The sequence below is a fragment of the Clostridium isatidis genome (genome assembly GCF_002285495.1).
Lineage (GTDB): Bacteria > Bacillota > Clostridia > Clostridiales > Clostridiaceae > Clostridium > Clostridium isatidis.
The window spans coordinates 719,043-834,385 of record NZ_CP016786.1; the positions used below are offsets into that span (position 1 = coordinate 719,043).

Here is a 115,343-nt window from a genome sequence, read left to right on the forward strand (position 1 = left end):
AGAGTAAGAGATTATGCTCAGGTATATTCAGATTCTTTAATTACTACTAAGGAAGCTAATGAGGCATTAAACCTTTTAGAAGTCGATAATATGGGCTTTGATAGAGTGGATAATAAAATATTAGAAGCAATAATAGATAATTTTAATGGAGGTCCAGTTGGAATAGAAACATTATCATATTTTATTGGGGAAGAATTAGGAACTGTAGAAGATGTATATGAACCTTATTTACTTCAAACAGGCTTTATAGTTAGAACTGCCAGAGGAAGAGTAGCAACTGACAAGGCATATAAACATTTAGGAAGAATAAAAAATAGTAATCAAGAAAAAATTGGGGAACAACAAAAATTATTTTAATCAGTAGGAGAAGTTTATGAAAGTAAGTGAGTTTAATTTTTATTTACCAGAAGAGCTAATAGCTCAGCATCCATTAAAAGAAAGAGATGCATCTAGACTAATGGTTTTAGATAAAAAAAATGGGAAAATAGAACATAAAAAATTTCATGATATTATAGATTATTTAAACCCTGGAGATACTCTTGTTTTAAATAATACAAGAGTATTACCAGCTAGACTTATTGGAGAAAAAGAATCAACAGGAGGAAAGATAGAATTCCTATTATTGAAGAGAATTGAAGGAGATAAGTGGGAATGTTTAGCTAAACCAGGTAAAAGAGCTAAAATAGGTACTATTTTTACTTTTGGAAATGGTAGATTAAAATGTGAAGTTGTAGATATAGCTGAAGAAGGAAATAGAATTATAGAATTTAGTTATGATGGAATTTTTGAAGAAGTTTTAGATGAACTTGGAGAAATGCCATTGCCTCCATATATAACAGAAAGACTTGAAGACAAAGAAAGATATCAAACTGTCTATTCAAAAGAGGAAGGTTCAGCGGCAGCCCCTACAGCTGGTTTACATTTTACAGAAAAATTATTAAATGATATAAAAAACAAGGGAATTAACATAGCTTATTTAACTTTACATGTAGGTCTTGGAACCTTTAGACCAGTAAAGGTTGAAGATACTGATGATCATATTATGCATTCTGAATTTTATCAATTAGATGAGGAAAATGCAAAGATAATCAACGAAACTAAAAAGAGAGGAAATAAAATAATTTCAGTTGGAACCACTTCCACAAGAACTTTGGAAACAATAGGAGATGAAAATGGCTTTGTAAGGGCACAAAATGGATGGACTGATATATTCATCTATCCTGGATATAAGTTTAAAGTAGTTGATCAGCTTATAACAAATTTTCATTTGCCAGAATCAACCCTTATAATGCTTGTTTCAGCTTTAGCTGGTAAAGAAAATATTTTGAGAGCCTATAATGAGGCTGTTAAAGAAAGATATAGATTCTTCTCCTTTGGAGATGCAATGTTTATTAAGGAATAAAGTTTGGAGGAAGGAATATTGAGTAAAAAAAGATATACTTTATTAAAAAAAGACGGCAAAGCAAGAAGAGGAAGATTTGAAACTCCTCATGGAACAATAGAAACGCCAGTATTTATGAATGTTGGAACTTTAGCTGTTATTAAAGGTGCGGTTTCTACTATGGATTTAAAGGAAATTGGCTGTCAAGTTGAGTTATCAAATACATATCATTTACATTTAAGACCATCTGACAAGGTAGTTTATAAATTAGGTGGATTACATAAATTTATGAATTGGGATAGGCCAATATTAACAGATTCAGGCGGATTTCAAGTGTTTTCCCTTTCTAATATTAGAAAAATAAAGGAAGAAGGGGTATATTTTAATTCACATATTGATGGTAGAAAAGTATTTATGGGACCAGAAGAATCTATGCAAATACAAAGTAACTTAGCTTCTACGATTGCAATGGCCTTTGACGAATGTATACCTAATCCCTCGACTAGGGAGTATGTTGAAAAATCTGTTGCTAGAACTACAAGATGGCTTGAAAGATGTAAAGCAGAATTAGATAGATTGAATTCCTTGGATGAAACAATTAATAAAGAACAAATGTTATTTGGTATAAACCAGGGAGGATGTTATGAGGATATAAGAATAGAACATGCTAAAATAATAGCTAAGATGGATTTAGATGGTTATGCTATTGGGGGGTTAGCTGTTGGTGAAACTCATGAGGAGATGTACAGAATTATTGATGCTGTAGTACCTCATTTACCTGAAGATAAACCAATTTACTTAATGGGGGTTGGAACACCAGAAAATATATTGGAAGCAGTAGATAGAGGCGTTGATTTCTTCGATTGTGTTTTACCTGCAAGAAATGGAAGACATGGTCATGTTTTTACCAAAAATGGTAAAATCAATCTTATGAATGCAAAGTTTGAATTAGATACAAGACCAATTGATGAGGGGTGTCAATGTCCGACTTGTAGAAGTTATACAAGAGCTTATATTAGACATTTATTTAAAGCAAAGGAAATGTTAGCGATGAGATTATGTGTTCTTCACAATCTTTATTTCTATAATAAACTTATGGAAGATATAAGAACTGCCATTGAAAATGGTAACTTTAGTGAGTTTAAAGAGCAAAGGCTTAGAGAATGGAAGAGCGGAGATTGTAAGTAACAAGTTAATTGCAAGAAGTAAAAAGTAAAAGATAAAAAGTGATAATGAAAATTTTTATAGAGAATAAATTGGGAAGGAAAAACTATATGGAAATAATAGGAGTATTTTTACCCTTTGTTGGATTGTTTGCAGTAATGTATTTTATGATGATTTTGCCGGAAAAGAAGAGAAAGAAACAATATAATGAAATGATAGCTTCATTGCAAAAAAATGATGAAATTATCACAAAGGGTGGAATAATAGGTAGAATAATAAAAGTTGATGAAAATAATTTCGTAATTGAGACTAGCGCTGAAAAAACTAGACTCAAAATAACAAAAAATGGTGTAGCATCAAAGGTAAATAAAGGAAATAATTAGAATAATAGCCTTCAATATTTAATATATTTAATATTGGAGGTGAGTTTTATGGAATGGGAAAATTATTTTAAAAGTATTTTTAAGGGATTAATTTTTGCTTTAATGGCAACATTTCTAGTTACAGCTATCTTATCTTTTATTATGAATAGCATTACTTTGCCTGATGGATTGTTTAACATCATTTATGTTGTTATTTCCTCTTTGGCACTGTTGATAGGTACTGTAGCAGCTGTAAAAAATTATGGTAGTAAAGGATGGATTATTGGGCTTTCAGTAGGGTGCATCTTTTACATATCATTATATTTTATAGGTATATTATTTGGAGCAGAAGCAAGTTTAACTGTATATGATTTTATTAAATTTGCTTTATGTCTTTTAATTGGTGCTTTTTCAGGAATGCTCGGAGTAAACTTATAGTAAAAAGTATATAGCACTTTTTTATGTACAATTTAGAATGGACAATGTATGATAAAAAAATCTATTGTTATGCAAAATTTATAGTATATCTGCTGCCTAGTAGCTAGGATAAAAAATCTTCTAAGGATTTTTTATCCTTTATTCTACATTCTCATTGTCCGTTATCATTATACTTCTTCACATATTAAATTTTTCGTCAAAAATAAATAAAATAATCTTTTAATAATTAACTTTAAAATGTATAATAATGGTATTCAATCTAGTTAAGTAATTGCTGTAAATTTACATAAGTAATATAATTTATATTAAACAAGCAGAGGAGGAATAACATGAAGGGAAAAAGTAATCAGAAAAGTTCGATTTTACTTACAATAATTATTATAGGCGTATTATTACTATCTTATTTAGTTTTTCGTGGAGCAATAATAGGTGCATATGAGATAAAATCTTTTAATAAAGTAATAACAAAGGGGCTTGATTTAGAAGGAGGCTCTTCAACGCTATTAAAAATTGAAAGTGATACAGAAGAGATTTCACAGGAAAGATTACAAGAAAACATAAAAGTGATAGAAAAAAGATTAGAAAAAATGAATATTGACAACAGTAATGTTATTATTGAGGAAGAAAAGGGTATTAGGGTTAATATAAGAAATAATGTTAATACAGATGCAATAATAGAAAGATTGAGCCATAATGGAAAACTTGAAATTAAAGATGAAGAAGAAAACATTATTTTAACTGAAAGTAATGTTATAAAAGCAGGTTATAGTACAAGTGAATATTTAATAGAAATAACTTTAACGCTTACAGAGGAAGGTAAATCAACTTTTGCAGAATTTTCAAAAAATAATATAGATAAATCAATAAAAATATATTTAGATGGTGATTTAATTTCAACTGAAACTATTGATGAAGCTATAAGTGATGGAAAAATAGAGATCACAGGTGTATATAATTTATCAGAGGCAGAAAAATTTGTAGACCTTATAAATTCAGGAACTATTTCCGGTAAAATAACTGCTGAAGATACAGAAATACTGGGACCTTCTTTAGGAGAAAATGCATATTCAAATATTGTTAAAGCTATGTTTATAACAGTTATGCTGATATTTTTAGTTATAATAGCTTATTATAAAGCCCCAGGGGTATTTGGAAGTATATCTATATTATTAAGTATTACACTAATTTTAATTGCATATACAGAAATTGATTTAGCATTTACAGTATATAGTTTAGCTGCATTAGTATTTGTTATTGTTCTTTCAGTTTTATCAAATATCTTAATATTAGAAAAAGTTAGTAGACAATTACCTTTATCTAAAAATTTAAAAAGTGCAGTTGCAGATGGTATTGAAAAAGCAAAGTCTACTGTGTTTAGGATAAATATAATAATTTTTATTATTGCAGTTATATTATATTATTCAATTCCTTTATCATTTAAAAGTCCAGCAGTGATTATTTTAATGGGTTCTATTGCAAACATTATATCTTCTTTGGTTATAACACCGTTATTATTGAAATTAGCTGTAAATAGTATATTAAAAAGTAATAAGCAATTTAGGATAAAGAAAAATACTAAGACTTCATAGAATTTTTTAATAAAGAAATAAATAGATAAGTAATGCCTCCAAATATTATGGAGGTTTATTACTTTTTATCTATAAAACATTGTAATATTGTATATTTTCAATTATAATATATGTGTTTTCTAGTTTTTTTGGAGGAGTTTATAATGCGTAAGTTTTGGGAGAGTATTTATAGTCCAAATTATATTAATGGATATAATCCCTTTATACTTAAAAATATGAATAAAGCTCTTGAGCAAATGGTAGAAGCTATAAATAACAGAAAGAAAATAATTGTGTATGGAATTCCTAATGTTGATGGATTATGCGCTCTATCCTCATTAATTCTAGTTTTAAAGTATCTAAATGCAGATGTAGAATATGTAATCCATGATGAGAATTTTGCTAATGGAATAACTTTAGAAGATATTAACAATGAAGTTAATTTTCTAGGGGGAGAAGTATTAATTGCACTAGGAATTGATTTAAGATCACAGAAAGAAGAAGAGCTTTGTACAGATTTAGGTATAAATTTGATAGTTTTGGAAAATAAAGAAGTTAATACAGAGAAGAAGTACATATATATAAATCCGCATCAGAAGAGCTGCCAATATAGATATAAAAGTCTTTCTATTAGTGGATTAACTTTTAAATTAATGCAGGCAATAGCAATTTATTATAATATTAAATGCATTAATAAATATTTAGATTTAATTGTTATTGGTGAACATTGGGCTCAAGTACCTGCAAGAGGAGAAAGTGGTATCTTTATTAAAGAAGGCAAAAAGTTTTTATTTAACACAAATAATCATGGCTTAAGAGCCATAATGGATTATCATAATATAAAAAATATGAATTTAGATTTTATGCTACATATAATTGATGTAATTACTCCAACTATAAATGCAGTAAAAATTAGTGATAATGCAAGAATAATAATCGAATTACTTACTACAAACGAAAAGGATAGGGCAGATCAAATAACTAAATATTTAAATAAATCAAAGAAAACTATATGATTATTTTAATTACAATAGTAAAATTATATTGTATTAAACTCATGTATAAAATAATTATATAGTTTATAATTTTTAGTAATGGAGGATTATCATGGACCTAAAAGAAAAAATAAGAGTAATTGAAAATTTCCCGAAAGAAGGAATTAGCTTTAAGGACATAACAACTGTAATTGGTGATGGAGAAGCACTAAAATATTCTATTGATAAAATTGTGGAATATTTAAAAGACAAAAATATAGATTTAATAGTAGGACCAGAAGCAAGAGGGTTCATTTATGGAGTACCAGTTGCCTATGCATTAGGAGTTGGCTTTGTTCCTGTTAGAAAGCCAGGTAAATTGCCAGGGGAAACAGTATCAATAACATATGATTTAGAGTATGGTACTGACACATTAGAGATACACAAAGATGCTATTAAAAAGGGACAAAGAGTTGCGATAGTAGATGATTTATTGGCAACAGGAGGAACAATTGGGGCTGTTGCAAAACTTGTTGAATTAGCTGGTGGAGAAGTTGTATCTATAGATTTTGCTATTGAACTTACAGGATTAAAAGGAAGAGAAAAGTTATCTAAATATGATATTATGTCATTGGTAGATTATGAGTTTTAATATTATTGAAATATTCAAAGATATATTATATAATAGAAGAAAATGGCTGGTTATTTAACCAGCCAATTATTTTAGACTAAATCAATAAAGGAGAATATCCCATGTACGAAGGGCTGTTAAAAAAGATATACGAAAATTCGCATAATGTTGATAAAGAGATAATTAAAAAGGCTTTTGAAATTGCAAATGATGCTCATAAAAATCAAAAAAGAGAATCTGGTGAGCCTTATATTACTCATCCAATAGATGTTGCTATAATTTTAGCTGAAATGGGTATGGATACAAGTACTATTGCGGCAGGGCTCCTTCATGACGTTATTGAGGATACAGAGTATACTTATGATGATTTAAAAGATTTATTTAATGAGGAAGTTGCTAATTTAGTTCAAGGAGTAACTAAATTGGGAAAAATCGAGTACAAATCTAAAGAAGAGCAGCAAGCAGATAATGTTAGAAAAATGCTTCTTGCGATGGCAAAGGATATAAGAGTTATAATAATTAAGCTAGCAGATAGATTACATAATTTAAGAACTTTAAAATTTATGCCAAAGGAAAAACAAAAACAAAAGGCCAAAGAAACTTTAGATATTTATGCTCCTCTTGCTCATAGACTTGGTATATCAAAAATTAAATGGGAATTAGAAGATCTATCTTTTAGATATCTTCATGAAGAGGTATATTATGATTTAGTAAAGCAGATAGCACAAAAAAGGGCAGAAAGAGAAGTTTATATTGCTAGCATTATAAAGGATTTACATAATAAGCTTGAAGAAGCAGAAATTGATTCGGATATCGAAGGTAGGCCAAAACATTTTTATAGTATTTACAAAAAGATGGTGAATAAAAATAAAAGTATTGAAGAAATATTTGATTTAACAGCTATTAGAATATTAGTAAATACAGTTAAAGATTGTTATGGTGTCCTTGGAATTGTACATACAATTTATAAACCTATTCCAGGAAGATTTAAAGATTATATAGCAATGCCAAAACCTAATATGTATCAATCTTTGCATACAACAGTTATAGGTCCTCAAGGAAAGCCTTTTGAAATACAAATAAGAACTTTCGAAATGCATAAAACAGCTGAATATGGTATAGCAGCTCATTGGAAATATAAAGAAGGGGATAGCGGAAAGGAAGATAGGGAGCAAAGCTTTGAAAGTAAACTTGCCTGGCTTAGAGATATGCTTGAATGGCAAAAGGAGACCGCTGATGCAGAAGAATTTATAGAAGGATTTAAAATAGATTTATTTGCAGATGAAGTTTTTGTATTTACACCAAAAGGAGTTGTAATAAATTTACCTAGTGGAGCAACACCTATTGATTTTGCTTATAGAATCCACACTGACGTTGGAAATAGATGTGTTGGTGCTAAGGTAAATGGGAAAATTGTTCCTCTTGATTATAAATTAAAAACGGGTGAAATAGTTGAGATTTTAACTTCTAAAAATGCAAAAGGGCCTAATATGGATTGGCTTAATTTAGTAAAAAGTAATCAAGCAAAAAGTAAAATAAGACAATGGTTTAAAAAGATCAAAAAAGATGAAAATATAATAAAAGGTAAGGAATTATTTGAAAAGGAATTAAAGAAACAAGGAGTTAACTATTCAGACATTGCAAAAGGTGAAACTTACGAAAGGCTGACTAAAAGATATAATATTAATAGTATGGAAGATTTATATGCTTCCATTGGAGTTGGACAATTATCTGCCTCTTCTTTCATTTCAAAATTAAAAGAAGAAAATATTAATGAAAAGCAAAATGCAGAGAGTATTAATAAATCAATTGAAGAACAGTTGGCTAAATCTGATAAATCATTAAATAAGAATAAGGGTGCTAAGGATTATGGTATTACAGTTAAAGGTGAAAGCAATTTAATGGTAAGGTTTGCTAAATGTTGTAATCCGGTCCCTGGTGATGATATAAAGGGGTATATAACTAAAGGAAGAGGAGTTTCTGTCCACAGAACAGATTGTAGTAATTTAAAATCATTAATAGAGCATGATAAGAACAAGGTAATTCAAGTTTCTTGGGGAAAAGCTAAGGGAGCTGATTATATTGCGGAAATTCAGGTTGAATCAGATGACAGAGAAGGTATTTTAGCAGATATTATTAATATAATTTCTGAAAGTAAATTACCAATAAGTTCAATAAATGCTCAAACAGCTAAAGGCAATATAGCTAAAGTAAATATTAAAATTAGAATTTATTCTGTAGAGCAACTAAAAGAAATTATGAAAAAAATAAGAAGAGTAAAAGGCGTAATAGACGTCTATAGAATGAATAGTTAGGTGAGCTTATGAGAGCAGTTGTACAAAAAGTAACATATTCAAGGGTAATAGTAAATAATAAAGTGATAGGTTCAATAAATACAGGACTAAATGTATTGATAGGAATATCAAAAGAAGATACAATAGATGATTTAATATATATGAAAGATAAAATATTAAATCTTAGAATTTTTGAAGATGAAAAGGGTAAAATGAATCTATCCTTATTAGATGTAAAAGGTGAAATATTAGTTATTTCTCAATTTACTTTATACGGTGATTGTAGAAAAGGTAGAAGACCAAATTTTATGGAGGCAGAAGGTGGGGAAAAAGCAAAAGCTTTATATGATGCTTTTGTAGAAATGCTTAAAGAATCTTCACTAAAAGTAGAAACAGGAGAATTTGGAGCTTATATGAAAGTAGATATTCAAAATGATGGACCTGTTACATTGATGATTGATAGTAAGCGTATTTTCTAAGGAGGTTAAACATGAAGGTTGAAACTTTAACAGTAGGTAGAATGGAGGAAAATTGTTATCTAATAATAGATGAAAATACAAATAAGGCTGCACTTATAGATCCAGGTGCTGGAGCAGATTATATAGCAGAAAAAATAGAAGATTATGGTGTAGACTTAGAAGCAATATTATTAACGCATTGCCATTTCGATCATAATGGAGCTGTTGATGCTCTAAAGGCTAAATTTGATGCAGAAGTATATTTAAATGAGGCTGAAGCTGAATATATGAATATGGATACTTCAGGACTTTTTACTAAATTAGAATGTAAGTATAAATATGTAACTGAAGGTGAAAATGTTACTGTAGGAACATTAAACTTTAAACCTATTTTTACTCCAGGGCATACTGTAGGAGGAACCTGCTATTTAGTAGAAGATAAATTATTTAGCGGTGATACTTTATTTAAAGGTTCAATAGGAAGAACAGATTTTCCAGGTGGAAGCTTTCATGATCTTATAAATAATATTAAAAATAAGTTAATGATTTTAGATAACAATGTTGATGTATATCCAGGCCATGGAGATAAATCAACAATATTGGAGGAAAGGAACAATAATCCTTTTCTAGCTTAAAAGGAGAGCAAATGAAAGTAACTATTAAATTAAATGATTTGAAATATAGATATGATGTTTATCAAATGTTTAATATATATTATCCTTTGAATGAAATAAAATTTGAAGAAGAGGGAGAGTATATTGTAAATATTTTTGAAGGGAAAGCAGATTTTAAATATGAGAATTATTATAAAGAAATTATTATAAGCGAAAATATTAAAGATGACGTTAAGAAACTAGTTTTCTCTTCATTAAAAGATATAACTGGAGATTACTATCCCTGGGGAACTTTAGTAGGAATAAGGCCTTCTAAAATTGCATTAAAGAATTTAGAAGAGGGATATAGTGAAGAAAAAATTATTGATATTTTTCAAGAAAAATATTTAGCTTCAGAAGAAAAAGCAAAACTATGTATAGAAATTGCTAAAAAAGAAAAGATTTTTGTAAATAGAGATAAAAGAAATATAGCTATATATGTAGGCATGGCTTTTTGTCCTACAAGATGCTTATATTGTTCCTTTACGGCTAACCCAATAGGAAGTAATAAGAAAAACATAAATCCATATTTAAATGCTTTAAGTTATGAAATCTCTGAAATGGAAAAGTATATTAACGAAAGAAATTTAAATATTGAAAGTGTATATTTTGGGGGAGGCACACCAACATCAGTAAATAACAAAGATTTTGAATTTATAATGGAAAAAATATATAATAACTTTATATTAAATAGAAATGTTAAGGAATTTACTGTAGAATGTGGTAGGCCTGATAGCATAACTGTTGAAAAACTGGAAATAATGAAGAAATATAATACAACAAGAATAAGCATTAATCCTCAAACAATGAATGACAAAACCTTAAAAATGATAGGAAGAGGTCATACATCAAAGGAAGTTATTGAAGTATTTAAAATTGCAAGAAGGCTTGGATTTGATGATATTAATATGGATATAATTATTGGATTACCTGGAGAAGGAATAAGTGAAGTTAATCATACAGTAAAAGAAGTACTTAAGTTAAAACCAGACAGTTTAACAGTCCATGGTTTGTCTTTAAAAAGAGCATCAATTTTACATGAGAATTTTATATTAAAGAAAGGGATTCAAATAAAAAAGCAGAATGAACTTTCAGAAATGTATGAAGCAAGCAGAAATCTAGCAAAAGATTTAGGCTTAGAACCGTATTATATGTACAGACAAAAAAATATGGTAGGAAATATGGAGAATATCGGATACTGTAAAAGGGGTAAAGAAAATTTATATAATATTGAAATGATCGAAGATAAACAAACAATAATTGCATTAGGAGCAGATGCTGTTTCAAAAGTGGTATTCTTAGATACTAATAGAATTGAGAGATGCGCCAATGTTAAGGATGTTAAAGAGTATGTAAATAGAATAAGAGAATTGGTTGAGGAAAAAAAGAAGTTGTTAGATACACTTTATTTAAAATAGGAGGAGATATTAATGGAAATCCAAGCACCAAAAGGGACCAAGGATATACTTCCACAAGATGCTTATAAGTGGCAATATGTAGAGGGAATATTAAGAGAAGTTTCAAAAGCTTTTGGGGTAAGAGAAATTAGAACCCCAATATTTGAGCATACTGAGTTATTTTTAAGAGGAGTTGGGGAAACAACTGATATTGTCCAAAAGGAAATGTATACTTTTAAAGATAAAGGCGATAGAAGTATTACTTTAAAACCAGAAGGAACAGCACCTTCTGTAAGGGCTTTTATTGAAAATAGACTTTTTAACGAAGCACAGCCAACAAAGCTTTATTATATTATTCCATGCTTTAGATATGAAAATGTGCAAAAGGGAAGGCTTAGACAATTCCATCAATATGGAATTGAAATGTTTGGTTCAAAAGAACCATCCATGGATGCTGAAGTAATTTCCTTAGCAATGGAAGCTTTAAAGAGATTGGGGCTTAAAAGTTTAAGTTTAAATATTAATAATTTAGGATGCCCAAAATGTAGACCAAAGTATAATGAAGCATTAAAAAGTTATTTACAAGAAAATTATGATGATTTATGTGATGTTTGCAAAACAAGATTTGAAAAAAATCCAATGAGAATTCTTGACTGTAAGGAGAAAAGTTGTAATAAAATAACTAAAAATGCTCCAATAATTTTAGATTATATTTGTGATGAGTGTAACGATCATTTTACAGAAGTAAAAAAATATTTAGATGCGCTAAATATTAAATATAAAATAGATCCGGGTATTGTTAGAGGATTAGACTATTATACTAAAACTATTTTTGAAATTTTAAACGAAGACTTTACAGTTTGCGGCGGTGGAAGATACGATAAACTTATTGAAGAAATAGGCGGTCCTGAAATGCCGGCTGTAGGCTTTGGAATGGGGTTAGAAAGGCTTATAATGACTTTAGAGCAAGAAGGTATAGAAATACCTAACGAAGGATATATAGACCTTTATATAGGTTCTAGAGGAGATAAGGCTAAAATGGAAGCCTTTATTTTAGCCAAAAAGCTTAGAGAACTTGGAATAAAAACAGAAATAAATCATATGGGCAGAAGTGTTAAGGCAGAAATGAAGTATGCAAATAAAATAGGTGCCTTGTACACTACAATATTAGGTGATGATGAACTTGAAAATAATACTCTAAAACTTAAGAGAATGAGTGATGGAGAACAATTTGAAGCAAGTTTAAATAATATAGAAAGTATTAAAAACGTTCTAAAGTAGTTAAGGAGGAAGACAATATGGGTGAGGCTTTAAATGGCTTAAAAAGATCCATGATGTGTGGAGAAGTTAGAGAAACAAATGTATCTCAAAAAATTACATTAATGGGATGGGTTCAAAGAAATAGAAAATTAGGTGGATTGCAATTTATTGATTTAAGAGATAGAACTGGAATTATGCAAATAGTTTTTGGTGAAGAAATAAATGCTGAGGCTTTTGAAAAAGCTAAAGGTGTAAGACCAGAATATTGCATTGCAGTAACTGGAGAAGTTGTATTAAGAGAAGCACCAAATGAAAATTTGCCTACTGGACTTGTTGAATTGAAATGTGAAAGTTTAAAGGTACTTTCAGAATCAGAAACGCCTCCAATATATATTAAAGAAGGCTTGGATGCAGATGAAAGAATAAGACTTAAATATAGATATTTAGATCTTAGAAGACCGGATATGCAAAGAATATTTATGATAAGAAATAAAGCAACAAAGGCAGTACGTGATTATTTAGATAATAATGGATTTTTAGATATTGAAACTCCAATGTTGACTAAGAGTACTCCAGAAGGAGCAAGGGACTATCTTGTACCTTCAAGAAATTATCCAGGAATGTTTTATGCACTTCCTCAATCTCCTCAAATATTTAAGCAATTATTAATGGTTTCAGGATTTGATAAATACTATCAAATAGTAAAATGTTTTAGAGATGAGGATTTAAGAGCCAATAGACAGCCTGAATTTACACAAGTGGATTTAGAAATGAGTTTTGTTGATCAAGATGATGTAATGGCTTTAAATGAAGGATTAATAGCTCATGTATTTAAAGAAGTTGCTGGAGTTGATGTTAAGCTTCCAATTAAGAGAATGAAGTATAAAGAAGCTATGGAAAAATATGGATCAGACAAACCGGATTTAAGATTTGGAATGGAAATAATGAATATTACAGAAGATGTAAAAGATTTAGATTTTGTTGTATTTAAATCTGCAATAGAAAATGGCGGTTCTGTTAGAGCATTGTGCTTGAAAGGCGGAGCAAATCTTGGAAGAAAACAAATTGATAAATTAGCTGAATTTGTTAAAACTTATAAAGCAAAGGGATTAGCTTGGCTTCAAATTAAAGAAGATGGTGTTAAATCTTCAATAGCTAAATTCTTAACTGAAGAAGTTACAAATTCAATAGTTAAAACTACAAAGGCAGAAGCTGGAGATGCAATACTTATTGTAGCTGATAAAGATTCTGTAGTATTACAAAGTTTAGGAGCTTTAAGATTACATTTAGCTAAAGAATTTGATTTAATTAAAGATAAAAATGAATTTAACTTTACTTGGATTACAGAATTCCCACTTCTTGAATATGATGAAGAAGAAGGAAGATATTCAGCTGCTCATCATCCATTTACATCACCAATGGATGAAGATATAGATTTATTAGAGACTAATCCAGGAGCTGTTAGAGCTAAAGCTTATGATTTAGTATTAAATGGTGAGGAATTAGGTGGAGGATCAATAAGAATTCATGATTCGGCCCTTCAAAAGAGAATGTTTAAAGCTTTAGGATTTACGGAAGAATCTGCTCAAGAGAGATTTGGTTTCTTAATAGATGCTTTTAAATTTGGACCACCACCACACGGAGGTTTAGCCTTTGGATTAGATAGAATGATAATGTTCTTGGCGGGAACAGAAAATATTAAAGATGTAATTGCCTTCCCTAAGAATCAAAATGCTTTTGACTATTTAAGTGAGGCGCCAAATATAGTTGATAAAAAGCAATTAGATGAACTTGGAATAGAAATAGCAAAAAAAGAAAATTAATTGAAAAGTCCAACAATTAAAATGTTGGGCTTTTTTTATTATAAATTATTTTAGTTAATTTATTTAGAAGATATTGACAAAGAAAAATGTATAAGTTATTATGTGTATATAGTGAATATATACACATAATAACTTATATATACTTAGGGGTGATGATTTGAATATAATTATTAATAACTCTTCACAAGTACCTTTATATGAGCAAATTGTAAATCAAATAAAAACGCAAATATTAAATTTAAGCTTAAAGCCAGGAGAAATGTTGCCATCAATAAGGACTTTGGCTAAAGAATTAAAGGTAAGTATTATAACAACAAAAAGAGCCTATGAAGAACTTGAAAAAGAGGGGTTTTTAAAAACAGTTGTGGGAAAGGGAACTTATGTAACTGAAGCAAATAGTGAAAGGTTAAGAGAAGTAGTTATGTCAGAAATTGAAAATAAATTAGAAGAGGCAATAATTGCTGCTAAAGCTATTGGAATAACCTTAGAAGAAGGAATAGAAATATTTAAAAGTTTATACGAGGAGGTATAAATATGGAGGCTATTAAAATTAAAAATTTAAAAAAGCAATATAAAAATTTTATTTTAAATATTGATGAAATGAAAGTACCTAAGGGATATATAACAGGTTTTATAGGACCAAATGGCTCAGGAAAAACTACAACCATTAAATCAATAATGAATATGATAAGTCCCGATGATGGAGAAATTTTAGTATTTGGGAAAAATATCGACGAAGATCTATCTATAAAAGAAAGAGTGGGATTTATTGGAGACATATCTGGATTTTTAGAAGAAAGTAAACTTAAAAATATTAAAAAGAATATTTCAAGGTTTTATAGTAATTGGGATGATAATTTGTATAATAAATTAATTAATAGTTTTAGTTTAAATGAAACTTCTATTTATGGGAAATTATCAAAGGGTCAAAAAAAGCAATTTGATTTAGCAATAGCCTTGTCTATAAGACCTAAGCTTTTAATAATGGATGAACCAACAGCAAATTTAGATCCAGTAGTAAGAAATGAGTTTTTAGAAATACTACAGGAACAAATGGAGAAGAATGACTTAACGATTTTTTATTCAACTCATGTAACAAGTGATTTAGATAAATGTGCTGATTATATAATTTTTATATATAAAGGAAAAATAATTCTTCGTGGAGAAAAAGATAATATATTAGAAAATCATTCAATAATTAAAGGAAAGAAAGAATTATTAGATGAGGAAACAGGCAAATATGTTTTATCACCAAAAGTTAATAGTTTTGGTTTCACAGCACTAACATCAAATAAAAGCGAAGCCTATGAAGTTTTTGGAGAAGAGGTAATATATGAAAAACCTACACTAGAAGATATTATGCTTTATTATACTAGGAGGAATTAAAATGAATAAAATAATAAATTTATTAAGATTACAATTTGAAACTATATTTTCATTGAAAAAGATGATTTTAATAATTTTTTTGCTAGCATCAATTTATTCCTTTATAAATCCAAGTTTAATAACGACTACAGGCTTGTTATATTTGATGGCAAGCTGCTATACTACTGCCGCTTATGAAGAAAAAAGTAAAAATGGTTATCTATTCCGTTCTCTACCAATAAAAGCAAGGGATTATATATTTTCGCGTTACTTATATGTTGCAATAAATACATTAATATCGATAACATTAACAATAGGAGTATATAAGATATTAATTTATTTTGAAAAAATAAATAATAATGATATGGTGTCCTTAGGAGTATTAGGAATGACAATGGTTTTTATAGGAGTTTTTATGATGTGTATTGTAACTCCTGTAGAATTATTATTAGGATTTGAAAAGGGGAGGTTTGTAATTATTTTTCTATCTTTATCGCCTATGATCTTTGGAAATCTTCTAATAGAACAAATGCCTTTAATTGATTTAAATTCTATTATAATAAAAATACTAATTTTACTTTGCTTAATAACACTAATATTAATTTCTTATTTTATAACTTCAAATTTATATGATAAGAAAGAAATGTAATTTATAAAAATAGTAAGTCTGATTAATAGGCAGGTTATTAATCAGACTTTTATGTATTAACTATGAAAAATGTTTAAATAAGCTTTTTAATTAATAAAATTTGTGCAAAAATTATTAATGGTAATCCAATTGAAAATTTATAATGTTTAGTTTTATGCCTAAAAGTATACATACCTATATATTCTCCAATACTGCCTCCTATTGCAGCTAGAAAAAGAAGGGTCGTCTCTTTAATTCTCCATTTACCAGAGATTGATCTACGCTTATCTATAAACATAGCATTATAGCTTATAAGATTAATTAAAATAATATATATTAAAAAAATATCCTTCACATTAGTTCTCCTTGATAAAAGTTATATAGATAATTATAACCTACTTACAAAGAAAATTATAATAGAAAGATAAAATAAATCTAGGAAAAAAATTAAGTGATTTCAAGGGTAAACTTAAAATCACTTTAATATTATTCTTTATTATATTATTCTCCAAGGTAAGCACTTCTGACAGAGTCATTATTTGCTATTTCCTTAGCAGTGCCACTTAATACTATTTTTCCAGTTTCTAAAACATAAGCTGTATCAGCTATAGATAAAGCCATATTTGCGTTTTGCTCAACTAGAAGAATAGTAGTGCCAGATTTATTTATTTCTTTAATAATATCAAAGATTTCCTTAACTACAAGGGGAGCAAGTCCCATAGATGGCTCATCTAGAATTAGCATATCAGGTCTATTCATAAGAGCACGACCAATAGCAAGCATTTGCTGTTCACCGCCTGATAGAGTTCCAGCCTGCTGTTTTAATCTTTCTTTTAGTCTAGGAAATTTTTCATAAACTTTTATTAAGTCTTCTTGAATTTCCTTTTTGTCTTTTCTTAAATATGCTCCTAATAAAAGATTTTCATAAACTGTTAAATTAGCAAATATTTTTCTTCCTTCTGGAACATGGGATAACCCAAGACTAACGATTTTATTAGCAGGAATTTTCTTTAAATCTTTTCCATTATAAGTAATAGTACCATTTTTTATTGGGTGAAGACCTGAAATTGCTCTTAATGTAGAAGTCTTTCCAGCTCCATTTGCACCAATTAAAGTTACTATCTCACCTTTTTTAACTTCTATAGATAAATCTTTTAAAGCATGTATTCCGTCATAATATAAGTCAATATTTTTTAATTGTAGCAATTTTATGCCCCCTCCCCAAGATAGGCTTCAATAACCTTTGGATTGTTTTTTATTTCTTCTGGTGTACCTTCAGCAATTTTTTTACCGTAGTCTAAAACTACAATTTTTTCGCAAATTCCCATTACAAGCTTCATATCATGTTCTATTAGTAATACAGAAATATTAAATTTATCTTTAATCCAATTTATCATTTCCATAAGATCTTTAGTTTCCTGCGGATTCATTCCAGCAGCAGGTTCATCTAATAAAAGAAGGGAAGGTTTAGTAGCTAAAGCTCTAACAATTTCAAGTCTTCTTTGTTCACCGTAAGATAAGTTTTTGGCAAGTTCATCTTTTTTACTATCTAATGAAAAAGCCTTCAATAGTTCAAGAGACTCTTCTTGTATCTTATTTTCTTCATCTCTAAATTTTTTAGTTCTAAATATAGAATCAAAAAGATTGTATTTTACTCTATAATTATAGCTTATTTTTACATTATCAATTACTGAAAGTTCAGAAAATAATCTTATATTTTGAAAAGTCCTTGCAATTTTCTTTTCAGTAATTGCATAAGGTTTTAATCCGTTGATATCTTCACCAAAATAAGAGATTTTTCCCGTTGTAGGAGTGTAAACTCCTGTTAACATATTAAAAACAGTAGTCTTTCCAGCACCGTTAGGACCTATAAGTCCAACAACTTCTTTACTGTTAATACTTAAATTAAGATTTGAAACTGCTTTTAATCCTCCAAATTCTATTGATAAATTTTGAACTGCTAGCATACTTTATCCTCCTTCCTATTAGCTAAATTTTTAAAAATTTTCAGAGATAATTCTTTATTTCCAAGTAATCCTTGTGGTCTAAATATCATCAATATGATTAAAGCTAGTGGATATATTATCATTCTTAATTCATTTATACTTCTTAAAGCTTCAGGTAAGAATGTTAATATTGAAGCTGAAATTATGGAACCAGATAAAGATCCCATACCACCGAACACTACAAAAACTAAAATATTAATTGATTGTAAATAATCAAAAGATACCGGTTGTAAGAAGCCGATATAGTGAGAGTATAATGCTCCTGCAACGCCGGCAAAAAATGCTGCTATTACAAATGAATATATTTTATATTTAAAAGTATTAACCCCCATTGCTTGAGCAGCTATTTCATTTTCGCGGATAGAAATTATAGCACGTCCATGAGAAGATTCAATTATATTATAAATTATTACTATTGTTAAAACAGTAAATATAAAAGCTAAAGGGAATTTTGTTTTTATTGGTATTCCTGATAATCCGCTGGCACCACCCAAATAATCCATATTCATTATAATAACTTTAATTATTTCACCAAAAGCTAAAGTAGTAATAGCAAAATAATCTCCTGTTAGTTTTAATGTAGGTATTCCGATTAATAGAGCAAATAGGGAAGCTATAATGCCTCCTATTATTATTCCTAAAATAAGCGGCATATTAGTCTTTAATGTTAATATTGCTGAAATATAAGCTCCAACTGCCATAAAACCAGCATGTCCTAGACAGAGTTGCCCGGTAAACCCAACAATTAGGTTTAAAGAAACAGCAAGAATAACATTAATTAATATTAAATTAATAATTCCGCTGTAATAATAGTTTATTACTCCTGTTTGAATTAGAGTATTTAATAAAGCAAAAACAGCTATTATAGCCATTAAAGCTTTAAACGAACTCTTTTTTAATATGTCTTTCATATATGTCACCTACACTTTCTCATTAGTCTTCTTACCTAATAGACCAGAAGGCTTTATTAAAAGTATTATTATTAATACTGAAAAAACTATTGCATCTGAGAAACTTGTTGAAATATATGCTTTAGTTAAAGTTTCTATTAATCCAATAAGCACACCACCTACTAATGCTCCAGGAATGCTTCCTATTCCGCCTAAAACTGCAGCAACAAAGGCTCTAAGACCAGGCATTGTTCCCATATATGGGTTTATACTAGGATAAGCTATTGCAACTAATACGCCCGCAATCCCAGCTAGGGCAGAACCTATAGCAAATGTAGTAGAAATAGTGTTATTTACGTTTATTCCCATTAATGATGCAGCTTCTATATCATAAGAAGCTGCTCTCATTGCTAATCCAACTTTAGTCTTATATACAATAAATTGAAGGAGTAAAACAAGCAATGCTGAAACTCCAAGCATTAGTAATGTTTTAGAATTTATTTGTACGTTTCCTAGATTTATAAAGCTATTAGGAATAAGCTCTTTATATGGTTTAGGGTTAGGTCCTACTAAAAACCTCATACCATTTTGCAATAATAATGACATTCCAATTGCAGTGATTAGTAGAGTTATTCTTGGAGAATTACGAAGGGGCTTATAAGCCACTTTTTCTATAATCATCCCAAGAATAGCTGAACCAATCATAGAAATTATTAAAGTTGGTATTAACGATAAATTAAAGGTAGTGGATGCAAAATATCCAATAAATGCTCCAATCATGTAAATTTCACCGTGAGCAAAATTTATAAGGTTAATAATTCCATAAACCATTGTATAGCCAAGTGCTAGGAGAGCATAAACACTACCTAAAGCCAGTCCATTTATAAGTTGTTGTAAAAATTCCATTGCTACTCCTCCTGTTTATTGTTTTAAATAAGAGTTATTAAGGGTTAACTTTGTCAACTAAAACTTTTTTATCTCCATCAACTTTGATTATTGTTGCACTCTTAACTGCTGATCTATTTTCATCAAAAGTAATTTTTCCTGTTACATTGTCAAGATCAGTAGACTTCATAGCTTCAATTATTTTTTCAGGACTATAATCACCGCTTGCTGCAATAGCATCAAGTAAGATTTTAGTACTGTCATAAGCTAAAGCTGCAAATGCATCTGGTGCTGCATTATATTTTTCTTTATAAGCTTTAACGAAAGATTGAACTTGTTCAGCTTCGTCTTCTGAATAGTAGTGATTTAAATATAAAGCACCGTTTACAGCATCTCCACCAATTGTAGCAAGTTCTTCAGATTCCCAACCATCTCCACCTAGGAATTGAGCAGATATACCATTGTCTCTAGCTTGTTTTGCAATAAGACTTACAACATTATAGTAATCTGGAAGTACTAGTACATCTGGATTATTTGATTTTATACTAGTAAGTTGAGCGTTAAAGTCAGTATCTCCGTCATTGTAGCTTGAGTAATCAGTTATTGTACCACCTAAAGCTTCAAATTTAGCTTTGAAGGCATCAGCTATTCCTTTTGAATAATCTGAACCTGAGTTATATAAAACTGCAGCCTTTGTTTTTCCTAAGCTTTCTTTAGCGTATTTAGCTAACATTTCTCCTTGGAAAGAATCTATAAAGCAGCCTCTAAATACATATTCTCCACCTTTTACAGTAATTGTAGGTTCTGTACCTGATGGTGTTATCATTGGAACCTTTTGACTAGTTGCATTAGGAGCAACAGCTAAAGCAGCACCTGAAGTAGTAGGTCCAACTAAACCAAGAACTTTATCGTTATTTACTAACTTATTGAATGCTTGCGTTGAAGAGTTTGGATCAGCTTGATCGTCTTCAAATATTAACTCTACTTTCTTTCCGTTGATTCCGCCAGCATTATTAATTTCATCTACATATAATTGAGCACCATTTTTAACTGATTGTCCATAAGTTGCTGCATCACCAGTTAATGGTCCTAATCCTCCTATTTTGATTACATCATCATTTCCTTTTCCGGATGAAGAACATCCTGTAAGTAATGCTAATCCAAGTGTTAGCGACAGTACACCACATAATAATTTTTTGTTCATAAATATCCCCCTTACATTAAAATATTAATAATTTAAATATTGATTGGATTTGTTAATAAAATAATATTATTAGTTCAAATAATTTAAAAATATATTAACATATTGAGTGAAAAAATACAATATAAATATTTCTGTATATTGATTAATTATCAATTTTGCAATGTAATCGTTTTAGAAACGTGTTTTTTTAAAAAGAAAATGATAAAATTATTAAAGTGTATTTTAATTGATAATATGAATAGGAAGGAAAAGGTAAATGAAAAAGAAAGAATACGGATTATTAACTTCGATTGCAATGATTATTGGAATTGTTATTGGATCAGGGATATTTTTTAAAAGTGATAATATTTTGATTGCTACAAAAGGAAGTATATCATTGGGAGTATTGGTTTTCTTTATTGCTGCTTTAGGAATTATCTTTGGTGGTTTAACTATTGGAGAACTTGCATCAAGAGATTCTAGAGCTGGAGGAATAATAACTTATGCCGAGAATTCATATAATGAGTCAGTTGCTTGTTCTTTTGGATGGTTTCATACTTTTGTATATTATCCTTCATTAATTGCAGTTATATCTTGGGTTTCGGGTATATACATTTGTATTTTGTTTGGAATAAAGGGAAGTTTATTATTACAATGTTTAATAGGGATTGCCGTTGCTACAATTTTATATGTAGTAAATATTTTATCTAAAATTCTTGGAGGTTTCTTTCAAAATGCAGCAACTATAATAAAGATAATTCCTTTATTATTAATTGCAGTTTCAGGAATAATATTTGGTAATACTCAAGAAATTACTATAAATAATCTGACAGCTGGGGGATCTATTTCTTGGCTTGCTGCAATAGCACCAATAGCTTTTTCATTAGATGGATGGATAATATCTACTTCAATAGCTCATGAAATAAAAGATTCCAAAAAGAATTTACCAAGAGCCTTAATTATAGCTCCGATTTTTATAGTTTTAATTTATGTATTATATTTTGTTGGTATAAGTATCTATGTTGGACCTGAACAAATAATGGCTTTGGGAGATGCACATGTTGATGTGGCTGCTAATGGAATTTTCGGGCCTTTAGGTGGAAAAATTATCATTACTTTTGTTGTAATTTCTATAATTGGCACATTAAATGGATTGATTTTGGGTTATATAAGGATGCCTTATTCTTTGGCAATAAGAAATATGATACCTAATTCTAAATCTATTAGTATTATAAATGAAAAACTTTCAGTATCAATTAAATCAGCTTTATTATCATATATAGTTTCTTTTATTTGGTTATTAGTTCATTATATAACACAGAAATATAATCTAATGCCTAATGGAGATGTATCTGAAATATCTATTGTTGTAAATTATTTATTATACATATTGTTATATTTTAAAGTTTTTAAAATGGGGATTTCTGGTGAGATTAAAGGAATATGGAGAGGCAGGATAAATCCTATTTTAGCTACTTTAGGTTCAATTATTACATTAGTAGGAAGCTTTAGTAACCCATTATTAATTTTATATTTTTTAATAAGTTTTACTGTTTTAATAACAGCTTTTATTTATCATAAGAATATAGTTAATGATATTTAGTTGTGTTATTAATGAATTAATGGAGAAGAGCATGAATAAAGTATTAAAATTTATAATTGAAATATTCTTATCTTTTATTTCGGTACTATTAACAGTTGGTTTATGTGTTATTAGTGCATTAAATATAAAAACTATTTACATTTATGCCATAGATAAATATGACCTTTTGAATAAAGTAAACATAACAAAAGATATGCTTTTAGAAGATTACAAAGGATTAATTTATTATTTGCAAAATCCATTTGTAGAAAAACTTAAATTTAATAATTTTATAATGAGTAAAGAAGGGGAATTTCATTTTTATGAAGTTAAAAAAATATTTTTAGGCATATATTTAATAGTTATTTTATCTATAATAATATTTTTTATATATTCATTAATAAAAAAATATAATAAAGAAAAAAATGATATGTTAAAGCTATTTAATAAGGGTGCTAATATATTAATTACGATTTTTACAATATTATTAATTGCAATTTATACAGATTTTTCAAAGGCTTTTGTTATATTTCATAAAATATTTTTCAATAATGATTATTGGATTTTTGATGAAAAGACTGATCCAATAATAAAAGTATTGCCCGAAGAAGTATTTAAGTTATATGCAATAATAATTGTTGTTTTATTAATAATTTTCATAATAGTATATAAAGTTTTGTACTACAAAAGCAAAAAAAGGTCTATAACTAAATAAAACTTAATAAAAAGCAGTAATAAAGAAATAAAATGCAAAGTAATTAGAAGCGTTATTTTAGAAGAGTATTATGTACAAGGTTAGTTGAAAATATGTTAAAGGTGATACAAATTTTTGTATCACCTTTTTAATAATTTAACCAAGCTATATGGTAATTATAATAAATATATATAGTATCAATTAATATTAAAGTGCAAGTTTTAATATCTGACTTGCTTCATTAGCTCTTATTTCAATAAAGTTGCCAGCATGCTCTCTGTGTGCTACTAGTTTATTAGCCATTTCCTCTATATGTGAATCATCAATATTTACATGACTTAAGCGTGTAGGAAGCCCTATTTCTGTAAAGAAATTTTCTAAGGCTGTTATTCCTGCTAATGCAGTTTCTTCAAGATTATTTATATTAATATCAATGTTAAAAACTCTATTAGCAAATTGAGCAAATCTATTTATATTTCTTTTATAAACAAATTTCATCCATGCAGGAAATACTATTGATAAACCTGCACCATGAGCAATATCATATATACCGCTTAATTCGTGTTCAATATCATGAGATGCCCAATCTTCAATTCTTCCCATACCTAAGGAACCATTATGAGCAACCATTCCAGCTAACATAATTTCTGCCCTAGCATTGTAGTCCTTAGGATTATTATTTAATCTTAATGCATTTTCTATTATTGCTTTCATCGTTCCTTCACAAAGTCTATCTGTTAAATCAACATTTGCTTCATTTGTAAAATATCGCTCCATTATATGAGCAAACATATCAGCAATACCACAAGAAGTTTGATATTTTGGTAAAGTAAAGGTAAGTTCTGGATTCATTATTGAAAATATAGGTCTTAACTTTGGATGGCCAGTGCTTCTTTTATATAAACCTTCTTCGTTAGTAATAACAGTTCCTGAACTTGTTTCGCTTCCTGCAGCTGGTATTGTTAGAATAGTAGCAACTTTTAAACAGTTATGTTTTATTGGTGTACCTAAGAATAAATCCCAAACATCTCCATTATAATTGACACCAGCAGCAATAGCTTTTGAAGAATCAATAACACTTCCACCACCAACAGCTAATATAAAATCAATATTATTCTTTCTGCATATTTCAATACCTTTACGTACAAGAGAGACTCTTGGATTTGGTTTTACGCCAGGAAGTTCCACAAAGTCAATTCCAGCCTCTCTTAATGATCTAACAACTTTATCATAAAGTCCTGTTTTTTTTATACTTCCCCCACCATAGTGAAACAATACTTTATTTGTATATTCTTTTAATAAAGAACCGACTTGTAATTCAGTATCTTTTCCAAATATTATTTTAGTTCCATTTTGATAAGTAAAATTTTTCATTTTAAACCTCCAATTTTTCAAAAAGTTTTTATTATTTGATTATCTTTTTTATTAAGTTAATTTTATTTTTGTAAGGTGCAAATCTTAGAGGTAGTTCAAAGAGGGTAATTCTTTTAACTATGGCTTTTTCGATATTTCATCTATAGAAGTAAATTCAATAATAGGAAGAATTGGGCCAAAAATTTCCTCTTCTAAAATTGGACTATTTTCTTTAATGTTGATTAATATAGTTGGTTCTATATATAAATCCTTTTCATCAATTTTTCCACCCCAATATATAGCTCCATACTCTAAATAGGATTTAACTCTATCTAAAGAAGTTATATTAATTATTCTAGGTAAATCAGGACTATTTTTAGGAACATTTCCATACTGCCTGATTACTTTATTCTTTAAAGCTTCTAAAACCTTATCTTTTATTGATTTTTCAACTAGAATATAATCTGGGGCTATACATGTTTGACCTGCATTTAAAAATTTTCCTCAGACAATTCTTCTGCAAGCTAAATCTATTTTAGCATCTTTATCTATTATGCATGGACTTTTTCCACCAAGTTCTAAGGTTATTGGAATTAAATTATCAGCTGCTTTTTTTATAATTATTTTTCCAACTCTAGGACTACCAGTAAAGAATATATAGTCAAACTTTATTTTTAGAAGTTCTTCTATAGTTTCTTTGCCACCTAAGGGATTTATTACTCTAATATATTTGCTGTCAAAAGTATTATTAATTAATTTTTCTAATAATAACGAAACATTAACAGTATGCTCAGAGGGCTTTATCATTATGCAATTACCTGCAGATCTGTTATAGTATTCATTTTATTCTTCTAAAATTATATAAAAATATTATACCTTATTTTTAAGAAATGATAATCAATAAATAGAGTAGTATTTTGTAAATAAATTAGATATAATAAAGTATATACCCCGTATTGGTATAATAATATAGGGAGGTTAATAATGGAATTAGAAAATGATAAATTAAAAAAAGATATTATTCTTAGATTAAAAAGAATTGAAGGACAAGTAAAAGGAATTCAAGGAATGATGGAGAAAAATGTTTGTTGTCCAGATGTACTTGTTCAAATATCTGCTATAAGATCAGCAATAAACAAAGTTGGTGGTTTAACCATTGAGTATTATGCTAATAATTGTTTAGGAATAGAGAAAGATTCAAAAGAACAAGAAACATTAAAAGAATTAATTAAAACAATAAACACCTTTGTAAAATAAAAAAATAAAGAAAATATAAAAAAACTATTTACAACTTAAAAATTAGATGATAATATAATGAACAAGAAATTTAATGAGAATTTAATAAGCTATTATTAAAATGCAATGAAGAGAAGAAGTAAAATTAATGATCCTTTACAGAGAGTTCTATTATAGCTGAGAGTAGAATAAGGTAGTTAGTTTGAATAACATCTCGGAGCTGTACTCCCAAAGATAACAACCAGTAGGCAGTACCGGGTTCACCCGTTATAGTGATAGAGTATAAGATTATTAAAATCCGTACTCGAAGAGACTATTATTGTGAAATGATAGTAAATTAAGGTGGCACCATGGAATATACTTCCATCCTTATATATTTTTATATAAGGATGGAAGTTTTTTTATAAAAAAATTTAGTAAATTATAAAGGAGGAATTCAAATGAAAATCGAAGGAATAATAATACCAAAGGACTACAAAAGTGACACAACATTAATTGAAACAGAAAAGAACATTAAAAAAATCAAGGACTTCTTTGAAAGGAAGTTATCTGAAACTCTTAACCTTGTTAGAGTATCAGCACCTTTGTTTGTAGAAGGAGAAAGTGGAATAAATGATAACCTAAATGGGGTAGAAAGACCAGTTAAATTTGATTTGCTTGCAACTGGAAAGGAAGTTGAAGTTGTTCATTCCTTAGCAAAATGGAAAAGATATAGTCTTTATAGATATGGTTTTAAAGTAAACGAAGGTTTATACACAGATATGAATGCAATAAGAAGAGATGAGGAATTAGACAATTTACATTCAATATATGTTGATCAATGGGATTGGGAAAAAATAATAAGAAAAGAAGATAGAACCATAGATACTCTTAAAGAGATTGTTAGATCAATATATAAAGTACTTTTAGCAACAGAAAAATTTGTAAATACTGAATTAATTAAAGCTGAAAGTAAACTTCCTGAAGATATATTTTTCATAACTACTCAAGAATTAGAGGATTTATATCCGGATTTAACACCAAAAGAAAGAGAAGATGCAATTTGTAAAGAGCATAAAGCAGTATTTGTAATGCAAATAGGAGATAAGTTAAAATCAGGAGAAAAACATGATGGAAGAAGTCCTGATTATGATGATTGGAAACTAAATGGAGATATATTATTATGGTATCCACTATTAGATAGAGCTTTTGAATTATCTTCTATGGGAATAAGAGTTGATGAGGAAGCTTTAGATTATCAACTTAGAGTATCAAATAGTGAAGATAGAAGACAATTAAAGTTCCATAGAATGCTTTTAAATGGAGAACTTCCTTATACAATAGGTGGTGGTATTGGTCAATCAAGAATATGTATGTACTTCTTAAACAAAGCTCATATAGGTGAAGTTCAAGCTAGTGTTTGGGACGAAAAGAATTTAAGTATATGTAAAGAACATGGTATTGAGCTGCTATAAATAATTTAAATATTAAAAAAATAATTAATAAGGGGCTGTCGCACTAAATAATTAGTGTGAAGCTCCTTTTTGATGAAAAAAATAAATCCCAGACTTTAAAAGTCTAGGATTTATGGTAAAATATTTTTCATGCCTATAAAAAAAATCTTACGAAAAAATTATACTTTAAATCAAAAGGTTTATCAACTAAAACTTCCTTTTGATATTGATTGCATAATTCCAAGTAATGATTCTGTGCGATTACTAAGCCAGTTTGTAGAGGAGATGGATTTGACTGAGCTATATTCTACTTATTTTAGAATAAGAGAAAATCAAGTATCGCCCATGAAAATGCTGAAAATTATGCTATACGCTTATATGAATGGAATTTATTCTTCACGTGATATTGAGCTAGCTTGCCGTAGAGATATAAATTTTATGTTTTTACTAGAAGGGGCTTCCGCTCCGGATCACTCAACATTTGCAAGGTTTAGAAGTTTACATTTCGCCCCATGTTCTGAAAAGATTTTAGCTGAAATGACTAATTTTCTTTATAAAATAGGAGAAGTATCAGGTAACAACATATTTATTGATGGTACTAAAATAGAAGCTTGTGCAAATAAATATACTTTTGTTTGGAAAAAAGCTGTTACAAAAAACATGGCAAAGTTATTAATTAAATTAGCCGACCTTGTAAAAGAATCTGAAGAACTTTATGGAATTAAATTAATTTATAAAGATAAAGTAGAAATTAAACATGTGAAGAAGCTAAGAAAAAAGCTTTATGAGTTGAAGAGATCAGAAGGTATAGAATTCGTCCACGGATGTGGTAAAAGAAAAACTACACTACAAAAGTCTATAGAAAAACTTGAAGAGTATCTTTCAAAATTTAAAGAATATAATCAGAAAGTGTACACTTGCGGTGATAGAAATAGCTATTCAAAAACAGATACTGATGCTACATTTATGAGAATGAAGGAAGATGCTATGAAAAATGGACAACTTAAACCTGCTTATAATGTACAACATGGAGTAGATTCAGAATACATTACTTGGCTTACGGTAGGGCCTCAGCCCACAGACACAACGACTCTAATACCATTTTTAAAAACTATGGAGGAACATTTAAATTTTAAATACTTAAAAATTGTTGCTGATGCTGGATATGAAAGTGAAGAAAATTATTCTTTTATTGAAGATAATAATCAAATAGCATTTATTAAACCTGCTAACTACGAATTATCAAAAACGAGAAAATATAAAAATGATATTGGTAAAATAGAAAATATGGATTATAATCCTGAAAATGATATTTTCATATGTCAGAATGGTAAAAAGTTAAAAATGGAAGGCGTAAAATTAAGAAAATCAAAAACAGGATATGAAAGTGAAAAAACAATTTATACATGTGAAGATTGTAGTGATTGTAAATATAAAAGCAAATGCATTAAAGGAAATAATTGCAAAACACCTTTAGAAGAAAGAACTAAAAAATTTGAAACCTCAAAAAAATTTAATCGTCAAAGAAAAGAAGACTTAGAGAGAATAATTAGTGATGAAGGTTGCTTGCTAAGAATGAATAGGAGTATTCAAGCAGAAGGTTCCTTTGCGCAAGTTAAACAAGATATGAATTTTAGAAGGTTCATGTGTCGTGGACAAAGAAATGTTTTAGCCGAAAGTACATTGCTTGCAATGGCTCATAATATAAATAAAATTCATAGAAAAATCCAAGCAGGCCGAACTGGACAACATTTATTTGAAATAAAGAAAACTGCATAATTAATTTTAAAAAAGTCTTTTTTCTTAGGCTTATTAAAGTGCGCCTTTTTTAAGAAATAATTTTATTTTGTCAGCAAAGATTCGAATCTTCTCTTTTTATTGAAAAATAGGAGCTGTCGCTAGCGTTTTTTTCACCCGCTAATGCGACAGCCCCTTCATAAAAACTTAGAAACTTTATATTTATAGTGGATACAAATGTTTTCAAGGTGATTATTAGTTAATAAAAATTATTGACAAAAATAAATAATTATTTAATAATATAAATATATTAAATACACATTAAACTTATTGTTTAATAAGTTTTAAGGAGGAAAATAAATGAAGGCATTCGTTGATCAAAATACATGTATATCTTGTGGACTATGTGAAGGTATATGTCCAGAAGTATTCTCATTAGAAACTGGTGTATCTCAAGCTATAGAAGGAATAATTCCAGCAGAATATGAAGATGCAACAAGAGAAGCTTGTGATGGGTGTCCAGTAACAGCTATTTCAATAGAAGAATAATTTTGTTGAAAAATCTGTTATATGATAGGTAAAAAAGATGATGAAAAGTTAACTTTTCATCATCTTTTTTATATTTATCTATGAAAATTTATACAAATGTTTTGTAAAAATAAATATAAAATATAAAATATTATTTGATTATTATTGAATTTATATATATAATTTTACTAAAAAGTGAAAAGGGTGATAATGATGAACTTTGAAGAAGTTTCCAAAAGAGATAAAGAAATATTTGAATTAATTGAAATGGAATTAAAAAGACAACAAACAGGAATAGAACTTATTGCTTCTGAAAATTTTGCTTCTAAAGCAGTAATGGAAGCTATGGGTTCATATTTAACTAACAAGTATGCTGAAGGATATCCAAGTAAAAGATATTATGGCGGATGTCATATAGTTGATCAAGTCGAAGAATTAGCTAGAGAAAGAGCTAAAGAACTTTTTGGAGCAGAACATGCCAATGTTCAACCTCATTCAGGATCTCAAGCAAATATGGCTGTTTATATGTCGTTTCTTGAACCAGGAGATACAGTTTTAGGTATGGATTTAAGTCATGGTGGTCATTTAACTCATGGATCAGGAGTTAACTTTTCAGGAAAATTATTTAATTTTGTTTCCTACGGAGTTAATAAGGAAACAGAAACTATAGACTATAATGAAGTTAGGGAAATGGCATTAAAGCATAAGCCAAAGCTAATTGTAGCTGGAGCTAGTGCATATTCAAGAATTATAGATTTTAAGGCTTTTAGGGAAATTGCAGATGAAATAAATGCATATTTTATGGTAGATATGGCTCATATTGCTGGTCTTGTAGCAGCAGGTGAACATCCTTCACCAGTACCATATGCAGATTTTGTAACCTCTACAACTCATAAAACTTTGAGAGGACCAAGGGGAGGATTAATTCTTTGCAAGGAAAAATATGCCAAGCAAATTGATAAATCAATTTTTCCAGGAATTCAAGGAGGACCATTATTACATATAATAGCTGCTAAAGCTGTATGTTTTAATGAAGCATTAGAGCCTGGTTTTAAAGAATATATAAAACAAGTTGTTTTAAATTCAAAAACTTTAGCAAAAGAATTACAAAATCATGGGTTTAAAATAGTATCTAATGGAACCGACAATCATTTAATATTAGTTGATTTAACTAATAAAAATATTACAGGAAAAGATGCCGAAATATTATTAGATTCTATTGGAATTACAGTAAATAAAAATACTGTTCCAAATGAGACAAGGAAACCTTCTATAACTTCTGGAATAAGAATAGGAACTCCTGCAGTTACTACAAGAGGATTTGATACTGAAGATATGAAAGAAATAGCTTCAATAATAAATGATGCTTTATCTAATGAAGAAGTCGATATTCATAATTTAAGAGAAAGAGTTAATAAGTTGTGTAATAAACATCCTTTATATTTTTAATTAAATATTATTTAAAAAGTTTGAATATTAAGGCTAAATAAAATGATATGCTTAATAAGCTAAGAGTAGTTTTGAATACTCACTATATGCTTATTTTACATATCATTTTTATTTTAGCTAACTTATATATGAACTTTAATATAATCCCTCTGCATAATGTGAAATTTTAAAAAGTAATATATTATTATGAAGGTTTAGGAGGGGTTTAATGTCTATTAAAGAGATTAAAAATAATTTGCCGGAGGAGTTTATTGAAATATTAGAAGAGATTTATTCAAATGGGCAGTTGGACAAGATTTATTCAAGTTTTACTAATGGCAGATATACAAGTTTTAGAGTTAATAGATTAAAAGGAAATGTAAGTGAAGTTGTAAATGAACTAAATAATAAGAAAATAAAGGCTGTAAATTGTTCTTTTATTAAAAATGCTTTTATAGCTAAAGGAGTTAAGGAAAGAACCTTAAGAAAATTAGAGATTTACAAGCAGGGTAAAATATATGTTCAAAATATATCTTCAATGCTTCCTCCTTTATTTTTAGAATTAAAAGAAAATACAACTATACTTGATATGTGTGCAGCTCCAGGAGGTAAAAGTTTGTTTATAGCTGATTTAATAAATAATAAGGCTACGATTCTAGCAAATGATATAAATGAAGTACGAAGGAAAAGATTAGAATATAATATAGAAAAACAGGGAGCCTCATCAGTTATAGTTTTAGGCACTGATGGAAGAACTATTGGTAAAAGATTAAAAAATTATTTTGATAGAATATTATTAGACGTACCTTGTAGTGGAGAAGGAATAATTACTTTAAAAAAGAATAAAAAGTATCTTTCTTGGAATATGAAAAAAATATTATCTTTTGCAAAAATGCAAAAAAAGTTATTAGATAGCGCCTATAATGCACTAAAACCGGGTGGAATTATTGTATATTCTACTTGTACACTAAATCCATTTGAAAATGAAAATATTATAGAGTATGCATTAGATAAATATAAGGATTTAAAATTAGATAAAATAGATTTAGAATTAAAAAATACCAGAAGAGGTTTAACTAGATATAAAGAAAAAATTTATAATAAGGAAGTCGAAAAAGCTATAAGAATAATACCAAATGAATATATGGAAGGATTTTTTGTAGCAAAATTAGTAAAAAGAAATCAGTAATAAGAAATAGGTTAGGGCTATAAAAACCCTAACCTAAAATATTTTATAAGTGTACATGTATTAAATGAAAGGTAATATTATCATTACTCCAGCCTAAGTCATAAGGAACCAAAAGTCTATCTGTATTATGGCAGGTTACTAAAGGATACCCTTTTGAATCTAAACCAGTAACTGTTGAAACATGAGTGATTCTACCTTTTTTTTCATAGGCAACAATATCTCCTGGACGTAGATTAAAGGCTGCTTTGTAGATTTTTGAATAAGGTCCTTTTGCTATATAAGAAGCTTTACCACTGCTTATAAGATAGTTTTTAAAGCCTTGTGCATTAAGCCATGCTTTAGTTCCTTCATTGTTTGCGTAGTTCCATACTGAATTCTTTTTAAATCCTGCTCCTTCATGCAAAATTTGTGATGCAAAGTTTGCACAATCTCCTCCGTCAGGATTATGATTTTTATATTTGCTGTTGTATTTAAATAAAAATTCCTCATCATAAGAAATACCACAATATTTATGAGCATATTCAATAACTTTTTGAACCCTTTCATTAGGAGTATAATTAGGTTTAGTTTGAGCTAAGATGTATTGACTTATTTCATCAGATTTAATTTTCTTTTTATTTAAAGAATCAGCAAAAGGGTCTGTATACCATTCTTTGGTAATAATATATCTATCGCCAACTTTCTTTAAATTTATATAATGATCAGTTCCAATTCTAAAAGAATTATTTACATCAGGATTATCGATATAAGAATAATTATATTTAGTTGCTACGTTACAGGTTACTCCGAAGAGATTTGGTTCTCTTTCTCTAACCTTTCTTATTTTAATTATTGAAGATATATTATTAAATTTTACTGCTTGCTTTTCAGACCAATTTATTAAGTAGTCTGTTTTTTTAACTTCATATTCATAAGCCCATAAACTCACTTTAATATTAAGATCATAAAATTCCTTTAAATTATCATAATCAGCAGATAAAATTGTTACATTTCTTTTAGAAAATAAATCTTCCAATAAAATCTTAAATTCTTCCTTAAGTTCAGCTTTATCAGCATCTTCATAAGCATAGGATTTGGTTGTTGGTATCAGAGAGAAAATTAAAATAAACAATAAAGTGAATGAAATAAATTTATTTTTAAAATTCACTAGTTGTCCCCCTTTCACAAGATTTAATATTAGTTTGTACATTTAATAATATTTTTATCTAAATCTTAAAAATAATTTCAAGGATATTTATAACAAGATTTTTATGTTAGTCATATATTGAAATATTAAAAGATTGTATGATGAGGAGTTTATGAAAAATTTATCTAAAGTATATAAAGAAGCAGCAGAAATAAAATTTGATTATAAAGATAATTTAGTTTTTATTTCAGATGTTCATAGAGGAGATGGAACGATTTTTGATTCTTTTATACAAAATAAAAATATTTATAAAACTGCCTTAGCTTATTATTATAAAAGAAATTTTACTTATGTTGAAAATGGAGATGGAGATGAGCTGTGGAAAAATAAGGATTTTTCTGAAATAGCTTATTCTTATAATGATATATTTAAAATTCTAAATAAATTTAAAGAAGAAAATAGAATTTATATAATTTATGGAAATCATGATATAATAAAAAGCGAAGAAAATTTTTATATAAGTCAATACAAGATTTTAAAGAAATGGGGCCGCCATTATGGAAAGGAGTTCTTAAGTTTTATTAAGGATTTAACCTTCTATGAGGGAATAAAGTTTAAGTTCACTCCAATAAATGAAGTTATTTTTGTCTTTCATGGACACCAACTTGATACAATGAATTCGAGATATTGGAAATTATCAAGATTTTTAGTAAGATATCCTTGGAAATTTCTAAATGGAATTGCAGGTTTTAAGGATCCTACTAGTCCTGCCAAAAACAATAAAAAGGGGAGTAAGATAGATAAAAAATTAGAAAAATTGGCAGAAGAGAATAATATAATGATAATTTGTGGACATACTCACAATAGCAGAATGCCTAAAACTACAGAAACAGCTTATTTTAACGATGGCTGTTGTGTTCTACCTTATGCAATGACGGCTATAGAAATTGAAGAAGGAAAAATATCTTTAGTAAAATGGATTATTGAAACAGATGAAGCAGGAATTCTTAGAGTGGTAAGAAGGAAAATATATGGACCTAAGAATTTAGAAACTTATTTTATGAAAATAAAAAATAAAGGAGAAAAATAATGAATTCAATAGATTTACATTGTGATACAGCCATTAGATTATTATATGAAAATTTAGAGTTAAGAGATAGTATATGTAAAGTAGATATAAATAAATTAAAAAAAGCAGGGGCTTTAGCTCAGGTTTTTGCTCACTTTGTAGAGTTAAATTTAGTAGAAAATCCCTATGAAGAATTTAAGAAAATCAATAAAAAATTAATGGAGGAAATTGAGAAAAATTCTGATGAAATTGAAGTTGTTACTAATTTAGATGAAATGTACAAAGCAAAAGCAAATAGTAAAATAGGAGCTTTTTTGTCTATAGAAGAAGGAGAAGTTTTAGAAGGAAAAATTGAAAGACTAAAAGAGGTTTATGATTTAGGAATAAGATTTATTACCTTAACCTGGAATTTTGAAAATACTATAGGATATCCTAATATTAATTTTAAATATAAAGATAGAGGATTAAAGGATAAAGGAAAAGAATTAGTTCTTGAAATGGAGAAGCTTGGAATAATTCCAGATTGTTCTCATTTATCGGATGCTGGTTTTTATGATTTAATTGATATATGCAAAAAGCCATTTGTAGCAACCCATTCTAATGCAAGAGCAATAACTAATCATCCAAGAAATTTAACAGATGATATGATAATAAAGCTAGCGAATAAAGGTGGCATAATGGGTCTTAATTTTTGTTCTGCTTTCTTAGGTGAAGCAAAAGTTTCTACTATAGAATCTATGTTGGCCCATTTGAAACATATAAGAAATATTGGAGGAATTGATGTTATTGCTTTAGGAACTGACTATGATGGGATAGAAAATGAAGTTGAAATAAAGGATATAGGAGATATAGGTATATTAAGAGATATATTATTGAAAGAAAAATTTACGAATACAGAAATTGATAAAATATTTTATAAAAATGTAGAAAGAATGATTAAAGAGTGTTTAAAATAGTAGGTGATAAAATGGTAAACTTACAAGGCAAAGTAGCTTTAGTTACAGGGGCTTCTAGGGGTATAGGTAAAGCTATTGCTTTAGAATTAGCAAAGTCTGGAGCAACTGTTGTAATTAATTATTCAAAGGATGATAATGGAGCAGAAACAACTTTAGCAGAAATTATCGCTATTGGAGGATATGGGAAACTTATAAAAGGAAATATTGGAGATGCTAAAAGAGCAAAAAAAATAATAGATTTTGTTATTCAGGACTTTGGAAAAATAGATATTTTAGTTAATAATGCTGGAATATCTATTGTGGGATTATTTATGGATTCCACAGAAGAAGAGATAAGCAATATAATAAGTACTAATCTTTTGGGGGCGATTTATTTAAGCAAGTATGCATTACCTCATATGATTAAAAGAGGTTATGGAAACATAATAAATATTTCTTCAATGTGGGGAGAAGTCGGAGCTTCTTGTGAAGTTTTATATTCTACTACAAAGGGAGGAATAAATCTATTCACTAAATCTTTAGCTAAAGAAGTTGCTCCTATGGGTGTTAGAGTGAATGCAATTGCACCAGGAGCTATAAATACTGAAATGAATTCTTTTTTAAGTGAAGAAGATAAATTAGAATTAGAAAGGGAAATACCAGTAGGAAGATTTGGGGAAACAAAAGAAATAGCAAAAGCAGTTTTATTTTTATGTAATGATGAGTGTAAATATCTGACGGGACAGGTAATTAGAGTAGATGGAGGGATGATTTAAAAGTAGTAAGTACTATTAATTTATAATGTAAAATTATAATTAAGCTTTAAACTACTTAAAAGTTCTAAAATTTATAAATAGTGTTAATATAAAAAGCTTTCAATTCAAATAATTGAAAGCTTTTATATTATATGGTTTGTCCTTTTTTGCCTCTTTTATATTTCTTAGTTTTTAAATTTTTATATGTTTTCTTAATAAAATGAATTAATAATCGTATAAATATGTAAATAGAGAATACATATATAAAGCCATATAATCCATAAGCTATATCAGCAAATTCCATATTTCCTCTATTAGTTAATTTTTGCTGTATTTCTATAGCAAAGACTATAACTACCATAACTGTTATAGTATAAATGAAAGATATTGCTGTTATGCTATATTTTGAAAGCCATTTAAATAAAACTTGGGTAAAAGCAAAGATTGCCATACCAACTATTGCCATAAAGATAAAATGCAGCTGCTTATCATTTAAAGAATATCCGCCCACATTAATAAAATCTAATACTGCATCATGTAAATCATTTATAAAGTTTGCTGTTAGTTTTAATAATTTTACCATTTTATCATCCCCCAAGATATTTTATGTGTTATTATATCATTAAATAAAATATTTGCCAAATACAAGGTATCGTAAGATTAGGTTTACATAATGAAATAAATTGGTTATAGTTTAAATACTAGAAAAAATTTATAAAGAGAGTATATTAATTAAAATTACTCATAAAGAGAAAGGAATTAAAATATGGGAAAATCACTAGTACTAGCGGAAAAGCCTTCTGTTGGTAGAGATTTAGCAAAGGTTTTGAAATGTAATCAAAATAAAAGAACATATATAGAAGGAAATAAATATATTGTTACTTGGGCTCTTGGGCATTTAGTAGGCCTTCAAGATCCTGAAGCTTATGATGATAAATATAAAAGTTGGTCAATGGAAACTCTTCCAATGCTTCCAAAGAACATGAAACTTACTGTTTTGAAAAAGACTTCAAAACAGTTTTATGAAGTAAAAAAATTATTAAATAGAAATGATGTAGATGAAATAATTATTGCAACAGATGCAGGTCGTGAGGGTGAACTTGTAGCAAGGTGGATAATAGAAAAAGCTGGAGTAAAAAAGAAACCAATAAAAAGACTTTGGATTTCTTCCCAAACAAATAAAGCCATATTAGAAGGTTTTAAAAAGTTAAAGGATGGAAGAGAATATAATAATTTATATAAGGCGGCAGTATGCAGGGCGGAAGCTGACTGGATAGTAGGACTTAATGCAACTAGGGCTTTAACTTGTAAATATAATGCCCAATTATCTGCTGGAAGAGTTCAATCTCCAACCCTGGCTATGATAGTTGATAGGGAAGAAGAAATTAAAAACTTTAAACCAGAAGACTATTATACTTTAAATGTTAAAGGAAATAATTTTACATTAAATTGGGTAAATAATAAAGGCAACTCTTCAATATTTAATAAGGAATTTGCTGATTCCTTAGCGGCTAAAGTTAAAGGTCATGATGGTGAAGTAGTTGATATAACTAAGTCAAATAAAAAGAAATATTCACCTGCCCTTTATGATTTAACTGAACTTCAAAGAGATGCAAATAAATTTTGGGGATATTCTGCAAAACAAACTCTTAATATTATGCAAAGGCTTTATGAAAATCATAAATTATTAACTTACCCAAGAACAGATTCAAGATATATTAGTTCGGATATTGTTCCAACAATTCCTGAAAGGCTAAAGGCTATTGGAATAGGTGAATATAGAATTTATGCTGAAAAATTACTTAAGGAAGGGGTAAAGGCAAACAAAAACTTTGTTGATAACAGCAAAGTAAGTGATCACCATGCTATAATTCCTACAGAAGAAAGAGGAAATACAGCTAACTTAAGTAGTGAGGAGAGACATATTTATGATTTAGTAGTAAAGAGATTTTTAAGTGTAATGCTTCCTCCCTATGAATATGAACAAACTAATTTAAAGGTATTAGTAAATGGAGAAACATTTACTGCCAAAGGCAATATTACTAAAAATAAGGGCTGGAAAAAGTTATATGAAAAAGATAATTTAAATGAAGTGGAAAACAGCCAGGAGCTTCCTACTTTAAATAAGGGTGATAAGATTAAAATTTTACAAGTTAATTTAGTTAAAAAGCAAACTACACCTCCAGCAAGGTTTGATGAAGCAACCCTTCTATCAGCTATGGAAAATCCAAATAAATATATTGCAGTTTCAAAGGACGCAGCTAAAACACTAAATGAAACTGGAGGCCTTGGAACAGTTGCAACTAGAGCTGATATTATTGAAAAATTATTTAATTCCTTTGTTATAGAGAAGAGAGGCAAGGAAATAGTTCCAACTTCAAAGGGAAAACAGTTGATAGAATTAGTACCAGCAGAGTTAAAATCACCACTATTAACGGCAAAATGGGAAAATAAATTAGATAAAATAAGCAAAGGAAAAGAAGACCCAAGTACTTTTATAAAGGAAATGAGAAATTATGCCATTGCCTTAGTGGAAGCAATAAAACAAGAAAATAGCAAATTTATTCACGATAACCAAACGGGAAGGAAGTGCCCTAACTGCAGTAAATATCTCCTTGAAGTTAAGGGGAAAAATAGCAGAATGCTTGTGTGTCAGGATAGAGAATGTGGCTATAAGGAAAACTTGGCTAGATTTACAAATGTTAGATGTCCTGAATGTAAGAAAAAGCTTGAACTTAGAGGAGAAGGGGAAGCTAAGATATATGTTTGTGTAGGAGCTACTTGTAATTTTAGAGAAAAAGCATCGCAGTTTGAAAAAAGATTTGATAAGAATGATAAAGTGAATAAAAAGGAAGTTAATAAGATAATAAGGAAAATAAAAAAGGAAGCAGAAGAATTTAATAACAATCCTTTTGCTTCTTTACTTGGTAATTTAAATTTAGAAGATAAATAAATATTAAAAGATATGGAATGTATAGTGTAATATAAACACTAATTCCGTATCTTTGTATTTTTGAAGAAATATTAAAAAATACAACGTATTAACCATATTGGTTAAAATTGTATTATAATATATTTATAGTATTCTATGAGGATTAAAAATAAATTTAAAAGGGGATTGAAATTTATGTATGATTTTATGCAGAGGGTTATAGTAAAAAATTTAACTAATGATAGTTTAAGCAATATTAGTATAAGTCATGATGGTAAAGTGAACGGTAATTATAAAGTCTTATAAAGGAACTTAAACCTATGGAATCTAGGGAGGTGCAATTATATACACTTGGAGCCCGGGAAGCATGTAATTTAATTTTATCTTATATTTATAAAAATGTAAGTAATACTGTTATTGTATATAATAAATTAAATGGTAATGATTTAAGGTTAATTATCCTTGAATTAAGAGATAAAAATGGTGAAATAGCTATTAATACAATAGTTGATAATAGGTTATGGATATAAAATAAGATTTAAAATAAAAGTAGGAGGATTGTACCATCTATTTTATAAGATGGTACTTCCTCCTACTTTTATTTTAAATGCTATTATTGTAGAGAATTTTTTCTAACTCTTGGCATTTATCTCTATCCATTGGTTTTAATCCTTTTAACCTATAGTCAATTCCAAGTTTGTTATATTTTTCTTCGCCCATAGTATGATAAGGTAGAAGTTCAATTTTTTGAACATTTTTAAAAGTAGATTTTATGTATTTAGATAGATTTCTAATATGTTCTTCATCATCAGTTATTCCAGGAACAACTACATGTCTTATCCATAAAGGAGTATTTGCTTTATATAGTTCTTCTACAAAGGCTTTATAACTATCCATAGACCTTCCAGTAATTTTTTTATACTGATCTTCTTCATGATGTTTTACATCTAATAGAACTAAATCTGTATATCTTAATATTTCTGCATAGTTACCTAAACCTACACCAGATGTATCTAAAGTAGTATGAATATTATTCTCCTTACAAAGCTTAAAAAACTCTAGCAAAAAAGCAGGCTGCATTAAAGGATCTCCACCGGAACATGTAACTCCACCACCAGATTTTTCAAAAAAGGCTTTATAACGAAGGACTTTTTTGAATAAGTCCTTCGCATCTATTTCATAGCCTCCACTAACATTCCATGTATCGGGATTATGACAATAGGAACATCTTAAAAGGCAGCCTTGAAAGAATATTACTGTCCTTATTCCTGGACCATCTACCAAGCCCATTGTTTCAATTGAATGAATTCTTCCTTTTGTCATAATCATTTCTCCTTTACATTATTATATTTTTTCGTGGAATGTTCTGCTTATAACTTCTAATTGTTGTTCTCTTGTTAATTTAATAAAGTTAACTGCATATCCAGATACTCTTACAGTTAATTGAGGATATAATTCTGGATGTTCTACTGCATCTAATAACATGTCTCTATTTAATACATTTATATTAATGTGATGTCCTTCGTTTTTGAAGTAACCATCTAATAGAGAAGTTAAATTATTTATTTTTGTTTCTCTTTCTTTACCAAGAGAATTTGGTTCTATTGAGAAAGTATAAGATATTCCATCTTCACAATGATCATATGGAATTTTAGCTACTGATAAGCAAGAAGCTAAAGCACCATTAGTGTCTCTATTATGCATTGGGTTTGCACCAGGTGCAAAAGGTTCTCCAGCTTTTCTTCCATCAGGAGTTGCACCAGTCTTTTTACCGTAAACAACGTTTGAAGTAATTGTTAAGATTGATTGAGAGAATTTAGCATTTCTATAAGGATGTTGTTTTCTTATTTTGTTCATTAATTTTTCTACAACTTCTACTGCAATGCTGTCAACCCTGTCATCATCATTACCGTATTTAGGGAATTCGCCTTCAATTTCAAAATCAACAGTTATTCCTTCTTCATTTCTAATTGGTCTTACTTTTGCATATTTTATAGCACTTAATGAGTCAGCTACTACAGAAAGACCTGCTATACCTGTTGCTAATATTCTTTCTACATCTTTATCGTGTAAAGCCATTTCTAACTTTTCATAGTTATATTTGTCGTGCATATAGTGGATAATATTTAATGCATCAACGTAAGTTTTTACTAACCAATCCATGGCTTTATCATAGTTTGCCATAACCTTATCATAATCTAAAATTTCGTCAGTTATAGGATCTAAGTTAGGAATAACGTGAGTAAATTTCTTTTCATCTACTCCGCCGTTGATAGCATATAATAATGCCTTAGCTAAGTTTGCTCTTGCTCCAAAGAATTGCATTTGTTTTCCTATTTTCATAGCAGAAACACAGCAAGCAATTCCATAATCGTCACCAAACTTAGGTCTCATTAAGTCATCATTTTCGTATTGAATAGAACTTGTGTCAATAGAAACTTTTGCGCAGAAGTTCTTAAAGTTTTGAGGAAGCTTTTCTGACCATAATACAGTTAAGTTTGGTTCTGGAGCAGGTCCTAAATTATAAAGGGTATTTAAGAATCTGTAAGAAGTCTTAGTAACAAGAGTTTCACCGTTATTGTTCATACCACCAATTGATTCTGTAACCCAAACTGGATCTCCACTAAATAATTCATCATATTCTTTTGTTCTTAAGAAACGAACTATTCTTAATTTGATAATAAATTGATCGATTAACTCTTGAGCTTCGCTTTCAGTTAGTATTCCTTTTTTAATATCATTCTCAATGTAAATATCTAAGAAAGTAGAAACTCTTCCAAGAGACATCGCAGCACCATTCTGTTCTTTTACTACAGCTAAGTATGCTAAATACAACCATTGCACTGCTTCTTTTGCATTTTCAGCAGGTCTAGATAAATCGAAACCATATATATTTCCAAGTTCTTTTAATTCTTTTAAAGCCTTTATTTGTTCAGATATTTCTTCTCTTAATCTAATTGTTTCTTCATTAATTGTTGTAATAGAGTCTTTTTCTTTAATTTTTTCTTCAATTAAAGTATCAACTCCATAAAGAGGAACTCTTCTATAGTCACCAATGATTCTTCCTCTACCATAAGCATCTGGAAGACCAGTAATTAAGCCAGTAGTTCTTGCGTTTCTTATATCTTGAGTATAAACATCAAAAACACCGTCATTATGAGTCTTTCTATACTTTGTGAAAAATTCTTCAATGTTCTTATCTAACTTTTTGCCATATAATTCAACTGATTTTTTTACCATTCTTATTCCACCGAAAGGCATCATAGTTCTCTTTAGTGGTTCATCAGTTTGAAGTCCTACTATTAATTCAAGGTCTTTATCAATATAGCCTGGACCATAAGCAGTTATTGAAGCTAGTGTCTTATCATCAACAATTGGACCAGTTTGATTTTCCTTCTTTAATAACTCTAGTACCTTGTTCCAAAGTGCTGTAGTTCTTTCTGTTGGACCTGCTAAAAAGCTATCATCTCCATAATATGGTGTATAATTTTTGTCAATAAATTCTTTAACATTTATCATGTTTGTACCTCCTTTAAAATAATGTATATTTTAAATACTCTTTAACTAAATTATAACATAAATTCTTATAAATAATAGTAGGATTTTGAATTATTTAGCAAAAAATATAGCAATCAGATAGAATAATAATATCATAGAAAGAATAAAAAACAAATATAAATTTTGCTAAAATCAAGTATTAGTGCGATATTAAGAATATTAAGAAAATTGAAAAAATTTAAAATAAGATTGTTAAAACTTAGACTAAGTATAATGATTACAATAAAAGAAAAGGTCATAATGCTTTATAGTGGTATTCATTTGATTGCCTTTTTTATTGTAAAAAATAAATTAAAAGTTATTAAAAAATTGTTAATTATTTTTATTAAAAATATGTGATATAATATAGAATGTTAGCATAAAATGGAAAATGTTAGGAGGGAAAAATATGGCAGTTGCATTTAAAGATATTAATTTTAGCCGACTTGTGGACAAGTTAAGTCCTTGTTGTTTATCAAAAGAAACATGTGGTGTTTGTGATAGAAAGAATTGTTTAGTTGGTTATGGTACTGAATGTATAAAAGAGTGTATGATTAATAAAGTTACTTATGTAATGAATGGCTATGAAAATATTCCTATTACAGATACTAAGGTATATGATAAGGAAAATATTATGAATGGAATTATAGATATCCTTAAGCTTTGTAAAAACTGTAAAGAAAATCATTTTAACAACTGCATTGTTAATATTTTAAGAAGCTGCTATGAGGTAATATTATTAGGAGAAGAAAAGGATTATAAGGGAAGTGCTCTTCTTTATATAAATGATTTAAAGGCTTCTAATCCTGAAATAGCTGATGAATTATTTAAAAGATATATGACTAGAGAATAAATGTAATAAAAAATTAATTTTTTAAAAGAAAAAAAATATTTATTTTTAAATCTGATGTTTTTATAATATTTTCGTAAAAAGATTTCGTAATGAAATTGGGGGAAAAATATGATAAAAATAGATTTAAAAATTGACCAAGGTGTTCCGCAGTATGGATGTAGCTCTTGTTATAATTGCAAAAGTGAATTTGGAAAAAGTCTTTGTGAAATAAAAAATAGGGGATGCTGTTCTTATTTCCCCAAATTTAATTTGTATGATATTCATAAGATGGTAAAAGAAGAAGAAGGCATGGAAACCCTAAAGAGAATACTAGCTTTACCAAAAGTAGAAATTAATAATTATTATATACATGCAAAAGGATATTTTGATGAAGAAGGTTACAACCTTTATAAAAATAACGGAGAATTAGATAATTTTAAGGTAAGAGATAAAACTATTTTTTTTAGAGCATGTCCATTTGTAAAATCAGGAGAGGGTTGTACAATAAAAGCAAAATATAGAAGTTATGTATGTAATTTTTTCATATGTGAAGAAGTTGTAAATCAAATAAAAGATAATGAAATATTTAAGCTTTATGAGGAAGAAAGAGATAGACATGTTAAATGGATTAGTTGGGAAAATACCGCCCTTGAATATTATTTTATATCAGAAAAGCTTAACTTAATAAAGAATTTTAATGAAATAATAAATATTTTAAAAGAAATGCCTTTAAGAGAATATGAATATAGGGCTTTAGAGGCAATAGAAATAGATTAAGAATAATTAACTTCCTGTTTTATTATAACTTATTTATGTTATAGCAAAACAGGAAGTTTTTCATGGATTTAACCTTGATTGTTTGTAGATTTTACTTGATTATTTCCTTTGTCTTTGTTATTAGTATTTCTATTTTTATCAGTGTTGCTTTTATTATTTTTATTTCTGTTATATTGAGAACTGCTCATAAAATCACCACCTTATGGTGGTTATTATTTGTTGAAAATTATAAAGTTATTCATATTCTTCATCAAATTTAGGTTCTTCAGCCTTTTTTAATGTAAATTTAAACATTACACCATCATCTGTATTTGATAAGGAAAATTTACTTTCATGTAAGCTTAATATTCTATCTACTATTGCAAGACCAAGACCGCTGCTATTTTTATTTTCTGATCTTCTTCTAGATTTATCTAATTTATAGAATTTATTAAATAAATTTTCTATTTCATATTCGGGAATATGAGAACCTTTATTTTCTATTGATATTTCAACTAAATTTTCTATAGTTTTAACTTCTATGATAACATCATTATAACTATTTGTATATTTAAAAGCGTTACTTAAAAGGTTTGTCATGACTTGATCTAGTTGGAAACTATCACCAATTACATAACAGTATTCTAAGTCAGTATTTAAAATTAAATTAATATTCTTTGATGCATATTCAAGAGAAAACTTTTTTATTAATTTTTGAATTAACCTTAATATATTAAATTTCTCTAAAATTAATTCTGTAGTTCCGGATTCTAGTTTTGATAATTCTAACATATTAGTAACTAATTTATCCATCTTTTTAGCTTCATCTATTATTGTTTCTAAATATATATTAATATCTTTACCTTTTGCAATACCGTCTCTTAAACCTTCAGCATAGCCTTCAATTATTCCTATAGGAGTTTTTAAATCATGGGAAACACTTGCTATAAAATCTTTTCTTAATTCTTCTATTTTACGTTTTTTTTCAATATCTTCTTGTAGCTTCATATTTTTTTGCTTTAAATCTTCTAAAGAACTTTCTAAGGAAGAAGATAAAAAGTTAAGAGTAGTAGCAAGATTTCCGATTTCGTCATCAGATTGGACTTCACATTTAACTGAAAAATCTAAGTTAGACATACGTTTTGCAACATTATTAATTTTTACTAAAGGTTTAGTAATTAAATTTACATATATAAGTGTTAAAATTAATCCTAATATTAAAAAACCATTAAATAGGTATATGTAAAATTCCTTTATTACATCTGTAGCTTCTCTTATTGGCTGCATGGAGGATACAGCTACAATTATGGAATCATTGAAGGAGTTTAAGGACATAGGTGTTATTGTACCTATTTTAGTAGTCTTAGTAAAAGCATTTTCAAAAATTGTAGTTTTTGATTTGCCGTTTTCTAATACTTCATATATTAAATCTTTATTGTTTATTAATTCAGCACAGAAATAGGTTAAAGTTTGAAAATCGTCAGTATTTTTATCATAATTAGGTAGAAATTTAAACTTTCCGTCTAAGGAAAGAAGGGCAATTTTAGAGTTAGTATCTTGTTCAAATCTAAATAAAGCTTCATTAAGAAGTTTTTCATTTGATACTTGATATGAATAAAGTTCGCTAAATTTTTTAGTTTCTTTAATCATTTCTTTTACTTTCTTATTTAAATAAAAATCTTGAAAAAATAAATTTTGAAATATCATGCTAAATACTAGGAGAATAAATATTAAGGAGGAGGTTATAAGAAATAATTTACTTGATATACTAAATGTTAACTTTTTCTTCAAATCTATATCCACTTCCTCTTACAGTTACAATATAGCAGGCCTTTTCCTTAAGTTTTTCTCTTAGTCTTTTAATATTAGTATCTACAGTTCTTATGTCTCCATAATAATCAATTCCCCAAACATTATCTAAAATAGTATCTCTAGATAAGGCAATTCCTGCATTATCAGATAAGTAAACAAGAAGTTCAAATTCTTTTGGTGATAAGTTTATTATTTCTCCATTTACTTTGACTTCATGAGATAATTTATTTATTGTTAATCCATTAAAATCTTTTATACTTGAAAAATTTTCTTCATCAGAGGTCCTTTTAAGAAGAGCTTTTACTTTAGCAACTAACACTTTTGGAGAAAAGGGTTTTGTTATATAATCATCAGCACCCATTTCATAACCAAAAAGTTTATCTTCTTCCTGACCTTTCGCAGTGAGTAAAATTACAGGAACGGTAGAAACTTTTCTTATCATTTCTAAAACAGTTATACCATCAACTTTAGGCATCATAATATCTAAAATAACTAAGTCAATTTTATTATTAACAAAGTAATTTAAACCTTCATCACCATCGGCAGCTTCAATAATATTAAAGTCTTCTTTCAAAAAATAATCTCTAAGTAGAAATCTTATTCTAGTTTCATCTTCTATTATCAATATATTTTTTTTCATAAAGGCCTCCATAATAATTTCTTTTATAATTATTATAAGTGTGAAATCTTCTCTGGTAAAGATTAATTATTTATAATAGTATATAGTATGTAGACAAATTATTAGAGGGTAGATATAGGTGATATAAATATGTTTAAATTAAACTTTGACGTAAAAAGACATTATTTAGATAATGGTTTAGAGGTATTAACAATAAAGAAAGATACAAAGATAGCAGCAATAAATATAGGTGTAAAAGTTGGATCTTTATATGAAGATATGGATGAAAAAGGAATAGCACATTTTATTGAACATATGCTTTTTAAAGGCACAACAAAGAGAGATTATGAAGAATTAAATGATGAACTTGAATTTTTAGGGGGAGAGTACAATGCCTATACTGATTATACTGCTACAGTTTATACAATTAGCTGCTTAGAAGAGGAAATCCCAAATGCTTTAGATATCTTAGGAGATATGATTATTAATTCTTCTTTTAAAGATAAAGAAATAGAAAAAGAAAGGGGGGTTATTTTATCAGAAATAAGAAGCAGTAAAGATGATATAGAGGATTATAGTATTAGAAGAATAAATGAATGTGCTTTTAATAAAAGCCCCCTTAAGTATGATGTGGCAGGTATTGAAGAAAATATAAAAAAATATAAAAGAGGAGATTTAGTTGATTTTTATAAAAAATATTATATTCCTAATAATACTGTATTAGCTATGGTTTCTTCATACAGTCATGAAGAGGCATTGAAAGAAATAAAGAAATATTTTTCAAATTGGGAACATAAAGATTTAACATTAAGAGAAATAATACAGGAAAAAAATATTGAAAAAATATTTACAACTACAAAAAGCAATATAGAACAAAATACTATTGTTTATTTATATACTTTTAATGAATTAAATAAGGAATTAGAATTACCTCTCAAAATTTTAAATCATAGATTAGGTGAAAGTTCAAATTCCCTACTTTTCAGAGAAGTTAGAGAGAAAAGGGGATTAGCTTATGATATATATACAAGTTTAAACATGACAAATAATGTTAAGACTTTATATATATATACTGCGGTTTCAAAAAAAGATGTTGAAGCAGCAATAAAAGCTATTGATAAAACTATTTTATCAGTGAAAGAAGGAAATCTAGAATTTTGTGAAAGAGATTTAACTCTTATGAAGAAGATTCATAGAACTGCTGTAATATCAACTTTAGAAGATCCTTCAGAGCTTTGTAATTATATGCTTCATCAAGGACTAGATAATGAGGATTTATTTGAATTTGAAAAAGATATGGAAAAGCTAGATAAATTAGATATTAATAAGATTCAAGAAACTGCTAATATTGTTTTAAATAGGCCTACCATTCATATACTTAAATCGTGAACCATTGTTATAAAAGGCTGGTGGAATAAATTGAATATTATTACAAAAATTGAAGAGCAAAAGAAAAATAAAGATAGAGTAAATATTTATATAGATGATGAATATGCCTTTTCTTTAAGTAAAGAAGTATTGATCAAAGAAGGAATAAAGCTTAAAGAAAAAGTAGATATTGATAGAATTAAAAAAGCAGCTAAGGAAGATGATTATTTAAAATGTAAAAGTGCAGCTTTGAAAATCATTGATAGATCATATAAAACAGAAAAAGAAATTTGGGGGAAATTATTAAAAAAAGATTTTGATATTGAAACAATTAATAGAACCATTAGCTTTTTAAAAGAATATAATTTTTTAAGTGATATAGATTATGCTAAAATGTATATAAAAGACAAATCAAAATCCCAGGGAAAGAATAAAATAAAATATAATTTATTGAAAAAAGGTTTGAATGATACTTTAATCGAACAAGAAATATCTAAAATAAATAGTGAAGAAGAAGAGGAAACTGCTTATTATTTAGCTAATAAAAAATATAATATTTTAATAAAACGGGAAAAGGATAATTATAAATTATCTCAAAAATTATATAGATTTTTAGTTACAAGAGGCTATAGTTATGAAATAGCTTCAAAAGTTATTAAAAAGTTATTAAATCAGGATGATTTTTATTAATAAAAAGGAGAGTCCTAAATGCAGGAATATATTTCTTACATTCTTTGTGGAGTAATAATAATATTTTCAATTATATCAAGTATAAAATCTTCTTTAGAAGAAAAAAGTGTAAGAGATTCGTTAAATAAACTTTTTTACTATTTCTCAATCTTTTTAACCTTTTTTATATTAATAGTTAATTTAGAGAAAATATACCTATTCGTTTTACAAAACTTAAGTGTATATATTAGTATAGAAGAATTAAATAGTTTATTATTAAAGGTATTTATACTAGGAATAATATTTATTATTATCCAGAATACTATATATTTTGCTTTAAAGGTTATTAATAATATTATTTTTGCTCCCTATCAAAGCAATAAAACAGGAAAGTTTGTAATAGTTATTTTTTCTAGCTTTTTTGGTTTTTTAAAAGGATTAGTTATTATCCTTATGATGTTTATAGTTGTAAGTACCTATAATATCACTTTAGGATTAAATAATAAAATTGAAATTTTTAATAATATAAATGGCTATAATTCTTTAGAAAATATTATTCTAGTTAACAAACCAGTATTATCATATGATGATTTTAATGAATATCTTCCTAAAAATCCCAATGTAATAGTTTATTATAATGGGGTAACTTTAGAAGAAGGGGTAAATTCTAATGAGGAAATTAATTTGAAAGCTAAAGAAATTGTAATTGGAGCTGAAAGTGACAGAGAGAAAGCTAGAAGAATTTATGCATGGGTTGGTTCAAATATATCTTATGATTTTGATAAGGCAAAGAAGGTTCTTGCTGAAGAAGGAGTGAGTAACAGCGGAGCTATAGAAGCCTTTAATACAAGAAAAGGGATATGTTTTGACTATGCATGTCTATTTACGGCAATGGCAAGGGCGACAAACTTAAGAAGCAGAATAATTACGGGTGAAGCTTATGATGGAATAAACTTTGGACCCCACGCTTGGAATCAGGTTTACCTTGAAGATGAAGGTATTTGGATTAATGTTGATCCAACTTTCTATATGGCTGGTGACTATTTTGATAGTGAGGATTTTAATAGAGACCACTTAAATGCAGATATTGCAGGAGAGTTTTAGGCAGTTTTCAGCTTTCGGTTAATGATGATTTTCAACTGACTGAAAATCTGTAATAACTCCACACACTAAACTAAAAAAAGATTGCAAAGCAATCTTTTTTTATTGTGCTTTTTTATTCTTTTTAGCAATTATTTCAATTGCTTTTTTACAATCTTCGTCTGTATTATCTAATGACCAGGCTATATTAAAGTTAATTAAGGCTTTTTTAATTTCATTTTTCATTGCATAGCAATATGCTAAATTAAAGAAATACTTGCTTTCCTTTTGCATACTTATAGCCTTCTTGAAAAATGGAATAGCCCGATCGTATTCTTTTAGCTTAATATAACAAACTCCTAAATTATAATTTGCACAAGTTGTACTTTCTCCGTTTTCTATAGCTCTTTTATAGGAAGCAATTGCTTTTTCATAATCTTTTTTATTGTAGTAATTGTTGCCTTCAATAAAGTTGTTCATAGAAACCTCCTAGTATTGTAAAGCTGAATATTATAATTCTTAACACTATGGCGATTTAATATTCAATAAAGCTAAGCACAATATTCGACATAGTTTGCAAAACATCTTTATTTTTTAATATTTTTTTAATATAATAGTGATATGTTTTTATTTTTTGAGTATATAAATCAGGAGAGAGAATATGTGTAATAATAGTCCCTATATATTGGTTTTAGGAGCATCTATAGTAGATATTATTGGCTTTAGTAAAAAGCCCTATCATGGTAGAGATTCAATACCAGGAAGTATAAAGATATCTTTAGGTGGAGTTTGTAGAAATATAGCAGAAAATTTAGCAAGAGTAAATGTTAAAACGGAGTTTATCTCAATTATAGGTGGAGATAGTAACGGAAAACAAATTCTAGAAAATTCTAGAGAAATAGGTTATAGCATGGAGCATTCATTAATACTTAAAGAGGAATGTACGCCTACATATATGGCTATCTTAAATGAAGAAGGAGAAATGGAAGCTGCTATTGTAGATATGGAAAGTTTAAATAAGATGGAAACTTCCTTTATTGCTTCAAAAGCAGCTATTATTGAAAATGCAGAATACATAATTGTTGATGCTGATAATCCCAAATTACTAGAATATTTATTAATTAATTTTAGTCATAAAACAAGATTTATTTTAGATCCCGTTTCAGCAACTAAAGCTGAAAAAATTAAACATCTGATTAAGTATTTTCATACAATAAAACCAAATAGAATAGAAACTGAAGCTTTATGTGGTTTTAAAATAGAAAGTTATAAGGATTTAAAAAAGGCAGCAGATTTTTTCCTATCTTTAGGAGTAAAAAATGTATTTATTAGTTTAGATTCTGAAGGTATTTATTATAAGACAAGCACTGAGGAAGGAAAAATTGGAATAGAAGCAGTAAAAGTAAAAAATGTTACTGGAGCTGGTGATGCTTTTGTGGCTGGCGTAGGCTATGGTTATATGAATAATTTATCTATAAGGGATACGGTAAAACATGCTATAGCAATGTCAATAATTACTATAACTAATGAAAATACTATTAATTCGAATATGAGTGAAGAGTATGTTAAAGAAGCTATAGAAAAAATAAATTGGATAGAAGAATAATTTCTCGAACCAATGTTGACAAGAAAAATATAATATATTAATATTAGAAATAATTAAATAATTGAGCGATGATAAAGAGGAGTAGGGAATAGGAAGTATCAAAGAGAGGAAGGTTAGCAGCTGAGAGCCTTCTATACAGAATATCCTGAAGGTAGCTTTGGAGCATCTTTACTGAAATTTTAGTAAGTAAAGACGGTTATCTTAACCGTTAAAGATACAAGAGCCTATTAAATTTTTTAGTAGGAAAAAAGGTGGTACCGCGAGTCTTCGTCCTTTTGTGATGAAGACTCTTTTTTATTGTAAAATATAATAATTTTTAAATAGATTATAAGGAGGAAAAATAATGTCAGAGAAGAAAAATATTGCAACAACTTATGATCCTAAATCCTTTGAAGAAAGAATTTATAAGGAATGGGAAGAAAAGAAGTATTTTACACCGAAAATAGATAAAAGTAAAAAATCATTTTCAATAGTGATGCCTCCACCAAATATTACTGGAAAGCTTCACCTAGGGCACGCTCTTGATAACACCCTTCAAGATATGCTTATTAGATTTAAGAGAATGCAGGGATATTCAACTTTATGGCTGCCAGGTGAAGATCATGCTTCTATTGCAACTGAAGTTAAAGTAGAAAATGAATTATTAAAGCAAGGTCTTGTGAAGAAAGAAATGGGAAGAGAAGCCTTCCTTGAAAAAGTATGGGAGTGGGCTGATGAATATAGAGGAACTATAAGAAACCAGCTTAAAAAAATGGGTGTTTCTTGTGATTTTACAAGAGAAGCCTTTACAATGGATGAAAATTTAAATAAAGCAGTTAGAACTGTTTTTGTTAAACTGTATAATGAAGGATTAATTTATCAAGGAAATAGAATAACTAATTGGTGTCCAAAATGTTCAACAGCTTTATCTGATGCAGAAATTGAATATGAAGAACAAGAGGGATTTTTCTGGCATATAAACTATCCATTAGCTGATGGAACTGGTTATTTAGAAATTGCTACTACAAGACCAGAAACTCTACTTGGAGATACAGCTGTGGCTGTAAATCCAGAGGATGAAAGATATAAAGATTTAATAGGAAAAACTATTAAGCTTCCATTAACAGATAGAGAAATCCCAATAGTTGCTGATGATTATGTTGACATAGAATTTGGTACAGGAGCTGTTAAAATTACACCAGCTCACGATCCTAATGACTTCCAGGTAGGTTTAAGGCATAATCTTCCTCAAATTAGAGTTATGGATGATCATGGGGTAATCAATGAACTTGGTGGAAAGTATAAGGGCTTAGATAGATATGAAGCTAGAAAGCAAATAGTAAAAGATCTTGAAGAATTAGGATTATTAGTTAAAGTTAAAACTCATACTCATAATGTTGGAACTCATGATAGATGTAATACAGTAATTGAGCCAATAATATCAAAGCAATGGTATGTAAAAATGGAATCCTTAGCAAAACCAGCTATAGAAGCTGTTAGAACTAATAAGACTAAGTTTGTTCCAGAAAGATTTGATAAGATTTATTATAATTGGATGGAAAATATACAAGACTGGTGCATTTCAAGACAATTATGGTGGGGACATAGAATTCCAGTTTGGTACTGCTTAGATTGTAATGAAGTAATAGTTAGAACTGAAGCACCAGATGTATGTCCGAAGTGTGGATCATCTCATTTAAAACAAGATGAAGATGTATTAGATACATGGTTCTCATCTGCATTATGGCCATTTTCAACATTAGGCTGGCCAAATAAAACTGAAGACTTAGAATACTTCTATCCAACAAATGTATTAGTTACGGGTTATGATATTATATTCTTCTGGGTAGCTAGAATGATTTTCCAAGGCCTTTACTGTATGGGAGAAACACCTTTTGATACCGTATTAATTCATGGAATTATAAGAGATGCTCAAGGAAGAAAAATGAGTAAATCTTTAGGTAATGGTGTTGATCCTCTTGAAGTAATAGAAGAATATGGTGCAGATGCTTTAAGATTTATGTTGGTTACAGGAAATTCACCAGGAAATGATATTAGATATATTCCTGAAAGAGTTGAAGCTGCAAGAAATTTTGCTAATAAGATTTGGAATGCATCAAGATATGTTATGATGAATCTTGATGAAGAACTAATGAATAAGTATAAAGATTGTAAGGATTATAGCTTAGCAGATAAATGGATATTATCTAGAGTTAATTCCTTGGTAAAAGAAGTTACTGAAAACATGGAAAAATATGAACTTGGTATTGCTCTTCAAAAGGTTTATGATTTTATGTGGACTGAATTCTGTGATTGGTATATAGAATTATCTAAGGGAACATTATATAGCGATGATGAAAAGGCTAAGGGAGTTGTATATAACGTTCTTTATACAGTATTAACAACTGGACTTAAACTTCTTCATCCAGTAATGCCATTTATAACAGAAGAAATATATACTACTTTAACTGATGGAGAATCAATTATGATATCTTCATGGCCAGAATTTAAAGAAGAAAACAATAATATTAAAGCAGAAAAAGAGATGGAATTAATTATTGAAGCTATTAAAGGACTTAGAAATGTTAGAGCTGAAATGAATGTTCCACCATCAAGAAAAGCTAAGGTTATAGCTTATGCTACAGCTGAAGCTAAGGAAGCTTTTTTAGCTGGAGTTCATTATTTTGAAAAATTAGGTTCAGCACAAGAAGTTGAATTTATTGAAGACAAAGCAATGGTTCCAGAAAATGCGGTAGCTTTAGTTACTAAGGGTGGAGAATTATTTATGCCGCTACTTGACCTAGTTGATAGAGAAAAAGAACTTGAGAGATTAAATAAAGAAAAGAAAAAATTAGAAGCTGAAGTTGAAAGAATAGATAAAAAACTATCAAATGAAGGCTTCTTAGCAAAAGCACCTGAAGCAGTAATAAATGGTGAAAAGGAAAAGAGAGCAAAATATCAAGAAATGTTAGATGCAGTTTTAGTTAGAATTGAAAGTCTAAAATAAAATCTTTCAGCTAATAGATTTTAATTAAGATTAGTTGAATTATGAAATAAAAATAGCAGTCTCACAATTTCATTGTGAGACTGCTATTTTTTTATTTATCCCCTAAACTTCAAACTCCAAACTACTAACTCCAAACTTCAAACTCCACACTCCAAACTGTATTATCTGTAGAATTCTTGAGTTGCATAGTAAGTGTTACCTACCTTGTAAACTCCAACTCCAATGCTTGTAAAGTTAGTTGATAAGATGTTAGCTCTATGGCCTGATGAATTCATCCAGTTGTTCATAAATTGTTCAGCTAGAGCAGCATTTCCAGATCTACCTGAAATATATGCTATATTTTCACCCCAAGATCTATAGCTTACCCCGTCTGCCTGCATTTGTGAAGTTATTAATTGACCTTCTGGATTTCTATGATCAAAGTATCTTCTATCACCCATATCTTGTGATTTTAATCTTGCATAGTGTTCCATTGTATCATTGTATTGTAATGCTGTAAGACCAGCTGCAGCTCTTTCCTTGTTAACTCTTGTAAAGATAGCTTGTTCGATTTCTGCTATAAATTTATCTGAAGCTTCTTTTTGAGTGTTGTCTTCAGAATTATTATTTTCCTTACCTGTATTTGTTTCTTCAGGAGCTGCTGGTGTTTCTTCTTTAGCAGTATCTTCTTTTTTATCTTCTTCTTTTATAGGAGCCTCATTGCTTGTCCCATTGTCTTCCTTAGAATTATTATCTTCTTTGTTTGTATTTTCATTAGAATTGCTGCCAGTGTTGTTTTCGGCTGTATTTTCCTCTGGTTGTTTATTTTCATCTTCAATAATTACATTTGAATTATCTTTTGATGTATTGCAAATTTGTTCAATAATCTTTATTTGATCTGTTATTTTTATATTATTAAGGCATGAAGGTAAAGTTCCTGCTCCAATACCTGTTGTTAGACATCCTGATAATAAAAGTGACATTAATTTTAATTTAATCATATGTTAATTCCTCCTCAGAAATTTTTTGTTTCATCCGATGAACTTATAATAACACAGATAGGGGGGCTGCCCAATATGAGATGACTAGCAATTGAAGCATAAAGTAGAAGGAATAACAAAAATAGTGACTAACAACTTATATTTTCCAATAAAGTTGTTATATATGTATGTTTTTTGTAAAAAAATAAAAGATGTCATGAAAAACATCTTCTTTTAATTAGTAATCTATTTATTCATTTTAACTTAAAAATACTTAATACATTGATAATATAATTCTAGCAATATTGCTGTCGTTATTATGTTTAATTACTTCCTCTGCTATTTTCATTGCATCATAAGTTTTAATATATGGGGTCGGAAGTGTAGCAAAAATTAAATACCATTCTTTATATTGGAGATTATTATCTAGTTCAATAGCCTTCTTTATGTGATAAAATGATAAATTTTCAAATTCTATAGGCGTTAATACTATAAATAAATAGTATGATAATAAATAGTGTGAATAAGCTAATTCCTTAATCATCTTATTTTCTTCATAATAATGAAGTCTATTAATTAAGTAAAAATAAAATTTATTTTGAATAATATAGTCGTAGTTTTTTAAGTTTATTAATTTTCCTTCATCAATTTCAAAGATAGTACATTTATATAAATTTAAGTTTAATGCGTCTATTAAATTATTCATATCTTCCTCCTATTTTTTATTGTCTATTTTTAAATTATAATTCTTAATAGATAAAATTAAAAGAAAGCACTATAAATTATTTCAATAGAATTAATGCATTATATAATAAATTAACATATAATTTACTATGTATAATATCATTTGATGAGCTAGTATATTAATAAAGAAAGAAGTGATAATATGAAGGGCTGGATAATATATAGTGGAACTTTAAATATAAAAAAGATAGATGATTTAGTTGATTCATTTATAATTGAAGGAAAAAAACTAAATATAGAAATAGATAAAATAAAAAATACAGAATTACTTCCTATATATAATAATGAAGGAAAACCTGATTTGATATATTTAAAAAAAGTTAAGGAACCAAACTTTATTATTTTTTGGGACAAAGATATTTTTCTAGCAAAACATTTAGAAAACATGGGATATAGATTATTTAACTCAAGTAGTGCTATAGATTATTGTGATGATAAATGTCTAATGCATTTAATGTTGAGCAATAAAAATATAAGCATGCCGAAAACAATTATCTCTCCAATGATTTTCAATTATGATAATATAAATGATGATTATTTAATAGAAGTATTTAATATTTTTAAAAATAAGGTTGTTATAAAAGAGGCAAAAGGGTCTTTTGGAATGCAAGTTTATTTAATTGAAGAAAGAGAAGCTTTTATTAATAAGATAAAAGAACTTAATAAAAGAAATGTAAGATTTATTATTCAGGAAAAGGTCGAAGCTAGTTTTGGAAAAGATATAAGGGTTAATATAATAGGAAATAAAGTAGTTGGAGCAATGCTTAGAAAAAGCAGTAGCGATTTTAGGGCTAATATTACTCAAGGGGGAAAAGGGGAGATAGTAGTTTTAACTAAAGAGCAGGAAGAATTAGCATTAAAGGCCCATAAGACATTAGGTCTTGATTTTTCAGGTGTCGATTTATTGTTTGGTAAAGATAATAAACCCATATTATGTGAAGTGAATTCAAATTTGAACTTTTTGAGTTTTGAAAAGCTATGGGGAAAAAGCTTTGGCAGAGAGATATTAAAACATATAATAGGTGAATTAAATGGTTAATGGAATTATAATTTATGATAAAGCAGATATAGAAAGAAATAATGCTTATATAAAGTGGATGATTGATGAAGCTAAAAAATATGACTTAAATATAGAATTAGTTACTTTAAATGATATAAATTTTAATTACATTAAAGAAAAATATACTTTTGCTATTAATCGTTCAAGGAGTTACAAGCTGAGTGAAAAATTAGAAGATTTAAATATCAGAGTATTTAATAAAAGTCATTTTTGTATGTTAGGGAATGATAAGATAAAGGCTTATAAGTTTATAGATAATTTAAAAATTAATTATCCAATAGTATATAAAGAAATGAAGGAAATAGACTACAATAAGAAAATTATTGTAAAACCCAAAGATGGTCACGGTGGGAATAATATAAAATTTTTAAGTAGAAATGATGAAATTTTATTTGAAGAAAATGTTTATCAGGAATATATAGATGATTATATAGGTGATATAAGATTTTATATTGTAAATAATAAAATAATAAATTCTGTGATAAGAATTCCTAAAAAAAATGATCTTCTTTCAAATTTCTCTAAAGGAGGAGAAGTAAGAATATATAATTACACCGAAAGTAATAAAAAAGTTGTAAATAAAATTTTAAATGAAATAGAAATAGATTATGGCGGAATCGATTTTCTTCTTCTTAAAAATGGAGAAATATTTTTTAATGAATTTGAAGATGCTGTTGGCAGCAGAATGTTAAGTTATCTTGGAATAAACAATACTATGGATATGTTTTTAGATCATGTATGCAAGGAAATTAAAAAGGAGCTAGGATAGATGAAGGATAAGGATACATTAGAATATATTAAAACACTAAGAAAATTTGGCTCAAATTATGGATTAGAAAGAACAGAAAGATTATTAGAGCTTTTAGGTAATCCTCATAAAAAACTTAAGCTTATTCATATAGCTGGAACTAATGGAAAGGGTTCTACTTCCTCTATTATAGGAAGTATTCTTATTAAACATGGATATAAAGTTGGTTTTTTTAATTCTCCTCATTTAGAGAAAATGGAAGAGACAATAAGAATAAATAATATTAATATAAAAGAAGAGGAGTTAGTAAACTTATTTAAAGAAATTAGACCTTATGTAAATAAAGTTATAGAAGAGGGATATAGTCATCCTACAGAATTTGAAGTAATAACCTGCATTATGTTTCTATATTTATATAGGCAAGAAGTTGATTTTGGAATAATAGAAGTTGGCTTAGGTGGAAGAATGGATTCAACGAATGTAATAAAACCGATAATATCAGTCATAACTTCTATTAGCGTAGATCATATTAATATTTTAGGAAGTTCTTTGAAAGAAATTGCTTATGAAAAATCAGGAATAATAAAAGAGAATACTGATGTAGTTTCAGCACCTCAAAAAGAGGAAGTAGTTCAAGTTATAAAGAATACAGCAAAGGAACTAAATTCCAGAGTGGATATAATTTCTATAGAAGATGGAAAATTTATAGAGCTGTTAAGAGAAGATAAGCTTTTTCAAAGATGTTTAATTAGAGGAAAAAATAAAAATTATGATATTAAATTTCCTCTTCTTGGAGAGCATCAAATAATAAATTTAACTTTAGGACTAAGGGTAATAGAAACATTAGAAGTTTTAGGATATATAAAAGTTAACGAAGAAAAATTGCATGAGGGAGTAAAGGATGTATCTTGGAAGGGCAGAATGGAAATAATAAATGAAAATCCAAGATTTATAATTGATGCAGCTCATAATGTTGAAGGGATGGAGTTTTTGAAAAGGAGTATTGAAAATTATTTTGAATATGATAATATTTATTTAATTCTTGGTATATTAAAAGATAAAGAGATTGAAAAAATGGTAGAAATAATATCAAAGCTTCCTAAGGAAATATGTTTAGTAACCCCTTATTCAAATAGAGCATTAGAAGCTAAATACTTAAAGAATATAGTAAGAAAATATAATAAAAACTGTATTGATTTTTGTGATTATAATAATGCAATAAATTATATAAAAGAAAAGGCAGAGAAAAATGATCTTATTATTGCTGCTGGCTCCATATATATGATAGGTGAAATAAGAAAACTAATAAAAAAGTAGAAAAATTATTAAATTATAGGTAAAATGTAATTGTATAGATAAAATAGAATGCTTAGATTTTGTAAAATTATAATTTTATTGCTCTAGATAGTACATGGGGGAATAAAATTAATAAACAAGGAGGTTATAATATGGCAAAGCATTTACACATTATGGCTAAAGAAGGGTCAATTGCAGAAACAGTATTGTTGCCAGGAGATCCATTAAGAGCGAAATTTATAGCAGAAACATATTTAGAAAATCCAGTATGTTATAATGAAGTAAGAGGAATGTATGGATTTACTGGAACATATAAGGGAAAGAGAGTATCTGTTCAAGGTACAGGAATGGGGCTGCCTTCACATTCAATATATGTAAATGAACTAATTCAATTTTACGGAGCTAAGAGATTAATAAGAATAGGTTCTGCAGGATCTATTAATGATAATGTTAATGTAAGAGATATTGTTTTGGCTCAAAGTGCTTCTACAAATTCAGGAATAAATAAAAGAAGATTTAATAATCTTGATTATGCTCCGACTGCTAATTTTGAACTTTTATTAGAGGCTTATAATAAATGTAAAGAAAAAGGTGTTAATGTAAAAGTTGGTAATGTATTGTCCTCAGATTTATTCTATGATGATACAGGAATGGGAGTAAAGATATGGGCTGATTATGGATGTTTAGCTTTAGAAATGGAAACAGCAGAGCTATATACCCTTGCAGCAAAATATAAAGTGGAAGCGCTATCAATACTTACAATTTCTGATCATGTATTTAAGGGAATTGAAACAACACCTGATGAAAGACAAAAAAGTTTCACCGACATGATGGAAGTTGCTCTTGAATTAATAAAATAATGATAAAAAATCTATTAGATTACTATGTTATTCTAATAGATTTTTTATTTTATAATAATTATATTTGTTCTTGCAAATAATACTATTAAACAGATTTTACTTTATAAAAAATAAAATAAAAATAAATATGAAAAAGACTATTCACAAAATTGGAAAAATAGTATATCATATAAATATAATTAACATATCGGAAAAGTAGGAAATAGGAGGAAGAAGATATGAAGATAGCAAAAAGTTTAGTTGAATTAATAGGAAATACTCCATTATTAGAACTGCAAAACTATAGTAAAGAAAAGGGTGTTATAGGAAATTTAATAGTAAAACTTGAATATTTTAATCCAGGTGGCAGTGTTAAAGATAGAATTGCTATTGCAATGATAGAAGATGCGGAGAAAAAAGGATTAATTAATAAGGATACTGTAATAATTGAGCCAACAAGTGGAAATACAGGTATTGGATTAGCTTGGGTTGGGGCATCAAAAGGATATAAAGTAATATTAACTATGCCTGATACAATGAGTTTAGAAAGAAGAAATCTTTTAAAAGCTTTGGGTGCTGAATTAGTATTAACACCAGGAGCTAATGGTATGAAGGGTGCAATAGCAAAAGCAATTGAATTAAAAGAACAATATGGAAATGCTATTATCCCTCAACAATTTGAAAATTCATCAAATCCAGAAATTCATAGAAAAACTACAGCGGAAGAAATTTATAGAGATACTGATGGAAAGGTTGATATTTTTGTTGCAGGTGTAGGTACTGGTGGAACTGTAACAGGGGTAGGGGAAGTATTAAAATCAAGAAATCCAGACGTAAAGATAGTTGCAGTAGAACCTACTGATTCCCCAGTAATTTCAACAGGAAAAGCAGGTCCGCATAAAATTCAAGGAATAGGTGCAGGTTTTATACCTAAGAACTTAAATGTAGATATATTAGATGAAATTATAACTGTAAAAAATGAAGAAGCTTTCCAAGCATCAAAAGATTTAGCGAGAACTGAAGGTTTATTAGTTGGTATTTCTGCAGGAGCTGCAATTCATGCGGCAACAATTCTGGCGAAAAGGGAAGAAAATAAAGATAAAAATATAGTGGTTGTTTTACCAGATACTGGGGAAAGATATTTATCAACTGACTTATTTAAATAAATTTTATGAAAGTCATTGCTATTTTAAGCGATGACTTTTATCATATAATTATAGAATATATTAGAAAAAGGTGATTAAGTGAAAATTTCTACAAAAGGAAGGTATGGATTAAGAGCCTTAATGGATATGGCTATAAATGCAGAAAAAGAATGTATTACAATAAAAACAATTTCTGAAAGACAAAATATATCGGAAAGATATTTAGAACAAATATTTTCTTTACTTCGTAAGGGTGGAATAATCGTAGGGCGTAAAGGGGCTCAAGGAGGTTATAATTTAGTAAAGAAACAAAGTGAAATTACAATTGGTGAAATACTCAAGGTTCTTGAAGGTGAGAATATTTTTATAGATGTAAATAGCAATGAAGAAAATGAATTAGAAGACTTTATGAATAAAAATTTATGGAACAATATTAACAATTTGATTGAGGATTACCTTGAAACAATTACCCTAGAGGATTTAGTAAAAGATTATAATAAATCAACAGAAAATATAATTTACTATATTTAGAATGAGTAGCATTTGCTGCTCTTTTTTGTAGCTTAATAAAGTTGGCCTGAGATAGTTAATAAATAAGAGTAAGATATAAAAAGTAAGAAGAAATTAGTGATAAGGTAAGAAGTATAAGGTAAAAGTATGAAAGAAATGAGGTTAACTGAATAATACAGTTCCCTATAGAGAATTTACTTTTACCTTTTACTATTTATAAACTAGTGGCCTTAAATTCTTCTAAAGCTTTTGATAATTGATCAGGACAAGAGGTTCCTTTTCCTTTACAATCAATTCCTTTTAGTTTAGATATAGCATCATCTATTTTCATTCCTTTAACTAAAGCTGAAATTCCAAAAAGGTTTCCTGCACAGCCTCTTATAAATTCAACATTTTTTATCATATTACTTTCTACTTCTAGATGAATTTCTGTGGAACAAACTCCTTTAGTTTTATAAACAAACATATTATACCTCCTATTATATGTATTAAATAATACAATCTATATTATATATTTTTAACTAAAATAAATGAAGAAAAAAATGTGGAAATATGAAGCAAAAGAAAGGAAGTTGTCCCATTAATACATTTTATTCATATATTATAATATGGATTTTAACTCTTGTATGAAATTTATTACTTTAGGAGATCAAAGGAGGTGCTCTATGAACTATTTAATTGTTTGTAATACTGGTAGTGATACTATCAGCAAGATTTCTCTTGAGGATTATAGTGTGAAAGATATAGCTTTAGGATATTTTCAAGGACCATATGGGCCAAGTGGTATTTTTCTTGAAAATAATCTGTTATATACAGCGAATAGCTATTGTAACACTGTGTCTGTAATAAATTTAAATAGTTTTAAAGAAGAGAGCAGCCTCTATGTTGGTGCTCATCCTAATGATTTAATTAAGTATGATAATTATCTATATATAGCTTGTTCAGAATCAAATGTTGTTGCTGTTTATGATTTAAATGAAAATAGGATAATCTTAGATATTGCAATTAATTGTTGGCCTCATAATATGGAGATGCTAAAGGATAAAAAGATTATTTTTGTATCTAATTTTCTTAGTAATAATGTGTCAGTGATTGATATAGAAACAAACAAGGTTGTTGGAGATATAAATACCTTTGAATATCCAACAAAAATAAAGATATCTAAGGATAACAAATATTTGTATGTATGTGAAAGTTATATGGGAAATAGTTTAGGTGGTTATATAGAGATATTTGATTTAAAAAACTACAAAGCTGTTACTAAAATAAAAGTTGGAAAAGAACCTATGGATATTATTGAAGATTTAGAAGAATTATATGTTTGTAATTTTGGAGAGGGTACTGTAAGTGTAATTGACAGTAATTCCTTTAAGGAGGTCAAAAAAATATATATAGGTGGAATGCCGAAGGCTATAATTAAAGAAAAAGAATCAATTTGTGTATCTGATTATTTAAATGGAAGAATTATTATCTTAAGTCTTACTGAAGGTAATAGAAAAGTCATAACAGTAGGAAAAGAACCTAATGCTATGACTTTATATTAGTCTTCTTCATTAAATAATAAATTCATAATATTATTATAGATATCTGTAGGATTTTCTTTCCACTTACTAGTAAGTGAAGAAGCTTGCTTTTTACTTGGAACAGTTACTTTTAATGAAAGAAGTAAGTTTTCATTTTCTAATGCTTGTAAATCAATTAAATAAGTTCCATCATTATTTAAGGTATAAGTACCGTTTATAGTTAGTTCTTTTTTAATAGAATCTTCCATTGAAAGAAGATAATCATCGATTATCTTCTTTTTTAATGGAGTAATTCTATCAGCAAAAAATGTAAGAGCGTTTACTCCGTTATCTGTTATATAAATTAAATTTTTATCATTAACTTTATCATACCTTAGAAATTTAGATGTTATAAGTTCGCTAATGTATTGTTGAAGTGTAAAATAATTTATAAAATTATTTTCAAGTATTATTTCAGTTAACTGAGCATTAGTAATTGGATATTTTATATTTTTTATAACATATAAGACTAACAGTTTATTTTCTGCTAATTCAGCTGAACTTTCGTACATTTTAAACCTCCATTTTAGAAAGTATAATTTAATTATATCATAAATTTTACTAAGTTAATAATATTGTCATTAATATTATTAAAGAAGAATATAGATTAAAGAAGAATAATTTGGAGGATAATTATTTGAAAAGGAGATATAAAGTATTCATTGATATTCTAATGTTGTTTTTAGTAATTGAAATATCAATAATTTTTAATAATAATGTCAAATTTACAAATCTTGAAGTATCTAAATCAGTACCAATATATAGGGTGAAAAGAGATGACAAAGCTGTTTCAATAACTTTTGATATAAATTGGGCGGAGAAAGATGAAATTTATAACATATTAGATATACTCGATAAATATAATGTAAAGGCAACCTTTTTTATTATGGGGGGCTGGGTAAATTATAATGAAGAAAATAAAGAAAAACTGATAAAAATAAAGGAAGGAGGGCATGAAATAGGAAACCATAGTTATAAGCATCCAATGTTTTCACGACTAGACGAAAATAGGATGAAAGAGGAACTAGAAAAGACAAATATAGCAATTGAAAAAGTAATTGGTGTAAAACCAAACCTATTTAGATTTCCTAGTGGAGATTATAATGAAAGATCGGTGAATTATATTAATAGCATGGGATATAAATGTATTCAATGGGATGTTGATTCTGTTGATTGGAAGGAATTAGGTGCTGATATCGAGTATAATAGGGTCATGAAGGGTGTAAAAAGTGGTTCAATTATTCTTTTTCATAACGATGCAAAATATACTCCAGGTAATTTAGAGAGAATAATAAAGGAGTTAGTAGATAAAGGTTATACTTTTGTTACTGTTGGTGAATTGATTTATAAAGATAATTACTATATAGACGTAAATGGTGAGCAAATAAAAAGTAATTAAAATATTGAAAAATGATGTTGTGTTGTATTATAATGGAAATATATCCTAAAGATTTAAAATTATCATTAAAATTACTAAGGGAGAGAGGGGTTAGTTTATGGATAACTTAATGTTAAATAATAAGATATATTTAGAGGGGAAAATAGTATCTGAATTAGAATTTAGCCATGAAATGTATGGGGAAGGATTTTATACATTTTTTTTAGAGGTAATGAGACTTAGTGACTCTGTAGATGTTTTAAATGTAACTGTATCAGAAAGATTAATTGCTAATATGGATATGTCTATTGGTAAAGAGATAATAATTGATGGTCAACTTAGATCCTATAATAAGTTTGTAGATGGTGCTAATAAATTAATTTTAACTGTATTTGCTAGAAACATAGAAGCATGTATTGAAAAAAGTAAAAATCCAAATGAAATTTTCTTAGATGGTTATATTTGTAAAGAACCTGTTTATAGAACAACACCATTTGGTAGAGAAATTGCTGATGTCTTACTAGCTGTAAATAGAGCTTATAATAAGTCAGACTATATTCCTACTATTGCATGGGGAAGAAACTCTAGATTTTGCAAAACTTTACAAGTAGGAGATAATATAAGGGTTTGGGGAAGACTACAAAGCAGAGAATATCAAAAAAAGATAAGTGAGACTGAAGTAATTAAGAAAGTAGCTTATGAAGTATCAGTTTCAAAGATGGAGAAAGTTCAAAATAATAAATTAGATGAAAATAATGATATAAATAAAGAAGATGTAATGTAAATAGGATATAATAAATTTTTAGTATTTAATATTATTATTTTTAAATGAAGAGGCTGTCTATTACAGCCTTTTTTATATATATTTTTAATATTATGTGTATTTATCAAAATGCAGTTAAATATCTTATAAGTTATAAGATATATCAAGTTTTAATAAAAAAATGAGCTTCGGAATAATTTATATATTTCTAATGAATAATTTAAAAAAAAGAAGGAAATATAATCTTAGATAGTAAATGATATATAGTTAAATTAGTATTATTGGAATTATATGTAAAAAGATTAAAGTTTAATAATTTAATAAATGAAATAAAGAATTTTGTAAATAATAAAATGAAATTTAAAAGTGAAAAACTTGCAAAAAACTAGAAAAAATGCCTGTGTAAATGTTTACGTTATTTGTTTTGAAAATTTTTCAAACTTAAATTATTAAAGAAAAAAATTGCGATTTTATCAAAATATTAAATATAAATTTAAAATATTAATTGACAAATTTTAATAATATAATATAATTAATAATATCTACAATTTGGAATGTGTGTAGAACAATGAATGGGGGTTTATACAAATGGTAAAGTATATAGGTAAAAGACTCTTAACAAGTATAATTACTATTTGGGCGGTTATAACAATAGTATTTTTCTTGGTAAGAATGATGCCTGGTGGACCTTTTGATGGAGAAAAAATAACTCCAGAAATGAAGGCGCAATTAAACGAAAAATATGGATTAGACAAGCCTGTAGGAGAACAATATAAACTTTATATAAAGAATTTATTAAAGGGTGACTTTGGTAAATCAATGAAATATAAAGGTAGAGATGTAGTAACAACTATAGAAAAAAGTCTTCCAAATTCGGCTAAAGTAGGTGCAGTAGCAATATTATTCTCTGTAGCAGTTGGAGTTATGCTTGGAGTAGTTGCTGCATTAAATGCTGACAGATGGCCAGATAGAGTTTGCACAGTTATATCAACATTAGGGATTACAATACCGAGTTTTGTAATGGGAACATTTTTAATTTATATTTTTACAGTTAAATTAAAAATATTACCAGCTACAGGGCTAAGTAAGCCGAAAAATTATATTATGCCTGTAATTGCACTATCAGGAAGCTCAATGGCTTCTATAACAAGATTAACTAGAGGAAAATTAGTAGATGTTTTAAAATCAGATTATATTAGAACTGCAAAAGCAAAAGGACTAAGTGCAAATACTGTAATATTTAAACACGCTTTAAGAAATTCATTAATACCTGTAATCACTTATTTAGGACCACTTATAGCGGGAGTGTTAACAGGATCTTTTGTAGTGGAAAAAATATTTGCAATACCAGGTCTTGGTAATGAATTTACTTTAACTATTACTAACAGAGACTATACATCATTATTAGGAGTACTTGCATTTTATTGTACGCTTATAGTTGTATGTAACTTACTTGTTGATATCGTATATGTTCTTATAGATCCAAGAATTAAATTAGATAATTAGGGGGGTAAAGAAATGGACAATTTAAAAAATTTAAACATAAATAAAGAACTATTTACTCCTTTAAAAGATGAGGAAAAGGAATTTGAACAAATAGTTAGACCAAGTATTGGATATTGGGCTGATGCTTGGAGAAGATTAAAAAGAAATAAATTAGCAATATTTTCATTAGGTTTAATTATAATAATTATGCTATTTGCTTTTTTTGGACCTTTACTTTTTGAAAAAATAAAAGGATATACTTATTATGATACAAATTTACAAGCAACAGACTTAAGACCAAGTGCTGAACATTGGTTTGGTACTGACAACTTAGGAAGAGATTTGTTTGTAAGAGTAATGTATGGCGCTAGATATTCTTTGATTATAGCAATTGCAGCTGCAGCTATTAATTTAGTAATAGGTGTTTTATATGGTGGAATTGCTGGTTTCTTTGGTGGTCAAGTTGATAATATAATGATGAGAATAGTTGATGTATTATATTCTATACCAACTCAAATATATGTTATTATTTTAATGGCCTCCTTAAAAAAAGAAGGTTCAACAGGTCTTGTAACTATTATATTAGCTATGGCTATATCATATTGGGTAGGTATGGCTAGAATAGTTAGAGGAGATATTCTTCAATTAAAACAACAAGAGTTTGTTCTAGCAGCTAAGGCGCTAGGTGCATCAAATACAAGAATTTTATTTAAACATTTAATACCTAACTCAATGGGATCAATTTTAGTTACATTAACATTATTTATACCTTCAGCTATATTTACTGAAGCTTTCCTAAGTTTTATAGGTTTAGGAATAAATGCTCCATTAGCTTCTCTTGGAACGTTGGCTAATGATGCTAGTGGACTATTGTCAACAGCAGCATATCAGCTGCTATTCCCTGCAGGTATGATATGCTTAATTATATTAGCATTTAACTTGTTTGGTGATGGATTAACAGAAGCTTTAGACCCAAAGAATAAAAAATAGGAGGAGAAACAATTGAGTAAATTATTAGAAGTAAAGAATCTAAAGACCTCCTTTAAAACACATATTGGTGATGTACAATCAGTAAGAGGGGTTTCTTTCTACTTAAATAAGGGAGAGGCTTTAGGTATAGTTGGAGAGTCTGGATGTGGAAAATCAGTTACAATGATGTCTATAATGAGATTATTACCAGATAATGCTGTTATAGAGGCTGATAGTATCCAATTTGACAATAAAGAAATTTCAAACTTAAAAGAAAAAGAAATGCAGACTTTAAGAGGAAATGAGATGGCAATGATTTTTCAAGATCCTATGACATCTCTAAACCCATTATATACTATTGGGGAACAATTAACTGAGCATTTAATTAAACATAAAAAAATATCCAAAAAAGAAGCTGAAGAAAAGGCTATAGAAATGCTTAAGTTAGTAGGTATTCCTAGTCCTGAAAAAAGATTAAAGCAATATCCACATGAATTTTCAGGTGGAATGAGACAAAGAGTTATGATTGCAATGAGCTTAATTTGCAATCCAAAATTGATTATTGCTGATGAACCTACTACAGCTTTGGATGTTACAATTCAAGCACAAATTTTAGATTTAATGAAGGACTTAAAGAATAAATTAGATACTTCAATAATTTTAATTACACATGACCTTGGTGTTGTTGCAGACTTATGTACAAGAATAAATGTAATGTATGGTGGAATAATAGTAGAGGAAGGAACTGATGAAGATATATTCTATAATCCAAAACACCCATATACATGGGGACTATTAAATAGCGTTCCTAATCCTAAAAGTGATAAAAAAGAAAAACTAAAACCAATTGAAGGGCAACCACCAGATTTATTAAAGCCACCAGTAGGATGTCCTTTTGCAGCAAGATGTAAATATGCAATGAAGGTTTGTGTTGATCATCTTCCACCTTTATTTGAAATATCTAAAGGACACAAGGCTGCTTGTTGGTTAAATCATGAATACGCACCAAAAGTTGAAGCGCCAATAAAGGGAGGGGAAGAATAATGGAAAAGAAAAATGATATTATTTTAGAAGTTAAAAATCTTTGTAAATACTTCCCTGCAAATAAAGGTTTATTTACTAAAAAAAGTTTTGTAAAAGCAGTAGATAATGTTTCTTTTACAATAAAAAGAGGTGAAACCTTAGGATTAGTTGGAGAATCTGGTTGTGGTAAAACTACAACTGGAAGAACTATATTAAAATTATATGAACCAACTTCTGGTCAAATCATTTTTAATGGTGAAGATATAACAAAATATAGTGAAAAGAAAATGGTATCTTTAAGAAAGAATATGCAAATGATATTCCAAGATCCATATGCTTCACTAAATCCAAGAATGACTGTTGGGGACATTATCGGAGAAGCAATAGATATTCATGGTCTTTATAAAGGTGATGAGAGAAATAAAAGAATAATGTACTTATTAGAAAGAGTAGGATTAAATAGTAGTCATATAAGTAGATATCCTCATGAGTTTTCAGGAGGACAAAGGCAAAGAATTGGTATTGCAAGAGCTCTTGCAGTACAACCTGATTTTATAGTTTGTGATGAACCAATATCTGCACTTGATGTTTCGATTCAAGCACAGGTAATTAATATGTTAGAGGAACTTCAAGAAGAATTTGGTTTAACATATCTATTTATTGCACACGATTTATCAATGGTTAAGCATATTTCAACACATATTGGGGTAATGTATTTGGGTCAAATGGTTGAAAAAGGACCAGCTGATGATGTTTATTTAAAACCTAAACATCCATATACACAAGCATTACTTTCAGCAGTACCAATAGCAGATCCTAAGGTTGCAAAAAACAACAAAAGAATTATATTAGAAGGAGATATACCTTCACCAATAGATCCAGCACCAGGATGTAGATTTAAAGGTAGATGTAGATATGCAAAACCAATTTGCGGCGAAGTTGATCCAGAACTTAGAGAAGTTGAGCCGGGTCACTTTGTGGCATGTCATTTATTTAATAAATAAGCTATCGATTGCATGAGCAATTTAGATATAAAAAAATAATAAGGGGGAAAAATTATGAAAAAGAACAAGTTAAAAAGAATTTGTGCTTTAGCACTAACACTTGCACTTGGAATGTCAGTATTTGCTGGTTGCGGCTCTAAAGAAGATGCAACAGAAAACAAGACATTAATTTACAACTTAGGGGAAGATCCTGAAACAATCGACCCTACATTAAATACTTCAGTTGGAGGTTCAACAATAATTTCTAATGCTTTTGAAGGGTTATTAAGACTTGATGAGCATGAAAAAGCAATACCTGGTGTTGCTGAAGAATTTGAAGTATCTGATGACCAATTAGTTTATACTTTTAAATTAAGAAAAGATGCTAAATGGTCAGATGGAGAACCTGTAACAGCTGAAAATTTTAAATATTCTTGGGTTAGAGCATTAGATCCAGCTACAGCTTCAGAATATTCTTATCAATTATTCTATATTAAGAATGCTGAAAAATTCAATGCTGGTGAAGTAACTGCTGATGAATTAGGAATTGAAGTAGTGGATGATCATACTTTAGTAGTAACATTAGAAGCACCTACAGCTTATTTCCCAGAATTAATGGCATTCCCAACTTACTTCCCATTAAGAGAAGATATAGTTTCTGCTGATCCAGAAGGTTGGGCTTTAGAACCATCAACTTACGTTACAAATGGTCCTTTCAAACTAGTAGAATGGACAATGAAAGATCAATTAGTATTTGAAAAGAATGAAAACTACTGGAATAAAGATGCTATTAAGCTTGATAAGTTAGTAATGAAGATGGTTACTGATGAAAATACTGCTTATGCTTCTTTAAAATCAGGAGAATTCGATATGATTGATACTGTTCCACCAGCAGAAATTGAAAATGGTAAGAGTGAAGGATTAGTTACAATTTATCCTAACTTAGCAACATATTTCTTAGGAATTAATGTTGGTAAACAAGATACTCTTGATGCAGATGTTAAAAAAGCTTTAAGTGATAAAAGAGTAAGACAAGCGCTTGCTTTAGCTATCGATAGAAAAGCTATAGTAGAAAATGTTACTAAAGCTGGTCAAGTACCTGCACATTCATTTGTACCTAAGGGTATATTAAATGAAAATGGTGAAGACTTTGCTTCAAAAGAATATTATGATGCAAATGTTGTTAATATAGAAAAAGCTAAGCAATTATTAGCTGAAGCAGGATATCCAAATGGAGAAGGTCTTCCAACATTAGAATTCATGTATAATACTGAAGGATCACACAAAGATATAGCTCAAGTTATTCAACAAGATTGGGCTAAGATTGGTGTTAATGTTGAATTAACAAACCAAGAATGGAAAGTATTCTTAAATACAAGACAAGAAGGACAATATGAAATTGCAAGACATGGTTGGTCTGCAGATTATGTTGATCCAATGACATTCTTAGATATGTGGGTAACAGGCGGCGGAAATAATGATTCTGGATTTAGCAATGCTAAATACGATGAATTAATTTCTAAAGCTAAAACAGAATCAGATGCTGCTAAGAGATGGGAATACATGAAACAAGCAGAAGACATCTTAATGGATGAAATGCCAATAATCCCATTATATTACTACACTAAAGTTAAGGGTGCAAAACCAGAAGTTAAGGGAGTTAGAGTTTCTACTCTAGGTCAAGTTTACTTTGATGGTGCTTATATTGAAGCATCTGCTGAATAATTAGATAAAAAGGGGCTGTCGCATTAGCGGGTGAAAAAAACGCTAGCGACAGCTCCTATTTTTCAATAAAAAGAGAAGATTCGAATCTTTGCTGACAAAATAAAATTATTTCTTAAAAAAGGCGCACTTTAATAAGCCTAAGAAAAAAGACTTTTTTAAAATTAATTATGCAGTTTTCTTTATTTCAAATAAATGTTGTCCAGTTCGGCCTGCTTGGATTTTTCTATGAATTTTATTTATATTATGAGCCATTGCAAGCAATGTACTTTCGGCTAAAACATTTCTTTGTCCACGACACATGAACCTTCTAAAATTCATATCTTGTTTAACTTGCGCAAAGGAACCTTCTGCTTGAATACTCCTATTCATTCTTAGCAAGCAACCTTCATCACTAATTATTCTCTCTAAGTCTTCTTTTCTTTGACGATTAAATTTTTTTGAGGTTTCAAATTTTTTAGTTCTTTCTTCTAAAGGTGTTTTGCAATTATTTCCTTTAATGCATTTGCTTTTATATTTACAATCACTACAATCTTCACATGTATAAATTGTTTTTTCACTTTCATATCCTGTTTTTGATTTTCTTAATTTTACGCCTTCCATTTTTAACTTTTTACCATTCTGACATATGAAAATATCATTTTCAGGATTATAATCCATATTTTCTATTTTACCAATATCATTTTTATATTTTCTCGTTTTTGATAATTCGTAGTTAGCAGGTTTAATAAATGCTATTTGATTATTATCTTCAATAAAAGAATAATTTTCTTCACTTTCATATCCAGCATCAGCAACAATTTTTAAGTATTTAAAATTTAAATGTTCCTCCATAGTTTTTAAAAATGGTATTAGAGTCGTTGTGTCTGTGGGCTGAGGCCCTACCGTAAGCCAAGTAATGTATTCTGAATCTACTCCATGTTGTACATTATAAGCAGGTTTAAGTTGTCCATTTTTCATAGCATCTTCCTTCATTCTCATAAATGTAGCATCAGTATCTGTTTTTGAATAGCTATTTCTATCACCGCAAGTGTACACTTTCTGATTATATTCTTTAAATTTTGAAAGATACTCTTCAAGTTTTTCTATAGACTTTTGTAGTGTAGTTTTTCTTTTACCACATCCGTGGACGAATTCTATACCTTCTGATCTCTTCAACTCATAAAGCTTTTTTCTTAGCTTCTTCACATGTTTAATTTCTACTTTATCTTTATAAATTAATTTAATTCCATAAAGTTCTTCAGATTCTTTTACAAGGTCGGCTAATTTAATTAATAACTTTGCCATGTTTTTTGTAACAGCTTTTTTCCAAACAAAAGTATATTTATTTGCACAAGCTTCTATTTTAGTACCATCAATAAATATGTTGTTACCTGATACTTCTCCTATTTTATAAAGAAAATTAGTCATTTCAGCTAAAATCTTTTCAGAACATGGGGCGAAATGTAAACTTCTAAACCTTGCAAATGTTGAGTGATCCGGAGCGGAAGCCCCTTCTAGTAAAAACATAAAATTTATATCTCTACGGCAAGCTAGCTCAATATCACGTGAAGAATAAATTCCATTCATATAAGCGTATAGCATAATTTTCAGCATTTTCATGGGCGATACTTGATTTTCTCTTATTCTAAAATAAGTAGAATATAGCTCAGTCAAATCCATCTCCTCTACAAACTGGCTTAGTAATCGCACAGAATCATTACTTGGAATTATGCAATCAATATCAAAAGGAAGTTTTAGTTGATAAACCTTTTGATTTAAAGTATAATTTTTTCGTAAGATTTTTTTTATAGGCATGAAAAATATTTTACCATAAATCCTAGACTTTTAAAGTCTGGGATTTATTTTTTTCATCAAAAAGGAGCTTCACACTAATTATTTAGTGCGACAGCCCCTTTTTTATTAATTTTATAATTAAATTTTAAGGAGATTGTCCATATTATATAATCCTGCTATATTAATTGAAGCCATAAATTCACAAGCTTTTAGTGCACCTATTGCAAATACTTCACGAGAGATAGCTTTATGTGAAATTTCTATAACTTCTCCTGTGCCTGCAAATATTATTTCATGCTCTCCTACAATAGAGCCTCCTCTTATAGAGTGGATTCCAATTTCCTCTTTAGTTCGTTTCTTAGAGCCGTATCGACCATAAATATAGGAACTTTCCTTAGATAATGAATTTTTAATAGTATTTGCTAGTTGTAGTGCAGTACCGCTAGGAGAATCAACTTTTTGATTATGATGCTTTTCTATAATTTCAATATCAAAGTTTTTATACAAAACTGGAACTATTTTTTTTAATAAGGAATTAATTAAATTTATTCCTAAAGACATATTAGCGGATTTAAAGATAGGGATTAGTTTGCTTTTTTCCTCGATTAGTTCTAAATCCTTTTTATTATATCCAGTTGTACATAATATTATAGGCTTTTTCTTTGCTACACTAAAAGTTAATAAATCTTCAAGGGATTCTGGTCTTGAAAAATCAAGCAAAACATCATATTCAAAGTCTATTTCATTTATAGAGCTAAATATTTTATAGTTATATTTCTTGTTTAAGAACTTATCTACACCAGCAACTATTTCTATATTAGGAAAGTCCTTTGAAAGCTCTGTTACTGTTTTTCCCATTTTTCCGCAACAGCCATTTAATATAACCTTTATCATATCTCTCTCCTTATATTAAATTATAATTTTTTAATGTTTCTTTTAAAGTTTTTAGATTTTCTTCTTCCATTTCTGCTAGAGGAAGTCTTAATTCACCAACATCTTTTCCTATTAAATTTAATGCTGTTTTTACTGGAACGGGATTAGTTTCTATGAATAACTTATTTGCTAATTCTAAAGTTTTTAATTGAAGTTCTAAGGCCATTTCTATATTTTTATTAAGATAGCTGAAAGTCATATCGTGGACAGTTCTTGGAATAATATTTGCTAAAACTGATATTACACCAATACCGCCAAGGGACATTACGGGTATTATTTGATCATCATTTCCAGAATATATATCTATTGCATTACCACATAAAGCTTTCATTTGAGCAACTTGACTTATGTTGCCGCTTGCCTCCTTTATGGCCGATATATTTTTAAATTTTGATAATGTTAGAAGTTGTTTAGGAGTTATATTAACACCAGTTCGAGATGGAACATTATATAAAATAATAGGAGTATCAACTGCATCATTAATAGCTTTAAAATGTTTAATTAATCCCTTGTTTGTAGTTTTATTATAGTAAGGGGTAATGACTAGTAAAGCATCTGCTCCGACTTCTTCTGCATATTGACTCATTTTAATTGAAGCTTTAGTATCATTAGTTCCTGTACCGGCAATTACCGGTATTCTTCTATTAACCACATCAACAGTAAATTTAATAACTTTTTTTCTTTCGTATAAAGACATAGTACTTGCTTCACCCGTAGTACCACATATAACAATTGCATCAGTTTTTTCTTTAATATGCCATTCTAATAATTCTTCAAGCTTTTTATAATTTATGGAACCATTTTTAAAAGGGGTAACTATTGCTACCGCTGAACCCTTAAAAATTGCCATTATTTATCACTCCTTATTAATAATTCAGCTATTTGAACTGCATTTAAAGCAGCGCCTTTTCTAATGTTATCAGCTACAACCCATAGGTTTAATCCGTTTTCTATACTAAAATCTCTTCTTATTCGACCTATATATACATCATCTTTTTCAGAAACCATAAGGGGAGTAGGGTATTTAAGTTCATTAATATTATCAAAAACTTTAATTCCTTTAGTATTCTTGAATAATTGAAAAATATCATTTATTTCAAAGGCCTTTTTTAACTCTATATTTATACTTTCACTATGACATTTTAGTACAGGAACTCTAACACAAGTAGATGTAATCTTTAATTCTGGCTTATGAAGAATTTTCTTTGTTTCATCAATCATTTTCATTTCTTCCTTTGTATATCCGTTATCTAGGAAAATATCTATTTGAGGTATACAATTTCCTGCTATTTCATAAGGAAATTTTTGAGGGGGGAGTCCCATTAGTCCGTTTTCTAAATCTTTAATACCATCCATACCAGCACCAGATACAGCCTGATATGTAGAATATATTATTCTTTTAATGCCATAATTATCCTCTAAAACTTTTAATGGAAGGACTGCCTGAATTGTAGAACAATTAGGATTTGCAATTATACCCTTATGCCATTTTATATCTTCAGGATTTACTTCTGGAACAACTAAGGGAACATTTTTATCCATTCTATAGGCACTTGAGTTATCAACAACAGTTGACCCAATTGATACAAAAATTTTTGCAAATTTTAAACTTATAGTTGCTCCAGCAGAAAATAGAGCTAAATCAATTTTTTTATTTATTATATTATCTCTTTTTGTTTCTTCTACCAAGATTTCTTTGTTTTTAAATTTTAACTTGGACCCAGCAGATTTTTTTGAAGCAAAAAGATATAAGTTTTTTATTGGAAAATTTCTTTTTTCTAGGATATCTAAAAATTTTCTCCCAACATTGCCTGTAGCTCCAACAATTGCTACATTATACATTGTTTTATGCCTCCTTTGATAGATTCTGATAAATTTCCATCGGGAAAATATCTAATATATTATATAAAGCTTAAGTAAATATAGTGAAAGCAAATTAAAGTATAGAAAATATAAATTTGGAAAAGATATTAATATCAAATCGATAGGGGGTATTAAAATGAGTAAAACACCATTGAAAAAAATAATAAAGTCAAAAATAAAGTCAAAAAAGGAATTATCACCAGAAGAATTACTTAGAGAAAAGCTTAAATATGAAATAGCTGAAGAATTAGGTTTAAAAGATAAGGTAGACCAATATGGATGGGGTGGTTTGACTTCCGAAGAAACAGGAAGAATTGGAGGGATTATGACTAAGAGAAAAAGAGAACTTAAAATACCTACAAATGATGAGATTTTAGGAAGAAAGTAACAATAATATTAATATTATTGTTAGATACATTGACTAAAATTCAATTTACATTTAATATAGTCTTTGGAAAACTCTATAAAGGGGGAGTGGAAGGTTGTCTTATGGAGAGTTCTCTAAAATTTATGATAAATTAATTAATGAAGATATTAATTATAAAGAAATTTGTAATAGAATAATCGAAATATGCAAGAAAGAAAATATAGACTTTAATTCATATTTAGATGTAGCTTGTGGAACAGGAAATGCAACTGTTCAATTAGCAAAAAAATTTAAGGAGTCTTTTGCTGTTGACTTATCAGAAGATATGTTAACTGAAGCCTTCTCAAAATTTCAGGAAGAAAATATTGATTGTAAGTTAATTTGTCAAAATATGAGTGAACTTAATTTAAATAGAAAATTTGATTTAATAACTTCAGTATTAGATGCAACAAATTATATATTAGAAGATAATGATTTTTTCGATTATCTAAAAAGTGTAAAAGATCACTTAAAGGACAATGGTATATTTATTTTTGATATTAATTCTTATTATAAACTTTCAAAGATTTTAGGAAATAATATTTATACCTATGATGAAGACGATGTCTTCTATGTCTGGGAAAATGAATTTGAAGATGATATTGTAAGTATGTATTTAACCTTTTTTGTGAAAAATGATAATGCGTATGAAAGATTTGATGAAAATCATTTTGAAAGAGCTTATAAGGAAGAATTTATTGAAAAAGCATTAAAGGATATTGGGTTTAAAATTGTTGGAAAATATGAGGATTATACTAAAGAGAGGGTAAAAGAAAAATCAGAACGTATAGTCTATGTAGTAAAAGTAGAATAGTTGGAGGTATAAGATGGATAAAATAATAAAAGCGACAGCAAAAGATGGAATGGTAAGAATAATTGCTGGACAAACAAGAGAGTTAGTTAATGAAGGAATAACATTACATAACTGTTCACCTGTAGCGGCTGCAGCATTAGGTAGAATGTTAACTGCAGGAGCTCTTATGGGGTCAACCTTGAAAGGTAAAAATGAAGTTTTAACATTAAAAATAGATGGAAATGGAGAAGCTAAGGGTATTACAGTAACTGCTCATGAAGGTGGAAAAGTAAAAGGATTAGTTGGAAATCCATACAGTGATAGACCTCTAAACTCAATAGGAAAATTAGATGTAGGAGGTTTTATTGGTAAGGATGGTGATTTTATAGTTATTAAAGACTTAGGTTTAAGAGAGCCTTACATTGGAAGAGTTCCAATATATACTGGAGAAATAGCAGAAGATTTAGCTTATTATTTTACGGTATCAGAACAAACACCATCTGCGGTTGCTTTAGGAGTATTAGTAGATAAGGATCTTTCAATAAAAACATCAGGTGGATTTATAATTCAAATGATGCCAGATGCAGATGAATTATTATCAGATTTAATTACATATAGATTACAAGAAATTCCTTCTATTACAGAAATGTTACTTCAATATGGGGATATTACTAAAGTAATTGAATTTATTTTTGAGGGAATGGATTTAAAAATATTAGAAGAAATTACTCCTGAATATAAGTGTAATTGCTCTAGAGAAAGAGTAGAAAAAGCACTAATTTCTATAGGAAAAAAAGAGTTAAGTGAAATTTATGAAGAAGGTAAGGAAGAAGAAATAAAATGTGATTTCTGTAATGCAATTTACAGATTTAATAAAGAAGATATCGGTGAATTGTTAAAACAAGCAAAATAGAGTGGTTTGTAGTGAGAAATTAAGAAACTGTTATATTTAAAATTCCACACTTAGTAATAAGCACTAAAAAACTGACTGTTATAAAAAATTTATAACAGTCAGTTTTTTTATAAAGGCGCCACCCGGATTTGAACCGGGGCTAAAGGTTTTGCAGACCTCTGCCTTACCACTTGGCTATAGCGCCATAAGTATTAATAAATTTATAATTATTATATGTTATTTCTTAATTTTAATGCTAAGAAAAATAAATTTTATATTAAGTACAAATAATAAATTTGGAGGTGATGATATGAATAATAATGTTTTTATTAATATAGAAGAAATCCTTTTAAAAGAAAAGAAGCCATCCCTGGAGTTAGAAAAAATTATAGAAGGGAAAGAATTTAAAGCATCTGATTTTAAGATAATAGTTAAATTAAGAGATATACCTCAAGAGAAGAAATATCATCCTGAAGGAAATGTATGGAATCATACAAAAATGGTTGTTGATATAGCTTCAATAATAAAGGAATTTTCTGAAGATATTAGAAGCTTTATGTGGGCAGCTTTATTACATGACATTGGGAAAATACCAACAACAAAATTTATTCGTGGAAGATATAGATCCTATGATCATGATAGAGAAGGAGCTAAAATGGCTTATAATTTAATGAGTAAATATGTAGATAATAAATTAGCAGAAGATGTAAAAATATTAGTTAGATATCACATGCATCATATATATATAGGTAAAAATATGAAATTTGCTGATTATAAAGGCTTAATAGAAAGTAATAAAATAAATGATATCATATTATTATTTATAGCAGATAAATTAGGTAGGGGAAATCAAAATTATAAGGAGTTTGAAGAAAATATTAAAGAAATTCTTGTTATATTAGATAAAATAGAGTGCAAATCTAATATGAAGTATGATGATATTAAAAAGAAAATAAGTCAAATAACGAAGATTATATTAAAAGAATAGTGACTATTAATTTAAAAAAGGTGCTGTTTAAAATGCACCTTTTTATATTTATATATAATTTAAAGCAATGAGATTGCTTATAAGAAACATTTATAGCCTAAAAACGTATTATATTAAGGGCTATAAAACCATTAAACTTCCTCTATCTATCAATTTTCCCTTAGATAGATATATGGGTTTAACATTATATTTAGCTAAGAAGTTTTTAATTTCTTTCCCATATAAATAATTATCAAGACTGCCGAAAAATGCTATTATATTTTTATTTATTAGCCCACCTGTACCACCAATAAAGCCATAATTTAGTCCTTCTAAAATAATATCTCCTGGGGGAAGAAGTAAAATATCAAAATTCTCTTTAATAAGGCTATTATAAATCGATTTATCGCTAGTTATTATGGCTTTATCTGCAACTATTAATGAAGAACATTTTGTATAACCTTGTTTAACATTAATTAATATCTTGCTTTTTTGTGTGCTTAATAAATTAGGATCGGTGAATTTTAGATTATGAACAAAATAATTATTTAATATTAATGAATTTAAACTAATATTGCTTGGATAATTATAACCTAAGGAATTTTTACTTTCAATAAATGAAATATTGTTCTTAATAAGTAGATTTTTAAAAGTTTCAGGCATTTCCTTTTGTATTATTATCTTTTTTTTATTTTTGTCTAATATGTTTACTTGTATATCAACATGACCATTTATTGCTTCATATAAATTATCACAAGGTGGAATTTCAATTAAGGAAAGATTGAGGGATTTTAGTGATTTTCTTTCTTCCTCATTAGTTCTATAATCAATAAAGCAAATCATATATATTTCTCCTTATTATATATTTTAATCTTATTATACATAAAAATTAAATTTATCACTTCAAGAAATTTGTATATAGTTATAATTTTTAAACATACTATTATTAGAAAGGGAGTGAAATCCGTGCTTGTACAAAAACTTGTATATGATACTGACATTAATTTTATAAGTGAGATTTATGAACTAAGGATCATTCTTAAAAAGAAAGATATAAATATTGGAATAGTAGAAAGTGTGGAACAAGATAATCATATTGTAAAATTGCTTTGTGATGATGATTGTTATAATGAAAAGATAAAAGATATAATAGATTTATATATGAGTAATGTTTTATATAAAATTGTGATAAAAGAATATAAAAATCGTGAGATGTTTGATTATATAACAGAAAATTATTTCTTTTTAAAACAAGATGAGATAATTGAAGTAGAAGAAAAAATAATGAAAATTTTATTGCTAGAGAGTTTTACAGAGACAGAAAATTATGTTTATTATATGAATAAGATAAATAATATAATAGAGAAAATAAAAGAATTTTTAGAGGAAAATTCAGAAATTAATATAAATGGTTTCATAAGATTTAGAATGAAGGAACTAAAGAGTAATATAGAAAGAGTTATTGATAAAGTTATTGAAAACTATATGGTAGAGAAAGAATATAAAGAATTTGTAAAGCTTCTTAAATATTTTGTTGATATACAAGAAAGTAAAATTGAAGAAATAGATATATTTATTAATGAGGGGGGAAAATATATAATAAAAAATAAAGCAGGCAAGGATATCTTTAATGAGTTTATGAAAGAAATTGCAGATACAGAAATTGATACAGAAGCTAAAATGGAAGATATAATAATTAGTGGATTAATCACTAACGCTCCTAGGAAAGTTAAGATATATGGAAAAGATAATTGTATGAATAAGGAATTTTTGGAAACTATAATAAATGTTTTTGAAGATAGGGTAGAGCTTGGTTAATAACTATTTAAAATAAAAATAAATAAAGGTTGACAAGTAATTTAGCTAATAATATAATACTATATGTTAAGAGGAAACAAAGTCGTTTCTCACCTTACGGCCTAGCTTAGTAAGGTTATGTATTCTGAACTTAATTTTATTAGCTAAAATTAAGAGTTTGGATATTGTGAGGACGGCAATTTGCTGTCTTTTTTTATTGTGTTTATTACGACAGCATAAAATTACTTATAAAATAGTAAGATTATTTAATATATTCATTATTGAGAGGAGGGCTTTAAAATGCCAAAAATGAAAACTCATAAAGGTGCAGCAAAAAGATTTAAGAAAACAGGTACTGGAAAATTAAAAAGAGCAAAAGCTTTTAAAAGTCATATCTTAACAAAGAAAAGTGCTAAGAGAAAGAGAAACTTAAGAAAAACTGCTTACGTTTCAACAACTCAAGAAAAAGCAATGAAGAAACTATTACCATACTTATAAAAATAGGAGGTTTGAAACATGGCAAGAGTAAAAAGAGCGGTAAATGCACGTAAAAATCATAAAAAAGTATTAAAGCTTGCAAAAGGTTATTATGGTGGAAAGAGCAGATTATTTAAAACTGCTAATGAAACAGTTATTAGAGCATTAAGAAATGCTTACGTAGGAAGAAGATTAAAGAAGAGAGATTTTAGAAGACTATGGATTGCAAGAATTAATGCTGCTTCAAGAATGAATGGATTATCTTATTCAAAATTTATAAATGGAATTAAGTTAGCTGGAATTGATATGAACAGAAAAATGTTATCTGAAATAGCTATTAATGATCCAAAGGCTTTTGCTGATTTAGTAGAAGTAGCAAAGGCTCAATTGAATAAATAAATTTAAGCGACCCAAGGGTCGCATTTTTTATATTCTAATATTGTAATTAAAATTGTAAATAATAAAATAGAAAATTTAATTTTATTTTGAGGTGTTATATGAAATTTAATAAATATAACCAAAAAAATTTAAATCTAGTTCAAATATTATCAATTGGTTTTATTTTAATTATACTTATTGGAGGATTATTATTATGGCTTCCTATATCATCTAGTCAAAATAATTATACAAATTTTATTGATGCAATTTTTACTTCTACCTCAGCAGTATGTGTAACAGGATTAACTACTTTGAATACTTCACAGCATTGGAGTGGATTTGGAAAGGTTATAATAGCATTATTAATAGAGATAGGTTCCTTAGGATTTGCATCATTTTTTGTGATTTTTTCTCAACTACTAGGTAAAAAAATAACTTTAAAAAATAAATTACTTGTTCAAGAATCAATGAATACATTTTCTGTTGAAAATATAGTAGAAGACATAAAAAGTATTTTATTATTTTCTTTTTCTTTACAGCTTTTAGGGGGAATAATTTTAGCAACACAATTAATTCCAGAATATGGAGTTAAACAAGGGCTTTTTAATAGTATTTTTCATTCTATATCAGCTTTTTGTAATTCAGGCATAGATTTATTTGAAAGCAGTCTTATAAACTATAATAAGAATATAGTTATTATTTTTGTTATCTCTTTACTAATATTCATTGGGAGCATTGGATTTCCAGTAATTTTAGAAATATTAAGAAATAAAGATAACAAAAGGCTTTCAATTCATTCAAAATTATCGCTAATAACTACATTAATTCTTATTGTAACTGGTGCATTATTGATATTATTATTTGAATATAATAATGAATTAACCTTAGGAAAAATGGAATTTGAAGAAAAAACATTAAGTTCCTTTTTTTCTTCCATATCACTAAGGACAGCAGGATTTTATAATATTAATTTAATAGATATGACAAACTCAAGTAAGTTTTTAGTTATGATTTTAATGTTTATAGGGGGATCACCAGGCTCAACTGCTGGGGGCTTAAAAACAGTTACAGTATCTATAATATTTTTAACCTTAGTATCAGTAGTAAGAGGAAGAGAAGATACTGAATGTTTTGGAAGAAGATTTACTAGAGATTTAATATATAAAGCTTTTACTATATTTTTTCTAGGAATATCGTTAGTAATTTTATCAACTATAATCTTAGTTTATGCTTATAAAGAGGTAGATTTTTTAAGTATATTTTTTGAGGTAACTGCTGCTTTAAGTACAGCTGGATCTACATTAAATTTAACTCCTGGCCTGGGAAACTTTGGGAAAATTATTATAATGATACTTATGTATATTGGTAGACTAGGACCTTTAACAGTAATATTATCTTTAAGAAAAAATGATAGAAATGAAAAATATAAATATCCAAAAGGAAAAATTTTAATAGGATAGGTGATATAATTAATGTATAGTAAACAATTTGTAGTTATTGGACTTGGAATATTCGGCTCATCTATGGCTAGAACTTTACAATCTCTTGGAAATGACGTTTTAGCAATTGATAAAAATGAAAGCTTGGTTCAGGAAATAGCAGATGAGGTAACTCAAGCAGTTGTATTAGATGCAACTGATGAAAATGCATTAAAATCTATAGGGATAAATAATTTTGATGTAGCAGTAATTACTATTGGAGAGGATATTCAGTCTAGTATTATGGTTACAATATTAGTTAAAGAATTAGGCGTTAAGTATATAATAGCTAAAGCGAAAAATGATCTGCATGGTAAAGTTTTAAGAAAAATAGGTGTAGATAGGGTGGTCCTCCCTGAAAAAGAGTTAGCAGTAAGAGTTGCTCATAATTTAGTGTCTTCAAACATATTAGACTATATAGAATTTTCTTCAGATTACACTATAATGGAAATACAAGTACCAAATAAATGGGTTGGAAAATTAATTAAAGATATAAGATTGAGAACAAAATATGGAATTAATGTTATAGCAATAAAGAGGAGTGAAAAAGTAATAATTTCACCTTTAGGGGAAGAAACTTTATTAAAAAATGATATAATTATATCAATAATTCAATCTGAGGATTTAAATAAGATAGAAAAACTAATTTCAAAATAAAGAGGTGTAAAGTATTGATTTACATAGAAAGCAAGGATAATAAGCTATATAAAACAATAAAGAAACTTAAAGAGAAAAAATATAGAATTAAAGAAGGAAAGTTTATTTTAGAAGGGTTTCGTATTATAGAAGAGGCAGTTAAAGCTAAAATAGATATAGAATATATTATTATTACTGAAGATAATTTAAGTAATTTGAAGGAAGCAGAGTATTTGAGGGACAGAAGTGAAGACAAAATCATTCTGATTTCAGAAAATTTATTTATTAGTTTATCTTCGACTGAAAATCCTCAGGGTATCTTAGCAATAGCAAAATTTAAAAATATAGAAGAAAATCTAAATGGTGATTTTTATGTAGTTTGTGATAAGGTTCAAGATCCTGGTAATTTAGGTACAATTATAAGAACAGCTCATGCTGCTGGAGTGGATGGGATTATATTAACGAAGGGAACTGTAGACATTTATAATGAAAAAACAATAAGATCTACAATGGGATCAATATTTTATATACCAATTTATTATGATGATTCTAAATTTACAATAATTAAAAAATTAAAAGATAAAGGGGTAGCATTAGTAACTACATCTTTACAGGAATCAAAAAACTTTTTTAATGAAAATTTAAAAGGTAAGGTTATGCTGGCTGTCGGTAATGAAGGTAATGGTATAAGTGAGGAACTTTTTAATCTAGCCGATAAAAAGGTTAAGATTCCTATGCCTGGAGGAGCTGAGTCACTAAATGTTGCAGTTGCATCAGCAATAATTTTATTTGAAAAAGTAAGACAAAATTTAATGTAAAAGCAATTAGTATATTTATAGTAAAAATAGAAGATTTCACTTGAAATTATAAAAGCTAAACTATATAATATATAATAAATTAAATATGTAAAAACTGTGAATGAGGAAAGTAAATATAATAACTTTTCAGGGAGAATTGGTCGTAGACTGAAAGCCGATTTATTGTATTATTATATTGAAGTTCCCTCAGGAGTTCTAGAAGTGAAATTAAAGTAGTTTCTAGCGGATTTACCGTTATTTGAATTAAGTGGATAATATAGTTTTATATTATCAATTAGGGTGGTAACACGATAACTTCGTCCCTTTGTTGTGGGCGAAGTTTTTTTATTATATAAAAATAAGGAGGAAAATTAATGCAAGAAAAACTAATGGAAATTAAGGAAAATGCATTAAAAAGCTTAGCTGAAGTAAATGATAGTTCAAGCTTAGATGAAATAAGAGTAAAATATTTAGGTAAAAAAGGAGAATTAACTACTATTTTAAGATCTATGGGCAGCTTATCGAAAGAAGAGAGGCCTATAGTTGGTAAGCTAGTAAATGAAATAAAGGCAGAATTAGAAGCTAAAATTGAGGAAGTTGCTAAAGCTATTAAAGCAAAGGAAAAAGAGGCAAAATTAGCTTCTGAAGTTATTGATATTTCACTTCCAGGAAGAAAAAAGTTAATAGGAAAAAGACATCCTTTAGAATTAACTTTAAAAGCAATGGAAGATATATTTATTTCAATGGGCTTTACAGTTGAAGAAGGACCAGAAGTTGAATTAGATTACTATAATTTCGAAGCTTTAAATATTCCTAAAAATCATCCAGCAAGAAGTGAACAAGACACATTTTATATTAATGATGATATAGTTCTTAGAACTCAAACATCTCCAGTACAAATTAGAGTTATGGAAAATCAAAAACCTCCAATTAAGATGATTGCACCAGGTAAGGTATATAGATCAGATTCTGTAGATGCGACTCATTCACCTATATTCTATCAAATGGAAGGTTTAGTTATTGATAAAGGAGTTACCTTTGCAGATTTAAAAGGGACACTAGAATTATTTGCTAAAAAGATGTTTGGTGATAGTGTTAAAACAAAATTTAGACCACATCACTTCCCATTTACTGAGCCTTCAGCTGAAATGGATGCAACATGCTTTGTTTGTGGTGGTAAGGGATGTAAGGTTTGTAAAAATAGCGGATGGATTGAGCTATTAGGTTGCGGTATGGTTCATCCAAATGTTTTAAGAAACTGCGGAATAGATCCAGAAGTTTATAGCGGTTTTGCTTTTGGATTTGGTGTTGATAGAATGGTTATGTTAAGTTACGGAATTGATGATATTAGACTTTTATATGAAAGCGATATGAGATTCTTAGATCAATTTTAATTAATAGGAGGTAGACAAATGAAAGTACCATATAATTGGCTGAAAGATTACGTTGATATAGATGTAAATCCTAAGGAATTAGGAGATAAACTAACCTTAACAGGATCACAATTAGAGGAAGTAATTACTCAAGGAGATAAAATTAAAAATGTTGTTACAGGTAAGATAGTTGAAATAAAGCAGCATCCAGATGCAGATAAATTAAAAGTCTGCCAAGTGGATATTGGAAAAGAAGAACTAATACAAATAGTTACTGCAGCAACAAATATGAAAGAAAATGATATAGTTCCTGTGGCTCTTCATAAATCAATTTTAGCAGATGGAACAGAAATAAAAAAAGGAAAATTAAGAGGTCAAGTGTCTAACGGTATGTTCTGTTCAGAAGAAGAATTAGGAATAGCAGGAGATGAACCAGTTCATGGTTTAATGATATTGCCAAAAGATGCTCCTATTGGTGTAGATATAAAGGAATATTTAGGTTTGAACAAATCTGTTTTAGACTTTGATATTACATCAAATAGACCAGATTGTTTAAGTATGATTGGTATGGCTAGGGAAGTTGCAGCAGCTTTAAGAAAATCATATAAAATGCCAAATTTAAATTACGAAGCTAAGATAAATAAAAATATAAATGATATTCTACATGTAGAAGTTAGAGATAATTTATGTAGAAGGTTTATGGCTAGAGGGGTTAAAAATGTTAAAATCGGACCATCTCCAAGCTGGATGCAAGAGAGATTAATTGATGCTGGTATTAGACCTATAAATAATATAGTTGATATTACAAATTTTGTAATGTTAGAAATTGGGGAGCCGATGCATGCTTATGATGCAAGAGAAATATCAAGCAATAAAATAGTTGTAGAAAGAGCTAAAAATAATGAAAAGTTTACTACCTTAGATGGAATAGAAAGAGAATTAGATGAAACTTTCCTTTGCATAAAGGATAATGAAACAACAATTGGATTAGCAGGATTGATGGGGGGATTAAATTCAGAAATTAAAGATGACACAACTGAAGTTATTTTTGAAGCAGCAAATTTTGATGGAACTAACATAAGAGTTAATTCTAAAAAGTTAAATCTAAGAACTGAAGCTTCTTCAAGATTTGAAAAAGATATTGATCCAAATTTAGCAGCTTTAGCCATAGACAGAGCTTGTTCATTAGTATGTGAGCTTAGCTGTGGTGAGATAATGGAAGGAACAATAGATGTTTATCCTGGCAAAAAGGAAGAAAGTTCAATAACTGTTGATTCAAAATGGATCAATAGATTTTTAGGAACTGATATTCCAAAAGAAGATATGAAATATTATCTTGATTTAATTGATTTAAAGACAACTTTAGAAGGAGATAATTTAGTTATTACAATTCCAACCTTTAGAGTTGATATTGGAATAAAAGAAGATATTGCAGAAGAAGTTGCTAGAATATACGGATATGATAAAATTCCTACTACAATAGCTAAGGTTTCTACAGGAAGAGAACCAAAATATAAAAAGGAAATATTAAAAGAAGAAGTTATAAAAGCAATGATTGCAAGCGGTATAAATCAATCAATTAGTTACTCATTTATATCACCTAAGGTTTTTGATAAGATTAATCTAGCTGCAGATAGCGAATTAAGAAATGTAGTAAAAATTAAAAATCCATTAGGGGAAGATTATTCTGTAATGAGAACGACCACAATTCATTCAATGATGGAATCTTTAGCTAGAAATTATTCTAAAAACAATGATTATGTAAGGTTGTTTGAAGTTGGTAAAGTATATATTAAAAATGAAGATGAAAGCAAGCTGCCTCAAGAAAAGACTATACTAACAATAGGAATGTACGGGGAATGTGATTTTCTTGATTTAAAGGGAGTAGTTGAAAATGTTCTAGAGACCCTTGGACTTAACAAAGTAAAATTTAAAAGGGAGTCAGAAAATTTAAGTTACCACCCTGGAAAGACTGCAAGTATTATGATTGGAAAAGAAAAGGCTGGAACTTTAGGAGAAGTCCATCCAACAGTAATAGAAAATTATGGTATAGATGAAAATTGCTATTTAGCTGAATTAGATTTAGATATACTATTTAATTATGCGAATATTACTAAGTCTTATAAGCCATTGCCAAAGTTCCCTGCTGTTACTAGGGATATGGCTTTACTTGTTGATGATGAAATATTAGTTCAAGATATTGAAGATACAATTAGAAGAGCAGGTGGTAATTTAGTAGAAAAGGTGAAATTATTTGATATCTATAAGGGTGCTCAAATTCCCGAAGGTAAGAAGAGTATAGCATATTCAATAGCATATAGGGATGATAAAAAGACCTTAACAGATAATGATGTAAATAAGGTTCATGATAAAATTTTAAGAAGTCTTGAACACAAGCTTGGTGCTATTTTAAGATAATTTTTAATTTTGATTTTTCTCTTTCTGTATCAAAAAATACATTGAAATATAATATATTAGTAATGAAATTTATGTTAAAATTAATATAATAATATTATTATTTTAATGGGGTGTGCTATGAATACAGTAACAATCAAGATAAATGGAGTTGAATATAATCTAAAGGGAAGAGAAAATGAGAATTACTTGATTAAGATTTCAAATTATGTTGATGGTAAGGTAAGAGATATTACAAATGCAAATAGAAAATTAAGCACCACAGCAGCTGCAACATTAGCTTCATTAAATATAGCAGATGAACTTTTTAAAGCTGATATAGAAATTGAAAATTTGATCAAAAAGAATAGTACATTAGAAGAAAAAAATTTAAGTTTAGAACAAAGGATAAAAGAATTAGAAGAAGAAATAGAAAAAAATAATTTTAGTCATTTAAGGATTACTGAAAGTTTAAATAAAGAACTAGAAGACTTAAAAAAGAGTAGAATAGAAGATTATGAAAAGAAAATTGATATTTTAAAAGCACAAGTAGGAAGCTTAGAAAAAGAAAAAGAAGAATTAATACAAAATAATAATATGTTTAAAGAAAAAGAAGTAGAGTTAGTAGAAGAGTTAAGTGCCTTAAATGAGAGATTTAAGATGATAGAAGAAGAGTATAAAAAGATTAATAATGAAAAAGAGGCTTTAAAAGCTCAAAATAAGGATATTAAGTTTCAATTGCAGACTTCAAAATATAAAGTTTTAGATTTAGAAAAAAAACTGATTGATTCTCAAATTGAATTAGCAAAGGCAAAAAAACTTAGTAATCCTTTAATTAAAGAAGTATAGCAGCGTGGCAGGTAAGAATATTTAATAGTAATAAAAAACAGTTTAATATTAAATTAAACTGTTTTTTATTATAATAGAATGGAAAATTTAATCTATTTATGTTATATATAATTAGTAGAAATTAATATAAAATATTTTACCAAAGAAAATTAATTAGTTAGATGTTTAATTAGGAGAAGTATTTATGAAGAAAGTAGAAATTTTAGCTCCAGCTGGGAGCATGGAAAGTCTTTATGCAGCAATAAATAAAGGTGCTGATGCAATTTATCTTGGTGGAAGTAAGTTTTCAGCCAGGGCATATGCTTCAAATTTTGATAATGATAATATGATTAAGGCTGTAGACTATGCTCATAGTTATGGCGCTAAAATTTATGTAACTTTAAATACGATTATTAAGGAAAATGAATTAAATGAAGCTGTAAGGTACGCAGGTTTTCTTTATGAAATTGGTGTAGATGCATTAATAATACAAGATTTAGGATTATTTAAAAGAATAAAAGAAGAATATCCTGACTTTGAAATTCATGCTTCAACCCAAATGACTATCCATAATGGAGAAGGAGCTTTATATTTAAAAGAAAAGGGCTTTCATAGAATAGTTTTATCTAGAGAACTTTCTTTAGAGGAAATAGAATATATTTCAAAGGTATTAAATATAGAAACAGAAATTTTTGTGCATGGAGCATTATGTATATCATATTCAGGGCAGTGTTTAATGAGTTCTATGATAGGTGGACGTAGCGGAAATAGAGGAAGATGTGCTCAGCCTTGTAGAATGGAATATATAATAAAGGGAAGTAATACTTCAGAAAAAAAAGCTTATATATTGAGTCCGAAGGATACGTGTACAATAGAAAATGTGGAAGATATTATTAATTCCGGCACTTATTCATTAAAAATAGAAGGAAGGATGAAGCGACCTGAATATGTAGCTGGTGTAGTAGATAATTATAGAAAAGCAGTAGACCAAATTTTATATAATAAAAAGTTTGATGCAGAAAAAGGAAAAAAGGAATTAATGCAACTATTTAACAGAGGAGGATTTTCTACTGCATATCTATATAAAAATCTGGGAAGTGATTTAATTAGTTTTAAACATCCAAGAAATACAGGAGTATTTTTAGGAAAGGTAAATAAAAATGGAGAAATACAGTTGCAGGAGAATATATCCTTAGGAGATGGTTTCAGGGTTAAGGATAAGGGATTTATAATTAGTAAAATTCTAATAAAAGGCAAGGAAGTAAAGGAAGCTAAGATAGGAGAAAAAGTAGAAATTTATCCTAAGTCTTATAAAAAAGGTGATGAGCTATATAAGTCCTCTGATAAAAAATTATTTGATGAATTAGAAGATTACTTAAAAGCATATGAAAAAAAAATTCCTTTAAAGGCGAAGATAAATTTTGAGCTCCTAAAGCCTATGACTATAAAAATTTCTTATAATGGATTAGATTATGAATTTATAGGAGCACTTGTTGAAAAAGCAGAAAAGAAGCCACTAGATAAAAATAGAGTTACTGAAGCTCTAGGAAAGTCTGGAGATTATCCCTTTAGAATAAATGAAGTGGAATTTGAAAACTTTGAGGAAGGTTTTGTAAGAATAAGTGATTTAAATAATTTAAGAAGGGAAGCCCTTGAAGGAATACAGAAATCAATAACAAAATCTTTTAGAAGAAAAAGAGCAATAAAGAAAGAAAAACAAGAAGAAAAGATAAAATCAGACAAGAATATAGAAATGATTTATCAATGTATAACTAAGAGGCAGTTTGAAGCCTTATTAGAAGAAGGAATAAGTGATATTGCAGTTGATTTATTTAGTCGTCATAGAGATGCTCTAAAAATTAAAGATATCATTGAATTAAAAGAAAAGGATAAGGTTAATATATATTTAAAGATACCTAATATAGTTAAAAGTGAATTTGGTAAAGTTGTAGAGCTTATTGAAAAATTAAAACCATATATAAAGGGATTAATAACTGTTAATTTAGGAATTATACATAAGTACAAGGATGAGCTTTTTATAATTGGAGATTATAAGTTGAACATTATTAATTCTCAGGCTTTAAAATTTTATCAAAGTGAAATTGATATCCCAACTCTTAGTTTAGAGTTAAATAGAAAAGAAATAAAGAATATGCTTAAATCCAATATGGGAAATGTTCAAGCGTTAATTTATGGAAAAACAGAATTAATGATAAGTGAATATTGCCCAATTGGAAGTACATTTGGAGGAAGATCTTCTTGTAGTGAATGTAATTTGGCATGTACAAGAGATGATTTTACTTTAACTGATAGGATGAATGAAAAGTTTAGAATAATGACTGATATATTTTGCAGAAGTTACATATTAAATTCTCATCCATTAAATTTAATTGAAGAAAAGGAAGAATTGGCGAGTCTGGGTGTAAATTCTTTTAGAGTAGAATTTAGAGATGAAAGTAAAAATGAAGTTAAAAATATAATTAGAATGATAAGAAATGAAATAAAAATTGACAATAACAAATATACAAAAGGACATTATAGAAGAGGAATAGAATAATATAAAAAGGAGTAGTTATGGACAATAAAACTCTTAGAGTGCTTGAATTTAATAAAATAAAAGAAATATTAAAAGACTATATAATTACAGCAAGTGCTAAAAAGCTTGTTGATGAATTAAAGCCTTATGATACAGTTTATGAAGTAAGAAAAAAGCTGCAGGAAAGTGATGAGGCTTTAGATTTACTAATTAAAAAAGGCAATCCTCCTTTTGAAGGATTGCATGATTCAGGGGAAGGTATAGAAAGAGCAAAGAAAAATGGTATTCTTTCTCCAGGTCAGTTGCTTAAAATTGGAGGAATGCTAAGGTGTGCTAGAAGATTTAAAGATTACATAAAGAGAAAAGAGGAAGAGACACCACATGTATTGTTAGAAGATCTAGCAGATATATTAACTCCGCTTAGAAAATTAGAAGAAATTATTGAAATTTCAATCGTATCTGAAGAGGAAATCAGCGATAAAGCAAGTCCAGCATTAGGAAGTATAAGAAGAAATTTAAGGGACAAGATTTCTTCTGTTAGAGATAAAATTAATTCAATAGTTAGAGCAAACTCAAAATATCTTCAGGATGCTATTTATACAATGAGAGGAGATAGGTATGTATTACCTGTAAGAGCAGAATATAAAGGAGCAGTACAGGGGCTTATTCATGATCAAAGCTCTACTGGTGCTACTTTATATATTGAACCAATAAGCTTAGTTAATTTAAATAATGAAATAAAGGAATTAAAATTAAAAGAAAAAGCAGAAATAGAAAAAATATTAAGTGAATTATCAAATAAGATTTATGAAAATATTGATTTAGTAGAAAGTAATTATAAAATATTAACTGAGTTAGATTTTATTTTTGGAAAAGCTAAATATGCTTCAAGTATTAATGGAATGTGTCCTATAGTTAATGAAGATAATAGTTTTGATATTATTCAAGGACGTCATCCTTTAATAGATCCTAAAGTTGTCGTTCCATCAGATATATATTTAGGCAAAGAATTTACTACCTTAATGATTACTGGACCGAATACAGGAGGTAAAACAGTAACATTAAAAACTGTAGGACTTCTTCATTTAATGGCACTAAGTGGATTATTAATTCCAACAAAGGATAATTCAAGTGTTGGATTCTTTAGAAATATATTTGCAGATATTGGAGATGAGCAAAGTATTGAACAATCCTTATCTACCTTTTCATCTCATATGACTAATATAGTTAAAATATTAGAAAAAGCTGATAGTAATTCTCTTGTATTATTTGATGAATTAGGGTCAGGAACAGATCCGGTGGAAGGCGCAGCCCTTGCAATTTCAATAATAGATACCTTAAGAAGTATTGGAGCAAGAGTTATTGCTACAACCCATTACAGTGAGTTAAAGGGTTATGCATTAAAAACAGATGGAATAGAAAATGCTTCAGTAGAATTTGATGTAGAAACATTGAAGCCTACATATAGATTATTAATAGGAGTTCCAGGTAAGTCTAACGCTTTTGAAATCTCAAAAAGGCTTGGTTTAAGAGAGGAGATTATAGATAGGGCTAAAAATAATATTTCATCTGATAATTTAGAATTTGAAAATTTAATTAGAGATTTGCAAGAAAAGAGTATATTAGCCAATCGCGATGCTAGAGAAGCAAAAAGAATAAAAATTGAAGCAGAAGAAATTAAAGCAAAATATGAGGAAAAGATAAAAAGATTAGAAGAGGTAAGGGAAAAAGCTTATATTGAAGCTAAAAGGGAGGCTAAAAACATTATTCTCAGAGCAAAAGAAGAAGCAGACGAAATATTAAAAGCTATGAGAGAATTAGAAAAATTAGGAATAGCTCAAGGTGGAAGAGCTAGGTTAGAAGAAGAAAGAAAAAAACTTAAAGACAGTTTAGAAAAGAAAGAAGCTTCCCTCATAAAGGAAAGAGAAAATTTAGGAGAAGAAATTACCAAGGTAACTTTAGGAATGGATGCATACTTACCTTCGCTTAATCAAAATGTAATTATAGTTTCTATGCCAGATTCAAAAGGTGAAGTGCAAGTAGAAGCCGGTATTATGAAAATAAACGTAAAATTAAAAGATTTAAGAAAATTAAATACAAATAATAATAATAAAAAGGAAAAGAAAAAAAGGGAACTTAAATTAAATTTAGCAAGAGTTGATAGTAGAATTGATTTAAGAGGTTTAGATGCTGAAGAAGCTTGTTATAGAACGGATAAATATTTGGATGAAGCATATATGGCAAACTTAGGTGAAGTTACAATTGTACATGGAAAAGGTACTGGAGCTTTAAGAAAAGCAATAAATGATATGTTAAAAAAACATCCTCATGTTAAGCAATATAGATTAGGTGAATATGGAGAAGGTGGCGATGGTGTTACGATTGTAACTCTAAAATAATTCCTTAAAATAGTATTAAAATAATAGAGAGACTTATGTAAATAGGTCTCTTTTGTGCTATAATTTAATAGAAAAGAGGTGTAGTTTATGTACTTAATAAGTGGATGCTTATGTGGAGTAAACTGTAAATATAATGGAAAAAATAATTTAAATGAAAAATGCTTAAAGCTTTTAGAGGAAGGGAAAGCAATTCTTATTTGTCCAGAACAACTAGGAGGACTTACTACACCTAGAATACCTGCAGAAATTATAGGTACTGCAGAAGGTGTGTTAAAAGGAGAAGATAAAATTATTACTCAAAATAATACTAATGTTACAGAAGAGTTTATAAAGGGTGCAATGGAAACTTTGAATATAGCAAAAAGGTGCAACATAAAAATGGCTATTTTAAAAGAAGGCAGTCCTTCTTGTGGCGTAAATTATGTTTACGATGGCACTTTTAGTGGAAATAAAATAAAAGGGCAAGGTATTACCGCTAAGCTTTTAAAAGAAAATGGCATAGAAATAATTAGCGATACAGCTTTGGAGGGATATGAATGGGATTTTTAAAATTTATAAAAGAATTAATAAGAAATAATGATATAGATGAAGAAGAATTAATTGAAGAAGACTATATAGCTGAAGAAGATATTTTAGAAAAGGATGAAGAGGGTACTACAATACAAACTAAAGAAATTAAAGAAGAGATAGAAAATATTGAGTCTATTGAGATTATAAATAAAAGTTTAGAAAAAAATTTGAGTGATGAAGAAATTGATGAACTAATATTAAAAGAAATCTATGAAGTAATAAGCAGTTATGATGATTTTGAAAAAGTAAAAATATCTGCAAGAAAAGCAGCAATTAATATTGGTACAAAATATATAGACTATTTACCAAATTATTTGAATTTAAAGATTAGTAGGCTTCCTGTTTTTAGAGAGAAATATACTGAGCCTGAGGAATGGAAGTTAGTAGTTGAGAATACAGTACTAATGATTATATATAATTATAAAGAATATGGAGTGCCATTATTACAAAAAATAGGACAAAAAAATAATAATTTATATATAAAGGTTACTAATCTATTATGTAAATTAGCAAATGAAAATATAAAAACAGATGAAATTATAGATTCAATAATGGAAAATATAATGGCTTTTAATGATGAAACTAAAATTTCTATACTTGGCTGCATGTCTCAAATAAAAGGAAACAATAAAGCTATAGGATTAATTCAACATTTTTATAAAAGTTTTATTAAAAAAGGAGATGCTGATAAATCATTAAAGGTTTTAAAGTATTTAATAAATGCTGCTGAAAGATTTACACAAGGTCATTTGCAATTTTTAAAAGATTTAGCTCTAGGTAGCAAAACAATAAATTTAGAGAAGATTACAGTTTTAGAAGAAAACGAGCCTAAATTAATTACTTTAAATAATATAAATGAAGATTTAAAAGTTGATGCTGCCATAACTTATTATATGCTTGATAATTCAGATAAAGAAATAAATAATACTTTATATTATTTAAGAGATTATTCTTTAGACAAAAGTTTAAGAGAAAAAATAAATAAAATTTTAACAAAATAATGATATAGTTAGGAGTATTTCAATTGAGAAAAAATCAAAATAAAAAAGGAAAAAAAACTATAAAAGAAAGAGTCTCTTTATTGATTACTTTAATTGTTTTTATAAATATATTAATATTTTTACCTTTTAATATAAAAAATATGCCTTTATTAGCAGGTTATGTATTGACAAAAGAAGATATTAAATCTAACGAAGAATTTATTACTGAATTTAATTATATTAGGGATAATATTAAGTATCTATATTTAGCCTCATCAGATAGTGATTTATATGATGAAGTTGAAAAAATTGAAAATTTGTTAAATGAAGGTATAACAAGTAGTGTAAAAATATTAATTTCAGATTTAACTAATAAGTTTAATGAAATTAGTTCTAGAAACCAATTAGAATTAGAGAAGCAATTTAATGAAATAAATGACGAAAAATTAGAGGGATTTTTTGAAGAAGAATTAATAACAATAAGTAATTATAAAGGAGAATTTGAAACTCTTTATAATGATAAAAAATATAATGAGGCTAAGAATATATTAGATATTCTTAAACAATATATAGATGAAAATAAGAAGTTAGCTAATATAAGAAAAATAGATGAAGTATATGAAGAAAACTCTCTTGAAGATCCTAGCATAAGAGAACCTAAATATATTAATGGTATATTAATAGTAAATAAAGAATATGGACTTCCTGATACATATGCTCCTGGAGAAGATCCTGAAGCAAGAGAAGCTTTTGAAAGAATGAAAATAGATGCAGCAGCAGAAGGGATTTATTTAAATGCATTCTCAACTTATAGAAGTTATTATACTCAAGAAAGATTGTATAATAACTATGTATATACATATGGACAACCATCAACAGATACTTTTTCAGCAAGGGCAGGCTTTAGTGAACATCAAACAGGTTTAGCTTTTGATATTGGGGGAGTAGATAGAAGTTTATGGGCACAAGAAAATTTTAAGTATACTGAAGAAGCAAAATGGCTTAAAGAAAATTGTTATAAATATGGATTTATTTTAAGATATCCTGAAGGAAAGGAATGGAAAACAGGATATATGCATGAATCTTGGCACTTTAGATATATTGGAGTAGAACATAGTGTTAATTTTGCAAATAGTGATTTGACTTTAGAAGAATACCTTGGATTGTAAGGAAACTAGTTTACGATTCAATTAATTACAGAATATTGAAAGATTTTAGAATAAGACTCTTACAATTAAACTTTGTAAGAGTTTTTATTATGGTTTAATCAACGGATTAAAATAATTTTTTCTGCTATAAATAAATTTAATTGAATAAATTATCGTATAAAATTTAGACTAATTGCCAAGAATATCTTAAGAGATTATATTAATGGGAGGAATCGATCTTGGAAAGTCTAGATTTAAAAAAAAGAGATAAAAACAATAAAGCAAAACAATTAAGAAGAAATGGCAAAGTACCTGGAATATTATATAACAAAAATAAAATTAACTTCATGTTTGAAGTTGGCGAATTAGAATTGTGTAGAGAAATTTCTGAAATTGGTGATCATGGAATTTTAAATTTTAAACTAGATGGAAGTGATAGAAAAGCTCTAATAAAGGATGTTCAAAGAGATCCTGTTACAGGTAAAATAATTCATATAGATTTACAAGAGTTAGAAAAAAATCAAAAAGTTGTTTCTTCTATACCTATTAAATATATAGGAGAAGATTTTCTTAATAGAAGAGGTATGATTGTTCAAAAAGAAAGAGAAAGTATAAAAGTAGAGGGACTAGCTGAAAAATTACCAAAAAGTATTAAAGTTAATATGGCAAATTTAAGCAAGGGGGCTGTTTACAGGATTGCTGATTTAGAAATAGCATCTGAGCTTTCTATTGTAGATGATTTGAACACCGTTGTTGCTTCAGTAAGCTATGAAAGAAGAACTGTAGCTGAAAATAATGAAGCTAGCGAAGAAGAAGGAGTAAATGATTAATTAATGCCCCTTATTTAATTTAATTAGTATTTGATAAATTTTTCCTTTGGTGTATAATATTTTTGTAAGTTTTTTTGGGAGGGGTAAGATGTTATATAGAGAAAAATACGAAGAATGGCTTAATTCAGAAATAATTGATAACGATATTAAAGATGAACTAAGAAACATAAAAGAAGAAAAGGAAATAGAAGATAGATTCTACAAAGATCTAGAATTTGGTACTGGCGGGCTTAGAGGAGTTATTGGAGCAGGAAGTAATAGAATGAACATTTATACTGTTTCAAAAGCTACACAAGGTTTTGCTAATTATTTAAATAATAATTTTAAGAATCCATCAGTAGCTATAGCTTATGATTCAAGAAATATGTCAAAGGAATTTTCAAAAGCAGCGGCTTTAACTCTTGCTGCTAATAATATAAAAGTATATTTATATGAAAGTTTAAGGCCAACACCTATGCTTTCCTTTGCAGTTAGACATTTAAACTGTAATGGAGGAATAGTAGTAACTGCATCACACAATCCTAAGGAATATAATGGATATAAAGTATATGATGAATTTGGTGGTCAAGTAACAGACGAAAAAGCTAATTTAATAATAAATGAGGTTAATAAAGTTACTGATTTTTCATTAATCAAAACAATTTCTGAGGAAAAGGCTTTAGATAATAATTTATTAGTATACATTGGAGAAGATGTTGATAAAGCCTATATAGATGCTGTAAAATCATTAACAATTAGAAAAAAATTAGTAGAAGAAAATGCGAGGGATTTAAAAGTTATCTATTCTCCTATTCATGGTTCAGGAAATATGCCTGTTAGGAGGGTTTTAAAGGAGCTAGGATATGAAAATGTTCAAGTAGTAAAAGAACAGGAACTACCTGATGGAAATTTCCCAACAGCACCATATCCTAATCCAGAAGATCCAAAAGTATTTAAACTTGCTTTAGAAATGGCGAAAGAAAGTAATCCGGATTTAATCTTTGCTACAGATCCAGATGCTGATAGAATTGGTGTGGTAGTAAAAGATAATGAAGGTGAATTTAGAGTACTAACTGGAAATCAAACAGGATTATTATTATGTGAATATATTTTAAAATCTTTAAAGGAAGAAAATAAACTTCCTAAAGATGGTTTTGTTATAAAGACAATAGTTACAACTGATGGCGTAAAAGGCATTGCAAAAGAATATGGTGTTGAAGTTGAAGAAGTATTGACAGGCTTTAAATATATTGGAGAAAGAATAAGAGAATATAAAGAAAATAAAAATAAAACTTATATTTTTGGATTTGAAGAAAGTTATGGATATTTAGCTGGCGATTTTGTAAGAGACAAAGACGCTGTCATTGCAGCAACATTAATTGCCGAAATGACTTTATATTATAAAGAACAAGGAAAAAGTCTATATGATGCATTAATAGATCTTTATGATAAGTATGGATACTTTAAAGAAACACTAGTTTCTTTTGAACTTAAGGGAAAAGAAGGCAGCGAAAAAATAGCAAATTGTATTGATTCCTTTAGAAAAAACAATTTAGAAACATTAGATGCTCTTAAAGTAGTAACGAAAAATGATTATAAGTTAAGTGTGGAACTTGATGTGTTAAGAGGAGAAAAGAAAGAAATTAATCTTCCAAAGTCAAATGTTCTTAAATTTATTTTAGAAAATGGGGCATGGTTTGTAATAAGACCTTCCGGAACTGAACCAAAAATGAAAGCTTATATAGCAGCAATAGGAAAAGATTTAAATGATGCTGATGAAAGTCTTGAAAGATTAAAAACTGAAGTGGTATCTTTAATTAATGATAAACTAAATTAGAAAATAATAAGTAGGGCAATGCCCTACTTATTATTTTTACAATTTCCTAGCTAGTTTTAAATATTTCCAAGTAATTGCTTTTTTATTTGAAAGCTTATTAATATTATAGTATTATTTATTGTAAAGTGATTTGTAAGGAGGGTTCTCTATTTTGGATTATAATACAGTGATTAAAGAAAGATTAGCTAAATTATTATTCTTAGAAATAAATCAAAAGGTCTTTAAAGAAATAATAAAAATTCCTGAGTATGTAGAATTTACTAATAAGGATTTATATATACCAATATCTCACAAATACATAACTGAAAATATACAAGATGAAATAAGAATTAAAAATTTACCTATTTATTATTTTATTGAAGGTATGTTTTTTTCTATGGGAGCAGATGAAAATCTGAGATTTAATGAAGATTATGAAACTATATTAACATATATAACTGATACAGAAGCTTGCATAAAAAGTTTAATAGCTAAAAATATAAAAGAAGATGATTTAATAGACGCATATATTCTTTTGAAAGGGTTTTATAGATTTTCGAAAGACAAAGAAGTAATGAAAAAGCTTCTTTTGGTTGGTGAAACAATAAGGGAAAAGGATAAATCTTTTAAAGAAATATTATTAAAGGATATTGAATATTGTGAAAATCATTTGTTAAAAATAAGCGAAGCTTACTTATATAAGGCATTAATTTTGAAAGACGAAAACGACTATGAAGGGGCTAAAGTAGCAATAAATGAGTATGTGAATAATGGTGGGCAAGTAAATGACGAAATAGAAATATTAATTGACGACATTAATAATGTTTCAAATTATGAAAAAGCAATAGATTATTTAGATAAGGATGTAGCTAAAGCAATAAAAATATTTGTAGATTTACTAGAAAAGTTCCCTGAAAATCCTTTAATCTATTATTATTTAGCAGTAGCTTATAGGAAGTTGGAAAATTATGAAAAAGCAATATATTATTTGAATGAAAGTCTTGAAATAGAAACTGGAATATATGAAGTTATAGTAGAATTAGGAATAAATTATGCTTGCTTAAATCAATTTGAAGAGGCAATAAAATATTTTAAAAAGGCCTTTGAAGCTACAAAGGAAGTAGAAATATGTACAAATATTGTTATGTGTTATTTAAATATGAATAAAATAGAAGAAGCAAAAATTCACTTGGAATTAGCTAAAAAGATAAACCCTGAAGATGAAATTGTAAAAGAATTAGAAAAGATATTAGTGAAGTAAGTAAAAATTAATATATTTTTCATATGGTTGTTTAGTCAAATTTATATATGATAAGATATAATAAGTAGAATATTTCATAAGGAGTAAATATGAAAGATAATAATTTTATAAAAGTTCTGGATTATAAAATATATAAAAATAGTATTTCTGATGCAGTAAAATACATAGAAAATTATAATAAAGTTCATATTATTTCAGGAAATCCAGAGGTTTTATATAGTGCTTTAGAGAATGATAAATTACTTAATAATTTTAACTCTGAAAATAGTTTTATAATACCTGATGGAGTAGGAATTCAAATAGCTGCGAAATTTTTAAAAACTCCTATTAAAGAAAAAATAGCTGGAATAGATTTAATGCATAGAATTATTGAAAAGTGTGAAAAGGAAGGTAAGAGTATATATTTACTTGGAGCATCCAGTGAAAGTCTTAATTCTTGCGTAGCTAATATAATAATGAAATATCCTAATATCATTATTGCTGGTTATAGAAATGGTTATTTTGATTCTAATGAAGAAGAAAAAGTAGTTGAAGAAATAAAAAAGAGTAATCCATATTGTCTTTTTGTTGCTATGGGTTGTCCTAGACAGGAACGTTTTATTATTAAGCATATGAAGGAATTAAATTGTAAAATTTTTATGGGTGTAGGAGGAAGCTTTGATGTAATAGGCGAAAAGGTAAAAAGGGCTCCTAAATGGATGATAAAAATTGGACTAGAGTGGCTATATAGGGTAGTAAAAGAACCATGGAGAATAAAAAGATTATCTAGCATTCCTAAATTTTTAATACTAGTATATAAAAATAATAGGTGATTCATTGTAATATCGTATTTATATAAATTTTATTTAATTAGTAAGGAGGTGTTAAGTTGAATGTTTTAAATATAATAACAGGTTCTGACAATGGTGGTGGTGGAGAGTATGTATTAAATATTTGCAGAAGTACATTATTTAATCCTAGTTTAATTTGTATAGGGGAAGGTAAACTGTTAGAAAAAGCTTTAAATGAAAATATAAATGTTAGAGCTTTGAATGTTAAAGAAATTATGGGTAAATCATTAGAAGAATATATTGAAGAAAATAATATTGATATTATTTTATGGCACGGAGCAAAAGCGTTTTTTCTTCATAAATTAATGAATAATAAAATCAAGAATAAATCTATAGCAGTAGTACATTCGAATTTTAAAAATGATTTTAGTAATAATGGTATTAAGAAAATATTTTTCACACCATTATCTTACTTGGGATTGAGGAGTTTTAAAAGATATATTGCAGTTTCTAAAGTTATAAAAGAATTAATAAAGAAAAGTTTTGATGCAGAAAAAATATATGTTGTTAGAAACTCTATCGATATAAAAACTATTTTAGGGGATTTAGATATAACTCGAGAGAAAATTGGAATAGGAGAAGATCAATTTTTATTTATTAATGTAGGAAGATTACATCCTGTGAAAAATCAAATAAATCTATTAAAAGGATATAAATTACTTACGTCAAAATATAAAAATTGCAAAATGATTATTGTTGGTGATGGATCAGAAAAGAAAAGACTTGAAAAATACATAAATGAAAATAATTTAGACGATTTTGTAATTATGCTTGGAGAACAGGATAAGGCATATAGATATATTGATTTGTCTGATGCTAATATTTTATCTTCAAAAAATGAAGGAGGAGAACCACCAATTGTAGTATTGGAAGGTGCAGTTTTGACCAAGCCAACCTTATGCTCTGATATAGGTTTTTTGAAAGAAATTATTAATAAGGAAAGAGGCTATATATTTAACCCCAATAATGAATATGAAATATTCAAAGCAATGGAAAATTGCCTTAATGATAGTAATAGATTGACTAAGGCGGAAAAACTTAAAGAATATGTGTTAGAAAATCATACAATGGAGAAGTTTTATGAACAGTATTATATGATTTTCAATGAGTGTATTAGGAAGGATAGTAATAATGAATGAAAAATAAATTGATAAAAACTCAATTTGTAATTATGTTATTAATTATTTTGGGAAAAGTTATTGGATTTTTACGTGAGAGTATATTAGCTTCAAAGTACGGAACAGGATACGAAGTTGATGTATACGGCTATAGTATAAATATTTTACTATTTCTTGCGACTATTGGATATAGTGTTACAACAATTTTAATTCCTATATTTACAGAATTGAAAGAGAAAAAAAGTAAAAGTTATCAAATTAAAATTTCTAATAATCTGATATCTGTTTATATAGTAGTAGGAGCTTTTATCAGTATTTTTAGTATTATATTTTCAAAATATATTGTGAATATTTTTGCCCCAGGATTTGAAGGCGAGATACTTGATTTAGCTTGTAAGTTAGTAATGATAATTAATACTTCAATAATAACAATATTGGTACAGAGCGTTATATCAGGGATATTGCAAGCTTATGAAAAATTTTATGAAGCAGCAGCTATGGCTTTAGCAGGTAACATTATAGTAGTTTTATATTTATTATTATCTGTAGATAAGTTTGGAATAATTGGATTTAGTGTTATTATAGTAATTTCTTATTTTATCCAACTATTAATTAATATACCTTCATTTAGAAAATTAGGATTTAGGTTTAAATTTTCTTTAAAGAATATTGATGATAAAACAAAAGAAATAATAAAATTAAGTTTTCCGGTACTTGCAAGTACTTGTATAATGCAATTTTCAACGCTAGTTAACATATTTTTTGGATCATTAATAGGAACTGGTAGTATTTCTATTTATAATTATGCTAATAGAATTATAAATTTAGGAATAGAAATTTTTTCTATTGGCATTTCAATGGCTATTTATCCTATTTTATCGAAAATGAGTTTTGAAGAAGAAAAAAGCAAGTTCAATAAATCCTTAGAAGAAGCATTAGTATTAATGGTTGTATTAATATTGCCAATAATTGTATTGTTAATAGTCTTAAGAAGTGATGTAGTAAAAATCTTATATGAACGTAATGAGTTTACTTCTGAATCAACAATTCAAACATCTAAATTATTATTATTATTAATTCCAACAATGTTAGCATCAGGTATAAGAGATTTGTTAAGCAAGGCTTGTTATTCTTTAAAAGAAGTTAACCTTCCTATGAAAGCATCTATATTAACTATTATTATGCTTATATTGTTTAATGGTTTATTATATAAAAAATTTGGGGCTATGAGTTTAGGAATATCATCTTCCATAGCAACTATTTTAGGAACCTTAATAATATTTATTGTATTAAAAAGAAAATATAGTTTTATAAAAATAAAGATAAGAAAGAGTTTAATTAAAGTTATAATTATTTGTTTATTGATAGGGGGGATGATTCATTATATTAGAGAATACTTATTAACATTTTTGAGCAATGGATTTATGGAAACCTTATTAATCGTCTTTATTTGTGGGACAATCGGCTTAATAATATATATATTATTAATTTATATATTTAATGTAAAAGAATTAGAAATAATAAAAAATAAGGAGAAACTATGAAAATTTTTGATTGGCTTGAAGAAAAAAATATTTACTATAAAATGTTATATATTTTTTATGCTATTATATCTGTAACTTTTTTAAAAGAGATACCTTATTTAACAACTGTATTTTCATTGTTAATGGTTTTTATTTCATTTCTTTATTTCTGTTTGTTTATAAAAAATCAATATTATTTAAATATATCAAAAGTAAGATATTTATTAATTGTTTTTCTGGTATTTCAATTAAGCACTTTTTTTGTGTCTACTAATTATGTATCAGATTTTATAAAATTAGTTTTCAATGTAATTTACTTTTTTATTGTTAGTGTAACTGTTAATAAAAATACAAGTGATACTAATAATATATTTAAATTTTTAGTGTGGTCTATATTCCCGGTTGTATTAATAAGTTTATTTACATATTATTTTAAAATAAATTTTGAAATAAACGGTAATGTATATGGACGAATTGAAGATTATGATATGTCAACTAAGACTTTACAAGGTATTACAGTAAATATTAATACTCTTGGAATACTATGTGTTTTTCTTATAATTTCAGCTTTTCATTTAATTATTAGCGAGAAATTAAAAGTATTAAATAAAATCTTTATATATGTAATAATTTTTGTTGGAATTATAACTTTAATTCATACACAAGCTAGGGGGGCATTTATTGCATTAATTATTTATACTCTTACGATGATAATATTCTCTATAAAAAAGAAAAGCACCAGAATAATAATATTATTATCAGGGATTTTGATATCAGTTATATCAGCAATAAAAATATTTTCTAGTATAGACATAGCAAAATTTTCTACTGGAAGAACTTTATTATGGAAAGCAGCTATTGAAGTAATAAAAAGAAATCCATTATTGGGTGTTGGAACTACCTCTTATATAGATGTAGTTAAAGAAACATCAGATGTAGCTTTAAATGGAATTGAAGCAGGGGGGCTCCATAATATATATCTTCAAATTGCAACAGCTAATGGAATTATTACTTTAGTTTTATTTATTGTGTTTATAGCAGTAAGCTTAATTAAATTTATAAGAAATATTAAACTTAATAATGATGATAAAAATTATATTTTAAATAAAAATATTTTTTCTTTAATTATTTCTATATTAGTATATAATTTGTTTGAATCAGCATTATTATATATAATGAGTTTTATTTCGTTAATTTTTTGGGTGTTTTACGGAGAATTACTGAAAAATATATCTTCCAATGAGGAGAGGTGATATATATGTTATTTAAAGATTATAGCTTAGAAAAGTTTACAAAGGAATTATCATCAAAAGAACCATCGCCAGGCGGTGGAAGTACAGCAGCTTTAGTTGGTGCGTTAGCAGTTTCTTTAAATGCAATGGTTTATTCTTTGACTATTGGGAAAAAGGTTTTCGAAAGCTTAGAAGAAAAACATAAAGAAGATATGCTTAAATTTAATGAGCAAGCTTTAAATTTAATTGATGTGTTAATGAACTTTATGGAAAAAGACAGAGAAGACTTTTTAGAATTAATGGATAGTTACAAGCTTCCAAAAGAAACTAACGAAGAAATAATGAATAGAAAAAAGGCAATTAAAGAAAATACTATTAAAGCAATGGAAACACCTCTGAATTTAGCAAGAGAATGTATAAAGTTTTATCAAAATATTTCTTTTGCTGTAAAGTATGGAAATAAAAATTTAACTTCTGATGCAGGAGTAGCAGCAGTATTATTAGATGCAGCAATAGAAAGTGCCATAATAAATGTTAAGGTGAATTTAAATTTATTAAGGAAAGATTTAACTAAAGTAGAGATAGATAAATTTTTGGGAGAATGCAGTAATTTGTTGGAAAAATCTTCAATTAATAAAGTTAACTTAATAAAAGAGGTTGAAAAAATAATTTATCCAGAATAAAAAATAGCCTTTAAGGCTATTTTTTATTCTGGCAAATCCTTTAGGGATTTGAATTCATATCCTTCTTTTCTTAGTTCTGTTATGACTGTCTTTAGAATTTTTGTATTTGTATCAGAAACAGAGTGTAATAATATTATTGCACCAGGATGAACTCCATTTAAAATCTTTTTTATGGCATAATCTTCTTTTGGCTGATTATCTACAAGCCAATCTTTATAAGCAAAACTCCAAAATATAGTTTTATAGCCTAAAGCTTTTGTTTTTTTTAAGGAATTTTTTGAGTATTTTCCCATTGGCGGTCTAAAATATTTAGGCATATCTATGCCGGTAAGGGTTTTAAATTCTTCTTCAACTTCTGTGAATTCTTTACTAAATTTTTCGTTATCTAAAATTGTTGCCATAGAAGGATGATGTGATGAATGGTTGCACACAAGATGACCTTCTTCTACCATGCGCTTTACAATATTTTTTTCAGTTTTAATATAAGGCTTAACTACAAAAAATGCAGCAGGAACCTTTTCTTCTTTTAATATATCTAAGATTTTGTTAGTATTTCCATTTTCATATCCTTGATCAAAAGTCAAGTATAAAACCTTTGAGTCTGTATCTCCAACGTAATAGGCATCATATTCCCTTAAAAAGTCAATAGATTCCTTAGGAGCTTCAGGAGTTTTACCGCTTTCTCTATTTACAAAATACCAGTTTAGTTCAGTATCATCAGTGATTAAAGAAAATGCATGGCTAATATTAGATAATGTTAAAAGAAATACTAAAGAAAGCAATATAAACAATAAAAATTTTTTCATATTTTCACCACCTTTATTTTTTAATCTTATTTTTTGCAGATAGATAAGTTTTAGCCATAGAAATTTATGTATAAATTTTAGAATTAGTTAACATATATTCTAATAGGTTGAAATAATTAATTTAGTAGAGTATAATTTTAAGGATGATTTAAGTTGAGAAAGGAATGTACATAGATGAATTTAGGAATTGTTGGTTTACCAAATGTAGGTAAAAGTACTTTATTTAATGCAATAACTAAAGCTGGAGCAGAATCTGCAAATTATCCATTTTGTACAATAGAGCCTAATGTTGGTGTTGTAAGCGTTCCAGATAAGAGGCTAGACGTATTAGAAAAAATGTATAATACAAAAAGAAAAGTGTATACTGCAGTAGAATTTTATGATATAGCAGGATTAGTAAAAGGAGCTTCAAAGGGTGAAGGTCTAGGAAATAAGTTTTTATCACATATAAGAGAAGTTAATGCAATAGTGCATGTAGTTAGATGTTTTGATGATGGGAATGTTGTTCATGTTGAAGGCTCAGTAGATCCAATAAGAGATATTGAAACAATAAATTTAGAACTTATTTTTGCTGATCTTGAAGTTTTAGAAAGAAGAATGGAAAGGACTATAAAACTTGTAAGATCAGGAGATAAAACTGCAAAAGCAGAATATGCTTTAATGGAAAGAGTTAAAGAACATTTAGAAAAAAATCTTCCAATAAGAACTTTAGAAGTTACAGAAGAGGAAGAAGAAATAATTAAGGGATTATTTATGATAACTTCAAAGCCTGTTCTTTATGCTTGTAATATATCAGAAGAAGATATGATGGCTGGAAACTTAGAAAATGATTATGTGAAAGCTGTTAAAGACTATGCAAGGGCAGAAGGTTCAGAAATAGTAGTGGTATGTGCAAAATTAGAAGAAGAATTATCTGGTCTTGAAGATGATGAAAAACTAGAAATGTTAAAAGAGTATGGACTAGAAGAATCAGGTCTTGATGTTTTAATTAGAAAAAGCTACAAATTATTAGGTCTTATAAGTTTCCTCACTGCAGGTGTTCAAGAAGTTAGAGCTTGGACAATTAAAGAAGGAACTAAAGCACCTCAAGCTGCTGGAAAAATACATTCAGATATTGAAAGAGGCTTTATAAGAGCTGAAGTAGTTGCTTATGATGATTTAGTAGAATGTGGTTCAGAAGCAAATGCAAAGGAAAAAGGGCTTTACAGATTAGAGGGTAAAGATTATGTAATGAAGGATGGAGACGTAGTTCATTTCAGATTTAATGTTTAATTGAAAATAAATCTATAAGGACTGTTTAGGCAGTCCCTTTTTTATTTAAATAGATATATGTAATTTTATGTAATACTACATTAAATTTACATATATCTATTTTTATTATTTAAGAAAATTAAAATATTTATTACTGTTTATCTAAATATTACTTGAAGAAATGGAAGAAGTTATATAAAATAATAGTATAAAGTGGTTAAAAGTGGTTGAAAGTGGAGCAAAAAATATTAAAGTGGAGTAATAAATTAAAAGGGTAGATAAAAATGTTTATTGGTGAATATCAACATGGTCTTGATTCGAAAAACAGAATGATTGTTCCTGCTAAGTTAAGAGAAGGACTAGGTAGTAAATTTGTGATTACAAAGGGACTAGATGGATGTCTTTATGCCTACCCTATGGAAGAGTGGAAAGCACTTGAGGAAAAATTAAAATCATTACCACTTACCAATAAAGATGCTAGAGCCTTTGTTAGATTTTTCTTTTCTGGAGCTTGTGAAATAGAATTAGATAAGCAAGGAAGAGGATTAATACCACAAAATTTAAAGGAATATGCAAATATAGAAAAGGAAATAGTAAGTATTGGGGTATTAACTAGAGTAGAAATTTGGAGTAAGGAAAAATGGGAAGAATACAATGAATCAGATATTGATTTTGATTCTATTGCAGAGAAAATGAGTGATTTAGGAATATAAGGAGAAAAGCTATGGAATTTAAACATGTTTCTGTACTGTTAAATGAATGTATAGAAGGATTAGATATTAAAAAAGATGGAATATATGTAGATGGAACCTTAGGTGGTGCAGGACATTCCTATGAAATCCTAAAGCATTTATCGGACAAAGGCCTGCTCATTGGAATAGATCAGGATGAAGACGCCCTTAAGGCAGCAAAAAAGAGATTACAAAATTATAAAAATGTAAAGTTTGTACATAATAATTTCTTTAATATAGCTTCAATTTTAAATGAATTAAAAATAGACAAAATTGATGGTATGCTAATGGATTTAGGAGTTTCTTCTTATCAATTAGATGAAGCAGAAAGAGGCTTTAGTTATATGAAGGATGCTCCTTTAGATATGAGAATGAATAGAAATAATACTTTATCTGCATATGAAGTAATAAATGATTATGCTGAAGAAGATCTTTATAGAATAATAAGGGATTATGGTGAGGAAAAATTTGCAAAAAGGATTGCTAGATTTATAGTAGAAAAAAGAGAAGATAAAAGGATAGAAACAACCCTTGAATTAGTAGAGATAATAAAGGCTGCAATACCTGCAAAAGCAAGAAGGGAAGGACCACATCCTGCAAAAAGAACTTTTCAAGCAATTAGAATAGAAGTAAATAGTGAATTATCAATATTAAATAAAGCTATAGAAGATGGAATAAATAGATTAAATAAAGGTGGAAGGATGGCAATAATAACTTTTCATTCTTTAGAAGATAGAATAGTGAAAAATAAGTTTAAAGAATTAGCAACTTCTTGTACATGTCCAAAGGAATTTCCGATATGTGTATGTGGAGGAAAGGCAAAAGTAAAAATAATTAGTAGAAAAGCAATTGAACCATCAAAAATAGAGGTAGAAGAAAATCCAAGAAGTAGAAGTGCAAAACTAAGAATTGTAGAGAGAATATAAAAAAGTTAAGTTAAACGGCTGGGGGAGTAATAAAATGGTTAATAATGAATATGATTATATAAGAGGAAATACTGCTATTAAACCAAAGAGAAAAGATAATGCAATAGAAAAAAGAAGACAAAAACGAAATTTAGAAGAAAGAAGAAGAGAAATACAAAGGAAAGAAGCTCGTCAAAATAAATCAATTGTAATGAATATATTACATGTGGCCACTGTAATATTAATTTTGGGGGTAATTAATATTGCTTTGGATGGAAGAGTTTATAAAACACAAAAAATCTTAAGTGATGTAAAAAATGAAATTAGAATTGCTAAAGCAGAAGGAGAAGCATTAAGGGTAAATTTACTAAAGAATTCTTCAATTGAAGAAATTAAAGAATATGCTAATGCAATAGGAATGAAAACTCCAGGGAAAAATGACACAGTAGTAGTAACTATAAAAAAGAATTTTTTTGAAAACATACAAGAGTAATAGATAATAAAATAGTACACTTGCCAGATAAAGAATACTTAGTATTCTACATGTTTTAATAATTACATGGAGGCATAGTTGTGAATAAAAGAAATTTTAGGGATAAAGCGCTAATGAAAAAGAGAATATCATTAGCGCTTACCATATTAATGTGTATTTTTATGCTCTTAATTATTAGATTATCATATATTATGATAGTTAAAAGAGAAGAATACTCAGCTAAGGCTGAAGAGCAGTGGACCAGTGAGGTAAAAATTGATGCAAGAAGAGGAAAAATATTAGATAGAAATGGAGTAGAACTAGCTGTATCAGCTGATGTTTACAGAGTAGATTTTGATTTGAATTCTATTAGAGCTTATTTGAAAAAGGAAAATGTAACAAAAGACGAAATTGCACCTAAAATTGCAGAGGCATTAGATATGTCTGTGGAAAAAATATTAGATAAGTTAAATACAAAATTGCCAAGTGGTGCAGATGCAGGGGCAGCTAAAGTAGTAAGAAGGATAGAAAAAGAAGCTGCTGATAAGGTAAGATCTTTAAACATACCAGGAGTAATTGTTTCTCCAGACACAAAGAGATATTATCCAAATGCAAATTTTTTAGCTCATGTATTAGGAAGCACTAATATAGATGGACAAGGTTTAACAGGAATTGAGCTTCAATATAATGAATATTTATCAGGAACACCAGGACTAAGAATCACAGAACTTGATAAGTATAATGATGAATTACCTTATACCATTTCTAAATTTACAACTCCAGTGGATGGAAAAGATGTTGTTTTAACTATAGATGCGAATATACAAGCCTTTGCAGAAAAAATTGCAGAAAAAGGATATATTGATAATCAAGCTAAACAAGTTTCTATTTTAGTGATGAACCCTAATAATGGCGAAATACTAGCAATGGCAAATAAGCCTGATTTTGACCCTAATAATCCTTTTGAAGGTGCAGAAAACTATTCTGGATCGACTGAATCTGAAAAAGTTCAAAAAATGTGGAGAAATCGTCTAGTAAATGATACCTTTGAGCCAGGATCTATTTTTAAGGTCGTAACAATGGCTTCAGCTTTGGAAGAAGAACTTGTGAAAGAAGAAGAGACATTTGTTTGCAATGGTAGTTTAAGAGTTGGTCCTCATACAATTAAGTGCTGGAGAAGGGGTGGGCATGGAACTCAAATACTGCCAGAAATTCTTCAAAATTCATGTAATGTTGGTTTCATGGAATTAGGAAAGAAAATTGGAAAAGAGAAGTTAAATGAATATATTAAAAAACTAGGTTTTGGAGAAGTTAGTGGAATAGATTTACCAGGAGAAGCAAAAGGAATTGTTAAAAAGACGGCAGATATGACAGAAGCTGATTTAGCAACCATATCCTTTGGACAAACAAATACAGTAAATCCAGTTCAATATATGGCAGCCTTTAATAGTATTGCAAATGGTGGAAAGCTAATTCAACCTCATATAATGAAAGAAATAAGCCATATAGATGAAAATGGAAATGTTGTAATAGATGAAGTATTTGAGCCAACAGTAAAAGAAGTGCTTAGTGAGGAAAAAACTGCAATACTTAGAGATTATTTAGAAAGAACAGTTGCATATGGTGGTGTAAGTAAGGTTTATGTAGAAGGCTATCACATTGGAGGAAAAACAGGCACTGCTCAGAAGGTTAATCTTAATGGTGGAGGATATGAAACTGGTAAATATATATCATCAGTTGCAGCCTTTGCTCCAGTGGATAATCCTAAAATATCTATATTTATTTCTATTGATGAACCAGGAACAGGAATATATTATGCTGGTCAAATTGCAGCACCTCTAGCCCATGAATTATTTATAGATATATTTAATTATATGAATTCTGAAATATCGAAAGATAATGTTGATAGTATTGTTAAAGAGGTTGTTGTGCCTGAAATTAGGGGATTAGAAGTTTCAGAGGCTATAAAAATATTAAAAGAATTAAATCTAAAGTATAATATTAATGGAGAAGGGGATATAATTACAGAAGTAAAGCCTTATCCAGGATATATTGTTAAAGAAAATTCAACAATAAATATAGACATAGGTAATTTAGAGTCTTATAATAAAAATATCATTATGCCTGATTTAAGTGGATACTCTTTAGAAGCTGCAATTAAGTTATTAGATAACTTAGGATTAACTTATAGTTATGAAGGTAGCGGTGCAGTAGTTAAGCAAAGTATACCAAAGGGAGAAATGATTAAAAAAGGAACTAATGTGAAAATTATTTTAAATGATGAGTATGGAGATTAGTTTTAGAATATCCCTTTCTACTAGCATGTGGGAAACTCACATGCTAAATTTTTATCAATAATAGGGACTTCAATTACACTATAAGGAGATGATAATATGAAACTATTAGATTTATTAAGTGGAGTAAACTATAAAGTTTTACAAGGAAACCTAGACAAAGAAATAAATCATATTCAATATGATAGTAGAAAGATTAAAGAGGGAGATTTATTTGTTTGCTTAACAGGTTTTGAAGTAGATGGGCATAATTATGCAAAAAATGCAGTAGAATCAGGGGCAAAAGTTATTCTTTGTGAAAAGGAAATTGATATAGATAATCAAGATGTTACAATTTTATTAGTTAAAGAGGGGAGAAAAGCTTTAGCTATAATATCTGCAAATTATTATGATCACCCAACCAAAAAACTGAAGTTAATAGGTGTTACAGGAACAAATGGAAAAACAACGACAGTTTATCTTTTAAAATCCATATTAGAAAAGGCTGGAAAAAAGGTTGGTTTAATTGGAACTATTGCTAATTATATAGGAGATAAAAAGTTAGAATCAGATCATACTACTCCTGAATCTTTAGAGTTACAAAAATTATTTAGGGAAATGGTTGAGGAAGGTTGTGAATATTGTGTAATGGAGACTTCTTCCCATTCTCTTGATTTAGATAGAGTTTACGGATGTGAGTATGAAGTTGGAATATTTACAAATCTAACTCGTGATCATTTAGATTTCCATAAAACCTTTGATAATTATTATAATGCAAAATTTAAATTATTTGCTAGAAGCAAGGCTTCTGTAATCAATATAGATGATGACTATGGCTATAGAGTATATAAGGATGTTGAAAAGTTAGGCAATAAATTAATAAAGACATATTCAGTAAAGAATGAAAGTGATTATAAAGCGGAAAATATTCAATTAAAAGAAGGAGATATACATTTTATAGTTAATGGTTATGAGTTTAACTCAACATTACCTGGAGAATACAATGTATACAATGCCTTAGGAGTTATAGCTGCATGCAATATATTGGATATTGATAATGCTTCAATACAACAAGGTTTATTGAACACTGTAGTTCCAGGTAGATGTGAAAGAATTGGATATAAATATAATATACCATTCGATATTGTAATAGATTTTGCTCATACTCCAGATGGATTAAAGAATATACTAGAAACCTTAAAACCTTTTGCCAAAAATAGATTAATTGCTGTTTATGGTTCAGGAGGAGATAGAGATAAAGTCAAAAGAGCAGAACTGGGAAGAGTGGGAACAGAGCTTGCAGATTATGTAATTATTACATCAGACAATCCTAGAAAAGAAGAGCCTATGGCTGTTATTAGAGAAATAGTTGCAGGAATCAGCAAAACAAATTATATAGCAATAGAAAATAGAATAGAAGCAATAAAAATGGCAATAGATATGGCAGAAGAAGGAGATGTAATTGTTCTTGCAGGAAAAGGTCATGAAACATATCAAATTTTAAAAGATGGTAAAATTCATTTTGATGAAAGAGAAATTGTAGATGAAATTCTAAAGGATAAAAAGAAATAATTAGAGGTGAAATAATGGATTTAACTCTTAATGAAATTGTAAATGCTGTTAATGGAGAACTTATTATAAATAACAATAATGCATTTAATAAAGTTTGTATTGATACAAGAAAAATCGAAAAAGATAATATTTTTTGGGCTATTAAAGGTGAAAACTTTGATGGAAATAAATTTGTGATTGAAGCTTTTAATAAAGGAGCTTCAATTGCTGTAATTGATAATATATTTTTTGATTTTAATGAAATAAAAGATGATGTGACAGTTATAAAGGTGTATGATACATCTAAAGCCTTATTAGATTTAGCAAAATATTATAGAAAGAAGTTAAACTTAAAGGTAGTAGGAGTTACAGGATCCTGTGGTAAAACTTCAACTAAGGATTTAATTGCTGCCTTTTTAAGTGAAAAGTATAAGGTTTTTAAAACAAAGGGGAATTTTAATAATAATATTGGATTACCTTTAATGATATTAGAATTGGACAGTAGTTATGATGTAGCAGTTCTTGAGATGGGAATGAGTGATTTAGGCGAAATTGATGTTTTAGCTAATACCGCAGATCCAGATATAGCTGTTATAACTAATATAGGCTTATCTCATATTGAAAATTTAAAAAGCCAAGATAATATTTTAAAAGCTAAAATGGAAATTACAAATTATTTTGATGAAAGTAATACATTAATTATTAATGCTGAAGACGATTATTTGAAAAAAATAAAAGATAAGTGTTTTGAAGTTGTAAAAATTGGTTATAATCATGAATATGATGTTTGCGCTTTTAATATTATATTAGAAGAAGAAAAAACAACTTTTACTGTTCAGGATAAGTATGAAAA

The 115,343-nt window shown here is 27.9% G+C and carries 108 protein-coding genes, 1 tRNA gene, 1 pseudogene and 3 other annotated features (2 of these 113 cut by a window edge); of the genes and pseudogenes, 84 read left to right on the forward strand and 26 right to left on the reverse strand.

Going from position 1 to position 115,343, the window contains the following annotated elements; translation table 11 throughout:
* From ruvB to BEN51_RS03475, 17 genes are all read left to right on the forward strand, one after another.
* Positions 1-357, forward strand: partial view of a Holliday junction branch migration DNA helicase RuvB gene (ruvB, locus tag BEN51_RS03395; RefSeq protein ID WP_119864687.1) — the 3' end only. The gene continues 672 nt to the left of window position 1, outside the view; the window shows 357 of its 1,029 coding nt (coding positions 673-1,029); the start codon falls outside the window, past its left edge; the stop codon is at positions 355-357.
* 16 nt (positions 358-373) lie between these two features.
* On the forward strand, positions 374-1,402 hold the full coding sequence (queA, locus tag BEN51_RS03400) for a tRNA preQ1(34) S-adenosylmethionine ribosyltransferase-isomerase QueA (protein ID WP_119864688.1): 1,029 nt from the start codon (positions 374-376) through the stop codon (positions 1,400-1,402).
* 18 nt (positions 1,403-1,420) lie between these two features.
* Positions 1,421-2,569 carry a tRNA guanosine(34) transglycosylase Tgt gene (gene tgt / locus BEN51_RS03405; protein ID WP_119864689.1) on the forward strand — a complete coding sequence of 383 codons (1,149 nt, stop codon included), beginning with the start codon at positions 1,421-1,423 and terminating at the stop codon, positions 2,567-2,569.
* Positions 2,570-2,655: 86 nt separating this feature from the next.
* A complete protein-coding gene (yajC, locus tag BEN51_RS03410) occupies positions 2,656-2,928 on the forward strand; it encodes a preprotein translocase subunit YajC (protein WP_119864690.1) in 273 nt (90 codons plus the stop codon).
* A gap of 48 nt (positions 2,929-2,976) precedes the next feature.
* Entirely contained in the window at positions 2,977-3,345 is a 369-nt protein-coding gene (locus BEN51_RS03415) for a TIGR04086 family membrane protein (protein ID WP_119864691.1), read from the forward strand.
* Between the two features lie 329 nt (positions 3,346-3,674).
* Entirely contained in the window at positions 3,675-4,934 is a 1,260-nt protein-coding gene (locus BEN51_RS03420) for a SecDF P1 head subdomain-containing protein (RefSeq protein WP_119864692.1), read from the forward strand.
* A 143-nt stretch (positions 4,935-5,077) separates the two neighbouring features.
* Positions 5,078-5,929: a DHH family phosphoesterase gene (locus BEN51_RS03425; protein WP_119864693.1), complete on the forward strand. Its 852-nt coding sequence runs from the start codon at positions 5,078-5,080 to the stop codon at positions 5,927-5,929.
* 91 nt (positions 5,930-6,020) lie between these two features.
* Positions 6,021-6,539: an adenine phosphoribosyltransferase gene (locus tag BEN51_RS03430; protein WP_119864694.1), complete on the forward strand. Its 519-nt coding sequence runs from the start codon at positions 6,021-6,023 to the stop codon at positions 6,537-6,539.
* A 101-nt stretch (positions 6,540-6,640) separates the two neighbouring features.
* Positions 6,641-8,833, forward strand: coding sequence for a RelA/SpoT family protein (locus BEN51_RS03435; protein WP_119864695.1), 2,193 nt, complete (start codon positions 6,641-6,643; stop codon positions 8,831-8,833).
* An 8-nt stretch (positions 8,834-8,841) separates the two neighbouring features.
* A complete protein-coding gene (dtd, locus tag BEN51_RS03440) occupies positions 8,842-9,291 on the forward strand; it encodes a D-aminoacyl-tRNA deacylase (protein WP_119864696.1) in 450 nt (149 codons plus the stop codon).
* An 11-nt stretch (positions 9,292-9,302) separates the two neighbouring features.
* Positions 9,303-9,905 (forward strand): MBL fold metallo-hydrolase, encoded by a 603-nt coding sequence (locus tag BEN51_RS03445; RefSeq protein WP_119864697.1) that lies wholly within the window; start codon positions 9,303-9,305, stop codon positions 9,903-9,905.
* Between the two features lie 11 nt (positions 9,906-9,916).
* Positions 9,917-11,341 carry a coproporphyrinogen III oxidase gene (locus BEN51_RS03450; RefSeq protein WP_119864698.1) on the forward strand — a complete coding sequence of 475 codons (1,425 nt, stop codon included), beginning with the start codon at positions 9,917-9,919 and terminating at the stop codon, positions 11,339-11,341.
* A 6-nt stretch (positions 11,342-11,347) separates the two neighbouring features.
* The gene (gene hisS / locus BEN51_RS03455) at positions 11,348-12,601 is read left to right on the forward strand and encodes a histidine--tRNA ligase (protein ID WP_207652809.1); all 1,254 of its coding nucleotides are present in this window, start codon (positions 11,348-11,350) and stop codon (positions 12,599-12,601) included.
* A gap of 17 nt (positions 12,602-12,618) precedes the next feature.
* Positions 12,619-14,403, forward strand: a complete 1,785-nt coding sequence (gene aspS / locus BEN51_RS03460) for an aspartate--tRNA ligase (RefSeq protein WP_119864700.1) — start codon at positions 12,619-12,621, stop codon at positions 14,401-14,403.
* Positions 14,404-14,560: 157 nt separating this feature from the next.
* On the forward strand, positions 14,561-14,935 hold the full coding sequence (locus BEN51_RS03465) for a GntR family transcriptional regulator (RefSeq protein WP_119864701.1): 375 nt from the start codon (positions 14,561-14,563) through the stop codon (positions 14,933-14,935).
* A 2-nt stretch (positions 14,936-14,937) separates the two neighbouring features.
* On the forward strand, positions 14,938-15,789 hold the full coding sequence (locus tag BEN51_RS03470; protein ID WP_119864702.1) for an ABC transporter ATP-binding protein: 852 nt from the start codon (positions 14,938-14,940) through the stop codon (positions 15,787-15,789).
* A gap of 1 nt (position 15,790) precedes the next feature.
* Complete coding sequence (locus tag BEN51_RS03475; RefSeq protein ID WP_119864703.1) at positions 15,791-16,417, forward strand: ABC-2 transporter permease; 627 nt, start codon at positions 15,791-15,793, stop codon at positions 16,415-16,417.
* Positions 16,418-16,490: 73 nt separating this feature from the next.
* Here BEN51_RS03475 and BEN51_RS03480 read toward each other — a convergent pair whose 3' ends face one another.
* The 6 genes from BEN51_RS03480 to BEN51_RS03505 all read right to left on the reverse strand — a co-directional run bounded on the left by BEN51_RS03480 (position 16,491) and on the right by BEN51_RS03505 (position 21,381).
* Positions 16,491-16,751, reverse strand: coding sequence for a DUF1294 domain-containing protein (locus BEN51_RS03480; protein WP_119864704.1), 261 nt, complete (start codon positions 16,749-16,751; stop codon positions 16,491-16,493).
* 146 nt (positions 16,752-16,897) lie between these two features.
* Positions 16,898-17,602: an ABC transporter ATP-binding protein gene (locus BEN51_RS03485; RefSeq protein ID WP_119864705.1), complete on the reverse strand. Its 705-nt coding sequence runs from the start codon at positions 17,600-17,602 to the stop codon at positions 16,898-16,900.
* Between the two features lie 2 nt (positions 17,603-17,604).
* Positions 17,605-18,363 carry an ABC transporter ATP-binding protein gene (locus BEN51_RS03490; protein WP_119864706.1) on the reverse strand — a complete coding sequence of 253 codons (759 nt, stop codon included), beginning with the start codon at positions 18,361-18,363 and terminating at the stop codon, positions 17,605-17,607.
* Complete coding sequence (locus BEN51_RS03495) at positions 18,357-19,313, reverse strand: branched-chain amino acid ABC transporter permease (RefSeq protein ID WP_119864707.1); 957 nt, start codon at positions 19,311-19,313, stop codon at positions 18,357-18,359. Before BEN51_RS03495 ends, BEN51_RS03490 begins: the two co-directional genes overlap by 7 nt.
* Before the next feature lie 9 nt (positions 19,314-19,322).
* Complete coding sequence (locus tag BEN51_RS03500) at positions 19,323-20,198, reverse strand: branched-chain amino acid ABC transporter permease (protein ID WP_119864708.1); 876 nt, start codon at positions 20,196-20,198, stop codon at positions 19,323-19,325.
* Positions 20,199-20,235: 37 nt separating this feature from the next.
* Complete coding sequence (locus BEN51_RS03505) at positions 20,236-21,381, reverse strand: ABC transporter substrate-binding protein (protein ID WP_119864709.1); 1,146 nt, start codon at positions 21,379-21,381, stop codon at positions 20,236-20,238.
* Between the two features lie 256 nt (positions 21,382-21,637).
* On the opposite strand from BEN51_RS03505, the gene BEN51_RS03510 reads away from it, so the two are divergent.
* Positions 21,638-22,963, forward strand: coding sequence for an APC family permease (locus tag BEN51_RS03510; RefSeq protein WP_119864710.1), 1,326 nt, complete (start codon positions 21,638-21,640; stop codon positions 22,961-22,963).
* 31 nt (positions 22,964-22,994) lie between these two features.
* A complete protein-coding gene (locus BEN51_RS03515; protein ID WP_119864711.1) occupies positions 22,995-23,657 on the forward strand; it encodes a TIGR01906 family membrane protein in 663 nt (220 codons plus the stop codon).
* A 186-nt stretch (positions 23,658-23,843) separates the two neighbouring features.
* On the opposite strand, the gene BEN51_RS03520 is transcribed toward BEN51_RS03515, so the two are convergent.
* The gene (locus BEN51_RS03520; protein ID WP_119864712.1) at positions 23,844-25,010 is read right to left on the reverse strand and encodes an iron-containing alcohol dehydrogenase; all 1,167 of its coding nucleotides are present in this window, start codon (positions 25,008-25,010) and stop codon (positions 23,844-23,846) included.
* Positions 25,011-25,127: 117 nt separating this feature from the next.
* Positions 25,128-25,796, reverse strand: a pseudogene (locus BEN51_RS03525) (aldehyde dehydrogenase family protein).
* Between the two features lie 177 nt (positions 25,797-25,973).
* On the opposite strand from BEN51_RS03525, the gene BEN51_RS03530 reads away from it, so the two are divergent.
* The 6 genes from BEN51_RS03530 (at position 25,974) to BEN51_RS03555 (ending at position 32,540) form a co-directional block, all read left to right on the forward strand.
* Positions 25,974-26,246, forward strand: coding sequence for a metal-sensitive transcriptional regulator (locus BEN51_RS03530; RefSeq protein ID WP_119864713.1), 273 nt, complete (start codon positions 25,974-25,976; stop codon positions 26,244-26,246).
* Positions 26,247-26,342: 96 nt separating this feature from the next.
* Positions 26,343-26,599 (forward strand) — a binding site (T-box leader).
* Between the two features lie 66 nt (positions 26,600-26,665).
* Complete coding sequence (gene asnA / locus BEN51_RS03535; RefSeq protein WP_119864714.1) at positions 26,666-27,679, forward strand: aspartate--ammonia ligase; 1,014 nt, start codon at positions 26,666-26,668, stop codon at positions 27,677-27,679.
* 129 nt (positions 27,680-27,808) lie between these two features.
* Complete coding sequence (locus BEN51_RS03540; protein WP_119864407.1) at positions 27,809-29,437, forward strand: IS1182 family transposase; 1,629 nt, start codon at positions 27,809-27,811, stop codon at positions 29,435-29,437.
* A 318-nt stretch (positions 29,438-29,755) separates the two neighbouring features.
* The gene (locus BEN51_RS03545; RefSeq protein ID WP_119864715.1) at positions 29,756-29,944 is read left to right on the forward strand and encodes a ferredoxin; all 189 of its coding nucleotides are present in this window, start codon (positions 29,756-29,758) and stop codon (positions 29,942-29,944) included.
* Between the two features lie 192 nt (positions 29,945-30,136).
* Positions 30,137-31,372 (forward strand): serine hydroxymethyltransferase, encoded by a 1,236-nt coding sequence (gene glyA, locus BEN51_RS03550; protein ID WP_119864716.1) that lies wholly within the window; start codon positions 30,137-30,139, stop codon positions 31,370-31,372.
* A gap of 208 nt (positions 31,373-31,580) precedes the next feature.
* The gene (locus BEN51_RS03555) at positions 31,581-32,540 is read left to right on the forward strand and encodes an RsmB/NOP family class I SAM-dependent RNA methyltransferase (RefSeq protein WP_119864717.1); all 960 of its coding nucleotides are present in this window, start codon (positions 31,581-31,583) and stop codon (positions 32,538-32,540) included.
* Between the two features lie 43 nt (positions 32,541-32,583).
* On the opposite strand, the gene BEN51_RS03560 is transcribed toward BEN51_RS03555, so the two are convergent.
* Positions 32,584-33,687, reverse strand: coding sequence for an amidase domain-containing protein (locus tag BEN51_RS03560; protein WP_236906250.1), 1,104 nt, complete (start codon positions 33,685-33,687; stop codon positions 32,584-32,586).
* Positions 33,688-33,838: 151 nt separating this feature from the next.
* Here BEN51_RS03560 and BEN51_RS03565 point away from each other — a divergent pair, with 151 nt between their 5' ends.
* The 3 genes from BEN51_RS03565 to ymfI are packed head-to-tail and all read left to right on the forward strand — an operon-like array spanning position 33,839 to position 36,446.
* The gene (locus tag BEN51_RS03565) at positions 33,839-34,756 is read left to right on the forward strand and encodes a metallophosphoesterase (RefSeq protein ID WP_119864719.1); all 918 of its coding nucleotides are present in this window, start codon (positions 33,839-33,841) and stop codon (positions 34,754-34,756) included.
* On the forward strand, positions 34,756-35,691 hold the full coding sequence (locus BEN51_RS03570) for a dipeptidase (RefSeq protein WP_119864720.1): 936 nt from the start codon (positions 34,756-34,758) through the stop codon (positions 35,689-35,691). Before BEN51_RS03565 ends, BEN51_RS03570 begins: the two co-directional genes overlap by 1 nt.
* Before the next feature lie 11 nt (positions 35,692-35,702).
* Entirely contained in the window at positions 35,703-36,446 is a 744-nt protein-coding gene (gene ymfI / locus BEN51_RS03575) for an elongation factor P 5-aminopentanone reductase (RefSeq protein WP_119866564.1), read from the forward strand.
* A 127-nt stretch (positions 36,447-36,573) separates the two neighbouring features.
* Here the strand turns inward: ymfI and BEN51_RS03580 are convergent, their stop codons facing one another.
* Complete coding sequence (locus tag BEN51_RS03580) at positions 36,574-37,008, reverse strand: hypothetical protein (RefSeq protein WP_119864721.1); 435 nt, start codon at positions 37,006-37,008, stop codon at positions 36,574-36,576.
* 183 nt (positions 37,009-37,191) lie between these two features.
* On the opposite strand from BEN51_RS03580, the gene BEN51_RS03585 reads away from it, so the two are divergent.
* The gene (locus BEN51_RS03585) at positions 37,192-39,378 is read left to right on the forward strand and encodes a DNA topoisomerase III (protein WP_119864722.1); all 2,187 of its coding nucleotides are present in this window, start codon (positions 37,192-37,194) and stop codon (positions 39,376-39,378) included.
* Between the two features lie 299 nt (positions 39,379-39,677).
* Entirely contained in the window at positions 39,678-39,887 is a 210-nt protein-coding gene (locus tag BEN51_RS03590) for a hypothetical protein (RefSeq protein ID WP_119864723.1), read from the forward strand.
* Between the two features lie 73 nt (positions 39,888-39,960).
* Here BEN51_RS03590 and pflA read toward each other — a convergent pair whose 3' ends face one another.
* Entirely contained in the window at positions 39,961-40,680 is a 720-nt protein-coding gene (gene pflA, locus BEN51_RS03595) for a pyruvate formate-lyase-activating protein (RefSeq protein WP_119864724.1), read from the reverse strand.
* Between the two features lie 21 nt (positions 40,681-40,701).
* Positions 40,702-42,876, reverse strand: coding sequence for a formate C-acetyltransferase (gene pflB, locus BEN51_RS03600; protein ID WP_119864725.1), 2,175 nt, complete (start codon positions 42,874-42,876; stop codon positions 40,702-40,704).
* 427 nt (positions 42,877-43,303) lie between these two features.
* Here pflB and BEN51_RS03605 point away from each other — a divergent pair, with 427 nt between their 5' ends.
* Together BEN51_RS03605 and BEN51_RS03610 are read left to right on the forward strand one after the other, a co-directional pair.
* Entirely contained in the window at positions 43,304-43,747 is a 444-nt protein-coding gene (locus BEN51_RS03605) for a hypothetical protein (RefSeq protein ID WP_119864726.1), read from the forward strand.
* Positions 43,748-43,855: 108 nt separating this feature from the next.
* The gene (locus BEN51_RS03610) at positions 43,856-44,503 is read left to right on the forward strand and encodes a hypothetical protein (RefSeq protein WP_119864727.1); all 648 of its coding nucleotides are present in this window, start codon (positions 43,856-43,858) and stop codon (positions 44,501-44,503) included.
* Positions 44,504-44,737: 234 nt separating this feature from the next.
* Here BEN51_RS03610 and BEN51_RS03615 read toward each other — a convergent pair whose 3' ends face one another.
* Both BEN51_RS03615 and BEN51_RS03620 read right to left on the reverse strand, forming a co-directional pair.
* Positions 44,738-46,132, reverse strand: coding sequence for a HAMP domain-containing sensor histidine kinase (locus BEN51_RS03615; protein WP_236906251.1), 1,395 nt, complete (start codon positions 46,130-46,132; stop codon positions 44,738-44,740).
* A gap of 118 nt (positions 46,133-46,250) precedes the next feature.
* A complete protein-coding gene (locus BEN51_RS03620) occupies positions 46,251-46,934 on the reverse strand; it encodes a response regulator transcription factor (RefSeq protein ID WP_119864728.1) in 684 nt (227 codons plus the stop codon).
* A gap of 129 nt (positions 46,935-47,063) precedes the next feature.
* Here BEN51_RS03620 and BEN51_RS03625 point away from each other — a divergent pair, with 129 nt between their 5' ends.
* From BEN51_RS03625 to BEN51_RS03635, 3 genes are read left to right on the forward strand one after another with little or no spacing between them, the layout of a single operon-like run.
* Positions 47,064-48,302 (forward strand): M16 family metallopeptidase, encoded by a 1,239-nt coding sequence (locus BEN51_RS03625; RefSeq protein ID WP_119864729.1) that lies wholly within the window; start codon positions 47,064-47,066, stop codon positions 48,300-48,302.
* 30 nt (positions 48,303-48,332) lie between these two features.
* Complete coding sequence (recX, locus tag BEN51_RS03630) at positions 48,333-48,971, forward strand: recombination regulator RecX (protein WP_119864730.1); 639 nt, start codon at positions 48,333-48,335, stop codon at positions 48,969-48,971.
* An 18-nt stretch (positions 48,972-48,989) separates the two neighbouring features.
* Positions 48,990-50,054 carry a transglutaminase-like domain-containing protein gene (locus BEN51_RS03635; protein ID WP_119864731.1) on the forward strand — a complete coding sequence of 355 codons (1,065 nt, stop codon included), beginning with the start codon at positions 48,990-48,992 and terminating at the stop codon, positions 50,052-50,054.
* Positions 50,055-50,153: 99 nt separating this feature from the next.
* Here BEN51_RS03635 and BEN51_RS03640 read toward each other — a convergent pair whose 3' ends face one another.
* Complete coding sequence (locus BEN51_RS03640; RefSeq protein WP_119864732.1) at positions 50,154-50,510, reverse strand: tetratricopeptide repeat protein; 357 nt, start codon at positions 50,508-50,510, stop codon at positions 50,154-50,156.
* A gap of 181 nt (positions 50,511-50,691) precedes the next feature.
* On the opposite strand from BEN51_RS03640, the gene BEN51_RS03645 reads away from it, so the two are divergent.
* Together BEN51_RS03645 and BEN51_RS03650 are read left to right on the forward strand one after the other, a co-directional pair.
* Positions 50,692-51,636, forward strand: coding sequence for a carbohydrate kinase family protein (locus BEN51_RS03645; protein WP_119864733.1), 945 nt, complete (start codon positions 50,692-50,694; stop codon positions 51,634-51,636).
* A 59-nt stretch (positions 51,637-51,695) separates the two neighbouring features.
* Positions 51,696-51,914: a binding site (T-box leader), on the forward strand.
* 65 nt (positions 51,915-51,979) lie between these two features.
* Entirely contained in the window at positions 51,980-54,622 is a 2,643-nt protein-coding gene (locus tag BEN51_RS03650; RefSeq protein WP_119864734.1) for a valine--tRNA ligase, read from the forward strand.
* 161 nt (positions 54,623-54,783) lie between these two features.
* On the opposite strand, the gene BEN51_RS03655 is transcribed toward BEN51_RS03650, so the two are convergent.
* Together BEN51_RS03655 and BEN51_RS03660 are read right to left on the reverse strand one after the other, a co-directional pair.
* The gene (locus BEN51_RS03655) at positions 54,784-55,602 is read right to left on the reverse strand and encodes a CAP domain-containing protein (protein ID WP_119864735.1); all 819 of its coding nucleotides are present in this window, start codon (positions 55,600-55,602) and stop codon (positions 54,784-54,786) included.
* Positions 55,603-55,855: 253 nt separating this feature from the next.
* Complete coding sequence (locus BEN51_RS03660) at positions 55,856-56,287, reverse strand: hypothetical protein (RefSeq protein ID WP_119864736.1); 432 nt, start codon at positions 56,285-56,287, stop codon at positions 55,856-55,858.
* Between the two features lie 180 nt (positions 56,288-56,467).
* Here BEN51_RS03660 and BEN51_RS03665 point away from each other — a divergent pair, with 180 nt between their 5' ends.
* The 6 genes from BEN51_RS03665 to BEN51_RS03690 all read left to right on the forward strand — a co-directional run bounded on the left by BEN51_RS03665 (position 56,468) and on the right by BEN51_RS03690 (position 61,944).
* Entirely contained in the window at positions 56,468-57,364 is an 897-nt protein-coding gene (locus tag BEN51_RS03665) for an ATP-grasp domain-containing protein (RefSeq protein WP_119864737.1), read from the forward strand.
* On the forward strand, positions 57,357-58,154 hold the full coding sequence (locus BEN51_RS03670) for an ATP-grasp domain-containing protein (RefSeq protein WP_119864738.1): 798 nt from the start codon (positions 57,357-57,359) through the stop codon (positions 58,152-58,154). The genes BEN51_RS03665 and BEN51_RS03670 overlap by 8 nt, the downstream gene beginning before the upstream one ends.
* Positions 58,155-59,450, forward strand: coding sequence for a bifunctional folylpolyglutamate synthase/dihydrofolate synthase (locus tag BEN51_RS03675; protein ID WP_119864739.1), 1,296 nt, complete (start codon positions 58,155-58,157; stop codon positions 59,448-59,450). It abuts the gene before it with no gap.
* Positions 59,451-59,581: 131 nt separating this feature from the next.
* Positions 59,582-60,289, forward strand: a complete 708-nt coding sequence (deoD, locus tag BEN51_RS03680; protein WP_119864740.1) for a purine-nucleoside phosphorylase — start codon at positions 59,582-59,584, stop codon at positions 60,287-60,289.
* A gap of 218 nt (positions 60,290-60,507) precedes the next feature.
* Positions 60,508-61,434: a cysteine synthase A gene (gene cysK, locus BEN51_RS03685; RefSeq protein WP_119864741.1), complete on the forward strand. Its 927-nt coding sequence runs from the start codon at positions 60,508-60,510 to the stop codon at positions 61,432-61,434.
* A gap of 78 nt (positions 61,435-61,512) precedes the next feature.
* The gene (locus BEN51_RS03690) at positions 61,513-61,944 is read left to right on the forward strand and encodes an RrF2 family transcriptional regulator (protein ID WP_119864742.1); all 432 of its coding nucleotides are present in this window, start codon (positions 61,513-61,515) and stop codon (positions 61,942-61,944) included.
* Positions 61,945-62,137: 193 nt separating this feature from the next.
* Here the strand turns inward: BEN51_RS03690 and BEN51_RS03695 are convergent, their stop codons facing one another.
* Positions 62,138-62,389 (reverse strand): TIGR03905 family TSCPD domain-containing protein, encoded by a 252-nt coding sequence (locus BEN51_RS03695; RefSeq protein WP_119864743.1) that lies wholly within the window; start codon positions 62,387-62,389, stop codon positions 62,138-62,140.
* Between the two features lie 199 nt (positions 62,390-62,588).
* Here BEN51_RS03695 and BEN51_RS03700 point away from each other — a divergent pair, with 199 nt between their 5' ends.
* Complete coding sequence (locus tag BEN51_RS03700) at positions 62,589-63,467, forward strand: YncE family protein (RefSeq protein ID WP_119864744.1); 879 nt, start codon at positions 62,589-62,591, stop codon at positions 63,465-63,467.
* Here the strand turns inward: BEN51_RS03700 and BEN51_RS03705 are convergent.
* Complete coding sequence (locus tag BEN51_RS03705; protein WP_119864745.1) at positions 63,464-63,997, reverse strand: DUF4364 family protein; 534 nt, start codon at positions 63,995-63,997, stop codon at positions 63,464-63,466. The genes BEN51_RS03700 and BEN51_RS03705 overlap by 4 nt on opposite strands.
* A gap of 161 nt (positions 63,998-64,158) precedes the next feature.
* Here BEN51_RS03705 and BEN51_RS03710 point away from each other — a divergent pair, with 161 nt between their 5' ends.
* From BEN51_RS03710 to BEN51_RS03740, 7 genes are all read left to right on the forward strand, one after another.
* A complete protein-coding gene (locus BEN51_RS03710) occupies positions 64,159-64,884 on the forward strand; it encodes a polysaccharide deacetylase family protein (protein ID WP_418219556.1) in 726 nt (241 codons plus the stop codon).
* 97 nt (positions 64,885-64,981) lie between these two features.
* Positions 64,982-65,647: a single-stranded DNA-binding protein gene (locus BEN51_RS03715; RefSeq protein WP_119864747.1), complete on the forward strand. Its 666-nt coding sequence runs from the start codon at positions 64,982-64,984 to the stop codon at positions 65,645-65,647.
* A gap of 567 nt (positions 65,648-66,214) precedes the next feature.
* On the forward strand, positions 66,215-67,132 hold the full coding sequence (locus BEN51_RS03720; protein ID WP_119864748.1) for an ABC transporter permease: 918 nt from the start codon (positions 66,215-66,217) through the stop codon (positions 67,130-67,132).
* Positions 67,133-67,144: 12 nt separating this feature from the next.
* Positions 67,145-68,101: an ABC transporter permease gene (locus BEN51_RS03725; RefSeq protein WP_119864749.1), complete on the forward strand. Its 957-nt coding sequence runs from the start codon at positions 67,145-67,147 to the stop codon at positions 68,099-68,101.
* A gap of 12 nt (positions 68,102-68,113) precedes the next feature.
* Positions 68,114-69,124 (forward strand): ABC transporter ATP-binding protein, encoded by a 1,011-nt coding sequence (locus BEN51_RS03730; RefSeq protein ID WP_119864750.1) that lies wholly within the window; start codon positions 68,114-68,116, stop codon positions 69,122-69,124.
* Complete coding sequence (locus BEN51_RS03735) at positions 69,124-70,107, forward strand: ABC transporter ATP-binding protein (protein WP_119864751.1); 984 nt, start codon at positions 69,124-69,126, stop codon at positions 70,105-70,107. Before BEN51_RS03730 ends, BEN51_RS03735 begins: the two co-directional genes overlap by 1 nt.
* A gap of 54 nt (positions 70,108-70,161) precedes the next feature.
* The gene (locus BEN51_RS03740) at positions 70,162-71,811 is read left to right on the forward strand and encodes a peptide ABC transporter substrate-binding protein (protein WP_119864752.1); all 1,650 of its coding nucleotides are present in this window, start codon (positions 70,162-70,164) and stop codon (positions 71,809-71,811) included.
* A 165-nt stretch (positions 71,812-71,976) separates the two neighbouring features.
* Here BEN51_RS03740 and BEN51_RS03745 read toward each other — a convergent pair whose 3' ends face one another.
* From BEN51_RS03745 to BEN51_RS03760, 4 genes are all read right to left on the reverse strand, one after another.
* Positions 71,977-73,605 (reverse strand): IS1182 family transposase, encoded by a 1,629-nt coding sequence (locus BEN51_RS03745; RefSeq protein ID WP_119864407.1) that lies wholly within the window; start codon positions 73,603-73,605, stop codon positions 71,977-71,979.
* A 117-nt stretch (positions 73,606-73,722) separates the two neighbouring features.
* Positions 73,723-74,478 carry a 4-hydroxy-tetrahydrodipicolinate reductase gene (gene dapB, locus BEN51_RS03750; protein WP_119864753.1) on the reverse strand — a complete coding sequence of 252 codons (756 nt, stop codon included), beginning with the start codon at positions 74,476-74,478 and terminating at the stop codon, positions 73,723-73,725.
* A gap of 10 nt (positions 74,479-74,488) precedes the next feature.
* Positions 74,489-75,367 carry a 4-hydroxy-tetrahydrodipicolinate synthase gene (dapA, locus tag BEN51_RS03755; protein ID WP_119864754.1) on the reverse strand — a complete coding sequence of 293 codons (879 nt, stop codon included), beginning with the start codon at positions 75,365-75,367 and terminating at the stop codon, positions 74,489-74,491.
* A complete protein-coding gene (locus BEN51_RS03760) occupies positions 75,367-76,359 on the reverse strand; it encodes an aspartate-semialdehyde dehydrogenase (RefSeq protein ID WP_119864755.1) in 993 nt (330 codons plus the stop codon). Before BEN51_RS03760 ends, dapA begins: the two co-directional genes overlap by 1 nt.
* Positions 76,360-76,516: 157 nt before the next feature.
* Between BEN51_RS03760 and BEN51_RS03765 the strand changes: the two genes are divergently transcribed.
* From BEN51_RS03765 to hslO, 3 genes are all read left to right on the forward strand, one after another.
* On the forward strand, positions 76,517-76,768 hold the full coding sequence (locus tag BEN51_RS03765; protein WP_119864756.1) for an alpha/beta-type small acid-soluble spore protein: 252 nt from the start codon (positions 76,517-76,519) through the stop codon (positions 76,766-76,768).
* Positions 76,769-76,862: 94 nt separating this feature from the next.
* Complete coding sequence (locus BEN51_RS03770) at positions 76,863-77,600, forward strand: class I SAM-dependent DNA methyltransferase (RefSeq protein WP_119864757.1); 738 nt, start codon at positions 76,863-76,865, stop codon at positions 77,598-77,600.
* 13 nt (positions 77,601-77,613) lie between these two features.
* The gene (gene hslO, locus BEN51_RS03775) at positions 77,614-78,492 is read left to right on the forward strand and encodes an Hsp33 family molecular chaperone HslO (protein ID WP_119864758.1); all 879 of its coding nucleotides are present in this window, start codon (positions 77,614-77,616) and stop codon (positions 78,490-78,492) included.
* 113 nt (positions 78,493-78,605) lie between these two features.
* Here hslO and BEN51_RS03780 read toward each other — a convergent pair.
* Positions 78,606-78,676: transfer RNA gene (locus BEN51_RS03780), tRNA-Cys, on the reverse strand.
* A 105-nt stretch (positions 78,677-78,781) separates the two neighbouring features.
* Here BEN51_RS03780 and BEN51_RS03785 point away from each other — a divergent pair.
* On the forward strand, positions 78,782-79,459 hold the full coding sequence (locus BEN51_RS03785; protein ID WP_164704083.1) for an HD domain-containing protein: 678 nt from the start codon (positions 78,782-78,784) through the stop codon (positions 79,457-79,459).
* Between the two features lie 120 nt (positions 79,460-79,579).
* Here the strand turns inward: BEN51_RS03785 and BEN51_RS03790 are convergent, their stop codons facing one another.
* Positions 79,580-80,281, reverse strand: coding sequence for a DUF6873 family GME fold protein (locus tag BEN51_RS03790; protein WP_119864760.1), 702 nt, complete (start codon positions 80,279-80,281; stop codon positions 79,580-79,582).
* A gap of 123 nt (positions 80,282-80,404) precedes the next feature.
* Here BEN51_RS03790 and ytxC point away from each other — a divergent pair, with 123 nt between their 5' ends.
* From ytxC to BEN51_RS03900, 22 genes are all read left to right on the forward strand, one after another.
* Positions 80,405-81,256, forward strand: a complete 852-nt coding sequence (gene ytxC / locus BEN51_RS03795; protein ID WP_119864761.1) for a putative sporulation protein YtxC — start codon at positions 80,405-80,407, stop codon at positions 81,254-81,256.
* 279 nt (positions 81,257-81,535) lie between these two features.
* The gene (gene rpmI, locus BEN51_RS03800) at positions 81,536-81,733 is read left to right on the forward strand and encodes a 50S ribosomal protein L35 (RefSeq protein WP_119864762.1); all 198 of its coding nucleotides are present in this window, start codon (positions 81,536-81,538) and stop codon (positions 81,731-81,733) included.
* 18 nt (positions 81,734-81,751) lie between these two features.
* Complete coding sequence (rplT, locus tag BEN51_RS03805) at positions 81,752-82,111, forward strand: 50S ribosomal protein L20 (protein ID WP_119864763.1); 360 nt, start codon at positions 81,752-81,754, stop codon at positions 82,109-82,111.
* Between the two features lie 98 nt (positions 82,112-82,209).
* Positions 82,210-83,550, forward strand: a complete 1,341-nt coding sequence (locus BEN51_RS03810) for a TrkH family potassium uptake protein (protein WP_119864764.1) — start codon at positions 82,210-82,212, stop codon at positions 83,548-83,550.
* Between the two features lie 12 nt (positions 83,551-83,562).
* Positions 83,563-84,225, forward strand: coding sequence for a potassium channel family protein (locus BEN51_RS03815; RefSeq protein WP_119864765.1), 663 nt, complete (start codon positions 83,563-83,565; stop codon positions 84,223-84,225).
* A gap of 14 nt (positions 84,226-84,239) precedes the next feature.
* Positions 84,240-85,022 carry a TrmH family RNA methyltransferase gene (locus BEN51_RS03820; protein ID WP_119864766.1) on the forward strand — a complete coding sequence of 261 codons (783 nt, stop codon included), beginning with the start codon at positions 84,240-84,242 and terminating at the stop codon, positions 85,020-85,022.
* Between the two features lie 87 nt (positions 85,023-85,109).
* Positions 85,110-85,329: a binding site (T-box leader), on the forward strand.
* Between the two features lie 46 nt (positions 85,330-85,375).
* Positions 85,376-86,395 carry a phenylalanine--tRNA ligase subunit alpha gene (pheS, locus tag BEN51_RS03825; protein WP_119864767.1) on the forward strand — a complete coding sequence of 340 codons (1,020 nt, stop codon included), beginning with the start codon at positions 85,376-85,378 and terminating at the stop codon, positions 86,393-86,395.
* 18 nt (positions 86,396-86,413) lie between these two features.
* Positions 86,414-88,792: a phenylalanine--tRNA ligase subunit beta gene (gene pheT / locus BEN51_RS03830; RefSeq protein ID WP_119864768.1), complete on the forward strand. Its 2,379-nt coding sequence runs from the start codon at positions 86,414-86,416 to the stop codon at positions 88,790-88,792.
* 117 nt (positions 88,793-88,909) lie between these two features.
* Complete coding sequence (locus BEN51_RS03835; RefSeq protein ID WP_119864769.1) at positions 88,910-89,617, forward strand: cell division protein ZapA; 708 nt, start codon at positions 88,910-88,912, stop codon at positions 89,615-89,617.
* 184 nt (positions 89,618-89,801) lie between these two features.
* Positions 89,802-92,153, forward strand: a complete 2,352-nt coding sequence (locus BEN51_RS03840) for a U32 family peptidase (protein WP_119864770.1) — start codon at positions 89,802-89,804, stop codon at positions 92,151-92,153.
* 17 nt (positions 92,154-92,170) lie between these two features.
* Entirely contained in the window at positions 92,171-94,531 is a 2,361-nt protein-coding gene (locus BEN51_RS03845; protein ID WP_119864771.1) for an endonuclease MutS2, read from the forward strand.
* A gap of 87 nt (positions 94,532-94,618) precedes the next feature.
* On the forward strand, positions 94,619-95,080 hold the full coding sequence (locus BEN51_RS03850; protein WP_119864772.1) for a 2-thiouracil desulfurase family protein: 462 nt from the start codon (positions 94,619-94,621) through the stop codon (positions 95,078-95,080).
* The gene (locus BEN51_RS03855; protein WP_119864773.1) at positions 95,068-96,102 is read left to right on the forward strand and encodes a hypothetical protein; all 1,035 of its coding nucleotides are present in this window, start codon (positions 95,068-95,070) and stop codon (positions 96,100-96,102) included. Before BEN51_RS03850 ends, BEN51_RS03855 begins: the two co-directional genes overlap by 13 nt.
* A gap of 23 nt (positions 96,103-96,125) precedes the next feature.
* On the forward strand, positions 96,126-97,250 hold the full coding sequence (locus BEN51_RS03860; RefSeq protein WP_236906252.1) for a M15 family metallopeptidase: 1,125 nt from the start codon (positions 96,126-96,128) through the stop codon (positions 97,248-97,250).
* A 218-nt stretch (positions 97,251-97,468) separates the two neighbouring features.
* Complete coding sequence (locus tag BEN51_RS03865; RefSeq protein ID WP_119864774.1) at positions 97,469-98,059, forward strand: 50S ribosomal protein L25; 591 nt, start codon at positions 97,469-97,471, stop codon at positions 98,057-98,059.
* 88 nt (positions 98,060-98,147) lie between these two features.
* Complete coding sequence (locus tag BEN51_RS03870) at positions 98,148-99,875, forward strand: phospho-sugar mutase (protein ID WP_119864775.1); 1,728 nt, start codon at positions 98,148-98,150, stop codon at positions 99,873-99,875.
* A gap of 151 nt (positions 99,876-100,026) precedes the next feature.
* The gene (locus BEN51_RS03875) at positions 100,027-101,115 is read left to right on the forward strand and encodes a tetratricopeptide repeat protein (RefSeq protein ID WP_119864776.1); all 1,089 of its coding nucleotides are present in this window, start codon (positions 100,027-100,029) and stop codon (positions 101,113-101,115) included.
* 89 nt (positions 101,116-101,204) lie between these two features.
* Positions 101,205-101,927, forward strand: coding sequence for a WecB/TagA/CpsF family glycosyltransferase (locus BEN51_RS03880; RefSeq protein WP_119864777.1), 723 nt, complete (start codon positions 101,205-101,207; stop codon positions 101,925-101,927).
* 56 nt (positions 101,928-101,983) lie between these two features.
* Complete coding sequence (locus tag BEN51_RS03885; protein ID WP_119864778.1) at positions 101,984-103,084, forward strand: glycosyltransferase; 1,101 nt, start codon at positions 101,984-101,986, stop codon at positions 103,082-103,084.
* The gene (murJ, locus tag BEN51_RS03890; RefSeq protein WP_119864779.1) at positions 103,081-104,607 is read left to right on the forward strand and encodes a murein biosynthesis integral membrane protein MurJ; all 1,527 of its coding nucleotides are present in this window, start codon (positions 103,081-103,083) and stop codon (positions 104,605-104,607) included. Before BEN51_RS03885 ends, murJ begins: the two co-directional genes overlap by 4 nt.
* Positions 104,604-105,839 carry an O-antigen ligase family protein gene (locus BEN51_RS03895; RefSeq protein ID WP_119864780.1) on the forward strand — a complete coding sequence of 412 codons (1,236 nt, stop codon included), beginning with the start codon at positions 104,604-104,606 and terminating at the stop codon, positions 105,837-105,839. The genes murJ and BEN51_RS03895 overlap by 4 nt, the downstream gene beginning before the upstream one ends.
* A gap of 5 nt (positions 105,840-105,844) precedes the next feature.
* Positions 105,845-106,501: a cyclodeaminase/cyclohydrolase family protein gene (locus BEN51_RS03900; RefSeq protein ID WP_119864781.1), complete on the forward strand. Its 657-nt coding sequence runs from the start codon at positions 105,845-105,847 to the stop codon at positions 106,499-106,501.
* A 23-nt stretch (positions 106,502-106,524) separates the two neighbouring features.
* On the opposite strand, the gene pdaA is transcribed toward BEN51_RS03900, so the two are convergent.
* Positions 106,525-107,307 carry a delta-lactam-biosynthetic de-N-acetylase gene (gene pdaA, locus BEN51_RS03905; RefSeq protein WP_119864782.1) on the reverse strand — a complete coding sequence of 261 codons (783 nt, stop codon included), beginning with the start codon at positions 107,305-107,307 and terminating at the stop codon, positions 106,525-106,527.
* A 174-nt stretch (positions 107,308-107,481) separates the two neighbouring features.
* Here pdaA and ychF point away from each other — a divergent pair, with 174 nt between their 5' ends.
* From ychF to BEN51_RS03940, 7 genes are all read left to right on the forward strand, one after another.
* Positions 107,482-108,579, forward strand: a complete 1,098-nt coding sequence (ychF, locus tag BEN51_RS03910; protein ID WP_119864783.1) for a redox-regulated ATPase YchF — start codon at positions 107,482-107,484, stop codon at positions 108,577-108,579.
* A gap of 263 nt (positions 108,580-108,842) precedes the next feature.
* On the forward strand, positions 108,843-109,271 hold the full coding sequence (gene mraZ / locus BEN51_RS03915; protein WP_119864784.1) for a division/cell wall cluster transcriptional repressor MraZ: 429 nt from the start codon (positions 108,843-108,845) through the stop codon (positions 109,269-109,271).
* Between the two features lie 11 nt (positions 109,272-109,282).
* Positions 109,283-110,215 (forward strand): 16S rRNA (cytosine(1402)-N(4))-methyltransferase RsmH, encoded by a 933-nt coding sequence (gene rsmH, locus BEN51_RS03920; RefSeq protein ID WP_119864785.1) that lies wholly within the window; start codon positions 109,283-109,285, stop codon positions 110,213-110,215.
* 34 nt (positions 110,216-110,249) lie between these two features.
* Complete coding sequence (locus BEN51_RS03925; RefSeq protein WP_119864786.1) at positions 110,250-110,687, forward strand: cell division protein FtsL; 438 nt, start codon at positions 110,250-110,252, stop codon at positions 110,685-110,687.
* 80 nt (positions 110,688-110,767) lie between these two features.
* Positions 110,768-112,963, forward strand: coding sequence for a stage V sporulation protein D (locus BEN51_RS03930; protein ID WP_119864787.1), 2,196 nt, complete (start codon positions 110,768-110,770; stop codon positions 112,961-112,963).
* A 96-nt stretch (positions 112,964-113,059) separates the two neighbouring features.
* Positions 113,060-114,511, forward strand: coding sequence for a UDP-N-acetylmuramoyl-L-alanyl-D-glutamate--2,6-diaminopimelate ligase (locus BEN51_RS03935; RefSeq protein ID WP_119864788.1), 1,452 nt, complete (start codon positions 113,060-113,062; stop codon positions 114,509-114,511).
* 14 nt (positions 114,512-114,525) lie between these two features.
* A protein-coding gene (locus tag BEN51_RS03940; protein ID WP_119864789.1) for a UDP-N-acetylmuramoyl-tripeptide--D-alanyl-D-alanine ligase crosses the window boundary here: on the forward strand, positions 114,526-115,343 show its 5' portion. 544 nt of this gene lie beyond the right edge of the window; 818 of the gene's 1,362 nt are visible here — the first part of the coding sequence; its start codon is at positions 114,526-114,528; its stop codon lies beyond the right edge, outside the window.

Excerpts from the sequence above, each read along its gene's own strand:
- queA (WP_119864688.1), top strand. The coding sequence starts at position 374 with ATGAAAGTAAGTGAGTTTAATTTTTATTTACCAGAAGAGCTAATAGCT.
- yajC (WP_119864690.1), top strand. The coding sequence starts at position 2,656 with ATGGAAATAATAGGAGTATTTTTACCCTTTGTTGGATTGTTTGCAGTA.
- BEN51_RS03415 (WP_119864691.1), top strand. The coding sequence starts at position 2,977 with ATGGAATGGGAAAATTATTTTAAAAGTATTTTTAAGGGATTAATTTTT.
- BEN51_RS03420 (WP_119864692.1), top strand. The coding sequence starts at position 3,675 with ATGAAGGGAAAAAGTAATCAGAAAAGTTCGATTTTACTTACAATAATT.
- BEN51_RS03425 (WP_119864693.1), top strand. The coding sequence starts at position 5,078 with ATGCGTAAGTTTTGGGAGAGTATTTATAGTCCAAATTATATTAATGGA.
- BEN51_RS03430 (WP_119864694.1), top strand. The coding sequence starts at position 6,021 with ATGGACCTAAAAGAAAAAATAAGAGTAATTGAAAATTTCCCGAAAGAA.
- BEN51_RS03435 (WP_119864695.1), top strand. The coding sequence starts at position 6,641 with ATGTACGAAGGGCTGTTAAAAAAGATATACGAAAATTCGCATAATGTT.
- dtd (WP_119864696.1), top strand. The coding sequence starts at position 8,842 with ATGAGAGCAGTTGTACAAAAAGTAACATATTCAAGGGTAATAGTAAAT.
- BEN51_RS03445 (WP_119864697.1), top strand. The coding sequence starts at position 9,303 with ATGAAGGTTGAAACTTTAACAGTAGGTAGAATGGAGGAAAATTGTTAT.
- BEN51_RS03450 (WP_119864698.1), top strand. The coding sequence starts at position 9,917 with ATGAAAGTAACTATTAAATTAAATGATTTGAAATATAGATATGATGTT.
- aspS (WP_119864700.1), top strand. The coding sequence starts at position 12,619 with ATGGGTGAGGCTTTAAATGGCTTAAAAAGATCCATGATGTGTGGAGAA.
- BEN51_RS03470 (WP_119864702.1), top strand. The coding sequence starts at position 14,938 with ATGGAGGCTATTAAAATTAAAAATTTAAAAAAGCAATATAAAAATTTT.
- BEN51_RS03475 (WP_119864703.1), top strand. The coding sequence starts at position 15,791 with ATGAATAAAATAATAAATTTATTAAGATTACAATTTGAAACTATATTT.
- BEN51_RS03490 (WP_119864706.1), bottom strand. The coding sequence starts at position 18,363 with ATGCTAGCAGTTCAAAATTTATCAATAGAATTTGGAGGATTAAAAGCA.
- BEN51_RS03495 (WP_119864707.1), bottom strand. The coding sequence starts at position 19,313 with ATGAAAGACATATTAAAAAAGAGTTCGTTTAAAGCTTTAATGGCTATA.
- BEN51_RS03500 (WP_119864708.1), bottom strand. The coding sequence starts at position 20,198 with ATGGAATTTTTACAACAACTTATAAATGGACTGGCTTTAGGTAGTGTT.
- BEN51_RS03505 (WP_119864709.1), bottom strand. The coding sequence starts at position 21,381 with ATGAACAAAAAATTATTATGTGGTGTACTGTCGCTAACACTTGGATTA.
- BEN51_RS03510 (WP_119864710.1), top strand. The coding sequence starts at position 21,638 with ATGAAAAAGAAAGAATACGGATTATTAACTTCGATTGCAATGATTATT.
- BEN51_RS03515 (WP_119864711.1), top strand. The coding sequence starts at position 22,995 with ATGAATAAAGTATTAAAATTTATAATTGAAATATTCTTATCTTTTATT.
- BEN51_RS03520 (WP_119864712.1), bottom strand. The coding sequence starts at position 25,010 with ATGAAAAATTTTACTTATCAAAATGGAACTAAAATAATATTTGGAAAA.
- BEN51_RS03530 (WP_119864713.1), top strand. The coding sequence starts at position 25,974 with ATGGAATTAGAAAATGATAAATTAAAAAAAGATATTATTCTTAGATTA.
- asnA (WP_119864714.1), top strand. The coding sequence starts at position 26,666 with ATGAAAATCGAAGGAATAATAATACCAAAGGACTACAAAAGTGACACA.
- BEN51_RS03540 (WP_119864407.1), top strand. The coding sequence starts at position 27,809 with ATGCCTATAAAAAAAATCTTACGAAAAAATTATACTTTAAATCAAAAG.
- BEN51_RS03545 (WP_119864715.1), top strand. The coding sequence starts at position 29,756 with ATGAAGGCATTCGTTGATCAAAATACATGTATATCTTGTGGACTATGT.
- glyA (WP_119864716.1), top strand. The coding sequence starts at position 30,137 with ATGAACTTTGAAGAAGTTTCCAAAAGAGATAAAGAAATATTTGAATTA.
- BEN51_RS03555 (WP_119864717.1), top strand. The coding sequence starts at position 31,581 with ATGTCTATTAAAGAGATTAAAAATAATTTGCCGGAGGAGTTTATTGAA.
- BEN51_RS03565 (WP_119864719.1), top strand. The coding sequence starts at position 33,839 with ATGAAAAATTTATCTAAAGTATATAAAGAAGCAGCAGAAATAAAATTT.
- BEN51_RS03570 (WP_119864720.1), top strand. The coding sequence starts at position 34,756 with ATGAATTCAATAGATTTACATTGTGATACAGCCATTAGATTATTATAT.
- ymfI (WP_119866564.1), top strand. The coding sequence starts at position 35,703 with ATGGTAAACTTACAAGGCAAAGTAGCTTTAGTTACAGGGGCTTCTAGG.
- BEN51_RS03580 (WP_119864721.1), bottom strand. The coding sequence starts at position 37,008 with ATGGTAAAATTATTAAAACTAACAGCAAACTTTATAAATGATTTACAT.
- BEN51_RS03585 (WP_119864722.1), top strand. The coding sequence starts at position 37,192 with ATGGGAAAATCACTAGTACTAGCGGAAAAGCCTTCTGTTGGTAGAGAT.
- BEN51_RS03590 (WP_119864723.1), top strand. The coding sequence starts at position 39,678 with ATGGAATCTAGGGAGGTGCAATTATATACACTTGGAGCCCGGGAAGCA.
- pflA (WP_119864724.1), bottom strand. The coding sequence starts at position 40,680 with ATGACAAAAGGAAGAATTCATTCAATTGAAACAATGGGCTTGGTAGAT.
- pflB (WP_119864725.1), bottom strand. The coding sequence starts at position 42,876 with ATGATAAATGTTAAAGAATTTATTGACAAAAATTATACACCATATTAT.
- BEN51_RS03605 (WP_119864726.1), top strand. The coding sequence starts at position 43,304 with ATGGCAGTTGCATTTAAAGATATTAATTTTAGCCGACTTGTGGACAAG.
- BEN51_RS03610 (WP_119864727.1), top strand. The coding sequence starts at position 43,856 with ATGATAAAAATAGATTTAAAAATTGACCAAGGTGTTCCGCAGTATGGA.
- BEN51_RS03615 (WP_236906251.1), bottom strand. The coding sequence starts at position 46,132 with ATGATTAAAGAAACTAAAAAATTTAGCGAACTTTATTCATATCAAGTA.
- BEN51_RS03620 (WP_119864728.1), bottom strand. The coding sequence starts at position 46,934 with ATGAAAAAAAATATATTGATAATAGAAGATGAAACTAGAATAAGATTT.
- BEN51_RS03625 (WP_119864729.1), top strand. The coding sequence starts at position 47,064 with ATGTTTAAATTAAACTTTGACGTAAAAAGACATTATTTAGATAATGGT.
- BEN51_RS03635 (WP_119864731.1), top strand. The coding sequence starts at position 48,990 with ATGCAGGAATATATTTCTTACATTCTTTGTGGAGTAATAATAATATTT.
- BEN51_RS03640 (WP_119864732.1), bottom strand. The coding sequence starts at position 50,510 with ATGAACAACTTTATTGAAGGCAACAATTACTACAATAAAAAAGATTAT.
- BEN51_RS03645 (WP_119864733.1), top strand. The coding sequence starts at position 50,692 with ATGTGTAATAATAGTCCCTATATATTGGTTTTAGGAGCATCTATAGTA.
- BEN51_RS03650 (WP_119864734.1), top strand. The coding sequence starts at position 51,980 with ATGTCAGAGAAGAAAAATATTGCAACAACTTATGATCCTAAATCCTTT.
- BEN51_RS03655 (WP_119864735.1), bottom strand. The coding sequence starts at position 55,602 with ATGATTAAATTAAAATTAATGTCACTTTTATTATCAGGATGTCTAACA.
- BEN51_RS03660 (WP_119864736.1), bottom strand. The coding sequence starts at position 56,287 with ATGAATAATTTAATAGACGCATTAAACTTAAATTTATATAAATGTACT.
- BEN51_RS03665 (WP_119864737.1), top strand. The coding sequence starts at position 56,468 with ATGAAGGGCTGGATAATATATAGTGGAACTTTAAATATAAAAAAGATA.
- BEN51_RS03670 (WP_119864738.1), top strand. The coding sequence starts at position 57,357 with ATGGTTAATGGAATTATAATTTATGATAAAGCAGATATAGAAAGAAAT.
- BEN51_RS03675 (WP_119864739.1), top strand. The coding sequence starts at position 58,155 with ATGAAGGATAAGGATACATTAGAATATATTAAAACACTAAGAAAATTT.
- deoD (WP_119864740.1), top strand. The coding sequence starts at position 59,582 with ATGGCAAAGCATTTACACATTATGGCTAAAGAAGGGTCAATTGCAGAA.
- cysK (WP_119864741.1), top strand. The coding sequence starts at position 60,508 with ATGAAGATAGCAAAAAGTTTAGTTGAATTAATAGGAAATACTCCATTA.
- BEN51_RS03695 (WP_119864743.1), bottom strand. The coding sequence starts at position 62,389 with ATGTTTGTTTATAAAACTAAAGGAGTTTGTTCCACAGAAATTCATCTA.
- BEN51_RS03700 (WP_119864744.1), top strand. The coding sequence starts at position 62,589 with ATGAACTATTTAATTGTTTGTAATACTGGTAGTGATACTATCAGCAAG.
- BEN51_RS03705 (WP_119864745.1), bottom strand. The coding sequence starts at position 63,997 with ATGTACGAAAGTTCAGCTGAATTAGCAGAAAATAAACTGTTAGTCTTA.
- BEN51_RS03710 (WP_418219556.1), top strand. The coding sequence starts at position 64,159 with ATGTTGTTTTTAGTAATTGAAATATCAATAATTTTTAATAATAATGTC.
- BEN51_RS03715 (WP_119864747.1), top strand. The coding sequence starts at position 64,982 with ATGGATAACTTAATGTTAAATAATAAGATATATTTAGAGGGGAAAATA.
- BEN51_RS03720 (WP_119864748.1), top strand. The coding sequence starts at position 66,215 with ATGGTAAAGTATATAGGTAAAAGACTCTTAACAAGTATAATTACTATT.
- BEN51_RS03725 (WP_119864749.1), top strand. The coding sequence starts at position 67,145 with ATGGACAATTTAAAAAATTTAAACATAAATAAAGAACTATTTACTCCT.
- BEN51_RS03735 (WP_119864751.1), top strand. The coding sequence starts at position 69,124 with ATGGAAAAGAAAAATGATATTATTTTAGAAGTTAAAAATCTTTGTAAA.
- BEN51_RS03740 (WP_119864752.1), top strand. The coding sequence starts at position 70,162 with ATGAAAAAGAACAAGTTAAAAAGAATTTGTGCTTTAGCACTAACACTT.
- BEN51_RS03745 (WP_119864407.1), bottom strand. The coding sequence starts at position 73,605 with ATGCCTATAAAAAAAATCTTACGAAAAAATTATACTTTAAATCAAAAG.
- dapB (WP_119864753.1), bottom strand. The coding sequence starts at position 74,478 with ATGATAAAGGTTATATTAAATGGCTGTTGCGGAAAAATGGGAAAAACA.
- dapA (WP_119864754.1), bottom strand. The coding sequence starts at position 75,367 with ATGGCAATTTTTAAGGGTTCAGCGGTAGCAATAGTTACCCCTTTTAAA.
- BEN51_RS03760 (WP_119864755.1), bottom strand. The coding sequence starts at position 76,359 with ATGTATAATGTAGCAATTGTTGGAGCTACAGGCAATGTTGGGAGAAAA.
- BEN51_RS03765 (WP_119864756.1), top strand. The coding sequence starts at position 76,517 with ATGAGTAAAACACCATTGAAAAAAATAATAAAGTCAAAAATAAAGTCA.
- hslO (WP_119864758.1), top strand. The coding sequence starts at position 77,614 with ATGGATAAAATAATAAAAGCGACAGCAAAAGATGGAATGGTAAGAATA.
- BEN51_RS03785 (WP_164704083.1), top strand. The coding sequence starts at position 78,782 with ATGAATAATAATGTTTTTATTAATATAGAAGAAATCCTTTTAAAAGAA.
- BEN51_RS03790 (WP_119864760.1), bottom strand. The coding sequence starts at position 80,281 with ATGATTTGCTTTATTGATTATAGAACTAATGAGGAAGAAAGAAAATCA.
- rpmI (WP_119864762.1), top strand. The coding sequence starts at position 81,536 with ATGCCAAAAATGAAAACTCATAAAGGTGCAGCAAAAAGATTTAAGAAA.
- rplT (WP_119864763.1), top strand. The coding sequence starts at position 81,752 with ATGGCAAGAGTAAAAAGAGCGGTAAATGCACGTAAAAATCATAAAAAA.
- BEN51_RS03810 (WP_119864764.1), top strand. The coding sequence starts at position 82,210 with ATGAAATTTAATAAATATAACCAAAAAAATTTAAATCTAGTTCAAATA.
- BEN51_RS03815 (WP_119864765.1), top strand. The coding sequence starts at position 83,563 with ATGTATAGTAAACAATTTGTAGTTATTGGACTTGGAATATTCGGCTCA.
- pheS (WP_119864767.1), top strand. The coding sequence starts at position 85,376 with ATGCAAGAAAAACTAATGGAAATTAAGGAAAATGCATTAAAAAGCTTA.
- pheT (WP_119864768.1), top strand. The coding sequence starts at position 86,414 with ATGAAAGTACCATATAATTGGCTGAAAGATTACGTTGATATAGATGTA.
- BEN51_RS03835 (WP_119864769.1), top strand. The coding sequence starts at position 88,910 with ATGAATACAGTAACAATCAAGATAAATGGAGTTGAATATAATCTAAAG.
- BEN51_RS03840 (WP_119864770.1), top strand. The coding sequence starts at position 89,802 with ATGAAGAAAGTAGAAATTTTAGCTCCAGCTGGGAGCATGGAAAGTCTT.
- BEN51_RS03845 (WP_119864771.1), top strand. The coding sequence starts at position 92,171 with ATGGACAATAAAACTCTTAGAGTGCTTGAATTTAATAAAATAAAAGAA.
- BEN51_RS03850 (WP_119864772.1), top strand. The coding sequence starts at position 94,619 with ATGTACTTAATAAGTGGATGCTTATGTGGAGTAAACTGTAAATATAAT.
- BEN51_RS03855 (WP_119864773.1), top strand. The coding sequence starts at position 95,068 with ATGGGATTTTTAAAATTTATAAAAGAATTAATAAGAAATAATGATATA.
- BEN51_RS03870 (WP_119864775.1), top strand. The coding sequence starts at position 98,148 with ATGTTATATAGAGAAAAATACGAAGAATGGCTTAATTCAGAAATAATT.
- BEN51_RS03880 (WP_119864777.1), top strand. The coding sequence starts at position 101,205 with ATGAAAGATAATAATTTTATAAAAGTTCTGGATTATAAAATATATAAA.
- murJ (WP_119864779.1), top strand. The coding sequence starts at position 103,081 with ATGAAAAATAAATTGATAAAAACTCAATTTGTAATTATGTTATTAATT.
- BEN51_RS03895 (WP_119864780.1), top strand. The coding sequence starts at position 104,604 with ATGAAAATTTTTGATTGGCTTGAAGAAAAAAATATTTACTATAAAATG.
- BEN51_RS03900 (WP_119864781.1), top strand. The coding sequence starts at position 105,845 with ATGTTATTTAAAGATTATAGCTTAGAAAAGTTTACAAAGGAATTATCA.
- pdaA (WP_119864782.1), bottom strand. The coding sequence starts at position 107,307 with ATGAAAAAATTTTTATTGTTTATATTGCTTTCTTTAGTATTTCTTTTA.
- ychF (WP_119864783.1), top strand. The coding sequence starts at position 107,482 with ATGAATTTAGGAATTGTTGGTTTACCAAATGTAGGTAAAAGTACTTTA.
- mraZ (WP_119864784.1), top strand. The coding sequence starts at position 108,843 with ATGTTTATTGGTGAATATCAACATGGTCTTGATTCGAAAAACAGAATG.
- rsmH (WP_119864785.1), top strand. The coding sequence starts at position 109,283 with ATGGAATTTAAACATGTTTCTGTACTGTTAAATGAATGTATAGAAGGA.
- BEN51_RS03925 (WP_119864786.1), top strand. The coding sequence starts at position 110,250 with ATGGTTAATAATGAATATGATTATATAAGAGGAAATACTGCTATTAAA.
- BEN51_RS03935 (WP_119864788.1), top strand. The coding sequence starts at position 113,060 with ATGAAACTATTAGATTTATTAAGTGGAGTAAACTATAAAGTTTTACAA.